The following is a 107,831-nucleotide window of genomic DNA, read 5'->3' as shown; positions in this document are numbered from 1 at the left end:
TACAACGGCGGGCTTGAGAGGATAGCGGACTTTCTGGCGGAGCTCAAGCCGGACAGGGCGTATATAGGAATCCCCACGAGGCCTCCGGCCGAGCAGTGGGTCGAACCGGCGGACGAGGAGACGATACACATCGCATACCAGCTGTTCAGCGAGCGCCTTGGGGAAGAGCGTGTCGAGTACCTCATAGGCTACGAGGGGAACGCCTTCGCCTCAACCGGGAACGTCGAGGAAGACCTGCTGAGCATAACCGCCGTGCACCCGATGAGGGAAGAAGCCGTGAGGGAGCTCCTGAGAAAAGCCGGGGCCGGCTGGGACGTGGTGGAGGGGCTTATCAGGGACGGAAAGCTGATCGAACTCGAATATGGGGGAAGGCGCTTCTACATGCGCGCCCTTCCGAGCAGGAGAAAACCTTAATTATTCGGGAAACTAGTTTACCTGGGAGGGCCATGTGCGAGTACACCTACGAGAACGGGCAGAGGTGCAGGTTGAAGCCCATCGAGGGCTCCACCTACTGCCCCCTTCACATACCCTACGACGAGGGCGAGAAGCTTTTGGGGGATGAAATAAAGAGGGTGAAGGAGGAGGCTTTTCTCAGGAGGCTCAGGGTGGGCCAGACCTATTTTGAGGGCGTTTACCTCTACGACGTCAAAATAGGCGATTTCAAAGCCGAGAAGCCGATAGTGTTTAAAAACTCCCACATCAGGACGATACTCTTTGACGGCGTTAACGTGCCGGGTGTAACCTTCTACAACTCCACGGTGGGCAGGCTGGTCGTCTTTGAGAGCGAGCTTGGAACGTTCACCGTTCACGGTTCCCACGTTTTCGGCCTGAACCTGCTGCGGGTTGGGTTCTCCAACTCGGTTTACATCAGGAATTCGAGCGTTCGCTACGTCATGATAAACTCAACCGAGTACACCGGCAAGGGGGAGGAGGGCGAGAGGGAGTACGGGGAGCGCAGAACCGCGACCGGGAGGATAGAGCTGAGCGACCTGAGTGAAGTCCGCAGGATTGGAATAAACGTTCGCTATCCTCTTCTGCGGAAAATCCTCGAGGAACACGGCATAAAGCCATCCGAGTCGCGCGAGAGGGCCGTTAAGGCCACCGCCCTCGTTCTCCGGGACATAGGCTTCGACCAGTCGGCGCGCTTCAAGAGGCAGGTCAGGCTGAGCGTGCGGCGGTTCCACGGCAACCTCGTGCTCGAGAACCTCAACGTCTTTGGCCACGCCGAAATCCTGGGAAGCTGGCTCAGGAATCCCGAGTTCGTGCACACGAGGGTCATGGGCAACCTGATATTCCGGAAGGTATCTTTCCACGGCGACTTCGCCTGGAACTCCACGGTTCTACCCAACATCCCGGTGGAACTCAACGTCGAGGGCTTCGTTGAGGTCGAGGACTGTAAGTTCAACAGCCACCGCGCGGCCGAGGTTCTCTACCGCCTCGCCAGGATAAGCTGGGAGCGGAACGGGGACTTTGAGAGGGCCGACCGCTACTACTACCTGGAGATGGTGGCCAAGAGAAACTCCCGGCTGAGCGGCAGGAGGAAGGGGATTAAAAGGCTCTTCATGAGGATGGAATCCGCCTTCGAGTGGCTCTTCGCGGATTTGACCTGCAAGTACGGCACCGACTGGAAGAGGCCCATACTCATATGGCTCGGCGCGGTCAACGTCATCTTCCCGGTTCTGTTCTCCCTGACGCGGAGCGTCGAGGGCATCTCCGGAAGCATGGGCTTCCTCGACTACGAATACTTCAGCGTTGTTACCGCGACGACCCTTGGATACGGCGACTACCACCCGATAGGTGTGGGGAGGGTTATAGCCTCGGTCGAGGCCCTGTTTGGCATGTTTATGTGGGCGGTCTTCCTGACGGTGTTCGCGAGGAAGTACATGAGGTGATACCATGCGCGTTGGACTGATAATCAATCCCATAGCTGGAATGGGCGGGAAGGTGGCATTGAAGGGCACGGACGGCGTCGTTGAGGAGGCGATAACGAGGGGTGCAAGGCCCATCGCGGCCGACGTTGTGAGGCTTTTCCTCCACGAGCTGAGCAACTACGCGGAGGGAAAGGAGGTCGAGTTTTTAACCGGCCCCGATGGTTTGGGGGAAGAGGTTCTGGCGGAGTTCGATTTTCCCTACGAGGTCATCGGACACAGGAATGTACGTTACCGCGAAGTCCTCGGCGTTAGGATTCCGGATACGGATAGCGACGACACGAAGGAACTCGTGAAGAGAATGCTAGGACGGGTTGAGCTGATAGTCTTCGCCGGCGGCGACGGAACCGCGAGGGACATCGTGGAGACAATAGACGAGAAGACGCCCCTCCTCGGCATTCCAACCGGCGTCAAGATGTACTCTGGAGTTTTTGCGTATTCACCGGAGGATGCCGCGAGGCTCCTAGTGGAGTTCCTCAGAGGGAACGCCAACCTGGGGGAGAGGGACGTGAGGGACATAGACGAGGATGCCTACAGGCACGATGAGGTTAAGGCGAGAACCTACGGAAGGGCCCTCGTTCCGGTGGTTGAGACCCTGATCCAGGGCAGTAAGGAGAGGATTCCTGTCGATGAGGAGGACGAACTTGATGCGATATCGGAGGCAGTGGTGGAGGAAATCCTCGAGAACGATGGAATATACTTCCTCGGTTCAGGCTCAACAATAAAAAGAATAAAAGACAGGCTCGGCATCGATGGAACGCTCCTTGGGGTCGATGTTGTGGAGGTCAGAAACGGGAAGACCAGACTCCTCGTAAGGGATGCAGCCGAGAAGGATCTTCTACAGTTTGTTGGAGATAGCCCGAGGGTCATCGTCACCGTAATAGGCGGTCTTGGGTTCATATTCGGTAGGGGAAACCAGCAGTTCTCGGCCGAGGTTCTGAGGAGGATTCCCAAGGAGAACATAATAGTTGTGGCAACGCCTTCCAAGCTCAGGAACGGCTCGCTCAGGGTTTACACCGGCGACAGGGAGGTTGATGACAAGCTGCGCGGCTACATCCGCGTCCGCGTCAGCCCCTGGATGGAGCGGATGGTGAAGGTCGTTTAGGGGTCTGTCCGTCGTGGGGTTTTAGGGAGGAACATGAATAAACGTCCTCCCGTTCAAGTCCACCCTCACGACGGACTTGGGGCTCATCAGCCTCAACTCCCCTCCGGGTTCATAGGGGAGTAAATCACGGGCCTCACCCCCGCTCAGGGCGACCCCAACTCCCCGAGCGAAAAGGTTAAACGCTCCAACGAACTGTCTATCGGCCTTAAACCTGCAGTTAAAACACTCCACCAGCCCGTTTCGGGACTCCAACCCACTCCCACACACCGGGCAGGTGGAGGAAGTGCCAGCAGGATTGACCAGTTCAATTGGAACACGGTAAGAGAGTTTTTGGACAATTTTACCCCAAGTCGAGCGGGAAAGTTTGCGATTAAAATCCCTCGAACCGTTCTCCAGCATTTTGAACTTGTTCAAGTCCTCGAAGACGAAGATAGCGTCAGGAAACTCTCTTGAGAGCTGAACGGCGAGTTTATTTAAGAAATCCTCAATTCTATTCCTCCTACGCGCGTAATACTTCCTAAGGAGCATTCCAATCCTCTTTGGGGCTTTCCGCTAGATACTCTTTAGCTTATCAATAATCCCATCGTAGGTTTCCGCAATCCTGTGTAGTTCACTCAAATCCACCTTAATCCAGCCTTTCTCCGGATGATAAACGTCGAGGCTCATTAAGTTGCTGTCAATCCCGAGTTTAATCCTTCCCGAAAACTCAACTTCCCGCGAGAAGGTCAGATAAACGTCCCTCTCTCTAATTATCAGTTCCCCAACCTTCCAGCCTGCAATCCTCTCGTAAAACCATTCTCCAGAATAGTCGAGTTCGAGGTATTCCTCCCTCGGTTTGACGGTTATCCTGATTTTCGAGCCTTCAACCTTCATTAACGTGGTCTTAACTCGCACGAACTTCCTCTTTACTACTGGTTTTCTTCTCTTTCTCCTTCCCTTCAGGTAGTTCTGCCTCCAGCTCTCAAGGATTGAGTAGGCGGTTTTTATCGCCGAATCAACGTAGTGTTTGGCAAAAGGCCAGTTCTTGAGGAGTTTATTCCTCAATTCCCTCTTGAACTCGCTGGATTTTGGGAAGTAGGGGATTAGCCGGGTTGTCTCGTAATACTTGTATTTTCCGTTTCCAATGGAGTAGCGGTGTTTTACCTTCTTTTCCTTCCAAGTTGTGTTTTCCCAGATTTCATCAATCGCCCGCTGGAGGAGTTTCTGATACTCGGTGAGGAGTTCCTGAGCGTTCCACTCGTGAGTCATCTTGTAAGTGAGAACGATTTTCACTCACTCTCGACCTCCTCGATAAGTTTTTTCATGCTTTCCGTGCGTTTTACATTTTTGGGTTGGTACAGGGGCATATTTCATTTGCTTGTTTGAGAGTGTAGAGTCTCGTTCTCCACCCAATGTACCTACTATTAATCATGAAAACTCTTAAAACTTCCGCTCAAAACGAACAGTTGAGGTATTAAACCAGAAGCCGTTTATAGAACCTTTCCTATTCTCCATCGGTGAACCATATGAAGTACAGCCGTATAGCGGTTAGGCTCTTTGAGCGTGAGGGGGAGGACACCTTCTACGACCCCGTTTACCACGGTAGGACTCTCAAGGTCTTTGGAATGGACGAGTGGCCGGGGAAGGCCCTGAAGTACTTCGCGGACAGGTACCGGGAGATTGACTACGGGGCAGTTATCTTCGACACGGAGGGAGACTTTCCGGAGGAGGGGTTTGACACTATCATCAGGGTGAAGGACGGCCAGGGAACGGGCCTCGACCCAATAGCCCTCGCGGACAAAGGCATTCTCGATGGTTACACTGCAGCAACGATAGTCCAGACCGTTTACGGGCTCGACAGAACCCTGACAGAGAGACTTTACGCCGACTTCTTGGCCGGAAAGGTGAAGAGCGTTCCCGAGGCCATGAAGTCGGATGGAAAATACGCCGAGGTTATCCGGGAGAGCTACACACATTTGGATGAGGCATTCTATTCCGGAAAACCGCCGGAGTTCGGGAAGAACATCCTGGTGGAGCTAGGGGAGACATACAGCATAACCCTGGCGGGCATAGCTTTCCTTGTGGTGAGCGCGGTGGTCAGACACAGGAGGAACACCATGATAGGTATCAACGACGCCGCCGTCCTGGCATACACCACAGCTGGTGGTGCCGCTATACCGCTGATAACCCGCCCAATGAGGGCGAGGGTAACGGTTCTCGCAACCCAGTACGCGATAGACTCGATAATGAACCTGGCCGGCCCGAGCTTGGTTCTCTACCACGACCCGGACATTCAGAGCGTAATCTACGAGACGAACGGCGTTCCACTGGGCCCGATGAGGAAGCACGTCCACAAGGGGGAGGCGGCCTTCATCTACCGCACTCCAGAGACAATAAACATGGAGTGGGGGGAGTTCCGCCCCTAACTTCTCAAACTTTTCACCAGGTCTTCCATTACTCCGAGGAAAGTCTCGACCTCTTCGAGGCTGTTGTAGACATGGAACGAGGCCCTTACGGTGCCGTTTATTCCGAGCCTCTTCATGACAGGTAAAGCACAGTGGTGGCCGGAGCGGACCATTATGTTGTGGTTGTCGAGGATCGCGGCAACGTCGTGGGGGTGAATGCCGGGAACGTTGAAGCTCACGACACCGGCGTGCTTCTTCAGGTTCCTCGGCCCGTACCACGGCACTTCCAGCTCGTCAAGCCCCTCTGTTATCCTCTTGACGAGCTTGTGTTCCTGTCTCTCGATTTTGTCGAGGCCTATCCTCTCGATGTACCTTATTCCAGCGGCGAGACCTATCGCACCGCCTATGTTGGGCGTTCCAGCCTCGAACCTTTCCGGCGGCTCGGCCAGCTTGTAGCCCTCCAGTCCAACGTCTTCTATCGTTCCTCCACCTATCAGCGGCGGTTCGAAGATATCGAAGAACTCCTCATTGATGTAGAGAACGCCTATCCCCGTCGGTCCCATCGGCCCTTTGTGGCCCGAAAGTCCGAGGAAGTCGGCGTTCATCTTTCTGACATCGACCTCCATGTGGCCGGCGCTCTGAGCAGCGTCAACAACGAATATCGCTCCTTCCTCCTTGGCCATCTTGCCCAGCTCTTCAACCTCATGGATAACGCCGAGGGCGTTGGAGACGTGCTGAACGGCTACCAGCTTCGCGTCCTTGATCTTCTTCTCCGCATCGCTCAGGTCGAGGTTGCCCTCGTCGTCACCCTCTATGAACTCGAGCTTGAGGCCGAGCTTTTTGGCCAGCCTCTGCCAGGGGAGTAAATCGGAGTGGTGCTCGTAGGGCGTCGTCACTATCTTGTCGCCGGGCTTGAATAACCCCTCCAGACCGAGGGAGACCAGGTTGAGGCTCTCGCTCGTGTTCTTGGTGAAGACTATCTCTTCAAACTTAGCGTTGAGAAAATCTGCCGTCACCTTCCTGCTCTCCTCGTACTTGTGGGTCGCCATCTGGGAAAGCCTGTGTACTCCCCTGTGGACGTTGGCGCGGTACTTGAGGTAGTACTCGTTCATCGCCTCTATCACGGGCTTGGGGGTGAGCGAAGTGGCGGTGTTGTCGAAGTATATGACCTCATCAGTCAGGGGAATGTCCTTCCTAATGTCCTCCGGAATCCTCATGAGACCACCTCCAGAACTCCAGCGCAGTCGTAGATTATTCGAGCGAGCTCCTCACCCTTCTTTGAGTCCTCAAGGAGCTTGATTATTATCTTGCCGCTTGGGTAGACGCTCGTCTCGTAGCCCTCCATTTCGAGAATGAGCATCATCCCCGGCAGGAGCTTCTTCACGGTGTACCCCTTCTCCTTTAGACACTGGGCGGTTCTCGTCAGGTCCACCTTCACCTTCCTGTCCCACGAGTAGCCACTTATGACAACTCCCTTCATCGTTACGCAGGGCTTTGCGATTATCATCTCCCCCACCGGTTGAAATTGGAAAAAGAGCCTTATACGGCTTTCCCAAACCGAAGGTTAAGGACAAAAGTGGGAATCGTGAAAAGAGACTCAGCAGACCCTCGGAACCGGGTCTCCTGCGGGGGGTTCAAGGAAGCGCTTTCCGCCTATGCCCGTCTCCACGAGAACCTTGCCCCTGTAGTCCTCTATGACATCGCCGATTATCGCCGCGTTCTTCCCCCGCTCCGTGCTCCTCATCGCCTTCAGCGCCTCTTCCGCGTGCTCCCTTGGGACGATCATGACCACTTTGCCCTCGTTGGCAACATCGAAGGGGTTTATGCCCAACATATCGCTGGCAGCCCTGACTTCCGGCCTCACGGGTACGTCGGTTTCCCTTATGAGTATCCCGACGTTGGCCTTCCTCGCCATCTCGTTGAGGGCGTTGCTCAGACCGCCCCTCGTGGGGTCCTTCATGGCGTGTATGTTCTCCCAGCCGATTGCTCCTGCCACGGCCTCCACAACCTCCCATATCGGGGCAACGTCGCTCTCAAGCTCTGTCTCGAAGGCTATGCCCTCCCTGTGGCTCATCAGCGCTATTCCGTGGTCTCCAACCGTTCCGCTGACGAGGACGACGTCGCCAACTTCCGCTCCGGCGTCGCTTACCGGCCTCTCCGCGATTCCGATTCCGGCGGTTATAACGAAGATGCCTATCCCGTCCTCAACAACTTTGGTGTCGCCGGTGACGATGGGAACCGGCACCTCTCTGGCCGTTTCGTCCATTGAGCGGAGTATTCTCTTCAGATCTTCACCGTCGAAGCCCTCACCGATTATCATGGAGTTGGCCAGGGCAAGGGGCTTGGCCCCCATAACGGCCAGGTCGTTCACCGTTCCGCTGATGGCCAAGCGCCCTATGTCTCCGCCGGGGAAGAAGAGTGGCTTGACCGTGTGGCCGTCTATTGTAAACACCAGGTGTTTATCGCCGAAGGGTATCGCTGCCCCATCGTCGAGGGCGTCTAAGCCTATCCCCCCGGCCGATTTCAGGCTCAGGCTCTTTAGTACGACGTCCCTTAGGAGCTCCTCCATTATCTCTCCGCCTGCACCGTGTTCGAGCTTTATCTTCATGTTTCTCCCTCCGGATAACCGTGCAGCAAACCTGAATTTAACTTTTCCTCACAGCATCAGGTCCTCCTTCGTGAGGTATCCCTCGAGGTACAGGCCGCCGAGGAAGGCCTGGCCGACGTTTATTCCGTTGTCGCCGCGCGGAACCTCGTGGGTCGTGTGGAACTTCAGGCCAGCGGCTTCGACGATCTTCCTGACGGTCTTGACTATGAGCTCGTTGAAGGCGACGCCACCGCTTATTCCAACGTTCTTGACTCCGAACTCCCTCGCCCTCTCTATGGCAGTTTCCGCGAAGGCCCTTCCGAGAGCGAGGTGAACCGAGTAAGCTATGTCCGCCGGACTGGCGGTGTCCATGACGTCAAGTGCCCGGGCGAAGAGCTCCTCCACCCTTATCAGCTCGCCGTCAACTGGAACTTCGAACTTCAGGTCGTTCTTCCCGCGCATCGCAAAGCTCTCCAGCTTCATTGCCGGCTCGCCCTCGTAGTGCCTTCTGTACGCCACGTTGAGGAGAACCGAGAGGGCATCGAGAACCCTGCCGGTTGAGGACGCGTAGCTCGTGTTGACCTCCTTCGCCAGCTGGGTCAGCACGACGTTGAACTCCACCTTCCCGTAGCGGAGGCTTTCTATGGCCTTCGGACAGCACCTCTCTATTATCCCCTCGAGCTCATCTATGCTGTAAACCTTGCTCAGGATGCCCATCAAGGCCCTCAACGGGTAGTAGCTGGCCAGATCTCCGCCTGGGAGTGGGTAGTAGTCTATGTGGGCCAGCCTCTCGACGTCCTCGTAGCTCAGGTATACCACCTCGCCGCCCCAGGTGTGGCCGTCGGTTCCGTAGCCGACGCCGTCAACGGCTATGCCTATTATCTCGTCCAGCTTCCGCTCGGCCATGACGCTCGCTATGTGTGCGTAGTGGTGCTGCACCTGGAGGAACTCCACGTTTAGCTCGTTGGCCATCTCCATGGCGAGCTTCGTGGTGTTGTAGCTTGGGTGTAGGTCTGCAACGATGAGGTCGAACTCGTTCACGCGGAGAATTCTCTTGAAGTGCTCTATAGCCTCCCCCATGAACTCGAGGACTTCGACCTTCGAGGTGTTCCCGATGTACTGGCTGGGGTAAACTTTCCCGTTTTTGGCGACGCCAAAGGCGTTGAGAAGCTCCGCCCCGACGGCCAAGCCGCGGTAGTTGAAGGGTATCTCTATGGGCAGCGGCACGAAGCCGCGGGAGCGCCTTATCACTGCCCTCCTCCCGTTGACGAACCTGATGACGCTGTCGTCGGTCCTGTTGAGTATCTTCCTGTTGTGGAGGAGGAAGTAGTCAGCGACATCCCTCAGCTCCTCGAAGGCCCGATCGTTGTCCTTGACCATCGGCATTCCCGGGTAGTTCGCAGAGGTCATGACGTAAACCTTACTCCTGCTCCAGTGGAAGAGTATGTAATGCGTTCCCGCGTAGGGCAGCATGACGCCTATGGTGTGGAGTCCCGGCGCGAGGTTCTCGGGGAGGGGGAAGGGTTCCTTCTTGCGGAGGGTTATTATCGGCCTCCTGTAGGAAGTCAGCTCCTCGAGTTCCTCCGGCGAGAGGAAGGCGAACTCCTCGACGGTCTCGACGTCCTTCGCCATTATCGCGAATGGCTTCTGCGGCCTGTGGGTTCTCCGCCTCAGCTCCGCGACTGCCTCCTCGTTGGTTGCGTCGCAGGCGAGGTGTATTCCACCTATTCCCTTGATGGCGACGATGTATCCCTTGTCTATGAGCTCGGCTGCCCTCTTCAGCGGGTCGCCGATGATTTCCTCTCCATCGTTCGTGTAGAGCCGGTAGCTCGGCCCGCAGACCGGACAGCAGACCGGTTCCGCATGGTAGCGCCTGTTGAGCGGGTCTTTGTACTCGCTCTCGCAGTAGTCGCACATTGGGAACTCTCTCATCGTGGTGTTGATTCTATCGTAGGGGAGGTCTTCGATGATTGTAAACCTGGGCCCGCAGTTGGTGCAGACGATGAATGGGTACATGTAGCGCTTGTCCGTCGGGTCAAAAAGCTCCCTCAGACAGTCGTCGCATATAGCTATGTCGGGCGGGATTATCGAATCCCCGCCTTCCCCGCCCTGGGAGCTCTTCTCGATGTAAAAGCGGTCAAAGCCCTGGGGAGAGAGCTCTTTCTTCTTTATCATCTCTATCCGCGCGAGTGGGGGAAGCTTCTCCCTGAGGTCTCGCAGAAAAGCCGCTATATCCTCCTCCCTGCCCTCGACGACTATCTCAACCCCAGCATCGCCGAGGTTCTTGACGTAGCCCCGCAGGTTGTTTTCGTGGGCGATTCTGTAGACGAAGGGCCGAAATCCGACGGCCTGAACGATGCCCTGAACGTGAAGTCGGTAGGCCTTCATTCCTCTCACCGGTTTCTTCTTGGTAATCCGGGCCTTTATAGGTTTCTAAAACCAAAAGTTAAAAACCGGAGAGGAGTTTTCAACCTTTGGTGTTAGAACAAAGCTCCGTATTTGTAGAAGATGCTGCAGGTTCCTTCGTAGGAGACCATGCATGGCCCTATTGGACTCCTCGGCGTGCAGGTCTTGCCGAAGTGTGGGCACTGCGGGGGCAGCGCCAGACCGCGAAGGATGGCGCCGCAGATGCAGCCCTTTTCGAGGTCCGGGAGCTCGGGAACCTCCGGGTCGTAGTACGTCCTTATCTCCAGCTCCTTCCACTCCTTCCTAAGCTCAAGTCCGCTTTCGGGTATGGTTCCGAGGGCGCGCCACTTGGCGTCGGTGACGTCGAAGAACTTCTCGATGAGCCTCTGAGCCGTTACGTTGCCCTCGTACTTGACAACCCTCGTGTACTCGTTGAGTATCTTGACCTCGCCGTTCTTAACCATCCGTATGAGGAGCAGAATAGCCATCAGCATGTCCACGGGCTCGAAGCCCGCTATGACCTGCGGTATGCCGTAGTCGGTCGTTATGTACTCCCAGCCCTTAACACCTATTATCGTTGAGACGTGACCAGGGTCTATGAGCCCGTGGAAGCGCGTTCCGGCCTTCACGAGGGCCTCAACGGCAGGGGGAGTCAAGCGGTGGACGGAGTATATCTTGAAGTTCTCGAGGCCTTCTTCAACGACGGCGTTCAGCATTCCAGCGGCGGGAGCCGTTGTCGTCTCAAAGCCGGGACTGAAGTGGACAACGGTTCTTTCCGGGTTTTCCTTGGCTATCTTGTAGGTGTCGAATATGGAATAGACCACCCTCACGTCGTAGCCCTCGCCCCTCAAATCCGCGAAGCTCCCGAGGGGAGTGGGGATTTTGTACATGTCGCCAAAGGTGGTCAGGATTATCCTGTCTCCCTCCTCGTAGGCCTCCTTCATGATCTCGCGCATCTTGACGATGTCCTCAACGGGGGTTATACAGACAGGACAGCCCGGCCCGCTGACTATCTTGACGTTCTCCGGCAGGAGGGAGCGTATCCCGGAGCGGGTTACGGTATCCTCGTGCGTTCCGCAGACGTGCATGAAGCGGAGCTCATCGAGGCCCTTCGCCTCCTCGCGGATCTTCCTCACGACCTTCTGGGCCAGCTCCCTGTCCTTGAAGGCGTTCAGGACGTCGGTCACGTTCACCCCTCCAGCGCCCTCTCTACCTCTGCCCATGCCTCGAGTATCTCCAGCGCCCTCTCCTCATCGAGCCTCTCTATTGCGAAGCCGGTGTGAACTATGACGTAGTCCCCAACCCCGACCTCCGGAAGCAGGTCGAGGCGGACTTCCCTCTTGACGCCGCCGAAATCAACAACTGCGGTCTTACCGTCAACTTTGATGATCCTTCCTGGGATCGCCAAGCACATTTTCTCTCACCTGTGATTAGTTCGTGGCCGCCTTTTTAGGGGTTTTTTAAACCTCTGGTTTTCAACCGCTCCCGAGGGCCCCGGCCAGCGATTCTGCGAGTGTTTTCGCCCGTTCGATTATAATCTCGCTCGGCTCCTGGAAGAGGCCCAGAACGGCCGGCTGGCAGCCGATGAGGACGAACTCCGCGTTGAGGCGCGTCTTCAGGTAGCCCACCAGAATCTTGAGCGGCAGGCTGTGGGTCGAGACCGCCTCTCCGAGAGTCCCCTCCGGGTCGGCGATTATGACCTCTCCGTGCTCCCCGCCGAAGTCAACCGCATCCACGAAGACCACCAGATCCGGCTCGAATTTTGTTATCTTTCCCGTGTAGCTCTCCGGAACCTCACCGCAGTTGAGGATGAGAACGTTTGGGTTATTCACCAGTTCCTTCAGCTTCTCGGCAACGATGACGCCGAAGGCATCGTCCCCCCTAACCTCGTTCCCTATTCCGCAGACGACGACCCGTTTAGCCCCTCTGAGGAGTTTGGGGAATTCCATAGTTTCACCTTTAACGGGATTTAGGATGAAGAAAAGAAAAACCCTTCGCTAAATCCTCTCCGCGACCTCCCGTATCCTCTCCGCGAAGGCCGTCCTCAGGAGCTCATCGGGCTTCCCTATCTTGTCTTCCAGGTCCCTGTACAGCGGTATGCCGGTTAGGTAGGGCACGTCAAACCTCTTTGCCAGCTCCTCTATGTCCTTCTCCTCGTCCAGCTTAAGGTTCTCGACGATTCCGAGGATTTTGTATTCCCTCTCCCTCAGAACCTCGATGAGCTTTCTGACGACGTTAATGGCCAGCTTTGACGGTGTTGCCACCACGATGAATTCACCCTTCTTGAGGAAGCGCATGACGTCGAGGAACTGGTCTCCAAGGCCGGGCGGCATGTCTATGATGAGGTAGTCCAGCTCGTCCCAGCGGGTTATTGTGAGGAGTTCTATGAGGGCGTCGCTGACCTCCATACCCCTCATGGGCGTCGGCTTGTCCTCGGAGTAGTAGACGATGCTCATGAACTTTATCCCGTGAACCGTCGGAGGGATTACCCCGTACTCCTCCTCCGGGAACTCCTTTGGCTCGAAGCCGAGGATAACGTGGTCGCTCGCGCCGTGGAAGTCTAGGTCGAGGAGGCCGACCTTGTAACCCTTTTCTGCCAGGACAAGGGCCAGCGTGGTGGAGACGAGCGACTTGCCAACTCCGCCCTTCCCGCTGACGACGGGAATTATGCGCTTCACCTTCTCAAGCCTGCCCTCTATGCCCTTGACGCGCGGGTCTATGCTTATCATGCCTCCCCCTCCTTCTCGATCTTTATGCCGCTTATGTAAACTCCCCTACCCTTGACCACCTCAAAGTCCCTGCTGCCGCACTTCGGACAGGCGAGGAAGGCGTGCACAACCTCAGGAATAAAGTGTATGTCCTCCTTTATGCGCTCGTCGAAGTTTCCTTTGACTTCTTTAAGCTTCCACTCATGGCCGCAGTCCCTGCATTTAAAAACGGCCTCCTCCTCTACGAACTCTATCTCTGCCCCTTCTCCAATGGTCCCCTTGAGGAGCTCCTTCATCGCGAACTCGACTATCTCGGCGTTGACGTCCTGAAGTTCGCCGAGAACGACCTGAACGGCGAGGAGCTTAGACGCGCCTTCGTTTTGTGCGTAATCCAGGGCTGTTCTAACTATCCCATCGGCGAGTGCCCACTCGTGCATCTCGATCCCTCCGTTTAAATTTTAGCCCCCGACGCTTAAAAATGGACGGGTTTCAAACCTTGGGTTTATTGTTCCCCATTTTTACCAGCTTCCACGCGAGAACCGCGAAGGTGGCAATACCAGGCTACCGTTATCCCCCGAACCCGGCCTCGCGGGCGAGGAGGACCCCTGCACCGTAGTAGACCCACAGGAACGGAAACGAGAGGAGATTTGTGAGGACTTCAAGCGGTGGCGTGGAACCGCTGAGCACCTCGGCGAAGAACAGGGAGAGGAATGAGAGCAAGAGGACAACTTTGATCTTCCTTTCCATAGTGGAGTGTTCAGTTCATCTGGCTTTATGCTTTGTCCCTACCAATGACAAAATATTTCACCGTTTTTACCCCCGTGACCAGCCATACCGCCAAGAGGAGCCAGTAGAAGGCGAATCCGAAGTCGGTGATGGCGTTTATCCCGAAGGTCGTCCCCACGTTGAAGGTCGCGCTGACGTAGGCCCCCAGCGGGAATATGAATGCCCACCAGGCGAGGCTGTAGGGGAGGTTGAGCTTCCTGACGTAGTGGAGCGTCATCAGGATCGCCATGACGAGCCACCATACGCCGAAGCCCCAGAAGAGCAGGCCGAAGGCCAGGAAAGGCTCCTTGACGGATATGAAATCACTCGCTTTGACCAGGGCGTAGAGCGTGCTCGTCCCCGCTCCGATGGGTCCGAGGTTTATCCATATTGAGGGGGCTATTCCGCAGGGCATTGGCTCGTGCCGGATGAAGCGAAGCATCACCAGCGCGAACAGGGCCAGGTAGAGGAAGAAGCCGGAGCCCCAGGCGAAGACGTTGATGAAGGCAATAATTTCCCTCGCCGTTCCGCTCGCCAGCGTCATCAGCTTGGCGCCGCTTATCGGGATGACTATCAGGCCCACGGGCGGGATGAACCACGCTGGGGTTATGGCCTTGGTGTCTATCCCCTTGCAGGTGAAGAAGAGGTACGGGATGAGGAACGCGAAGAATATCGTCAGCGGGACGCCGGCCAGCCAGAATGCCCACCCGAGTGTGGTGTTCTTGAGAACCAGGAGGTAATCAGCGGAGAGAATCAGCATGGCTATCGCGATGGTGCCGTAGAAGTTGCCGAGGACTGGATGGTGGAGGTCTCTGAGGGCATCTTCTCTATATTTGAGCCACCTCAGAACCCAGGGCACCAGCAGGGCGAAGAACAAAACCGTATTGAGGTAAATCAGGAGCTCTGCGAGGTTTCCGAGGAGCGGGAGTTTCCCCGAGTAGGCCTTGCTCACGAGGGCCAGGGCGCCGGTTCCCATAGCGCTCGCGAACCAGCTCGGCGCGAAGTCTTTGATTCCCATGAGACCACCAGATTAAATGAAAAAAATTTCATTTAAAAACTTTTTCACTTGTGTTTCGTCGCCTCTATCCTCTCCCTCCAGTGGGGGTCGACCTCAAGAACCTGGTGTATGAAGGCCTCAACGACGTCTTTAACCCTTCCGTAGGCCCCGGTAACGACGGTTATCCCAAGGCTCTCGAAGTATGTCATGGCCTTCCTGCCCATGCCGTAGGCCAAAACGACCTCGCCGCCGTGCTCCTTCACGAAGTTTGGAATGTCTCCAGGGCCGTGCTCTTCGAAGGGAACCTCGACGACTTCAGCGCCCTTGATGGTGCCATCATCAACCTCAACGAACGCGAAATATTTCGCCCGGCCGAAGTGTTCGCAGACCTCGCTCTCCAGCCCTCTCCCATCCTTCAGGGGAACCGCGATTCTCATGGGATCACCACTATTATGAAAAAACCTTCACATATAAAGCTTGTGCATATGCACACTGGTTCCGGGAGAAGATAAAAGGGAAATCAGAGCTCCGCCTCGCCGAGGAACTCCAGAAGGTCGAGCAGGCGCTGGTCCTTGACCTTTTCCAGGGCTTTGCTCGCCTCTTCTCCCTCTATTTTGCCGTCCTTGTAAAGTGCTATGGCCTTCACCGCCTCAAAGAAGTCGCTCAGCTCCGGGAGCGCCCTGGCGAACATGTCCATGTGAAGGTAAACCGTCTCGAAATCGTCTTCGAGCATCAGCTGCCAGAGGATATCCATCAGTGATCCGAAGGCCACGTCCTCATAGTCCGAGCCCCTGGCGTTGACGAGGGCGTAGAGACACTCCTGCAAAGCGGCCTCGTAGTTCTCGTCCTCCTCGAATATTTCCTCGAAGCTCAGGTGTATCTCCACGAGAAGGTCTTTTTTGTCCTCCGCCAGCGGGAGCAGTCCTGCAAGCATGGCCTTTGCCTCGTAGGTCTCACCCGCCTCGAATACCACGTAGGCCCTGTGTATGTCTATTTTGAGAATCTCCTCCTCTTTTCCGAGCTCTTTGTAGATGTCCTTTGCTTTCTCCATTAACTCAATAGCCTTTTCGTACTCCTGAAGCTCCTCGTGGATAAGGGCCATGCTGTAATACACCTTTGCCACGTTCTCTTTGTTGCCCCTTGCGGTTTCCTCTTCCAGGAGGGAGCGGTGGAGATCGAAGCTCTTCTCAAGCTCCCCGATGAGGTAGTACAGATCCGCCAGCTCGAACTTAATCTCAAAGGTGTCTTCCTCTTCGACCAGCTTCTCAAACTCGCTCAGCTTGTCAATCCCCAGAAGCTCGCTGAAGTAGTAAACGGTGAGCTTGTAAAGTTCAAAGTCTCTACACTCCAGGGCGAGCTTTTCGGCCTTCTCGAGAACCTCTTTAAGCTCCTCGTCGCCCATCTCGTCAACCCTGTGGTACAGAAGGTCTGCGACCTTTTTGCAGTCCTTTTCCTCGATTGCCTTCAGAATCTCCTCCATCTCAGAACACCTCAGAATAATTAGCCGTCCGGAAGTATTTAACGCTTTGGTCAAAATTAAATGGGGAGGACTAACAGATGTATATCTATCTGTGCTTCCGTCGCTGGATTATCTCGGCATTCTCATCACAGTTAACGCCGCAGGCGGTCATTTTGTCCCACTTCTCGTAATCCAGTGTGGATTTCGTTCCCATTCATAAACTTACATTGTTGGCGAATACTAGAAAAATTTTCAGAAAGCCTCCGATGGTGAAGGCCCCGGGAGCTTTTTAAACTTCTCCTCGGAGGTGATAACATGCTTGAAGTGATTTTCCTTGGCACCGGTGGCATAATGCCCACCAGAGAGAGAAACGTTCCGGCCATAGCGCTCCGCTACAAGGGCGAGGTTATACTCTTCGACGTCGGAGAGGGCACGATGAGGCAGATGAACACCGCTAAACTCAGCCCGATGAAGGTGGAGAAGATCTTCATCACCCACTTCCACGGCGACCACTACCTTGGCCTGGCCGCCTTGATACAGACGATGAACCTCTGGGACAGGGAAAAACCCCTCCACATTTACGGCCCCAAGTACACATTCGAGTTCGTCCAGCACTTTCTCCAGAGCGGCTTCTTCAGGCCGGGTTTCGATATACACGTCCACGAGCTTGGCGAGACGAGGCTGAAGTTCGGGGACTACGAAATCTGGAGCTTCAAGGTCGAGCACGGCGTTCCCGCCCTGGGTTACGTCTTCAGGGAGAAGGACAGGCGCGGAAAGTTTCTCCCGGAGAAGCTCGCCGAATACGGGCTGAGCGAGGGGCCGATACTTGGAAAGCTCGAGCGGGAGGGTCAAATCGAGTGGAACGGCCGGATAATCCGCCTCGAGGACGTCACCGGGCCAAGGAGAAAGGGCCTCAAGGTCGTCTACACCGGCGACACCGAGCCCGCTGAAAGGGTCAGGCTCTTCGCTGAGAGGGCAGACCTGCTCATCCACGAGGCAACCTATCTGAATCCCGCCCACAGGGGCGATAGCTATCACTCGACGGTTGAGGAGGCCTGCGAGACGGCCAGGAGGGCCAAGGTTAAGCTCCTTGCCCTCTTCCACAGGGCCTTCCGATACACCTACGACGAATACCTGAGCGAGGCCTCGCGAATATGCCGCGAGTTCGGGGTTGACTTCGTGGTTCCGCGGGACTTCGACCTTTTGACGTTTAAATCGGGCAAATTCAGCGTGAGAAACCTTCTGGAGGAGAGAGGATGAGCTATCTTCGCTACGTCAAGCTCATAGGCACGATGCACGTTTCGCCGAAGAGCAGGGAGGAGGTCGTCAGGACGATACTCGGTGAGAGGCCCCATGCCGTTGCGATAGAACTCGACAGGGCGCGCTTCCTGGCCATGAATGAGAACAGACGCATGACCCTCGAGGAAGCCCTCCGCTTCGGCAGGAAGGGGCTGATAAACTACGCACTCGCGAAGGTCGAGGAGAGACTGGGAGAGGAGTTCGGGATGAAGCCCGGCGAGGAGATGAAAGCAGCTATAAGCGCCGCTCAAACCCTTGGTATCCCCCTCTACCTCATAGACGAGGACATAAACGTCATACTCTCCAAGATAGCCGCCGCCCCGGGGAGGGAGAAGCTTCTCATGGCCCTGGAAGCCCTGGGAATATTCCTGCCCGTTAGGCTTGGCGAGCCCTCCGACCCAATGGCGGAGTACAGGGTTATGATGGTGCAGTTCAAGCGCCGCTATCCCTACCTCTACCGCGTTCTGGTCGAGGAGAGGAACGAGGTTATGGCGAGGAACCTCGTGTCCATAGTCGAGAACCTAAAGCTCCGGGGGGTTAAGAGGCCACGGGTTATAGCCGTGGTTGGCCTCGGTCACAAGCCGGGCATAGAGCACCTTCTCGACAGGGCAAAGGAGCGGAGGTTCCTCTCACCCTACTGGACCGCGGGGGTGATGTGATGGAGAGAAGGCATCTGGTCTGCCCGCTCTGCGGCGGAACGGATTTCAAGGTTGAGGAGGGGAAGATAGACAGCAAATGGGGGTTCACTGCCCACAAGGTGAAGATAGTCATCTGCAGGAACTGCGGCTACGTCATGATGTTCCACAAATTGATTCGTTACTTTTATATTTAGAACCGCCACAGCATTCTTGGGGATTCGCCATGAAGGACAGACTCGAGAAGATGCTCAACGTCAAGATTCTTGAAATCGAGGAGCTTGAGGACAAGATCGTCGTTTACGTTCCGGAGGACCAGGTGAGGATAGCGGTGGGAAGCGGCGGTGCCGCCGTTAAAGCCGCTGAGCTTGTAATCGGCAAGAAGATTGAAGTAAAGGGCAAGTGAGCCTCCCCGCGGGGCGTTTCGATGGGCTATGAACCGTGGAAGGACGTTCACAGGGGCAGCATGGGAAGGAGGGAGATCGAGGATTTACTGATTTCTTTTCTAGTCCTCGCTCTGCTGTTTTCCAACTTTGACCCCTACGCGATTCCCTACTCCCTCATCGCCGTTCTAACAGCCTTCATCGTCCACGAGCTCGCCCACAGACAGGTGGCGCGGCACTACGGCTACAGGGCGTATTACAAACGCTGGGACACTGGCATACTCATGGCGCTCCTCGTGGGCATAGCGACGCGCCTTCTCACCGGAACGACCTGGATATTCGCCGCCCTCGGTGCCGTTCAGGTCCACGCTCCCTACGCGGTGGATTCCAGGGAGGCCTTTGGGAGGATAGCCCTCGCTGGTCCGGTCACCAACATAGCCGTCGGCGCTGCCGCACTGGTGGCCCTGAGAGCAGCGGTTCCGTTCACCCCCGTCTGGTGGGTCATCAAGACGACGGCAACGGTCAATCTGTGGCTGGCGTTCTTCAACCTGCTCCCGTTCCTGCCGCTGGACGGCTCCAAGGTCGTCCGCTGGAACGCCGGCTACTGGGCGGTCTCCATCGGCGTCGCCTACCTCCTCTTCAGACTGCTGTAACACTTTCGGTGATACAGAAGGGAAAGGTTAAATAGCCCCACCTTCACTTCTATCACGGTGGTTCCAATGGAGTACAAGAATCCGCTGGGTGTTGATATTGACCTCGAAACCGGCGTCATTCCCGGGGCCAAAAAGCTCGTCAGAAGGCTCAGCGACCTGAAGGGATACTTCGTCGATGAAAAAGCTTACGAAGAGCTTCTCAAGGAGAACCCGGTTGTCTACGAGGTTTACGCGATTGAGCAGGAGGAGAAGGACGGCGACCTCAACTTCGCAACCACCGTCCTCTACCCTGGTAAGGTCGGAAGGGAGTTCTTCTTCACCAAGGGCCACTACCACTCCAAGGCGGACAGGGCGGAGATATATTACGGCATCAAGGGGAAGGGCGGAATGCTCCTCCAGACGCCCGAAGGAAGGGCCGAATGGATAGAGATGGGGCCTGGAACGGTCGTTTACGTTCCTCCCTACTGGGCGCACAGGACCGTCAATACCGGCGACGAGCCGTTCATATTCCTGGCGATCTATCCCGCCGATGCGGGCCACGACTACGGCAGCATAGCCGAGAAGGGCTTCTCCAAACTCGTGGTCGAGGAGAACGGTGAGGTCATGGTCGTTGACAGCCCGAAGTGGAAGGAGTGAACCTTTGATTTTTTCTTATTCTCACCGCAACCCTTATTAACTTTCAGCAGTTACATCACTCCCGGTGATACAATGTCCTGGGACGCTCTCTACTCATCGGCCTTCGATAAAGTCCGTGAAAACATTGGGAAAATCGGTGGGGTTCTCCTCGCGTACAACACGAACATCGACGCCATAAAGTACCTTGACTCCACGGACCTGGGGCGGCGGATAGAGCGGGCCGGAAAGGACGAGGTTCTGGGGTACTCCGAGGAGCTTCCGGAGAAGATAACCTCCCTTGGGCACCTCTTCGGCGGGATTCTCTGGAGCATCAGGCGCGGAAAGGCGGCGGAACTCTTCGTCGAGAGCTGCACCGTCAGGTTCTACATGAAACAGTGGGGCTGGGACGAGCTCAGGATGGGGGGCCAGGTCGGAATAATGGCCAACCTCCTCGGCGGCGTTTACAACGTTCCGGTCATAGCCCACGTTCCCCAGGTTTCGAGGCTTCAGGCGGACCTCTTCAAGGACGGACCGATCTACGTCCCCAAGGTCGAGAACGGGAAGCTTAACCTTGTCCATCCAAAGGAGTTCCAGGCTGACGAGGAGAACTGCATCCACTACATCTACGAGTTCCCTCGCGGGTTCGGGGTTCTCGGCTTTGAGGCGCCTCGCGAGAACCGCTTCATTGGTGCCGCCGATGACTACAACCCGAACGTCTACATAAGGCCCGAGTTCACCGAACACTTTGAGGAGATAGCGAAAAAAGCTGAGCTGGGAATCATCAGCGGTCTCCAGACTCTAACGAGGGAGAACTACAGCGAGCCTTTCGAAGAGATGGTGCGCCACCTCGAAATCCTGAACGCGAGGGACGTTCCGGTTCACCTTGAGTTCGCCTTCACCGCGGATGAGACCGTCAGAATGGCCCTGATTGACGTCCTGGGCCATTTCCACAGCGTCGGCCTCAACGAGGTCGAGCTCGCCTCGATAATGGAGGTCATGGGTGAGAAGGGCCTCGCCGAGAAGCTCCTCGCCGACGACCCAGTGGACCCAATCGCGGTCACCGAGGCCATGCTAAGGCTCGCCGAGAGAACCGGCGTTAAGAGGATTCACTTCCACACCTACGGCTACTACCTCGCCCTGACCGACTACAAGGGCGAGTTCGTCCGCGACGCGTTGCTCTTCGCGGCACTGGCTGCCGCCGCCAAGGCGAAGCTCGGCGACGTCCGCTCGATAGACGACGTGGTCAAGGCCATGGACGTCCCGGTGAACGAGAAGGCTGGAGCGGTGGAGGAGAGACTTACCGGGGAGTACGGCATGAAGAACGGCATCGCTGAGATCGACGGCTACCAGCTCTCCTTCGCCCCGACGAAGATAGTAACGAGGCCCAAGAGCACCGTCGGAATCGGCGACACCATATCGAGTTCGGCCTTTGTGGGCGAGTTCGCCCTCCGTTAGGTTTCATTTCTACGCCAAAGTTAAAAACAAATGGGCCCAAGTATTGTGCAGAAATCAGGGGTGGTTACCATGAAGACGCTTATTCTTGCGGGGGGCAAGGGAACGCGCCTCTGGCCGCTGAGCAGGGAGCTGATGCCGAAGCAGTTCGTTCGGTTCCTGGACGATCGTTCTCTCTTCCAGAGAACCGTGGGAAGGGTGCTCAATCTTGGGTTCTCAAAGCCGGATGAAATATTCGTCGTGACCAATAAGGCATACAAGTTCAGGGTTTTAGATGACATCAGGGAGCTCGGCCTGGAGCTTCCGAAGGAGAATATCCTGCTCGAACCGGAGGGAAAGAACACCTTGCCGGCCATCTACTGGGGCATAAAGCAGGTTGAGGAAACCTTTGGGGATTCAATCGTCGCCGTTCTCCCAAGCGACCACCTGATAGAGGCCAACGAAGCCTATGAAAGGGCTTTCAGGAACGCGGAGAGGCTCGCCCGGGGTCATCTGGTTACCTTCGGGGTAAAGCCGACCCGGCCTCACACCGGCTACGGTTACATAAAGCCGGGCGAGGCCCTGCGGGAGGGTGACGAGCTCCTCGGCTACCGCGTCGATGAGTTCAAGGAGAAGCCGGACTTCGAAACTGCCAAGCGCTACGTTGAGAACGGCTACTACTGGAACAGCGGCATGTTCATGTTTGATACTGAGGTCTTCATTGAGGAGATCCATCGACACGCCCCTGACGTGTATGGGGCCTTTGAGAACGCCGAAAGTGTGGATGAAGCCTACCGCGCCGCCCCTGACATCAGCATAGACTACGGAATCATGGAGAAGACGGACAAGGCCGCGGTGGTGCCCCTTAACGTCTACTGGAACGACCTGGGCAGCTTCGACGCCATCTATGAGGTTATGGGGAAGGACGAGAGCGGAAATGCCGTAAAGATTGGCAGCAAGAAGTCGGAGTACATTCCCCTGAACTCCAGGAACAACCTCGTGATGACGGAGCGCCTGACTGCGACGGTCGGTGTTGAGGATCTCATAATAATAGACACGGACGACGCCCTTCTCATCGCGCACCGTGGGGAGAGCCAGCGCGTCAAGGAGGTTTACAAACTGCTCAAGGAGCGCGGGGACGAGAGGGTCTTTGTCCACAGGACCGCCTATCGTCCCTGGGGAAGCTACACCGTCCTCGAGGAGAACGAACGCTACAAGATAAAGCGCCTCACCGTTCTGCCCGGCAAGAAGCTCTCCCTCCAGATGCACTACCACCGGAGCGAGCACTGGGTTGTCGTTAGGGGGACCGCTAAGGTCACCGTTGGGGACAGGGAAATCCTCCTCCGGCCGGGGGAGAGCACATTCATTCCGGCAGGAGTTAAGCACCGCCTTGAGAATCCGGGGAAGGTCGTCCTTGAGGTCATAGAGACCCAGATTGGGGAGTACCTCGGTGAGGACGATATAGTTCGTTTTGAGGACGACTTTGGGAGGGAGTGATAATGGCTGAAGATGAGAAGGTCAAGAACTGCGGGGATGAATGGGAGCGGTTCAGCAGCTCCATATCTTCCCTTTCGCTCAGCCTTCTGCCTACGCTGCTCTTCGTGCTCATAATGTCCTACATAATCGTCGTGGGGCTTCAGAACGCCGATATAACCTTTGCCGTTCAGGGCCAGGAGGTCACCATAACCTACCCGCAGATAGACATACCCGTGGACTACTCCGCCATAAAGAACGCAGTGGTTTACCTATTCGCTGCGATACTGATAGGCATACCCGTGCCCCTGCTCTCCGGCAAGTGGAAGCCGCTGAAGATACTCGTCTCGCTGATTCAGGCGGGAGCATTCGTCTACGGTCTCTACATCTTCGTGATGATGATAATCAACTTTGCCAGTGCTCTAATGTGAGGTGATTGCAATGGGAAGGCTGTTCGGTACCTTCGGCGTCAGGGGAATAGCGAACGAGATGATAACCCCCGACTTTGCCATCAGGATGGGCATGGCCTTCGGAACGATGCTCAAGCGCGAGGGCAGAAGGAGGCCCCTCGTAGTGGTCGGCATGGACACCCGCGTTAGTGGGGAAATGCTCAAGGGAGCGCTTATAAGCGGTCTCCTGAGCGTCGGCTGCGACGTCATAGACGTTGGAATAGCGCCAACCCCGGCAATACAGTTCGCGACAGCGCACTTCAAAGCCGATGGCGGCGCCGTGATAACGGCGAGCCACAATCCACCCGAATACAACGGCATAAAGCTGCTTGAACCCAACGGCATGGGACTGAAGAAGGAGAGGGAAGCGGTAGTTGAGGATGTTTTCTTTAAAGAAGACTTCGACAGGGCTAGGTGGGACGAGATAGGCAATGTCAGGAAGGAAGACGTCATCAGACCCTACATCGAGGCGATAAAGAGCAGGGTTGACGTTGAGGCCATCAAAAAGCGGAAGCCCTTCGTGGTTGTGGATACTTCCAACGGCGCGGGTAGTTTGACGCTTCCCTACCTGCTCAGGGAGCTCGGTTGTAAGGTCGTCAGCGTCAACGCCCATCCGGACGGCCACTTCCCGGCCAGAAACCCGGAGCCGAACGAGGAGAACCTGAAGGGCTTCATGGAGATTGTAAAAGCCCTCGGTGCCGACTTTGGAGTTGCTCAAGATGGCGACGCCGACAGGGCGGTGTTCATAGACGAGAACGGCAGGTTCATACAGGGTGACAAGACCTTTGCCCTGGTTGCCGATGCCGTTCTGAGGGAGAACGGCGGTGGACTGCTCGTCACCACCATAGCCACCTCCAACCTGCTCGACGATATAGCGGAGAGGAACGACGCGGAAGTAATGAGAACCAAAGTCGGCGACCTCATCGTCGCCCGTGCTCTTCTCGAGCACAACGGGACGATAGGGGGGGAGGAGAACGGCGGCGTTATCTTCCCGGACTTCGTCCTCGGCAGGGACGGGGCGATGACCACCGCCAAAATAGTCGAGATTTTCGCAAAATCCGGCAAGAAGTTCAGTGAGCTGATCGATGAACTGCCGAAGTACTACCAGTTCAAGACGAAGAGAAAGGTGGATGGCGACAGGAGGGCGATAGTTGCCAAGGTCGCCGAGCTTGCCAAGGCCAGAGGCTACACCGTTGACACCACCGACGGGACTAAGGTGCTCTTCCCGGACGGCTGGGTTCTTGTAAGAGCCAGCGGAACAGAGCCGATAATCAGGGTCTTCAGTGAGGCAAAGAGCGAGGAAGAGGCCGAGGAGTACCTCAACCTGGGACTTGAGCTTCTGGAGAAGGTAATTGGGGCTTAGCCCCGTTTCCACTCTTCCAGCAGTTTTCTCCCCTCTTCCGCGCTCCTTGGAACCGGCAGGCCCAGGCTCAGGAAGAGCTCGGCCAGGGGTGGGACATCTAGGTTGTGCTCCCTCAGAAGCTCAGGGTTTCCGAGTATCTCCTCGGGCGTTCCGACGGTAACTATTCTTCCCCCATCCATCAGGGCTATCCTGTCGCACAGGGCCAGGTAATCCGCCTCGTGGGAGGCCAGTATTATTGTCTTCCCCTCCGCCCTCAGCTCCGTTATCAGTCTCCTCATAATCTTTTTGCCTTTAAAGTCGAGGTTGGCGAAGGGCTCATCGAAGGCTATCACCTCGGGCTCCATGGCAAGAACCGTGGCTATCGCTATTCTCTTCTTCTCGCCGAAGCTTAGCTCCCGGGTTTCCCTCTCTGCGTATTCGAGCATTCCGACCTTCTCAAGCGCCCACAGAACGCGTTCCCTCAGCTCCTCCCCCCTCAGGCCTAAATTGTAGGGGCCGAAGGCAACGTCCTCGAACACGGTCGGCGAGAAGAGCTGGTCGTTGGGGTCTTGAAAGACTATCCCGACCTTTCTCCGTACTTCTTTCGGTTTTTTTGCCGGGTCAAGGCCGTCCACAATGACTCTGCCCTTCTTCGGCTTGAGGATGCCGTTGAGGTGCAGCATGAGGGTGCTCTTTCCTGCTCCGTTTGGTCCGAGGAAGCCAAACAGTTCTCCCCTCTCAATCGTGAGGGTTATCCCCCTGAGCACTTCCCTGCCGGAATAGGAGAAGTGAAGATCCTTCAGCTCTATCATACCAGCAGTCCCCCCAGAGCGAGCAGGGCTAGCATTGTAGTCTTCGCATTGGGCTTTGGCTCTTCTAAGCTGGGAAACTCCCCAAATCCCCTCGCGAGCATGGCTTTGTATATTCTCCCGTTTCTGAGGTATGCCCGGACGAACACCTCACCGATGAGGGAGCCGAGCTTTCTGTAATACTCCCCCTTCCCCACGCCAAACGCCCTTGAGTCCAGGGCGCGCTTCATCCTCGTTGCCTCGTCCGTGAAGAGGTCAAGGTAGCGGTAGGTGAATGCCAGCGTCAGGGTGAGTATCCGGGGGAATCTCAGCGCTTCCATCTCAGCAAGAATCCTTGAAAAACCAACGGAGTTAGTCACAACGAGGGCCGTTCCCGCGGAGAGGAACGCCTTTCCGAGGAGCATGAAGAATGAGTATATTCCCTCGTGGGTTATCGGGCCAAGGGGTGTCTCCAGGAGCGGCCCTCCCGGGTTAAAGAGCGCCATGATGAACAGAAGTCCCTCAAAGCCGAGGAGAAAGCCGAGCTTTTTGAAAACGCTCCTCTTTGGCCTCATGATGAGGGCGACCACCAGGAAAAGGAGTCCAAAATAGGCCAACTCCGTTAGGCTCTTTCTCGTCACGACTCCGATTGCATAAAGGAAAATGAAGGGCAGGTACACCTCAGGCACCCTTGGCGAGTTTTGCTAAACCGTAGCCAACCCCGAAGGTCAGGATGATTCCGAGCAGCCCCATGACCACGCTCTGGCCCCAGGTTTCGCCGTAATCGAGGGGAGCGTGGTAAACCGGGTTCTCCTCAAGGCCGACCTTTTCCATAGTGGCCTCCAGCCCGTCCGGGTTGCTCGATGCGAGGGGCAGCACTATCGCCAGCACGACGGCTATAATTATCAGACCCTTAAAAATCGTCCTCATGCAGGCACCCCCTCAATTGATGGAAGCTTTGCCCTTACGGCGTAGACTATCAGGACGGTGAGTACCGCTTCACCGATTCCGATTATCGAGTGGTAGCCGGCCATCAGGGTGAGGACTTTGAAGAACGGAAGGCTGTGGCTCAGGCCTATCTCAACCGCCGCGAGGGTTGCTCCTAAGACAACGGAGAGCCATGCGGCAAAGCCCATTGCAAAGGTTTCGTTGATGCCCTTGAGCTTGGTATAAATGCCGTAGCCTATGATGGCCCCTATCAGTCCCATGTTGAGGATGTTTGCGCCGATTGCCGTTATTCCTCCGTCCCCGAAGAGGAGCGTCTGTATGAGCAGAACCGCGGTCATGACTATTACCGCCGCGTAGGGTCCGAGCATTATCGCAACCAGCGTTGCTCCTAGCAGGTGTCCGCTGACGCCCCCTATTATCGGGAAGTTGACCATCTGCGCCGCGAAGATTCCGGCCGCGAAGAGGCCTAGGAGAGGTATCTTCTCCTCCGGGAAGTTCCTGAGCTTTTTGGCCGCGTAGGCTATTCCGGCTATCGTTATTGCGTAGGTTATGACTATAACGGGTGTACTCAACAGTCCATCCGGGATATGCAACCTAAACACCTCCGGTGGTTTTGTTGTGCTATCGATTGAATAAAGAGTAACACGAAATAAAAGCGTTTTTTAAACCGCGTATTACCAACCAAAGGTTGAGAAGGGTGATTGTGCGGCCTCGTTACAGAAAAGAAATGGGATGGGCTTAGAGGTAGCCCCTGTCTTCCTCCTCCGGGGCGGGAGGCATCTGCTGCTCCAGCATGGCCCTCTGCATCTCCTGAACCTTCCTGAGTATTTCCTCCGTCTCCTTGGCGCGCTCTTCGAGGGCGGTCATGTCGAGCTCAAGACCAAGGATTTTGGTCACCGCTAAAAGGACGGACTTTGCCGCCTTTGCATCGACGATGTAGCCAAGGCTCTCGCCGAGAAGGCTTACTCCGTACATCGAGCGGAGCTTGCCCATGCCGAGCAGAAGGCCGGCGGCACCGACTATCGCTCCCCCTTCGTCCTCGCGCCAGATGACGTCAACGCTGCATCCCTCAAGCTTTCTCTGGTAGTACTCAACCAGCTCCTCGTGGGTCACCGCGGCCAAAACCCTCGGCTCCCCCTGGAGCTCGGGCACCTGGTAGCCGCCCATCGTGATTATCTCGCGAACGCCAAATTCGTTGACGAAGTCCAGCATCTTTCCGACGACCTCGAAGTGGCCGGGGCTGTCGGTGGGCGGAACCTGCTGGTCGCCGGTGATGATTATGATGTCCCTGCCGTTCTCGTCGGGGTTCTTCCAGTAGTAGAACTCGTTTTTCATCAGCTCGACGACGGAGTTCTTCTTTATGAGAACCTGATGCATGAAGTGCGGCGAGTAGAGGTCTGCGAACTTGACCGCGTTGAGCTCCTGGATGAGGTGCTCAGCTGCGAGCTTTCCAACTAGGCCTATCCCTGGGAGACCCTCGATAAAGACCGGGTCTCTGAGTTCGGGCCTCTCATAGACATGGATAACTGACTCTTTCATATCAATCCCTCCCTGCTATGCCCAGCTGCTCGCGCTTCAGCCTTCTCCGGTACTCGCCGTAGGGGTCCTCTGGTGAAAAGCGCGGTGGATGTGCCACCTTAGTCTTCTCACCGCAGACGGAACATATCTCCTTCAGCGTGTAGCGCCCGCAGCCGGGGCACTTCCTGATCCGGAAGTGCATCATGAACCCCTCTTCTTGACCTTCTTAATGCGCTTCTCCTTCCTGATGAGCGTCGCTTCGCCGCCCGCTTCCTTTATGACGCGGAGTATCTCCTCGGCTATGTTCTCAAGGACCTCCTCCGCCTTGTAGTAGTCCGGGGCGGTTATGTCTATCCTGTACCTCGGCGCTCCCTGGTATGAGAACTTGACGTCTATCTCCTTCTCCTCGTTGGCCCTGTCGCGGGCCCTTATGAGGGCTTCCCTGATTATCTCGATGCCGTCGGGCTTCGGGACCGTTATCTCGAACTCGGCGTCGATCGTAACGGTTGGAATCTCGACGTAGGCCTCGATTATCGGCTTCAGGGCCTCAGTCCACTCGTCGTTGATGAGGCCCTTGAGGACGTCCATGCCGTTTTGGGCGGCGTCTTCAAAGGCGGCGTAAACTTCGCCGTACTCCTCCTCAAGGGGAACCCAGACCTCTTTCCAGGCGGTTTCGAAGTCCTTTCCTATCTTCTCAGCCGCCATCTTGAGGAGGTTCTCGGCCTTCTGGGCGCGCTTGTACTCCTGGAGCTTGGCCTTCCTCTGCTGCTGATTCACCCTCTTGAGGCTCAGGTCAATGTGCCCCTTGCTCGGGTCAACGCGTATAACTTTGGCGACTATCTTCTGGCCCTCTTTAACGTGGTCCCTGATGTTCTTGACCCAGGTGGAGGCGACCTCGCTTATGTGCATGAATCCCTCCTTTCCGGGGTACTCGTCGAGCTTGAGAAATGCACCGTAAGGGTGAATGCTCTTGACGGTAGCAACCACGAACTCTCCCTCTTCGGGATACTCTTTGGCTTTCCTCGGCATTACAACCACCTCTAATTTTCTCTGCCTGGGTAAGTTACGAAAAGAGGTATTTAAAGTTTAGCAGAAGCCTCCGGGCACGGAGGCAAAGGAAAGGGAAAGGTTCACTCGAGAACCTCGAGTATCTTGGCCTTGATGACGCCCTTGCCGCCGGTCGGCTCGACGAGGGTCGCGCCGCAGACGAGGCAGCGGACGGTGGTTGCCGGGTTGCTGAAGACTATCTGCTCGTTGCCGCAGTCTATGCACTTGACGCGGAGGAACCTGCTCCTCGGCATCGGGATGAGGTTCTTCGGGAGCGCCATGCTTCACACCTCCACCAGCTCGAACTTCTTAACGCGGAAGCCCTGTCCCCTGGTGTGGGCCTTGCCGCAGACGGTGCACCTGAAGCGGAGGTCGAGCTTCTTGACCGGCTTCTCCCTTCCGGCCGGGTTCGGCCTCGGGAAACCGCGGTAACCCTTCATGATCCTGCGGAAGCGCCTCTGACCCTGGCTGAGCTCGCTCCTCGGTCTCTTCTTGACCTTCTCGACCTTGTGGATAGTGTGCTTCTTACAGTAGGGGCAGTAAGTCCTTATCTGCTTCGGATACTTCATTCTCTCACCTCCACGCAGAGGCCCGGTGGGTTCCTACTCGCCCCAGCCTCGGACACCCCCGAGCCGTGAGGCATGATAGTGCCTGCAAACCCCGGTAGCCGCGAGGCTTTAAAAAAGTTTTTGCTTGCGCGAACCACGGGCACCAGGTATAAAGTTGAACGGGGAAAAGAGCGGGCGGAAATGCCCTCACTCGGCGGGTGCATAGTAGCAGCGCTTCGGTGAGATGATTTTGCCCTCCTTTTTGAGCACTTTTATGGCCTTGTCCACTTCCTTCTTGTCGATGCCGGCGAGCTCGGCTATCTCCTTGCTCTTGAGGGGCTTTCCGGCTTCCTTCAGAACCTTGAAAACGAGTTCAACCTCAGCCATCTTTATCACCCCATCGGTTTGTCAATAGAACCTAAAACGTTTGAACTTAAAAGGTTATTGGTCAGAACTGTAGTATGAATGGAACCACGAAGGGCACCAGTGCGGTGAGGACGAAGCCGTGGACGAAGGCTATAAGCGCGACCTCGCTGCCCCCGAACTTCGTCATTATCGGCAGCGTCGTGTCCATCGTAGTTGCGCCTCCCATGGAAACCGCCAGCTCCTTTCGCATCTTTCCGATAGCGACGGGGTACAGAAGGACGGTGAATATCTCCCTGGTGAGGTTAGCCAGGAAGCCGAGGGTGCCGTAGACGGCGGAGTACTGGGCTATCAGAGGCCCGGTGAGGCTGTACCAGCCGCAGCCGGCAGCAACTGCAAGCCCCCACTTGAGCTCTATTCCTAGGAGCAGGGAAGCGACGAGGCCGCCCAGGAGTGAGCCCAGGAGGGTGCCGAGGGGCAGCTTTATGGCGAGCCTTCCGAGCTTCCTGATCTCCGCGAGCCGGAAGCTCTGACCAAGGTCTATTCCGATTATCAGTATCAGCAGGTAGAGCATGATTTCATAGAGATTGCCGAATTCCGGAGCGTAGAAGTGCCCTGTGAGTATCCCTGCAATCAGCGCGACCAGAACGTAGGCCAGAAACCTCATCCCTTTCCCCCCACGAGGAGAGCGATCCCAACGCTGCCCGCTATGGTGAGGGCCGCGAATACTATGGACGAACTAAGGAGCCACAGGGCATCTATCTTCACCTTCCCCGCCTCGACACCCATGAAGAATATTAGGAGCAGCAGTGCGGCGCTCATGGGGGCGTCAACGTTCACCTTACGCTCTTTCCTGCGGAGAACGTAGCCTATGAGAACGCCCGCGATTAGTGGGATAAAGATGTTCATGTAAAAACCTTCCTCTGAAGGTTAATAAACGTATCGAGGGGCTCGGAGGGTGTTCACGTCATCATCCGTGAGCTTTCAGTTTGCTTGCTAATCGTCATCGCCCGTAACCCGTTACAGTCACGCATTTTTAAACCTATGTGGGCAAAGGTTTTTTACGGCAACCATTCATCATTCAAATGGTGGTTCACATGATTCGCGCATCCGAAAGGGCCATGGGCATCGAATACGCCATAAGGGATGTTGTTCTCCCGGCGAGGGAGCTTGAAAAGAAGGGAATAAAGGTCATCCGCCTCAACATAGGCGATCCGGGCAAATACGACTTCCAGCCGCCCAAACACATGAGGGACGCGTACTGCAAGGCCATCCAGGATGGGCACAACTACTACGGACCGAGCGAGGGAATTCCCGAGCTGAGGGAAGCGATAGTGGAGCGCGAGAGGAAGAAGAACGGCGTTGACATAGCCCCAGACGACGTCCGCGTTACCGCAGCAGTCACAGAGGCGCTGCAGTTCATATTCGGTGCCCTCCTCAACCCCGGGGACAACATCCTTGTACCAAGTCCAAGCTATCCGCCTTACACTGGCCTCGTCAAGTTCTACGGCGGCATTGCCAACGAGTACCTTACCGTAGAGGAGAACGGCTGGCAGCCGGATATCGATGATATGAGGAAGAAGATAGACGAGAGGACAAAGGCCATAGCGGTCATCAACCCGAACAACCCAACGGGAGCTCTCTACGAGAAGAAAACCATCAGGGAGATACTCGACCTTGCCGGTGAATACGACCTGCCTGTGATAAGCGACGAGATATACGACCTGATGACCTACGAAGGAAAACACGTCTCTCCGGGCTCCCTCACGAAGGACGTTCCGGTCATCGTTATGAACGGCATGTCAAAGGTCTACTTCGCCACCGGCTGGCGTCTCGGCTACTTCTACTACGTTGACCCAGAGAACAGGCTCGCCGAGGTCAGGGAGGCTATAGACAAGATGGCCAGGATAAGGCTGTGCCCCAACACTCCAGCCCAGTTCGCCGCCATAGCGGGCCTAACGGGCCCGATGGATTACCTTGAGGAGTACATGGCCAAGCTCAAGGAGAGGAGGGACTACATCTACAAGCGCCTCAGTGAGATTCCGGGGATAAGCACCACCAAGCCTCAGGGAGCCTTCTACATCTTCCCGAGGATAGAGGAGCGCTCCAAGTGGAAGAACGACAAGGACTTCGTGCTTGATGCTCTCCATGAGGCGCACGTGCTCTTTGTCCACGGCTCCGGCTTTGGCTACGCCGGCGAGTGGCACTTCAGGATAGTCTTCCTGCCGCCGGTTGAGATACTCGAAGAGGCCATGAACAACTTCGAGGCCTTCATGAGAAAGAGGCTTGCGGAGTGAATTCTTGGTACATCTTTCCTTTTCCCTTCTGGCTGGTCATTAAAAAGAGAGATCAGCCGCCGGAAACTACCGGGATAACCTCAACGTAGTCACCATCCTTCACGTTCTCATCTTCAAGTGCGACCCTTCCGTTGAGCTTTGCTATGGCGCTCTCGGTGTTGAAGCCGACCTCACGGAGAACGTCGGCCACCTTCATGCCCTTCTCCCACTCGACCTCCGTCTCGATTCCCCTTCCCAGGACCTTGACCTTGATCATCTCTCACCACCTCCATGAACTCTGAGGGAGTCTTTTATAAACCCGCCGGAAGCCAAAAAACTTAAAAACCCTCCCCTGCTCATATAACCTGGGCACGGGAGTGCCGCGGTAGCCTAGCCTGGTAGGGCGCCGGCCTGCTAAGCCGGTGGCCGTTGGCCACAGGGGTTCAAATCCCCTCCGCGGCGCCAAAATCTTTCTCCGGGTCGAATGCCGGGATAGCCTAGAGGCGAGGCGGTGGACTGCAGATCCGCTTTACGGGGGTTCAAATCCCCCTCCCGGCTCCACAACAAACTTTTGCAGGGCAAAAGTTTGATCAAAGAAACTTTGCTTGTGCAAAGTTTCATCAAAACGGGCATGCCCTTTAAGTGGGCTAATTTTTGCATGGTTTACTATTCTTGCTTGTTCTTGGTTGTGTTTTTCTGCTTTTAGCGCCCTTCGGGCGCTGGTTTGAGGTAAAACACCTTTCAACAGCCCATTTAAACGTAAACCCCAAATTTTTGCCTACTTGGACGGCATGCAGCTATTCACGACTCCTAAAGAAGAGCCTGACTATTTGATGAAACTTTTCGCAAGAAAAGTTTCTTGGGGGAACAAACCATAAATACCTCCCCGCTTACCTACCTTCGATGAGCGCCCCGGTCTTCAATTCGAAACTCTGTGCTGTCTGCAAGGGCAGAAAGCTCCTCTGCGGCAGGCCGACCTGTCCGATTCTTGAGCGCTTCAGGGTAGCCCGCACCGTCGAGCAGAGATTGAACAAACGTCACCTCTTCGGCTCCTCGCCGCCGAGCATCTTCGTTGGGGAGTACGGTTATCCCAAGGTCCGCATGGGACCCCTGGTGCCCCCTATTGAGGGCAACACCAGCCACCTTGACAGCCCCATGAAGTGGGAGGACAAGACGATAAAAGACATCCTCTACTACCGTTCGCTTCTCGTCATGGGTGAGACGAAGGCTGACGTTCACGTAAGGCGGAGCGGTAGGATCCTCGGCGAGGTTCAGGAGCTGGCGATGTCGATAAAGCCCGTTGACAGCGAGATTCTCCTCAAGAGGAAGCCCGTTCTCAAAGTCCTCCCGAGCGAGTTTGCCCCGCCTATCGGGCCGAAGGCGGAGCTTTTAGATTTTGAACTGACCGAGAATCCCCGCATTCCGCGGAGGACGGATTACGTTGTCAGCGATGAGCTGAAGGCGGAAGCGGCTATAATGCGCCTCTACAACTGGGGCTTCGACGAGTACTACATCATAAGGCTCCTCTCCGCCGGTCTCCTCGGCTTAGACAAGAGGCTCGTCCCAACGAGGTGGAGCATTACAGCCGTTCAGGACACACTCGGGAAGAATCTGCGGCGCGAGATTCTGCACAACCCTGAGATAAACGACTACGAGGTTTACTTCTACCGGTTCATGGGTAACCGCTACGCGGTTCTCCTGATGCCGGAGAGCTATGCGTTTGAGCTCCTTGAAGTCTGGCTTAAGGGGTCTCTCTTCGGCGCCTCGGAACCCAGCGTCATCCACGACTACGAGGACTTCCGCGGGAGGAAGGAGTACGTCAAGGAAACCGCCGGCGCATATCACGCGGCGAGGCTGAGCGTCCTCGAAGCTCTGAGAGCAAGGAGGAGGCAGGCAAGGGTAGTGGTTTTCCGCGAGGTAACGCCGGAGTACTATGCCCCGGTTGGCGTCTGGCAGATTCGCCTCGGGGTGAAGAAGGCGATGGGCAACTTGATAGGGCGCTTCGAGACGCTCAACGAGGCCCTTGATGCCATAAGGAGGCGCCTTGAGCATCCCTTCGAGAGGTACCTGGCCAGGAGCTACATCCTCGGAAGCCTCGCGAGGCAGAAAACTTTGGACGAGTGGCTCGGAAAGAATTTATACCGCCTCGGCGAAAAGGGAGTCGGTGGATGATGACCACTCCATCCCACTGAAGATGATGAGTGCACGTCAGGCTGACACCACTTGGAGGTTTTGGGATGAGGAAGAAGCTCGCCCTCATAAGCATCGATGGCTGTGGGGTCTACAACCTGAAGCACATGCCCTTCCTGAGCGAGCTTGCTGAAAGCGGTGAGTTCGCGGTGGTTGATTCCATCTTTCCAACGCTCACGGACTTAGTTCACACCAGCGTGATGACAGGGGTGTGGCCGAAAGACCACGGCGTCGTTGAGAACGGCTACTACGACCGCCTCTCTGACAGAAAGGTCAACTTCTACGACTACGAGGTGGCATTTAATCCCCACAAGGTCATTAAGGCCCCAACCATCGTTGACCTGTTACGGCAGAAGGGTGTTAGAACCGCAGCCGTCAGCGGCTATACGATGCCCCCGTTCAGCGGGACGGACGTTAGAATCTTCCCACCCTTCTTTGCCGGCGACAGGATGTACCGCCAGCACGGCCGCGATTGGAGGAAGGACGTCTGGGTCATGAACTCGGCCATCTACCTATACGAGGAATGCAGACCGGATTTGCTCCTCGTACACTTCGCTTCGATAGACGGCATGGGCCACGACCACGGGCCGCTGAGTGAGGGGGCTCTAAAGGCCGTTGAGACCGTTGATACCGCAGTGAGAACTCTATGGGAGCGCCTGAAGGAAGAGTACGCCTTCATAATCTTCGCTGACCATGGACAGGTAGAGGTTCACACCTGGGTGAACCTGAGGACGTATCTGAGAAAACATGGTATAGAAACCCTCAGGGTTTCCTCTGGCGGTGGAGTTCACGTCTATCTCAGAAACCCGAACCAGGCCGAGGAAGCCTTTGAAGTTCTGAGGAAGGCTCCGGGCGTTAAGGAGGTTTTCTTCCGGGACGAACTGTCCCACCTCGACAGCCCGAACAGCGGCGAACTGATAGTATCCGCCAAGCCCGGCTACTGGTTCTGCTCCCACAGAATGTGCAAGGGCATAAAGGGAGTAAGCCACTGGGTTAAGGGAATGCACGGCTCGATAAACGAGCCTGTCCTGAAGGTTCCGCTGATTCTGTGGGGCTTTGAGAAGGTTGAGCTTGAAAACTCCTCGCTGATGGACATAGCACCGACGGTTCTGGAGTTCTTTGGTGTAGAAAAGCCTGGGAACATGGTAGGGAGGAGTTTGATAAAATGAAAAGTTGGGGTTCACTCCTTCTTTCTCAGAAGGAGGACGAGCAGGGAAAGGGCAGATAATGTCCCGACACCACATATCGAGGACCCAGTGCTCTCCCCTGTTTCGGATGTTGAGTGGGTTTCGATGGCTGAGGTGGTGTCGTGAAGGATAGCTGCAGACGTTGTTGTGGTCGTTGGAGTGACGTTCGTGGAGCTGCACCCTTTTAGGCCGTCCTTCACCAGGTTTTCCGTCCAGTTGAGCCAGGCGTAGACGTGTGGTGGATACGAGAACTCCGCCCAGTAGAAGTCGCTGTCGAGGGCCTGCGCGAGACCGTAGAGGGCCTTTTCGTAGGTCTCGTCCTTTCCGCACTTTTCGACGTACGCCTGAGTTAGGTTGTAGACCTCCTCGTCTCTCTCCCACATGGGCTCCTGCACGGATTTCTTCTCCTTGGTCCACTTGTCCCACGAACAGAGCCACGAGGTTGTGAGGGGAGTTGCATTCCTGTAAGGTTCGAGCTCGCTAACGGCATCTCTAAGTGTCACCGTCTCAATCAGTCCCTTCTCCTGGGCCTCCTGAAGGTACTGAAGGAGGTACTCGAAGTACTTTGCAGTTAAGCCGGGATTGGGGGAGAATATTATCCAGTTCTCGCCGTCTGCCGCTATCGTTACAACCTCCGCGTTGGGGTCGACCTCCTTGACGCTCAGGATCTCCTCGACTATCTTCCGGGCCTTTTCTTTTGCCTCCTCTTCGCTGCGGAAGTTATTGTTGAACGCGAAGTCGTCGCTTATTGTGTGATCCCTGAAGAGCACCTTAATCGACGAGTTCTCGATGGCGTAGAGGTGGTACGGCGAGTAGGGGTAGAGACCCCTGAGATGGCAGCGGTCGTCGAGGACGGTGTACTCGAACCCGTGCTCCTCGAGCAGGGGAACGAGCTTCGGACTGAAGGCCATCTCGGACAGCCATATCCCGCTGGCATCTACGCCGATCACTTCCTCAGTCGTTTTCTTGCCGAGGGACAGCTCGTAGTCAAGAAGATCGAGCCAGCCGTAGCGCTCCGCAATGTAACCACCTATCGGATGGGCGAAGTAGCTGGAGAGTATCTCTATTTGGCCCTTCTCGTACAGGTATCTGTACAGTCTCATCGCTTCCCTGACCTTTTTGGCCTCGGGGCTCTCCCGCGTGAAGCACTGATAGGATGGATAGCTCTGGCACCAGCCGGTGTTCGTGAGGTTCCACTGCCACAGGAGGGAAGGGGAGAGGTGGTAGGTCATCTTAATCTCCGGGTACTTCTGGAGAATCCATGCGTGGAAGTAGTAGGCGCCGCCGTCATAGTAGGGTTCGAGTTCGTCATCGTAGGTGTGCACGAGGGCCCAGGGGCCGTGCAGCGTTCCGTTGGGCCAGACGCCGGGGCTCTGATGGTGGTGCCAGACAAAAACCACCTTGAGTGGCTTCCCTCTCTCGAAGGCCCTCATAGTTGTGCTTGCGCTTGCTATGATTTCTCCCTCTAGTTCAAGTTCGGCCTTTATCCTGCAACTTTTTTCGGGGGTTATTTGAAGGGTTACTTTGCTTTCCTTGCTCAAGTCGACTGGGTAGGTTCTCTCGAACGTTCCTTCGCCGCACGCAACCGAGACTGACAGCCTGCCGGTTTTGTCGAGGGGTTCTTTTGGGGTAATCCTCACAGTGAGGTTGGTAATCTCGCCTACTATGGGAAAAGCCTGGGAGTCAAAGGTTATTTCAAACCGATTCCTCTCGAGAAACGGCTCAAGCTTCTCGTATATCTCCGGATACACCTCTTTGAGCTCTTCGATGTGCCCCACGAACACCTCGAATACGTAGGTCTTGCTCTCTCCAGGCTCCAGGACTAACGGAGGGAATTCAGCCCTCGTTTCAACCCCCCAGCTCCCGCTCTCCAGCCACAGAGCAACACTCTTTTCATCCGGGAAAACAAGCGCTATCAAGTCCTCGTCAAAGTCCACCAGGCCAAAGGCCTCCACCTTCGCTCCGAGTCTCACCCAGTTCTTCTCCTCGATGTGAAGTTGCCCGTTTTCCATCCATATCTCCTGCTCACCGCCGGGCTTTCCAAGGTAACCTGCCCACGCTATGGCATAGCCGAGGTCAAAGGAGTCCCAGTTCACGAGGCTTTTGAATGTGGAATCTCTGGTGTTGGTGAACGTCACGTTCAGGAGAGCCCTGTTGGAGTCGACAGTTTGGAGCCTCTTCTCCACGAGAAGAGATCCGGTCTGAAGCGTCCCCACAATTGCGTCCCTATCTTCCCTCAGCTGGTACTCTCCAGTGGCCAGACTTCCGGGCCACGGTTCGCTTAGAAGCCAATCCCATAGGGGGAGGCTCTTCCCGAGTGCTCCCCTGTCGCCGGCACCGATTACATTGGTTCCCCTGACGGTCCAAGACCGCAATCTGAAGCCCGTCGAGGTTATCTCAGCCCCGTAATCTGAGGGAAGAGAGCCCGTTGAGACGGAGGGAGATACGGCAGCAATAAGTAGCACCCCGAGAAGGATCACCGCCATAGCCCTCATGATATCACCGTTAGGGATACACGTAGGTCTAAATAAACTTGTTGTATCTGCTCCCTAAATCTCGGCAATAGTTGGGCCAGCAAAAGGACTCGAAGAAGTTCAATCCACAATCTTTGATTTTTCAGAAAGCTGAAATGAAGAAGAGGGTAGAAGCAACAGCCCTCAGCGTGAGGACTGGGCAATCCTCTCGATCTCTTCCTTCTTGCTGTAGGCGAAGCTCTTCGGGTCCTTGTTGGCAGCCGCGATTATCTCCTCCGCAAGGGCCTGGGCGTAGCTGGTCTTGTTGCGGTAGCACTTGGCGCTCGCACCGAGGGCGAGGTTCTTGAGGGCTATGTCGAGCCTCCTGAGCGGTGAAACGTCAACGGCCATGTGGTAGCGGATTCCACCGAAGGCGATGGTGGTGGTGTCCTCCCTCGGGGAGGAGTTCTCAAGGGCCCTGACGAGAACCTGTATCGGGTTCTGCTTGGTTCTGCGCTCGATGATCATGAAGGCCTCCTTGACGACCTCGTAGGCCTTCATCTTCTTGCTCATGAGGGAGCGGCTCTCACGCCTCATGAAGTGGCCGCCGACCTTGTGGCCGCTGGCGCCGCTGCGCATGACCTTGTTGATGAGCCTCTCGACGATGTGAACGTTGGCCTTGCCGAAGGACTTCTTGGCGTGCCTTCCGTGGCTGTGCGGGAGGATCCTCGGCTCCAGGTTGATGTAGGGCCTGAGGGACGGGTCGTTCACGACGACGTCCTCAACGCTCCACCTGCCCATGACCTTGAGCTCCTTAGGCTGATAGAACCTCTCGGTGATTGCCTTGGCCATTCACTTCACCTCCTCGGCTTCTCCTTCCTTCCCTTGACGAGCTCCTTGAGGGAGACCCTGTTGACCTTGACGACCTTGTACCTGATTCCCGGGATATCACCGACGGAACCACCCTTTGGACCACCGATTCCCTCGATGATGACCTCGTCGTGTTCGTCGATGTGGTTGATGGCACCGTCACCGGGGGTGAAGGCGGTAACGACCTTACCGTTCTTGATGAGCTGAACCCTGACGGCCTTACGCATAGCCGAGTTCGGCTGCTTTGCCTCGACGGCTATCTTCTCGAGGACGATGCCCTTGGCCTGCGGGGCACCTCCAAGCGGGTCGCTCTTCTCCTTGAGCCTGAGGACTCTCCTCTTGTACCTGATGTCGCTCCAGCGGAACTTCTTCCTCTTGAGCTTGAGCTTCCTTCCGGCAAACTCTCCATACGGGGCCTTCTTTCCAGCCATGATCATCACCTCAGATTATGACCACATCGTGAATGCCGTGGTGTCTCTCCATCAACTCTTTCACGAGGTTGATGTTCTGGCCGCCCTTTCCGATAGCCCTGGCCTTGTCGCGGGGCCCGATGTCAAGGAGGGCGACCTTCTTACCATCACGCTTCTCAGTGATGTGGACCTTTTTAACCTTAACCCCGAGGCTCTTATAAATGTTCCTCAGGAACTCTTCGGGGTTCTCCGAGTGCTCGATGAGCTCTATCTCCTTTCCGAGCATGTTCTGGACGCGCTTGACGTTGGCTCCCTTCTTTCCGAGGGCCAGTCCCATCTCGCCCTTCTTAATGACGTATATGAGCCTGTTCCTGTTGGTGTCGATGAGGCAGTCCATCACTGTCGCTCCGGTCATGCTCTCGAAGAGCGCTATGAACTTGATCTGGTCGGTGTTGAGCTTGAGCGGCATTACTCCTTACCCCCAGCCAAGGCCAGTATCCTGCTCTCACCGGGGTCGATTATCGCGAGGGCCGAAACGGTGTGCGGCCTTCCGAGGAGGGTTCCGAGCTCGACGCTGGTTCCCTCGAACTCGTAAATCGGTATGCCGCTGAGCTTGGCGTAGTAGAGTATGTCCTCCTTTATGTCCGGCCTCGCGTTCCTGGCCACGATAATCATCTTGGCGCCGCCCATCTTGGCGTACTGGATGGCCTTCTTCGCTCCCATGATTATCTTTCCGGTGTCCTCTGCCTTCCTAAGCTCGAATGCGAAATCAACCATACATCACACCTCCCTACTCCCTTTTCGGTCTCAGGGGGAGATTCATTGCCAGTTTGACCATTCCGGTTCCGACTGGAACCGGCTGCCCTATCAGCACGTTCTCCACGACACCGTTGAGGGGGTCCTCATCGCCCCTCTCAGCGGCCTCGAAGAGGTGCTGGGTGGTTATCTCGAAGGCGGCCCTGGCAAGCACGCTGGCCTTCTCCCCAACTATACCGTGCCTGCCTATGGGCAGTATCACACCGTCGAGCGTCATCATGTCGGCGACGAGCATGATGTGCCTGACGTCAACCTCGAGACCCTGCTCGCGCATCGTGTTGACGATTTCCTCTATGATGGCGTTTCTTGCCGCTTCAATGCCAAGCACGTCGGCGATCTCCCAGATGTTGTTCGTCCTGGTTCTCGTAGGGTCAACGCCCGGAACCTTGAGCACCTGCTTGAAGTTCGAGCCCTCGGTGTAGATGACGTACTCGTCGCCTTCCTTCCTTATGATGGTCTTCCCGACGCCCGAGAGGCCTTTAAGGCGGTGCTTTTTAACCTTTTCGGCAAGTCTTCTGAGGTCTGAGAGTTTGCCGACCTTCTTGGGCCTCATTATGAGCGTGTATCCATCAACCTCGAACTCAGCGCTCTTGAAAGAGCCCTCGAGCTTCCTCTGGACCTTCTCCATGTCCAGACCGGCCTTCTCAAGCCTTTCTAGGTCTATGTCAACGACGAACTCGTAGTTGAGTATGTCGATGCTCATCTCGCGGGCAAGGTTTTCCAGGGTGGTACCTTCGATCCTCCTCGCGACCTCAAGGGCCTTCTCCCTGTCGTGGCGGTGCTTCTCGTCGAGGTAAACGGTCATGATCGGGGTGGACGGGTTCTTCCTCGCATCGACAATCTCGATGATTCTCGGCAGACCGAGGGTGACGTTGATTTCCGCGACACCAGCGTAGTGGAAGGTGTTGAGGGTCATCTGCGTTGAGGGCTCACCTATGGACTGTGCTGCAACGGTTCCTATGGCCTCTCCCGGCTCGACGAGGGCGTTCTGATACTCGCGGACGGTCTCCTCGATGATGGCCTCTATCTCAGCTTTCTTGAGCTTGTACTTCTTATTGTACTCGACCAGCTTGTTGTAGAGCTCCTCCCTGAGGTTCTCCGGGAGGTCTGCCTTGTCCACCAGGCTCTTGATGGTCTTCGCTGCGACCATTTCACTCACCTCCCCTCATCTTGACGAGGGTTCTAAGGATGACCCTGTCAACATCAACGGTCTTGCCCTGCCAGCTCTTCATCGGGTCGATGCCGTCCTCACCGTACTTGAACTGGACGATGATTCCGGTCGGGTCTCTCACAGTTCCGTCGTAGTCCACCTTGAGGTCCTGGAGGGCGTTGATGAGCCTTCTCTGCATGTAACCGCTCTGGGCAGTCCTGACCGCGGTGTCGACAAGTCCCTCACGTCCACCCATTGCGTGGAAGAAGTACTCCTGCGGGGTAAGGCCGCTCTTGTAGGAGTTGGTGACGAATCCCTTCGCCCTCGCGCCGAGGTCTTCCGGCTTGAAGTGCGTGAGAACCCTTCCGCGGTAGCCGCGGTAGAGACGCTTTCCACGGATGGACTGCTGACCGAGCATAGCGGCCATCTGGGTGATGTTGAGCATCTTACCCCTTGCTCCGGTCTTGGCCATGATGACCGCGTGGTTGCCCATACCGAGGTAGCGCTCGGCGACCTTACCGGCGTTGTCACGCGCCTCGGCGAGGACAGCCATGATGTTGCTCTCGAGGGTCTCCTCAAGGGTCTTACCCGGCAGCGGCTCAAGCTCACCGTTCTTGTAGGCCTCTATGAGCCTGTTGACCCTCTCCTCCGCCTCGCGGATTATCTCGTGAATCCTGTCGAGGGCTTCGCTCGGAAGGTCCTCATCGTCTATGGCGGTGGTGAAGCCCTTGTGGGTGATGGTCCAGATGGCGAGCTTGGTGACCTGGTCGAGGAACTGCCTCGCCCTATCAACGCCGTACTCCCTCACTATGAGGTCGAGGAGCCTTCCGTCCTCCCTTCCGTAGGCCTTCTTGTCTATGGCGCCGCTGAGGAGCTTTCCGTTCTGTATGTAGACGAAGCCGTCGTAGGCGAGCTTTCTAACTTCCTCCGGGTCGGGGACGAGCTTCTCCTCGATGAGCTTTTCGAGTGCCTCACAGCGCTCCGGCTCGTCGCAGAGCTTGTTGCGGTACCAGATGGTGATGTCCTCCGGCAGGACGAGCGAGAAGATGGTCTTTCCGCTCCAGAGCTCGACGCCGTTCTCCACCTTGTCCGGCGCCGGGAGCTCGCGGATGTCGATTCCCGCGAACATGAGCATCTGCTCGACCTCTGAGCGGGTGAAGTAGGCACCCTCACGGGTGAGCAGGTAGCCGCCGGAGATGTGGTCCTGGATTCCAGCGATGAGCGGGCCTCCGTACCTCGGCGAGATGATGTGGTTCTGAACCTCCATGAGTATCCTGGCCTCCGCCTGGGCCTCCTCGGTCTGCGGTACGTGGAGGTTCATCTCGTCACCGTCGAAGTCAGCGTTGTACGGCGGGCAGACCGAGAGGTTGAGGCGGAAGGTTCTGTACGGCATCACCCTGACGCGGTGGGCCATGATGGACATCCTGTGGAGTGAGGGCTGCCTGTTGAAGAGCACTATGTCTCCGTCCATGAGGTGCCTCTCGACTGTCCAGCCGAGGTCGAGCTTCTCGGCGATGATCTCAAGGTTGTTCTCCATGAGGCGGATTCTCCTTCCCTCGGGGTCGATGACGTAGTTGGCTCCAGGATACTTCTCCGGCCCGTTGAGGACCATCTTCTTGAGCTTCTCGAAGTTGAACTCGGTGACCTTCTCCGGAACGGTGAGCTCCATGGCTACCGCTATGGGAACGCCGACCTCGTTGATGCTTATCATAGGGTCGGGGCTGATGACCGTACGGGCCGAGAAGTTGACACGCTTACCGCTGAGGTTTCCACGGAAGCGGCCTTCTTTACCCTTGAGCCTCTGGGAGAGGGTCTTGAGGGGCCTTCCGCTCTTGTGCTTGGCCGGCGGAATGCCGGAGGTCTCGTTGTTGATGTAGGTGGTGACGTGGTACTGAAGGAGGTCCCAGAGGTCCTCGATGATGAGCTGCGGTGCACCGGCCTCGATGTTGCTCTTAAGCCTGTTGTTGATACGGATGATGTCAACGAGCTTGTGGGTGAGGTCGTCCTCTGCTCTGATACCGCTCTCGAGGGTGATGGACGGTCTCATGGTGACCGGCGGAACCGGCAGGACCGTCAGTATCATCCACTCGGGCCTGGCCTTCTCCGGGTGAAGTCCGAGCAGGTGCAGGTCCTTGTCGGGTATCTTCTCGAGCCTGTCCCTGACCTCGCTCGGCATCATTCTGTGCCTGTACTCGTTGCCCTCTTCATCCTTCCTGAGCTCCCAGTAGATGGTCGGCCTCTCGAACTTAATCGGGAACTGCGGCGCTCCACAGTGCGGGCAGACCATTCTCTCCTTGGCCTTCTTGTGGATCTCCTTGATGAGCTTGTCCTTGGCCTTCTTCCTGTCGCCCATGACCTCGAACTTGTGGGCGTACTCCTCTATCTCCTCGTCGGTGAGCTTTATCCTTCCGCACTCGCGGCAGGTGCTCTCGAGGACCCTGTGGATGGTCTTGGCGAATCCGACGTGGATTATCGGCCTGGCGAGCTCAACGTGGCCGAAGTGGCCCGGACAGTCTCCAGCTCTCGCTCCACAGGTCTCACAGCGGAGTCCCGGGTCAACAACACCCAGTCTTTTGTCCATGAGGCCGCCTTCGATTGGGTAGCCGTCGTCGTCGTAGGTGTCGGGGACGGTAATCTCGGCCGCGCTCATCTTTCTGATTTCCTGGGGTGAGAGGATACCGAATTCAATACTCCCGATGATCTTCTTCATCGACTGCATGCTATCACACCCTATCCGTTATCTTGAGGGACGGCCTTATTCCCATAGCCTTCAGCTCGTCGAGCAGCAGCTTGAAGGCGTAGCTCATCTCCACCTTGCTGATCTTCTCTTCCTCTCCACAGACCGGGCAGTAGACCTTTCCTCTGCGCTTGTCCTCGAGTGCCAGGTGTCCGCAGCTCTCGCAGACCCATACCTCGGTCTTGTCGCTCTCCTCGAGCAGTCTCTCTATGAGAAGCATCGCGGCGCCGTGTCCGATGAGGACGTCACGTTCCATCTCACCGAACCTGAGACCTCCTTCCCTGGCCCTACCCTCGGTCGGCTGCTTGGTGAGAACCTGCACCGGACCCCTGCTCCTCGCGTGCATCTTGTCGGCGACCATGTGGTGGAGCCTCTGGTAGTAGATGACACCGACGAATATGTCAGCCTCCAGTCTTCTTCCGGTTATGCCGTCGTACATGACCTCCCTGCCGCTGTGCTTGAATCCAAGCTCCTCAAGCTCCTTCCTGAGCTTCTCCTCGGGCTCACCAATGAACGCGGTTCCATCGACCCTCCTTCCAGTGAGGGCGGCGACCTTTCCGCCTATGGCCTCGATGAGCTGTCCGACGGTCATACGGCTCGGGATACCATGCGGGTTGACGATGAGGTCCGGAACGATTCCGCTCTCGGTCCAGGGCATGTCCTCCTGCGGAACGATGAGACCCACGACACCCTTCTGTCCGTGCCTCGATGCGAACTTGTCTCCGAACTCCGGGATGCGGAGGTCCCTGGTGGTCACCTTGACGAGTTTGGTTCCGTCGCCGGTCTCGGTGATGATAACCTTGTCAACTATACCCCTCTCGCTCGGCCTGACGGTGACGCTCGTCTCCCTTCTCTCCTGGAGTATTATCCCTCCGAGGCCGCTCTGCTCCTCGAGGAACCTCGGCGGTGAAGTTCTGCCGACGAGAACGTCCTTACCTGTGACCTTTGACTCCGGGAAGATTATACCGTCCTCGTCGAGGTGTCTGTAGTACTTCTCGCCGAGATAGCCCTGTATGGTGGGGTCGGGAACCTCAAAGCGGTCGGTCTGACCGCCGAGATAGCGCTTCTCCTCGGCCTCGTATGTTCTGAAGAACGTGCTTCTTCCGAGACCGCGTTCGATGGAGGCCTTGTTCATGATGATTGCGTCCTCCATGTTGTAGCCGCCGTAGCTGAGGACCGCGACCACGAAGTTCTGGCCTGCTGGCCTCTCCTCAAAACCGACGGCCTTCATGATGCGTGAGTTAACGAGCGGAACCTGCGGGTAGTGCATGAGATGCCCGCGCGTGTCCACCCTTATCCTGAAGTTGGCGGCACCAAAGCCGAGGCTCTGCTTGGCCATACCCGCTCCGTAGGTGTTACGCGGGGCAGCGTTGTGCTCCGGATACGGAACGAGCGAAGCTGGGATACCGAGTATCGCGGCCGGCATGAGCTCGAGGTGGGTGTGCTCCTCCGTGACCTCCCAGGGCCATGTGGCGACGAGGGCGTTCTCCTCCTCTTCCGCGTCGAGGTACTCTATGACGCCCATCTTTACCAGATCGTTCCAGGTGAGGGCCCCGCTCTTTATTGCATCGACGTGCTCCTTGGTGAGCTTCGGCTGCCCGTTCTCGACGATGATGAGCGGCCTCCTGACGCGGCCGTCGTCGCTGTTGACGTATACCTCCCGAACCTCCTCGTCCTGGTATATCGCCACGTTGATGACATCGCTTATCTTTCCGCTTCTCCTGTCGCTCCTTATCCTGCGGACGAGGGACTCTCCGTCCTCTATGGTCCCGATGAGAACTCCGTTGAGGTAGAGGCGCCAGAGCTCGGGGCTCGGGCGGCGCTCCTCGATGGAAACGACGCCGAGCTTGTTCAGGTACTCCATGACCTCCTCCTCGGGGATGCCGGTGGTTATCTGGGACATCAAGGAGAGGTTCTTAACGAGACCACAGTTCGGACCTTCAGGCGTCTCTGTCGGACAGATCCTTCCCCAGTGGGTTCCGTGAAGATCACGCGCCTCGAAGTGGGGCTGATCCCTGCTGAGCGGGGAAGTAACGCGCCTGAGGTGTGAAAGGGTGCTCATGTAGTTCGTTCTATCGAGAAGCTGGCTCACACCGGTCCTTCCGCCGGGCCAGGCACCGGTGGCAAGGGCGTGCTCGATCCTCTCGCTGAGGACATCAGGTCTTATGGAGTTTCTCACAAACCTCTGAATGTTCTCGAAGGTGTAGCGCTCGCCCTTCCTCTGGTAGGTCTTGGTCATCTGGTACTGCATGTCCTTGACGAGCTGGCCGAATGCGACGCGGAAGAGGTCCCTGAGGAGGTCTCCCGCTAACTTGAGCCTCTTGTTGGCGTAGTGGTCCTTGTCGTCCTCACCGCGGAGGCCTAGGGAAAGCTCAAGAACCTTGAGGGCCATCATGCCGAGGTAGTAGGCCTTAGCTTTTCTCCTCTCGGGCTCGACGCCCATGTGCGGGAGGAGGTTGTTGTCTATGATGTGCTCCGCCCTCCTGAGCCTGTACTCCTTCGGCTGACCGGGCAGGGAGAGCTTTCCTATGTAGTCGAGCGCGTCCTCCTGGTTCATCACGTCGCTGGCGTCCTCGAGGTTGTCGAAGAGAACCTGCTGTATCCTCGGATCGTCGCTCACGGCCTCGACGATCTCTTTATCGCTCAGAAGACCGAGGGCGCGCATAACGTAAACGAACTTGACGGGTCTCGGAACGTTCGGAATGTTGACGTAGAGGATACCATCCTTTCTCCTCTCGACGGTTATCAGGGCCCTGTAACCGTGTCTGTATGAGAAGACCTTTGCGATTATCCTGTTCTGCCTCTCGTCGCGCTCAACGAGGGTCTTGTTCGGGGCGAGGTCCTCAATGGAGACTATAACCCTCTCAGAACCGTTTATGATGAAATATCCTCCCGGATCCTTTGGATCCTCGCCGAGCTTGATGAGCTCCTCGTCGCTGAGGCCGTAAAGCCTGCAGGCCTTGGACTTGAGCATTATCGGGAGCTCTCCAATGCGGACCTCGACGGCCTCCTGCTCGATGCCCTTGATGACCGGGATGAGCTCGAGGTATAGCGGTGCGGAGTACGTGAGGTTCCTTATCCTGGCGTCCATCGGGTAGAGCGGCTTCCTCTGTCCCTGGGCCTCCTGGAACTCGGGTTCGCCCAGGCGTATTTTACCGAACTTAACCTCGAAGTCCGGAATATCCGGCTTCAGTCCGCCGAACTCGTATATGACCTGCTGCATGCCGTTGTCAATGAAAGCGTTGTAAGAATCAAGATGCTGTCTTACAAGTCCCCTCTCCTTCCAGTAGGCGTCCATAACGAGCCAGAGGTCGTCAGGAGTAACATCCACAACGGTTGGTCCTCTCGATGCCATAATCTCACCTCGCAGAATCAGTCCTCCACCACAAGGCGGTAGTAGTTGTAGTAGCCCGCCGTCGGGCTTTTTCTTCTGATCTCAAGGATATCGCCCGGCTTTGCCCCAAGGGCCACGACAGCAGGGTCCGAAGCCTTGATCTGCGGAAGCTGGGAGATCCTGATCCTGTACTTCCTGAGGAGCTCCTCTTTCTCCTCTTCGCTCAGTATTCTGTGTTCGGGAACCAGCTCATGTGTGAATATATCAAACTCTTTTTTCGTCGCCACCGAGAATTGCCCCCTTTAACATTTTTTAAGAACGATTATCACTACCTCACACCTGCGGGTTTCGGTATATAAGCTTTTCGAGTGGTATCTGGCTCGTATGGGTTTATATCGGTTGCGTAAAGTTTAAGAACCGTTTTCCATACCGAAAAGCTACTCTGATGCACTTTTATGTCCATCATTATGGGGAAAGGCTTATAAATGTTTGTCGTCGGTTCGATGTTCGAACTTTCTAAAAAACGGCCTGATGCTCGAGATCTGCTGTAATTTTGACATGATTTATGCCAGAATAATGGCATAACGTGGCTGATTAACGGCTTCATCTGTCATATTTGGCTAAAATACGGGTAAAATTTGGTCAGTTTTTTGTGCGAAACAGTGGCCACTGGTGCTTTTAAATGTCCAATATGACTTTGAAAGGCCCCGTATTGTGGATCAGAATGTTTTCACCGCTCAACAGTACGAACCCGCTTGAAAAACCGGTGTTTTGTTTGTGAGGGAAGCTTTTGAGAAAGCTTTGCCAGAAGTTTGTAGCTCTTTATCAAGAGCGTTTCTGTGTGTTGGTTTTCAACTTGAGCATTCCATTTTCAAGCGAGAACTCTATAAAAGTGGCCTTTTGAAGGGGTTTACTCTTCTCTGACGCCCAGAGGGCGTCCATTATATCTTAAACGCCTGCTCAAAGGGTGTAATCCAAAAGGTTCTCACTTTTAAATGCCCATTTGAAGAGAAACCACTCAAGAACTCGCACTTTGAGAAAGGAGCTACGAACCTTGATCAAACTTCGCGAAGGCGAACAAACTTTGCTGGGCAAAGTTTGATCAAAGAGTGCTCTTTCCATTAAACTGGCAGAAACCAGTCGTGCACTGCTCAAGTACAACCAACACAATGGGTTTAACTTTTAAATCAAGCCCTTCAAGAAGTTTCACATTTTTTATCGGCGCCCGAAGGGCGCCTTTGGAGAACGAAACACTCACCAAGCAAGCTTTGCTTGGCAAAGCTTGACCAAAAATGTTTTACTGGTTAAAAGCCTGAAAAAACTTCGTGCACTTTAAAACGGGCGATTCTGTTGGGGTTTACTCTTCTAATTGCCCTCTTGCGAGTGTTTCACTCTTCAAACGGCGTCCGAAGGACGCCAATAACAAGGTTAAAACTGCTTGATAGAAGATTATCCGAGAGCCAAACCCTGTTGAGACATGGAGTTAAAATATCGCACGACCTCAAGGGCACGGCACCAAACACAGTCAGAACTTTTTGATGAAACTTTGCGCAGGCGAACAAACTTTGCAGAGCAAAGTTTGACCAAAGAACACCCTTCTCAAAGAAAAGCAAAAATTAGTCGTGCACTAAAGAACTGGATAATTTTAAGCGGGGTTTAACATAAAAGGAAGCTTTTCAGAGCAGTTTCAACTTACCATTGGCGCCCTTCGGGCGCCTTCTCAAAGAGAAACACTCACAAAGGAGCGAGTAAATGAAAAACCCATTTCAGAACTTGTCAATTCTTAGAAAAGCACTCTTTCTTCCGCCAGCGCTTGCGAAGCAAGGGCTGAAATGGTGGGCCCGGGGGGCTTTGAACCCCCGACCACGCGGTTATGAGCCGCGCGCTCTGACCAGGCTGAGCTACGGGCCCACGGGATGGCGCCGCCGCCCGGACTCGAACCGGGGACCGCCGGATTAACAGTCCGGCGCTCTACCGACTAAGCTACGGCGGCACGACCCAATGTAGGGAATATGGAGGGGATTTATAAATCTTACGGTGCTCCCCAATGAAGGATGTCAGTCATTTTTGCGGAACATGGCGCGAGAACCGGCTGCGAAAACTTTATATTTTCCCCGGGGAGTCTTTAAACCGTGCCCCGGTAGCCTAGCCTGGTGGGGCGGCGGACTTGTAATCCGCCGGTCGCGGGTTCAAATCCCGCCCGGGGCTCCACAACCGTCCTTCCCTTCTAAAGGCCACGCTTTTGGTCGAAAGCCGCATTAAAATCGCATCCTCAATAAAACGGCTCCTGTTATACGTTGCCTTATCCATGAGTTCGATGACCTGCGGACTAAGCGTGATGTGAATTGGTATACGAGTTCTCTTAGGCTTCTTTTTGGCCATTCCAAGGTCCTCCTCCGTCCAATTCTGTGTGGCCACACGTGGCCACATGTGGCTACACTGAAATACTACCTGCGGACTGGATATAGACATTGTGGTCATTTGTCCTCACCAGAGTTCGGCGACTTTGCCTATCTCGAATTTCCACATTTTGGCAAGGTTCTCCATTCTCTCTGAAAAGCGGTCGGAGAGCCTGTACATACCTCTGTCCTCGTAAATCATGCCGAGGGCCAAAAGCTTCTTCACGACTCTGAAGTAGAGGACCTTATCTGCTCCATCAATGCCGAGAACCTCTTGGTACTCGTCTTTGAACATGCCTCCGTTCTTTTTGAGGTGTCCGACGAGGCGTTTTGCTATCTCGAGCGTTTTACCCTCGAAGAGTAGTTCGAGAGTACTTGTTGGTGGCTGATAGACAGGAACCCTTATCTCAACATAGTCCGGAAACTTTCTCCTGCGGGGCATTATATCACCTCTGTTATTTTGTTAACAGAGCTTATATTTTTCAGGCGCCAGGACGCTTCGGAAGTTGTGGGGAATAAGTACAGGTGGTGTATATTTGGCCGGGTTTTCCGGTGTTTGTCCTTGGTCCTCCGAGGAAGATGTTTTGGAAAGACGGATAATATACAGGTGGTGTTAGTATCCTTAACTTTCGTATGAAAGTTAAGACTCACCAGCGCTCACCTCCTTGATTGACCTAACTATACTCTCGAATACGCTCTTCTCAATGCGAGCGGATAGTTGCGCGTAGAGCCTCTTCCCTCTCTCGTTGAGCCTAATACGATAGTTCACGATGTCATAGACATCAACCACGAGGTATGGGGTCTCAACTATGTCGTCAATATCGTCGCGTGTCGCGTGCTTGAACCAAGCAAACAATTCATGCCTCTCTGCGAGCTTTTTGAGGATGCGAAGAAGCTCACTCTTTCTGAGGCTTCTGCCTGCATTCGCCACGACTATCAGGGTCAGGAGCTCTGCGCTGAGGAGGTCTTTCTCAAAGTCCGCCTCTACAAATGCCATCAAGGTGTCAAGACTCAAATCCTCATTCACGGCCATCACGCTCCTCAAGCTCTTCAAGAACTATGCGGTACTTTGGCACGTCGTTCTCGTATAAGATGACCTCGTTTTCGTTACGTTTCAACAGAGCTATTAAAACCCCCCAAAACTCCGATGTGATGTCTTTTTTGTCATCTGCTTCAACTATCTTGCCATGGCGCTTACTTATGTGTGCGAGATATATTGTGTCATGCAAAGGGGAGAGGAAAATGCCCCACTTATCCCAATTTATCTTAGCCACGCCCCGTCACCTCCCGAGCACTTCCCTCATGATTCTCCTCAGCTCGATGAAGTCCTCAGCAACCTGAACATCATCCAGCGGAATAACCGCGTAAAGATCCTCTGCCGAAGTTCCTTCGTACTTCCGCTCCAACTCGGCCCAAACTTCATCCACCCTGAAAACCGCAAAATGCTTACCAACCCAAACAAAGTAAAATACTGGCACGCTAAAGCGCCTGGCAAGCCTCTTCAGCCTGAGGAATTGGTAACCATTCACTTCCAGCTTTCCAGCACCCCACGCTCCCTGAGCGACTCTCCAACTCTTCCGCTTCAGCTCGAACGCCGCCACCGGCTCCCTCGAATCCCTGTCAAAGACTACGGAATCCACGTCATACATGAAGAACTCACCAGGGAACAGGTACTCGACCAGGTCACTAAAGAGATATCTATTCTCCATGTCGAGGAGAGAGCGGCGCATGTAGTCAAAGAAAGGTTTGTAAATCGGTGTTCCTGCGTCCGCGGAAAGCCGGATCATCTCGGCCCTCGCTGCTGGCATCAGCCCTCACCCCCGAGGAGGACGCTGATGACTTCCCTCATGATGTCCTTGCGATAAGTCTGCCTGTACGCTTCAACGTGCTTTTTGAGGCCCTTAGCCACGGCGAGAATCCTCCTCCGCTCTCTCTTTTCATTCTCGGAAAAAATTTCGAGAGCAGTTTGAAAAGTCATGCCCTCACCCCCCGGTGCCAGGTTACCTTCCAGGTCCAGTTCGCCCTCAAGGTTGCCCACGCAAGAACGTGCGTCGTCGAGTTGGGGAACGCAACAGGCGGCAGTCCAGCCTCTTCCCGGATCATGTTCCACAGGCGCTCAGGGCCAGGAACATACAGGTCGGCCGGGCGGCGGAGGTAGTGCAGTTTCACGTCCCCACGAATGCTGAGCACGTCACTGCAGTTCGTCGGATCCTCACACTCCATGCTGAGCTTCCATGAGCGCGCCCACGGTGTGAGGTAGACGTGGTGCAGGCCCCTGCCATCCCTCTTCTCTAGCATGTAGTAGTCAAACCAGCCGTCGAGGTCCAGCGCGAGGAGCACCAGCTCCGCGCCGTCAGCGCGAACCCTGTCCAGCTCGTAGACTCTGACCTCCGGGTGCTCGAGGATGAGGGTGGCAGTCAGAGGTGAGAGGATAGGGCGGAGGATCATGGCGAGGCCCCCTCAAGCCTTCTGCTCATGAGCGACCCTCCTTTCGAACGTCTTTTCCCTCCAGTACGCGTACCCGTACATCTCCGCGTTGATCTTGCCCGCTGCAATGTTGAAGTCAGTCCACGCATCGCTGAGAGCCGTTCCTGTCATGATGCCCATCCTGAAGAGCTCGAACGTCTCAATCACATTGTCCAGCTTTCTCCTGACGTCCAACAGGGCTTCATACAGCTCCTGCTCAGACCTCATACCCTCACCTCCCTGCGCTGGAGTTTCCTCAACAGAGTCTCCAGCGCGTCCGCGTAGCCCGTCCAGTACTCGGCCCCGTTCTCCTGCCGAATGCTCAACGAGAACGCTGTCTCCCTGGCAACCTGAATCCCCCGCTCAAGCCACTCAAGCAGGGTCGGCGGTTCGTCCCTATCACGGAGCACTTCATCCAACTTCGCCTTCTCCGAAGCGACCCAACTCCAGAACTCAGCCTCCGCCTGGCTCATTCCTCATCCCTCCTCAGCCAAACCCTAAACAGCTTGTAGCTCGACTCGACAGAACGAACAACGAAACCATCACCCTGCAAAGTTTCCACAGCCTTCAGGAAGCCCTGAAACTCCTCCCACGAGGCCGGAGTCGTCAGGCTCAGAACTACCGCGCCCGGGACCTCTGAGGGCTTGGTAATGCCAACCTTCTCGGGCAAAACCTCGCCAGTCATGCGCTGACCCTCCCGTAATACCTCCTAACCGAGAAAGTCGAGAACGGGAAGCTCTGCTTGACCATGAAGCGGGCCCTTTCTTCCGCTTCCTCCTGAGTTCGGGCGAGAATGACGATTTTCCTGGTGGTTCCCCCGCTGATAGTCACCAGCCAAGGCTTTACTACTGAAGGACGGCCACGCCTGGCCACCTCAAACACCTCCAAAAGAAGATGAGGAGGCCGAATCGGCCTCCTTTGCGAGCCGCCCTTTCTTTATTCGTTCCCACTCCCTCTTCACGAGTTCAACAAGTTCTGGAGTGGTCGTTACTGTCAAGAATGCTCCAGTCCTCTCTGCAATCATGATAATGCCCTCATCGGCGTGAGGGCAGTCTTCCACTCCACAGGTGTCGGCGAAGTCGCCAGGATACATCTCTATGTAGTTGTAGAAGGCCTCGCACTCGCCCCTGTATGGGCAGGTGCAACAACTGAAGATGCCCTGTCCCATGCTGTCCCCTATCAGGCCTGCATGCACCAAGATGCCGCCTTTCTCCAAGACTTCAACCAAAACGTTCTTCTCAGACATCGGCCTCCCTCCTGTGCTTGCGGTAAAAGTCCAACAAGAACGAAATCGCCTCGTCCGCGTTCTTCACCTCGTCATTACTCCTGACGAAAGCCAGGAGCCGCTCCTTGGTGGCCTTCGAGACCGGCAGCCTCTCAGAGAGGCGAACCCCATACTCAGACATCAGACGTCACCTCCACCTTTTTTCCTTCAAGCTTCAACAAGAACGGGCCGAACAGGGCCCTGAAATCCGCGTTAGAACCAACAACCTCCGCCACAACATCGAAACCGTACTCCCGCACAAGCCGCTTGAGTCCATTGTTGCCGACACTCTTCAAGAAAGACTCCGCCTTCTCCTTTGTCTTCCAGCTCGAAGCCCACTGCTCATACTGCTTTAACCAGGCCTTCAACTGCTTCTCAATCTTCGCCCTCGGGACCTCAACCGCAGGCTGGCCGTCTTCTGTGGGCTTTGGAACGTCGAGGCTCTTGGCCGCCTTCAGCGTGTCTTCCCTGACTATTTTAGCGAAGCGGACGTTTACGCCGTCTTTCCTGTAGAGGTCGATGCCTTCGAGCTCCCTGATGCCCGGTAAGGGCCTGATGATTTCTGGAATCCTGCCGTTCTCGTCGATTGTTATGAAGAAGCGTTGCATGACTGCGACCTGTTCCTGCGGGTCGAGGATTCCGAGGTCTCTCATGAGGTCGTTCCACGTGAGGCCTTCTTCCACCGCTTTGGGGATGGCGAGGAGAATCTTTGACCACTTGGAGGAAAGCTTGGGCTTGTTGTTCTTGCAGTCAAAGAGCTTAGAAGCACAGTCCTCGAGCTTCTTTTCGAGTTGCTCTATGGTCCTATTCTGGCGTTCAATTATTTTGTCTTTCTGAACAATGATTTTGTTCTTCTGCTCAAGCTCCTTCTCAAGAAGAGCCACCATCTGTTCAAGCTCTGCTATTCTCCGCCCCATTTCTTTGATGTCCTTGTGAGTGTGGTCCATCACAAACACGAAGTATTCAGTCCTGCTCATCGGCCCGCGTTCGGCATCGAATCTCTCTTTGTATGACTTAGGAACACGAAGAAACAAATCAACAAGCTCCTCTGGCCACTTTTTGGGTCTTCCTGGTCCTGCTGTTGGTCTCCGAACGCGGGCCATAATTGTCGCCTCTAAACTGTGGTGTGGTGAGTCTTCCAGAACTCCCACAGCTCCCAAACGAACTCACCCCAAGGCTTTCGCCCCTTAGCCTGCTCCATTTCTTCGACTTTCTCGGGCGGAAGGAGGAACTCCACACGCCTGACGGCCTTATACTTCCGAGTTCTCGGCATCTTGGCCACCACCTTTTTGGAACTTAAACCCATATATGGAACTTAGTTCCATAAACCATACGGAAGGAAAGTTTAAAAAATTTATGTGGGCACAATTGAGGCGTAATGTTCATAGCTTAACAGATGTTTACTTTAAATAGTGGTTGAGTGAACATAATTGGCAGATTTTGTATATCATAAATTCAAGCCGTGAAAAAGAACTGCTTAGAGAGCAGAAGCAGTAATATAAACTCTTCTCTCTTCTTCTTTTCTTGCACGATAATTATATCTATATATAATTAAACGTCCAAAAAAACATATTTGAAATTAGACTCTTCATCGGGTACTTCGCTCTTGAAGATGTCTAAAAGAACCACTTCTATTAGCTCATCTGGCTCAATATTGAGACTTTTACGAATTTCGTTGGGGATGTATGCAGTTCCTTTTCTTCCGACCTTGCTAATTATCTGTTTTTGAGTTTCAACAAATATCGTTTTGTCATTAAAATCTATTTTGATTTTCCTGACAATTAATTTAACATAATCCCCTCTTTCAATTTTTAACGTGTCTCGAATATACCTTGGTATGACTAATCGTCCGTCTTTATCTACCCTTGCATGAAACTTCGCCAGCGGTTCCTTGGTTTCTTTCATTGGCTCACCTCTTTGGTTGTGTCTTCTGGAGTTTGGATTATGGAGTATATACTATATCCCCATTTGGGTATACTGCTCATAAGGTTTACCTTTTGGTGGCGAGTGTGGATGATCCTTTTGTAGGGGTCGAGTTCATCCTGCGTTAAAGTCGTGTGAGAGGGGTAAAATCCTGACACTAAAACTGAGCGTAAAGATTACGTACGGAAATTATTTAAGGGATGTGTTTAAGCTTTTTTGGTGAGACTAAATGAAAGACTATTTGGAGCGCAAGATATACTTTTACAAGCTTATTCCGCGAGATGAAGTACTTAAGAGGTATAAGCAGAATAGAATATTAGACCACAAATTTAGACAAAAGTTCGGAGCATTCTTGCATAATCATCATGATTTCCTTGACCGAAATATACCTCTAAAAAGGGTGTTAGAGATTAAGTATTCTTTTGAACGAGATCTAATTTTAATTAGAGACAATCCTGCAGAATTTAATTTGATTCCATGGATTGGGGGGCCTGAAAAGGGTGTCATTACTGCGAGGATTGGATACGGTAAAGAGAGGGATTTGCCAACAAAAATTGATGAAGAGGGTCATGAAAATGGCATACAGTTAGACAAAAGCCGGAAAGAGAGATTGTATTATCCAACTCACTTTGTCGTGTTCCCTAACGGTATAGTTGGGATGGAGAGATACAAAGATGGACCAACTTCATATCAGCTAAAATATTTCCTTAGCCAATATTTGTTTGGTCAGGCGAGTGTAGTTGACCTCATGGAAGTGTACTACCGGGAGTTCATTGAGGAGCTTCTGAGGTCTCCCCGTGTGGTATCTATGTATCTGAGAATGGCGGCAACAAAGTACGTGTATTATATGAAACACAAAAAGGACATGGATGAGGATATTAGTGAATTGCTTGGAGATTTTGTATATCTCTTGGGGCCGGATGTGATTGAAATAAAGGCCTCGGTCGATGGGAGGATTAAGAAAAAGAGGCTTTCTAAGGATGCTGTGATATCATTTGTGGACAAACTAAGAAAAATTGATGATAAGCTGAATATTGTAGAAGACATTATTATTAAATATGAAGACCCAAAGACACATGAACTAAAAGATAAAAATATTTTTGAAGACAAGTTGATAGCCACAAAAAAGGTTGTCCGGGCGAAGGAAGAATGGTCGAGAGTGGACTCAGAACAAATGTATAACAAAATTATAGAAGCCTACAATGACTTGTATGAGAAGATTGAAAAGTTTTTAAACGGTGAAAGTTGAGAAGCTAAACGTGAATAGGTATGTTCCCGAAAATCCTTCGTAAGGGTATTGCTGGTGGCTTTATCTCATTCATATTTGTGGTCATTTTAACGAAGTATGGACCGTTAGAAATGTTAACCCCCACGTCGGAGTTTTATTGGACAATGGCATCTATCTCAGGTGTTCTTGCTGGATTCGTATTGGTTGGAGTTACAATACTACACACTCTTCCAGACATAGAGATTTACAGGGAGCTACAGCAATTTAAATCTTTTAAACAAAGTTATACAATATATTATGCTACTTTCACGTTTTTGCTTATTGTTTTGACTCTTTCGATGATTGGGGGAGCAAGTTTATCAGAAAACGCGATTTTTGGATATCTTGTGCTTGCTCTATTTATGATCTCTTTAGGTATGGTTTACTCTTGTTTTTGGATACTCAAAAAACTGGCCGAGCTAAGATTTAATTAAAGATGTTTGAGAAATTTTCCCGTGTGGGGGATTTTTACCTGCTCTTCAAGAAATGGGTTTGTTCTTCAGCGTATGTGCTGGCCGAGGATGTAGGGGGTTATGTATTTGGTTATTACGGTTTGCATTACCTCTGGAAGGCTCTGTTCTTTGCTTGGTATCGGTTCTGTGTGACCTCTGCCGTGCATGTGGAGGGGCCATGATTGGAAGGTTGGTTCGTCGTGGAAGTTGTCCCATCCGACGAGTTCATGACCGAGGGTGTCTCTTAGGTAGGCTGAGAATTTGCGCTGGAATATGGTTTTTCCATTGCAGTCGTGTTCAATGAAGCGGTCGATGATGTAGAGAACGTGGCCGGTTGTAAATGTTATTTTGGCCTGGTACTCCAGGTTGTCGTCGGGTGTGGCGGGTGGTCGTGGTTTAAAGGTAACCTCTTGGATTATCCCGTAACGGGCTAATCGACGTTCGATGTTTTTTAGAAAGGTTGCGTTGCTCAGGAGAAGTTTAAAAGCTTTGTTTCGGGGTGGGAGGGCTCTTGAGTGCCTATCCTCAAAAATGGCTACCACTAATGGGATTCTACTCACAGGAGTCCCTCCTTGTGGAGGAGTTCCTCGTAGTGGTTCCAGGTTTCGAGGATTATGCTGAGGTGTGGGCTGGTTTCGGCGAGTTTTTCAAGTTCTTCTTTGGGGCTGTATTCCCTCCGGTATTCTTCTATTATCTCAAGGATTTCTCGGAGTTGTTCTTCCTTTGTAGCTAGTGGGACGCCAAGGCCTTCGCTGACTTCTATTATTTCTCTCGGAGTTGAAAGCTGGAGGATTTCGCTTGCCGAGGTTTCAGCGTCGAGTGTTAGATCTTTGATGAGTTTATTTAGCTCTCTCTTGCTCATTCTGTTTAGGGTCTCGCGTGGGAGGTCCTCCATGGGGATCGCAATTGGCATTTTCTCACCTGAGATTGCTTAGGGTATTGAATATTAAATAACTTACGGAATTATTACTGTAAAAGTTTGTAAAAAAGTAGGAGCGAGGTCATGAATTGGGCATTTCCGCATAGATTCTGATGTACATGCCTCCTTTAACAAAGGCGGAGGGGACAACGTCGAGGATTGTGAACTTTCTGCACTTTTGGGCGTCGAACCCCTGCTGCTTTAAGTATCCGTAGGTGCTCTTGGCGAGGATATCCATCCACTGCTCGTGATAGGGTTTGCTATAAAGGAAGAGTACGAGTGGGACATTGACTTCGTATTCCTTGAGGTTCCTGTAATAAATGTCATCAACGCTTTTCACGTATTTGCAGTTGGGGTTGTCTTCTTGGATGACTTTGGGTAGCTTCTCGATTAAGTCCAGCTTCACTTGCCCCTTGTTGTCGAAGTAATCCATCGTCGCAGGCATCATATACTCCGGGGTCAGCGGACCTGGTTCTGTGGTCTCAATTAGCTTTGCTTTGACTTTTTTGTCGTCAAGCCAGAGGTGATATATCTTGACTTTCTTAACGGGCTCTCCTGCGTAGTCGAGGAGCTCGATTGCCCCACCGAGGGTCATTGGTATTATGTACGGCCAGTAAATTAGGAGGATTCTGTCATAGTATTGTTCTTTAACCCTGAATGCTGGCCAGAGGCCAAAACCGTTTTCTGTTTCGGCGTAGACGATGTATGTGTCCAGTCCTTTTTCTAGGAATATGTAAGCTCCTGTGATTGCAAAGTCCGCGTAAGTGCCTTTCATATTACCTCTTAATTCGAGCGGAGTTTGAATGTCGTAGTAGTACCCTTTTATCATGCTCTGATTCTCCTTTTGAACGTCCAGGTGGACGTTATTGCCTAAGAAGTCGGCGAACTCTAAGGCAACTCTGTAGGGATCGTTGGTGGTGATGTAAAAGTCTTCGGGGAATATTGGTTCTTGGAACCCTCTCTGGACTCCGCAAACGATGGCCTCCTCATAGTCGTTTCTCCATGCGTCGCTTTTGCAGTCTGGCGAAATTACGTCTTCATCTTCAACCCTCACGGTACTGGTGGTCGTTGATGGATTGGATGTCATCGTTTGGGTTTCTTTTCTTGTCGTGGACGGGGTGGTCTCTCCTGGAGAGTTCGTGATGCTGGTTGTGGGTTGCGTAGTCTCTGTGGGACTCGTTGTAGTCTCCTCTGGCCCGACGGTTTTGGTAACTGTGACTGTCTTTGTTTCTCCCCCGCTTATGCACCCACTGATGATTGATGCCAATAAGACCACTACGAGGCTTAACGCTAGGGCCTTCCTCCGCATGATATCACCACTCATTGTACGAATTGAAAGATAAAAACCATTTGGTTTACTTGCTTTGAGTTTGGGTACCGCAATGCTCTTATAGCAAGTTGTAATAAGTGTATTGCCTTGTCAAAAAGAGCGGAGGAGGGCCCTGGAATGAGTCTTGGAAAGGGGTTAGTTGTGTTTGGAATTCTCCTGGTCGCGATTGGCATGTTCGGGATTGGTTATTATTATGCAGTCCCTCCAAAATTGATACAGGAATATAATCTGAATAAGGAGCTTTATGTCGGCGCTGGATATCCCACTAAATTCATTGCAGAGAAGGATAATTTAATTGTTGTTAAAGGTGAGGGGAGGGGCCCTGAAGGTGAATTGGTGCCTGTGAATATCATGATTGACGGAAAGTCTCACATCAAATTTAGTAGAGATCCTACAGACTTCTTCTATAACGTTGGAAGAACTCCTCTGATGTCCCCCTTTGAGTATAGTTTCAAGGCACCGTTTACTGGAGAGTTTGAGATTCTGTTGGAATATTGGCCAAAGGACTTAGATAAATGGCCGGGGGAGGCAACAGTCATGGCAACGATTTCAGTTTATGATGACTCTTTCAAGAAGAAGAACTTCCTAATCTTTGGAGCAATTACTGTGGCAGGCCTTATCTTATATATAGTTGGAAAGCTCCTACAACGTAGTTCCCCATGAGGTCGGCCGGTTGCCGTGAGGTTTTCTTTTTTCATTAATACTTAAAAAGTGTGTAGTGCTATTTTTCTAAGGGTAAAAAGAGGGGGGTTAGTGCGTGTCTTCGAGTGGAGATAATTGGGTTAGTGGTTTTAATCCTTTCGATGAGTCAACTAATGAAATTCAACGCAGGTTGGAGTTTGAGTTCCGCAAGAAGGTTATAACTGAGCTTGTTTTTGTCCCGTTTTTAATATGGTCGCTTTTTGTGCTCCTCTCGCCGGTTTCGCAAGCAACCGATGTATTGGAGATTGATGTTGGGGCGTTTCATATCCGAGGTTCGGCCGCTGTTGTCTTTGCCCTCGTGGCCATGCTCCTGCTGTTCTGCAGGTTCCCAAGTATTTGGTATGATATGTACTTGTACAAGAGAGAGGTGAAAAAGGCGTTTTTAGAGTTTCTTAAACAGGCCGAGGGCAATAAGGAGGCTGATAGCTCCAAGGTTAAATAAGCTCTGTTGTTTGTCTATTTTGGGTTTGTCAAAGAGGGTGATTTTAATTGCGAGTATCCAGCCGGTGATTGTGAGGTACCATAATCTCTTCTCCACGAGATAGTGGTCCCAAACTGCGAGGAGCATTGGGACCCAAACAATACCTGAGAGCACTCCGATGAGTGCGTATGCTGTAGCAATGAGTCCTGAGGTGATTGAGGTGGTGAGGAACTGTTTTTTGAAGTCTATGTTAGCTATGTCTATTTTCATGCTTTTTCTGAGGAGTGGCCAGTTTCTGAGGAGGAAGACTGTGTTGAAGACGGCGTATCCTGCGAGTGCGGTGCTCATGTAGGGAGCTAATCCATAGTGCCAGAGGATAATGAATGGGATTATGGTGCCAATTAGCGCGTGGAGCCAGTTAACTATTGTAAAAACAAGGATTATTTGGAGCCATTCTATGGAGTCTCTCCAGGTGACGTGATACGCCTCAGCCATTGTCATCATAATTTAAATCTGTGAACCTCCCTAAAAAGTTTTCAGGTCCTTAGCGAAAATATTAAAAACAATAAGAACATAACAAAGATTGAGCCCGTGAGAATGATCGGGCGATGAGCCGCATGAGCATGAAGTCCCGTTGGGGACGGAGTTGGCGGCTTCTTCTACTCATTTCCATATTGTGTTCAGATCCTTCTTGAGCCTAAAGTAGTTGCAGACGTTGTCGGCGAGGTCCATTATCTTCTCAAGTTGCTTGTCAGTTAGTTTGCCTTCTACAAAAACCACGTGGCCCGGATATCTTTTCTGAAAGGCCTTAACGAGTTTATCATCTATAACAAAGATAGTGTAATCACCAACATAAGCGTCAATGGTTGAAAAGAGAACCTGTGGGAGTTTTGAGCCCTTGAAATATGAAAAAGCTCTCGATACTTCAATAAAAGGCAAGATTCGGGAATATCTCTCGGGGAAATCGTTAAAGTAGCTGATTTTCTTCTTTCCAAGCTTTTTGGAGTGTTTAATCCATTTAACTACGCTGTTGTAGACACTAGCCTTATTTGAGTCGGCGATTATTAATACGGAGACATAGGAGATGTTTCTGTCGTCTGATTTGTCCACGAAGATTAACCAGCTCATTCCACCACCAGCCAGCTCGGCCTTTTCTCCTCTGGAATCAGCTCGGCGAGCTCTTTGAGTTCCTCGGGAGTGAGGAGGTAAACTTCCTCTGGAAGCTCGGCTTTTGAGGGGACGTAAATAAGCCTCTGCTCGACGTTATAGACTTTGCCCCTCTTTTTCTGCCTTTTGATCTGCTTTCTCACCTGGACCCTGAGCACCTGCCTCACCAGTATACAGTAGAATACTCTCCCTTATAAAGTTTTCTACCGTAGAAAAAGAAAGATGTTAGGGTTTGGGTTTCAACACTCCCGGAAACATGTCCTCGTTCTCCTCGATGATGCGCTTGAGGATGATTACGGCCTCGCGGATGTTCTCCCTGACGTCGGGCTGGAACGAGTGTTCTTCCGCTGCCTTCAGCCTCCGAAGCACGAGAAGCATCAGCGCCGAGTTTGTTCTGTCAGTAATGGAAATGTAGCGGCGTTTTCCGCCACTCTTCTGCTTTCTCTCCTTCTCGCTAACCTTCACATCCTCAGCCGGGAGAGTATGCTGTGGCTCCACGACTTCCTGCTGTTCGAGTATCTCTTTGAACAGGTCCTTCGCTACGACCTTCTGTTCGTCCTGTGGTGGGGCGGTTGGTTCGGCTACCTCGCTCATATGTTGAACTCCTCCCAAATGTCTTTCTCTCCTCTGCTAAGGATGATTTCTCCACCTTCGGCCACTTTCAGGCGCTCTTCTTTCTTCTTCTGGTTCTTGGTCTTCTCAATGAGCTGGTAGCTCTTGACGAATGGGTTGATGTCCAGGGCCGTGTTCACGAGCGAGCCGGTCTTCTTAAGCACGTTATCAACCAGGGCCTCAAGCGTCTGGCTCTTCTGGTAGATTGCGTAGAAGGCTGCGATCTGCTCCTCGCTCAGCTCCGGAGGCATTGCAAAGTCGCCCCACACTGTGCTCATTATCCTTGAGGCCTCCACGATTATCGTCGTGTCCATGGCCGAGAGTGGGGCAAACTGTGGGAAAGTCCAGAGGAGCTTTTGATGTGGACCCCTGCCAAGAACCCTTGCAATGGACAAAAACACTTCATCCAGCCAGCTCGGCGCCCTTGGCGTGTATGCAATTACAAGCATGTTGTTCGGAGCTATTGCGACGCCCTGGACGTAGCCGAGGGTTACGACTTCTTTCACTACTGCGTCGCCATTCCTGAACTTGTAATAGACTTTCAGGACTTGGTGATGTGTTTTCACAAACTTCAATGACTGGATAGCCTGTTTCTGTCTCCAGTCCTGGAGGACAGGTTTTTCCTCATGCATCAACTTCTGTTCGGTCTGCTCGGCTTTCTCAAGGACTTTCTCTTGGAGCCCGCTTTGGGGTTCGGTATAATAATCCCTCCTTGGAAGGCCACCTTCTCTTTTCTTTTTCCTCCTCAACCACTCGAGCATCTCAACTCACCTCACAGGGTTTGTGAAGGGCGGAAATGAATCCGCTCGGTGAAGAACTTGTTGTAAATGAAATAACCGCGCCCGCGATACTTTCTTTTGAGCTCTTCAACTTCATCGGGCGAAGAGGCTACAATACGCTCAAAGCTGACGTCAAAATCTGGAACAACCTTTTTCAGGAGCGCGTAGTCGTCAGCTGAAGCGAGGGTTCCAAGGATGGCGATGTGGCTGGCTCCGTATATGAGTTCGGACGGCAGGCTGTGAAGGTACTGTGTGGCGGCGAGAAAGTTTACCTGATTGGAACGGCCTTCTCTGAAGAGCTTGGCGGCCATAGCTTTGCCCCACCGAGAGCGGAGGTAATTCTGGATCTCATCGCCAGCGATGAAGACGGCCGTCTCTTTCTCCTGGACATACTCGTTCAGGACCCATTCGACGACTTTCTTGAAGATGATGTTCTTTGCGCTCTCGGTCAGGTCAGAGTTCTGGCTAAAGTCAATCACGTTGATTTTCGTGTTGTCGAGCTGGTCGAAGAGGTCTTTTTCCTTTGACTTTCAACCACCTAACCTTCTTGAGGCTCTTGGCAACGTTGTAAACGCCCCACAGGCTCGTTGGAGGCTTCTTGTTTTCCACCTCAAGAAATTCCAGCATTTCATCGTAGATCCTTTTTGCTTCCATAACGAGGTCATCAGGATCCCTCGCCTTCTCTTCGTCCCACGCCGACTTTATGATCTGAGCATAGATTGTGTTGGGGTTGATGTTTACGACCTTAGCAACATCCTCGAAGTCCAAGCGCTCATACCGGATGAATGTTGCAACGACTTCCGTCTCTGGTCCAGAGTCCAGGGCTATGTGGTGAGGATCTCTGGTTGGATTGAAGACAAATCTCCTGATGGGGAAGGCTTGTGGCCGGATGCCGAAGAGACTGAAGAGGGTGCGCTGCCTATCGTACCTCAGCCAGCCGAGGATGTTCTCCCACCCGAGTGCGAAGTCCCCCATGAGTCCAAGCTGCCCTTCATAGGCTGGAAGCTCAAGCATTTGGATATAGAGCTTGAGCTCCATCACTTGAGTCATCCTCGCCCTCAGCCAGCCCTCTCCTCTTTCCCTGACCAGATCGTAGAACGTCTTTTTGACCAGTTGCGCTTTAGCGCGATCGTACTTGCGCTCGAAGATTATAATAAGTGGGGGTTCCTGGTTCCTGCCCCAACGAGTGTTTAACCAGATCTCTTGTAGGATGGCTTTCATTGTTGTTGACTTCTGGAAGCCGCTCGGGCCAAGGAAGAGCATGTGGTTGGCATCGTCCTCATTGATCCTCAGCCAGCGGTCTAGAGTATGATTCATGCTTCTAACGCCTCTTCCGAGATAAATCTCGTTCAGGCGTCCTTTTGTTGTGGGCGCCCATGAGGCCAGATTCTTGTCAACGTACTCCACGCTAACCCCTCCGTTTCTTTACTGAAAATAAAATAACCCCTTTCACACACATAATGTTTTTACATGCTTCCTCCCCGGCCGTCAGCCTTTTTCTTCAAAACTCCCGCCTCCTCCTGTGTTATAGCTATGTTAACTCCCAACTCCTCTTTTTCCTGTACAGCCCGTATCCAATCAGCCCTACAACCACCAGGGCCGCTACTAGGGTTTTGATGATGACAGAACCGATGAGGCGCTCTTTCTTTGCCTGCTCAACGTACTCGCGCTCGCTCCCCTGCGCTGTCTCCTTGAGAAGGTTCTGAATCATAGTCCGGTACTCCTCGTTCTGCTGACTCAGAAAGTCGGCCTTGGCCTTGAGGGCGTTGTACTTGTCTGTAAGGTTCTTTAGCTCGGCTTTGAGCTCGCGGTTTTCTTTTGTGAGGTTCACGAGCTTTGTCTGGAGCTCGGCGGTGTTAGGCTGGTTCTTCAGTTGCTTTTCAAGCTCTGAAACGCGCTGCTTGAGCTTTGTGTTTTCGTCTTTGAGCTGTTGGACTTCCTTCTTCAGCTTCTCATTCTCGGCCTCGAGGGCTGTGTTCTCCTGCTTGAGCTCTTCAATTTGCTTCTGGTAGTCTTCGCTTGTGGTGAAGCTGACGGGGAAGGGCTTCTCGCTTGAGATGTCCACGATGCCGTAGCCGTTGAATTCCTTGAAGTCGATCTCAAGCCCTTCAAACTCGCCGCTCTCGCCGGCCTTGAGCAGGCCGAGAAGCTTATCCGGAGCTCTGATGATGAGGGCGAGCTCTCCGGTGGCGTTGTTTTTGTCCACGGTGAGGGTGAGGCCTTCAATGTGAACGCTTTCCCCTACCTCAAGGCTCCCGCTCCACTTGTAGAAACTTGCGCCAGATGCCAGCCCGAAGCCTATTATCATGTATATGAATATAGGAACCAGTGCTTTCACACCTCTGAAGCTCATGTTTCTCACCCCAAAATGCCTTTCATTTTCACCGTGCCCGTCTTTCTGTTCACGAGCGCAAAACCGGCGAAGACCTTCGAGCCGCCCGTGTGAAGCCAGACCTCAAACTTCCAGTACGAATTCCCGTTCTCCTCGACCTCGGTGAGGCTCTCAGCCTTCGGCGCGAGGTAGTAGCTAGAATCATATTCCTTGAGGCGCTGGTTGTAGTCGGCGAGGTAGTTTCTTACTATTTCATACGCCTGCTCGGCGGTGATCGGATAGTCTTCGATGTAAGCGCCCTGGATTTTCGTCAAATGCCCGTCTGCCCACAAGATGGTGTTGTTTGTGAAGATGTAGCCTTCTGAGGGGTAGCCGAGTTCGTATAGGCGCTGTTTTAGGTCATCGTGCTCGGCAAATGTCGAATACCCGAATCCGAGCAAAAAAATTAGGCTAACTACTGCAAACAGGCGTAGAATCACTCTGGAAAATGAAGGGGAGGAACGGTGGGCGTACATGTCAGCCCACCTCAACCGGTTATGGTCTTGGTCTCGTTCGCATAGAGCTGGAGCGTGCCGTTCGAGGGCACTCTGACCATGTTACCGCTGATGTCATAGACTTCCGCGTAAACGTCGAGGTAGTTGTTCGTTGGAACGGCGACTACATGAGTGTACGGGCTGACGTTCAGGGTGACGTTGCTGAAGGTCACGTTGGCCAGGTTACCGTCTGTGGTGACTGCATAGAAGAGAACGACCTTGTCCACGGCGTCGTTGTCGCTGGCGCTGATTGTGATGGTCGCGTTGCCGGTCGTGGCGTTGTATTCAATGCTCAGGGTCGCGGTCGGTGCAGTGGTATCGGCGACAGTTATGCTCTGAACATCAGTCACGAGCTCCTCAGTGCTGTCATAGACGACCTTGACCTTGTAGTAGACGACATCACCGAAGCTGGCCGGGATTTCGGCGCTGTAAGTACCGTTGGCGGCGGTGGCGTTCAGGGCAGTGTATGTGGCGTTGTTCGAGTCAGCGACGTTGAGCGCGTAGAGGACCTGGACGCTGCTGATGTTGAAGTGCTCCTCGTTCGTCAGGCTGAAGGTCACGAGCACGTGGCCGGTTGCCTGGTCAACTGCTGCGGTGAGATCAGCGACGGCGAGCTGATAAGTCTCGGTCGTTGTGGTGTTGGTGTCGCTGAAGTCTATTATTGCCGCGCCCCCATCGTGGGCGTAAGCCCACCATCCAATTGCCGCGAACAGCAGCACGAGGCCGATTGTTATAAGCTGCCTTTCTTTTTTCCTCATTCTTCAAACACCTCCTAAACTTCCAAATGCTTCTTTGAGCATGTTAGGGACTTCTTTCAGGAAAGAAAAGAAAGTGTCAACTAGCCCGAATGACTTGAGGAGCGCGAGGCCGCCGAGGGCGTAGAATATCAGCGCTGCCTTCCCGCGCACGAGAGCGCCTATCAGGAACATGAGTAGGGCGAGGGCGATGTATGGGTATTGTCCGGCTAGACTCTGGAATTGCCCGATGATTTCTGCCACATCCATCAGCGCCCACCCCCCCTCAGTGCTAGAGCACCGAGGATTGCCGCGACGCTGAACGAAACGACGCCCTTGATGAGCTCGTAGGCTGTGGCCTCCGGATTGCCGGTCATTGCGAGCATTGCGATACTACCAATTGTGAGGAACGCCGCAGCGTCCCAAACGCCCCAATTATCCAGGTCGACGATTCTGTAGACTGCGAGGCCGATGAGGGCCGAGGGAATGAAGAGCGCCCAAAAGCCACTAAGCCCGAAGAGGCCAGCTACTGAAGTCATTGCGTCACTGAAATGGAAAATGCAGAGGAGGTAGGCGATGAGAGCCGCTGCAACCCTGCCGAGCATTTTGTATCACCTCAAAGTGGTAGTGGAATCCTGCTGATGACGACGCTGAATATCTTGGTGATGAAGGGCAGGCTGAAGACGGCCTCATTGAGGTACTGGCCTTTCGTGGCAACTTGTGCAGCGAGCCAGAGGAACAAGATCAACTCGTCGTCGCCAGTTTCTGGCATGACAATGTAGAGAGCATAGGCAAGTGTTGCAAGGAAGATGCCGGGAGAGTATGCATTCATGTTCATGCTGATTGTGCCGGCCATGATGTAGAGGACTCCTAGGAAGGCTATCATGCCAATCGCAATACCCCACAGGACAGAATTGCCGCCCCACTGCCTGCTCATGTAGACGCCCCAAGTCGTGTAGTCTTTCTTGTCCGCGAGCTTGTCAAAGAGTTCTATTGCAATAACAAGCCAGATGGGTGTCTTAGCTACCACAGTCACGAAATCCCCAACAGTCACTGCCTTATCTGCAGCCCACATGAGTCCAAAGCCACCTATTACCACGACTATGAGCAGTTTCACGAGCCAATTGGCAGTCTTCAGTTTGGCCCTTTGAGCTCCCCAATCAACCAAGAGCACCACCCCCGAGGAGTGTCGCAACGGCCATCTGGAAGAGCGAGATGGCCGGGAGTATTGTCAAGTACGCGCCGCCGGTGACGATGGTTTCCGCAATCCAAAGCCAGAGGAGCCACTCGCTGGTTCCGGTATTCGGCAGGAGAACGATGAGAGCCACGAGGGCCGAAGCGACGAGGGTAGCTGGCGTGACTGCGGCAAGGTTCAGCGTAATTGTCCCTGCCAGGAGCCAAGTGAACATCATGAAGAAGACGAAAACTGCGCCAAATGCGAAGACGAGCTTTGAAAGCCCGCTCTTGCCCCTGCCGAGCATTCTGTTGTAGAGTTTTCCCGTGTCGAGGCCGTAGTCAAAGAGCATTGCGAGAAGTATTCCTGTGAGTGGAATGCTGGCGTATGCAGCGTTAAATTCTGCTATCGTGACGCTTTTCTCCTGCGCGTACCAGGCGATTGCTGCCATCATTCCAGTGGCTGCTATTCTGAAGCCTAGTTTGTTGAAAAAGAAATTCCCGGCCCGTTCTCCAACTCCGGACCGGTTTTCAGTCTTGTTTGCATTCCCCACGTTTCATCACCTCACCAAAACTTGAGCTTGTCAAGCAGGCTAAACCCGCTAATCTTGGCCAGTATGGCGCCGATTAGGTTTGAATCGAGCACTGCAAAGGCCAGGAACAGTACTGCCACAAGGACTGCCGCCCGCTTTCCGAACAAGACATAGAACACTCCTGCAACAATTGCCAGTGCAATCAACCACCAGACCAGATCTCCGAGCTGGAAGTTGCCGAACCCGGGTATTCCAAAGAACGATGGCTTGTATTGGTCCGCAACGTCCGCAATCTTTTCAGCTGTCTCAGCCATAGTCTCGGCCTGGTCATGGGCCCCATAGCTGGCCAGCCTGGCTGCTTCTAGATAATAGTCGCCGGCCATCTCCTCGTCCCTGACGATCTCAAGGTACCTGATGGTGTCCTCAAGCTTCTCAGAAGTTGGAATCTTCTTCGCGTACTTGATTGCTTCCAGATAGTGCTCTTTTGCTTTGGTGGCGTAATCTACAACTTTCTGATTGCCAAGTTGTGAACCTGTCTCGATGTAGTGCTCTGCAGAAGCCACTTTCTCCTCTAGTTCTTGCACGATAGCATCAACGAGCGCTTTTGCCTGTTCGGCGTCATATGCTGACCATTCACCGTCAGAGGTTAGGTTCTCCAAATCTTTCCAGCGCGGGTCCAGGCGTACGACTCTGCCTTCGTTGGCTTTGACTGCTATGTTTGGAGAAATGAGTAGCCATATTGGGATTTGTACCCCATCGTCCCTGATGACATTGGCCTTTATTCCAATGAAGGCCATGTATGTCACAATGTCAGAAGCGCCGTGATAGAGTACAGTGCCCTCAAAGGCTGTTGGATTGGAGAGTATATCCCCAAGAGTTACCATCCCACCAATTGGGAGCGCAGTGGCGAGTTCCCACTGCCCGTTTTTGAGCAACCTGTATACTACAAGCCTTGCTTCGTCAGTGACTGTCAACCCTGGTATTGGGACGAGATTGAAGAACTGACTGTTCGCGCCGATGTAGATCTTGTAGGTGGAGGAGGCGTTGATGATATGGAGTGGGTTAGCCCACGCTCTTGCGATTATGTTTGAGGCAGCTCCGGAGCCTCTCATTAGATATGGAACAAACATACTCGCTTTTGGGTCATCCTTGAAGTCTACGGGCAGAGTACCTTCCGAGAAGCCCCCAATCTGGATTCTGCCTGCTGCAATATGATAGTACGCGCTGGCTGTTCTCCACCTCGCTGAAATGGTCTCGTTGTGGTCAAAGATCCATTGGTCACCAGTTTTGTAGTAAATCTGGCGTACTCCAGTAACCTCTGCAACGATTTCGTAAGGCTCATCCTTAGGGGTTGCCATATAAATCTGGTTGATAATGTCCCAACTGGCCATTCCATTCAGGACAGCATCTACTTGGTTTTCGTAGGGGTCGGGCCCCTTAAGCACTGTTTCAAAAGTCCAGACCGTGTCCTCTTCTCCGCATTTCTCGCCCGGCTGGAAGCTCCAAGTACGCGTCCACAGAGGTCTTCCGTCCCTAGTATACACGTAAAGACGTACGTCTGTGAGGCAAATTGGGTCTTTCACTTCAGTGTTGCCTCGTGGAGAGAGTTTAAACTTAATAGGGAATGCTGAAAATCCATATATGGCGTCTGGCCCTTGAATAGTCACGTCTTTGAATTCTCCAACGTTGCCATCAGTCTCCTCAAAAGTGTATGGCACGAGGGTGGTGGAAAGTCTTGCTTTGAGTTCCTCAAAGTCCCTCTGTTCTGCCTGGAGGAGTTCCGTGACATTAACAAACGTCGTGTTAAAAACATCAAGTAAGGTTGTCTTTGAAGCATACTCATTATAAGAGAGATTCCTCGGCTGCAGTATTGCGAGTCCTCCACCGTCCTCGTCATCATCGTTGTTGAAAAAGTCAAACTTGTCCTTGATCCAGTTTTCTATCGCAGCACCGCCGAGGTAACATGCGCCTCCCGCTATAAGAGCTCCTACAATGCCTCCACCAATAGCCCCTACTATGTTTCCAATTCCAGGAGCTACGCTGCCCCCGACAGCACCTGTTACGGCACCTTTCGTTGCTCCAGCCATGGTGATTGCAAAGCATGTGGCCCCTACGGCAGTTCCTAGATGTCTGCCCTCTTTTAGCCAGTTGTATGCACCATTCAACTTCTCTTCCAGCCAGCTCGTTGCTGGCCTAACTGCATCTCTAAGGCTCCACGCGGCAGCATACTGAGCGTTGATGAGGAGTATGAATATCATAAGGGTGGCGATCTTGTGGGTAGTTCTTCTCGAAGACTGAGGCCTCTTCTCGTCCTCCATTTTCTCGCGTCGTTTCTGAATAATTGAAAGAAGGAAACAGCCTAGCGTTTTCATCACCTCCTCCTCAGGACCACGACGAAGAGGCCGAGGCCAATGAGCGCGGCAAGGCCGTAGTAGAGCGCCTTTCCTTCAGAACTGGCCCCACCGAAGAGGCTGAACCCTTCAGAATCGCCTATCGTGACGGCAACCTTGTCGCTGAACACCACGCTGTCACCCCGGAGAACCTGCACCTGGAGCTCGTAAGCGTCGTAGGTGAGGTCTTCCGGCACGGCGAAGGCTATGCTCACGTCCTTCTCCGTGAGTGGAGCAACGCTAATGCTCTGGTTGATCTCAGCCGGCAGGAAGCCGCCGGAGACTTTTATCGTGTAGTACTGCACGCTGGAGCTCGGGTTCTTGAAGTGGAGGGTAATCGTTCCCTCACCGCCCTCTTGTACCGTCAGGGTCTTTGTGACGAGGGTAATAGCCGGGTTTACAGTGATGTCATAGACTGCCGTCTGGCCGTTGAACTGGAGTTCGAGCGTGTAGGAGCCCTCAGCTGGAACATTGATCTGGAAGGTGTGCGCCTCGTAGGGTGAGAAGGCGTAACTGTCGCTCCAGACCTCGTTTCCGCTCGAATCTTTGAGAACTGCGGTGATTAGGTAGCTTTGTCCACTACTTTCAGAAATCCTCAGCTGATTTTCGCCCACCTGCCATTCAGAGGGCATCTGGACGCTGAACGGGAGCGGCTCGACGGTGTAGGTTACCTGTTTCGTCGTCGTATATGTCTTTGACATGATTGCATCGTTCGAGGTGAGGGTGAGGGTGAAACCGTGCTGGCCGACGGCTCCGGCCTTGAACTTAATGCTGACCTGGACGGGCGAGGAGATGTCGCCGAGGTAATACTTTCCGCCCTCGGGTGAGATGGCAGAGCCGTCTTTTCTGACTTCGAGAACATCAGAAAGCCCGCTTAAGGAAAGATAAGTGTTGTAGGTCGCGCTCGTATCGACGGGGGAGATGGTGAAGGCGAGCGTGTAAATCGTGTTCTCGGGAATCGTGATGTCGCTCGGGAAGTTTTCGAGCTTGAAGGCCGCGCTGGAGGGATACATTTCAACTGAAACGCTCATGTCGCCCTGAACGTCTATCGTCTTAGTAACACTCCAGTAACCCTGCTTTTCGAAAGTGAGTGTGTGAGCGCCCTTCGTGAGTCCTAAGCTCCCGCCGTTGTCCAGAGTGCCGAGAACCGTATCGCCTTCTTTGACAGTTACACCGCTCAGGGGCTGGCCAGTGAGGCCGTCACGGAGGGAGAAGGAAACCACACCCCCTTCATAATTCAAAACTATTTTCTCAACCCACACAGTCGATTCAATGGAGTAAAAATCCCCACTATCAGCCTCAATGAAAAGATATACTCCCTCAACATCATATATGTCACGAGACACATCCTGCCAGATGTTAATTGTTGTCGAAAATACTCTCGATGTATCAACTTCATCATCATCAATGAAGCCCGGAATTGCTCCTTCGTGTATCTTGTTTGCCGTCGCTTTATCTACATCAGACCACGTTTTCCATATGACTGAATACGTCGAATTGTCGTTTTTGTTCCTATACACTATCTTGATACCCCACCCTTCCGCAGCAGATTGTCCAGTAGGAGCCGAGACATATCTCGATATAGTCGTCCTCCATTGCAGTGTCATATTCTGCACACCACTCAGACCAATGCTAGGGTGCCACTGCCAATATTTTATTCCACTCGAATCTGTAAAGTAACGTAATTTTGCAGCTGTATCGTACGCAGCTGCAGGGTCAAAATCACTCATCCTCTCCTCAGACGAAGTGTAATCAAACACCCTCGACAATCCTGAAGCCGACACCTCAACCGTCAGCGTTCCGAACAAGATTAGCAGAGCTAGCATGACGCCGAGTTTCCTCACTTCGACCACCTCCGAGCGGTTTTATGATATAGCCAGGCAGCCAAAGCCGCCTCGTAGAGCAGGCTAAGGCCCACAAGAATGAGGACCCCGTACGCAAGAACCTGTACCAGTTCAATGACAGCCATCTCAACCACCCACGCTGTAGTCAATCCCAATGCCACCGAGCAAAGCCAGCAGAAGCGCGAGGTTCTGTACAGAATTCTTGAGCGCGTTGAGAAGAGCTGTCAAGTCCATGCCAGCCTGCTGAGCCAGCGCGACCAGGAAAGCCACGAGCATCATGTCATAGAGCATGACTCTCCAGCCGCTTGTGAGCGGCTCGATGAGGGCAACTGCCTTTGAGCCTTTGTTCGTGAGAGCCCAATGAATTGTGAGTCCACCGAGAGCGCCGAGGGCCAAGGCTTCCTTCGTCATGATGTCCCATGATGTCCAGAACCAGAATGCTGCAATAAGGATGAAGAGCAGGAGTTGAGCGAGGCTTTTGGGCCTCATACTGCCACCACCTTTCGCGCTTTCTTGAGCCGGGCCAGTTCCGCCAGCCTCTGCTGCTTGAGTCTCGTTATCCTCGCGAGCTCCCGCTGCGCTGCCTCAATCTGCTGACGAAGCTTCGAAGCATACTTATCATAGAATTCGATCTCCCGAGCGATTCCGTCAAGCTCATCCATACTACCGCCTCCGTGCCGGCAATGATGATTTGACAGAACTGATTTGAGCGGAGGAAGACCCAAGGTAGGCTAAAATAGAGAATACGGTGAGGGTATTTAAGAATATTAGAAAAGCGCTTTATAGAGCGTTTATAGTGGTTATAAAAGATTGGTGGAAATCAAGCCTTTATCTCTTGGTAGAGCCTCCTTACTGCCATCCTGACAACAGCCGAGTCGTTGTTGAGGCCAAGACTCCGGGAGAGTTCTTTAATCATGCGATGAGTCTCCTTATCAATGCTAAAAGCCCATACAAAAGCACCAGTGCCATTCAACTTAGGACGGGCCATCCTCCGCTCACCTCCTTTTGCCTTTTACCAAATAGACTAGTATGCCAAAAAGGACTATTGTGAGGAGTACAAGCACAAAGAAGAAAGTCATGGTCATGCAGATTGCGTAGCAACTGGCTTGACAGGCTGCTGCATCCACTGCAGGCATGGGGTCAATCATTGCTCTGCCTCCTCCAGCGCCCTCTTCAGTTCATCCACAACCGCAGAATACCACTCATCTGCGAGCAGGGTCTTGTTCAGATAGTGCGTCGCTCCCACGCGCTGGCTTGCACGGCCTTGGATGAAATCCGCAATGTCGGCTGGAACCCCTTGGCGAATGAGGAAAGTGTAGTGCCACTTCCTGATTGTGTTAGCCGAGACTCTCTTGTACGTAACCCATTCCCATGCCGTGGATTCTTTTATCCTGATTCTTTTGAGTTCTGTAACCAGTTCAGAAGGCATGTAGACCCAAAAACCCCTTTTCTTTCCTTTGGAGAGCTCACGGATTGGGTACCTGGCTATGCCCTCAACCGGGAACTGGAGCAACGTTGGGTCAAAAGTCGAGAGCATTCTGACCAATTGCGATAAACGAACTCCCGAGAACACCATGAGTTTGAACAAAAGCTGTGCTTCCTCCCTTCTTTCTTTGATGTGCTCCCATGCTTCAAAGACTTCTCTATCTAAAATGTAGACTTCGCGGACCCCATTTGTTTTAGCCTTTGCGTAGCTCTGTAAGAACTTAGAAAATTCCTCGTCTATAACTTCAATCTCGGCCAAAAATTTGAGAAAGTTCCTGAGGCCGTAGGCGTAGCGTTTCTTGTTTCCGACTGCACCAATGGCTTCCTTTATGCTTCTTTTGTCGAAGGTCACGGTGTAGTTCATGAACAGCTTTTCGAGAGCATTATAGTAGTCCTTCACTGTCTTTTCTTTCGCGAGTCTACGGGAAAGCCACTCTCTAAACTGCTCTTTGTGCTGGCTCCACAGCTCATTTAGCGTTTGGAGCGTTATACCCTTGTAATCCGCCGGTCGCGGGTTCAAATCCCGCCCGGGGCTCCATTCTAACAAACTTCGCGAAGGCGAAGTTTGATCAAGGTCCGTAGCCCCTTCTGGAAGTGTCAATTTTCAAGTGGTTTCTCATTATCGGAGCGTTTAACACGGAGAACAACTCTAAAATACTCCCGTACAAGGGGTTTGCTTTTTTGACGCCCTTCGGGCGTCTTTTGGAGTTAAACCCCTTCAACAGGAACACCAAAATGGTTCTCACCTGAAACGTTGGCCTTGAGTTGAGAAACCACCTTTCCAAAGTGCAACCTGGAGAAGAGCTACGAACTTTTGGTGAAGCTTTTGGAAACGCTTTTTGACCAAAATTCGTCGGATAAGTTGCTCGCTTAAAACCGCTGTGTATTGTGTTGGAGGTGAGGAGGCATGAACCTCAGCTCGTCGTGAAGATGGTCCGGCTCTGGTAGTCAGCTTCTATGAGAACCTCTATTACGTCCTCTTCACCGTAGCGTATCTCCCTCACCGTTATCTCCTTCTTGACACGGCCTTGTACAACGGCTTGGTGAACCTCTTTGGGGAGCTCCTCGGTTACTGGGATTATTCCGCCCTTCACGTATATTCCCGCTAGCTTGCCCCTCTGGAGGAGGAACCCCCTCACTGGGACAACGTACTCATCAAATCCAACCTCATATCCGGTGTTCTCAACACGTCCAACCCCAACTGTCATATGAATCACCCATGTGTAAGTTTTCTATTACATATTTGTGCCCTTCCTTTAAAAATCTTTCTGGACAACATCGGGGATAAGGAAATAGAAAAGGCACCTCAGTAATCAATCTCGCCTTTCTCCCTCAGCCGGAGGTACATTCTCCAGCTTAAGATGGGCTTTTTGGCCGCCAGAACGTCGTCCACCCTTCTAACGGCGGCGTTGTGGGGGGCGTCTTTGACGACCTCTGGGTTGGTGTAGGCTTCCTCACTGATGCGTTTGAGGGCCTCGATGTATGCATCGAGCTCCTCCCTGCTGGTCGTCTCGGTGGGCTCGATCATCAGCGCCTCGTGGACTATCAGCGGGAAGTATATCGTCGGTGCGTGCATTCCGAAGTCGAGGAGCCTCTTGGCAACGTCCAGGGCCTTAACCCCCGTCTCCTTCTTCATGGGCTCGGCGCTGAACACCACCTCGTGCTTTCTGAGCTCCTTGTGGGGCAGCTCGTAGCCCCTCGTTCCCTTCAGCTTCTGGGTGAGGTAGTTGGCGTTGAGAACCGCTATCTCGCTGACCTCCCTGAGGCCTTCCCTGCCCATTATCTTGAGGTAGGTCAGGGCCCTAACCATCACCGCGAAGTTGCCGTAGAGCTCCTTCACCTTGCCTATGCTCTTCGGCACGTCGTAGTCGAGGTAGTAGCGATCGTTCTCTTCATCGTAGCCCACGAGCGGAACCGGCAGGTAGTCCTTGAGGAAGTCCTTAACTCCAACCGGCCCGCTTCCCGGTCCGCCGCCGCCGTGCGGGGTTGAGAACGTCTTGTGGAGGTTGAGGTGGACAACGTCGAAGCCCATATCGCCGGGCCTTATCTTTCCGAGGACGGCGTTGAGGTTGGCTCCGTCGTAGTAGAGCAGGCCACCGGCTTTGTGGACTATCTTCGCTATCTCGAGTATCTCGTCCTCGAAGATGCCGAGGGTGTTGGGGTTGGTGAGCATTAAACCGGCGGTCCTTTCACCGACGGCGTTCTCAAGGGCCTCCAGGTCCATCGTTCCCTCCTCGGTCGAGGGGATTTCGATGACCTTAAAGCCGGCCATCGCTGCGGAGGCGGGATTGGTTCCGTGGGCGGAATCGGCCACCAGCATCTCGTTCCTCTGCGGTTCGCCGTTGTCGAGGTGGTAGGCTCTTATTATCGAAACGCCCGTGAACTCGCCGTTCGCCCCAGCCGCCGGCTGAAGGGTGAAGCGGTCCATGCCTGTTATCTCCTTCAACCACTGCTCAAGCTCCCACATTATCTTTAGGGCTCCCTGGACGGTTCTCTCGTCCTGGTACGGATGGATGTAGGCAACTCCTGGGTGGCCGGCTATCTCCTCGTTTATCTTGGGATTGTACTTCATGGTGCACGAGCCGAGCGGGTAGATGCCGGAGTCAACGCCGTAGTTCATCTCGCTCAGGCGCGTGTAGTGCTTCACAACCTCCGGCTCGCTCAGCTCCGGAAGGTTCAGCGGGCTTTTTCTTTTGATCTTCTCGGGAATTTCAACCGCCACGTCCTCTATGGGGGCCGGCATCGTGTAGCCAACCCTTCCCGGCCTTGAGAGCTCAAAGATGAGCGGTTCGCTCCATTTAGCCTGACGGAACATTCAGGCCACCTCCTTGAGGGCCTCTATGAGGGCATCGACCCATTCCTTTCTCGTCGTCTCGGTCGCGGCGAAGAGGGCTCCCTCACCCAGCTCGGGGAAGTGCTCTCCAATGTAATGGCCGCCGTGGATGTTCCTTGCCAAGAGCATCTCGTGTACCTCGCTGTAGGGTCTCTCAAAGCGGACGAGTACGTCCTTGAAGTTCACGCCATCGAACGGAACCTCCGCCACCTCCGAGAGCCTTTTCTTGAGGTAGGCGGTGTTCTTGAGGATGACCTCTCCGAGCTCGCTGAGACCTCTGGGGCCGAGGGTTGCGAGGTGTATTGCCGCGGCAACCGCCACCAGGGCCTCGTTTGAGCATATGTTTGAGGTCGCCTTGGCGCGCCTTATGTGCTGCTCCCTGGTCTGGAGCGTCATCACAAAGGCCCTCCTTCCGTCCGCGTCTCTGCTCATTCCGATGATCCTTCCGGGCATCTGGCGGATGAGCTTTTTGTCATTCCTGACTGCAAAGATTCCCGCCCTCGGACCTCCGAAGTTCATCGGGTTTCCAAAGTAAGCGGCCTCACCGACGACGATATCCGCCCCGAGCTCTCCCGGCGCCTCCACTACGCCGAGGATCGTTGGGTCGGCGCCGACTACGAAGAGCGCCCCTGCCTCGTGAGCTATTTCGCCGATTTCCCTGAGGTTCTCCTCAATCAGCCCGAAGAAGTTGGGTACCTCAACGTAAACACCGGCTGCACCGTCGGCGGCTTCCTTGAGCTTCTCCATATCAACCTGTCCCCTCTCGTCCCAGGGCACCTCGGTTATCTCCATACCCGGGCCCGCGGTATAGGTTCTGAGAACGGCCTTCTTCTCGGGGCTTAGGGCTTTGGGGATGACGAACTTCTTCCTTCTGGTAACGCGGGCGCTCATCAGCGCGGCCTCTGCCATCGCCGTGCCCCAGTCGTACATCGATGAATTGACTATGGGGAGACCCACGAGCTCGGCTATCATGCTCTGGTACTCGAAGAGGGCCTGGAGCATCCCCTGGCTTACCTCCGGCTGATAGGGGGTGTAAGCGGTTAGGAACTCGCTCCTTTCGATGAGGTACTTCACGTGCGCGGGAACGTAGTGGAAGTACGTCCCGGCCCCGAGGAAGCTGGGCATCTCAAGGGCGGTCCTGTTCTGACCCAGGACTTCGTTAAGCTCCCTGAAGACCTCATACTCGCTCTTTCCCTTGGGCAGGTTGAACTTCTGGACCATGCCCTTCGGGACGTCGGAGAAGAGGTCCTCGATCGACGTGAACCCAATCTCTTTCAGCATTTCATCCCTGTGCGCCAGGTTCGGGAGGTAGTGCCTTCCCATGCCTATCACCTTCTGAGCTTTAAGATGCTCGTTGAAAGTTGGGCAGGGGGAATATATGTTTTGTGCCGCTGGGAGGACAGAACCGTGTATCGCTGGAAGAAAAAATACGGGGGTAGAGGCCTCAGCCGGTAACGCCGACGTCCTCGAAGAACTTCTCCATCAGGCCAGCGATGGCCCTTATGTCGTACTGCATGGTCTCGTAGACCGCCCACTGAACCTTGCTGTAGGTTCTGCCGTCGAGGGTCTTGAAGCCGCTCGGAGCGTTCACGTCGAAGTTGGCGTGGAGTTCGATGTTCCTTATGGCCCAGCCGTCCACGTCGTCGTCGAGCCAATCGTCCTTGCTCACGTAGGTGTAGATGTAAACGGTGTCACCCGGAACGGTGACGCTGGTATCGACGAGCGGGTTCGGGTCCTGGGCGTAGCGGGCTATGAGGTTCCAGTTCTTGTCGTAAATCTCGACGTAGCCGAGGGTCTTGAAGTAGGCGTTCTGCATGTCGATGTCCTTGAAGACGATGGTTATCGAGCTTGCTCCCTGGAACTCGAGCTTGAGGACGCTCCAGTCGCCCTTCTTGAGGGTCCTGGTCCAGAAGTAGCTTCCGAGGTGGCCGCGCTCGCTCCAGAGGTTGATGTCCTTACCGGTCGAGTAGAGCATGTATCTCCAGGCGTTGTGGGCGATGAGGTCGGCGTAGGCCCAGGCGACGCCGTTGGCGAGGCTCATATGGCCGTTCTCGTTGTCGGCTATGTAGATGTCGTAGCCGGAGATGAACTTCCCCTTCTCCTGCGGAATCTGCCACCACTTTATCGGCGTGAGGTCGAGGGGGACGCGGTCGTTGAGTATGTCGTCGGCAACGGTGGGGGAGATGTCATTCTCAACGAAGTCGTGGGCGTTCTCTATGTACTTGAACTGCTCAAGGTCCTCGAAGAGCGCCGGGGTGGTGTGTGCAACCAGCATGCCCATATCCTCGAGTATATGGACGGCCCTGCCGAGGTAAAGCATGGCCTCCTCCCTGTTGCCCTGCTTCCAGAGCTGAACCGCCTGCTCGTAGAGCTTCTGGGCCATGTCGGCTCCGGAGCTGTCGCGGTCGCCGAAGAGGTCCACGGTTATAAGCTCGGCGTGGTCCATCGGGTCGTGGAAGTGGTACTGGCTCTGGAGGGTGTAGGTCTTCCCGTTGAAGTCTATGCTCCCGCCTCGCCAGTCCTCGTCGTAGGCCCCATAGAGGAGCTGGTCCTTGTACTGCATGAGTATCGAGCCGAGGGTCGGGTTGTCCTTGTAAACGGCCTGTATGGCCTTGTAGGTCATCTTCTGGTGGACGTTCATGGGGTTGTCGAGGGTCGGTCCGTCGGTCGGCCAGGCGCTCACGAGGCCCAAGCAGCTGAGGACTATAAGGACGAGAACTATGGTTCCAGCCCTCTTCATGTTATCACCCCAAGTGTATGCGAGACTTGTGAGGTAACGCAGGATTAAAGCTTTTTCGAGTTACTGAGGTTATAGCCTTTGGAGTCCTCTGGGTCATGCTGTATCATCCGACATGGAAAAGTCACCGGGACAACGCTTAAATGTCCATCTTCCTCCCCAGTAAGGGGGTCGTCATGATAATCGCTTTCGACTTCGACGGAACTCTAGCGGATACGTACTCGTGCATTGAGGAGGCGTTTCAGCGTGCGCTCGAGAGGCGCTACCGATGGCTTCCCGGAAAGGCCCTCTGGGCGAAGCTCCTGACTAAAATCGAGCTCCAGTTTGAGAGGCCTACCTTTGGAAAGCACAAGAAGAAAAGCAGGCCGCCGTTCTTCCTCCGCACAAATTTCTTTGAGGCCTGGTTCGAGGAGCGGGCAGAGCTTACGAAGCCCATCGACGACTCCATCGAACTGCTGAGGAAGCTCAGGGAGGATGGCCACGTGGTCCTCTCCTTCTCGGCGGAGGATTTCATCGATGGCATGAAGGTGCGGCGCCTGAGGCGGATGGGCATCTACGACCTCTTCGACGACGTCATCGTCTTTGGCCACGATATGACCATAGATGAGGCGTTTCGTCTTGTTCGCGAGAAGTACGGGGATGACGTTTTCATCTGGGTGGACGACAAGCCCTGGCGCTTCGTGGGCCACGGTGATGAGAACACCGAGTACGTCTGGTACTACTTCCCGTTCACAGCGAGGTTCGTGGAGAAGAACCCCGAAAAACTGGCCCTGATACCTCACCTCCACGTCATAAGGGACCTGTGGAGCATATTCGACGTCATTGAGAACGTTAAAACAAAACGCTGATATGCCCAGAAACTTTTTTAGTTTGAATGTGGAATATTAAGGGTGATGAGGGTTATGCGGAATAAGGTGGTAATCGGACTGCTGGTGATTTTTGCGGTCATGGTCATCCTAGGTGTTGGGCCGTGGTGGGATAACATCATCGGGGACGTCAGCCCACCTCCCCCGAATGTTAGCGCGATTTATCTGGGGGTCAAAAATCCCGATGCCCAGAAGGGCTGGCAGTTCGTCGTGGAAGACTCTATTCTGACGGACTGCATGGTGGCGTACATATATTCCTTTGACCACCCTGGAAAGCTCACGGTATATGAGCTGGACGGGGGGACGTTGAATTCACTTGGGCTGAATTTTGAAGTCCAGAACTGCACCAACGTCCGGAGGTACGGAGTTCTTGCCGTTAATTTCACGGAACGCCCAGACGTTCTCTCGATCGAAATATGGGTCAGCAAAAGTTCTACCGGGGGAAACGACGTTTACTTCCAGCAACTTGGCAACTGGCGCTTTGTCAACGGCTCTTACATAGGATTCACCGCACCCCCAATGAACGATGATTATGCCCTGCTGGACATAGAAAAAGTGCGGGAGCTAATGAATGCCACTGGGATTCACTACATCAATCGCCGCTGAGGTATTCGAGGGTATCCTCCACAAAACCATCCCAATCGTCGTCGTTAACCTCTTCGAGTCTAATGGTGAAAGCATCTCCGATGTTCCACCTGATGGCTATCGCTCCCCTTTCGGTTTCCACTATAACAAGCCCGAATGGGGCATCCCCCATCCAGTGATGTTTTGAGAACCCTATTCTAAAACCGCGCTTTCTTAGTCCATCCATGATCAGTTCGTAGGTTTTGGCCGGTCCGTACGGACTCCTTGCAAACCCAATATAGGGCATTTCTACTCACCGATGTTCCATTGGTGGACGGATTTAAAACCTTTTCGGTTCCCCTAACAAAATTTGAGCTGCGAAGAAGAAACCTCACTGGCACCGGAACACCCCGGGAGGTGATGCTAACCTTTTAATACCCCGTGGGGGAGTTATCTCGGGTGATGGAATGAGGAAGCTTTACATTGGCCTGTTCATTGTTCTGGTGGTCTTTGCCGCGGGCTGCATCTCCGGGGGCGGGACGACCCCTGCTCCAACCACGACCACGACGACCGCCGCGAACCTTCCTTTTACCCTCGATGATATGAAAAACGCCATAAAATCCCTTAAGAGCTACGAGTACACCATGCACGTGGACAGCTACAACGGAACAAAACTCGTGGCCCAGCTCTCGAATGAGGGTGCGATTGACTTTGAGAGGAAGCTCAAATCCGTCTCCACCTTCTCGAACAGCTCCGTAGGCGGCGGCTCGTATTATAGGAGCTACTACTACACCACCTCCAGCGGCTACGCAAGCTACTTCGACCGGAACGGAACCGTGACATGGGAGGCCTCATGCTACGGACCTGGCGAAGGGCCGGATTTCAACTCCACGATCCTCAGCGGGCTCTGGGAGGTCCTTAACATCGATAACGTCAGGGTCATCGAGGATGGGGATTACTACGTTATCTACGCCAACGAGACCGGCGGCACCGCTATTGGGCCCAACGTGACGAACGCATACCGGACCCGGGTCGAAGTCAGGCTCACTAGGGATCTGATTCCGGTGGAGATAAAGAAAACCGTCTATTACGAGAAGGGTGGAGCCAAGTGGGTTGACGTGATCACAATAGACGTCAGGAACCCCAACGCCGCCGCGGTGGAGCCGCCCGAGGAGCTCGTCGAGTACCTCAAGGCACGGGGTATCGACCTGGCGGACTTCCTGAGCAAATGCTAAACCTTTAAATCCCACTTCCCCCATTTTCTTTTGGTGGATCTGCGGTGGATGCGTTCAGCGGTCTGGTGTTCTTTGCGTACGGACCGGCACTGGCGATACTCTGGTACTTCTATCACGCCGACAGGTACGAGCCCGAGCCGAGGAGGTACGTTCTGGGCACATTCATCTTGGGAGGGACGCTCTCGGTTGGCATAGCGTTCATTCTGGAGAGCTTTCTGACCCTCGGTGGAGCCATTCAGCCCCTCCTGCCCGCGTCTGCATTCTACGTCGCCTTCGTGGCCGGAATAGTGGAAGAACCCGCCAAGGCGCTGGCTATACGCTGGCCGTTCAAGGCGGGGCAGATGGACGGGATAATGGATGGCCTCGTCTACGGCGTGGCTGCGGGCCTCGGTTTCGCCGCGACGGAGAACTTCCTCTACGGCCTCGGCTGGGGTCTCGGAGTAACCGTGATGCGCGCGTTCCTCACCCCCCTCGCCCATGCCACGTGGAGTGCCGTGATAGGAGTGGCCTACGGCATGAAGGCGGAGGGCAAAATGACCTCCACGGCCTCGTACTTCCTGCTGGCAATGTTTCTGCACTTCATCTGGGACTACTACGCGTTCATGAGTGCTGGCGTCCCCGCGTACAACATCCTGCTGATATTCTTCATAATCCTGAACCTTGCCCTGCTCCGCTACTTCCTCCTCCTGGGACAGGCGGAGGATAGGAGCAGGCTGTGGTACTACTGGTTCAAGAGGAGGGACGGACTGTGAATGAGCTAGAGGAGGCTCTATTTGAAGCCAGACCTTACGTGGAGTATTATGATCGGCTGGAGAATCTGGTAAAGCGCCTCTGGGAGGAGGCCACCGATAGAGAGAACTTCCTCCAGTTTCTGAACGAGGAGATTGAGCGGGCCGAGGAACCCTTCAGAACGGACCTCAGGATATTCCTGCAGAAGTTTGAGGCGCTGTGAGATTCCATCCCTGGATGGTAACCTTTATAGCCTTCCATTTTCAAACTTTTTTCGGTGGGTGTGATGAGAAAAACTGCGGTTGCGGCCGCGGTGGCTGTTCTCGTAGTGCTGGCAGTCTGGGCCGTGGTGGATGCAACGTTGGGAAGGCCATCTGTGGAGGACGTTCTCGATGCCATTGGGGGTCAGAACTCCTTCTGCTGGAGGGAGGAGCTTGCCGACAATCTCACTGAGAAGGAAATCTTCGCCTGCGTGAGCTATGAAAATCAAAGCGCCTTCTGGAGGGTGACTTCGGGTAACGGAACCTCGCTTATCAGGGCGTTTCCTGGCGAGGAGTTCTACGACCTCAACTGGGACGTTGCACTCAAGGGCAAAGGCGTGGAGTGGAACGCGCTCAACTTCGCGAGCTGGGTTTTAAAGGAGGGCACGGTTGAGGGAATCGAGAAGGTCGGGCGAGATGAATATGAAATCCGCGTCGTTCTCAGGGGGACCGACAGCTACGCCGTTGGGACCATCGAGAACGGGAGCAGGGTCGAGGAGAGGTACGAAATAGTCGCCTTTCTCCGGGTGGACGGGGACGGCGGACTTAAGGGTGGACGCTTCACATGGAGGCGCGAGATGCACTACACTGATTGGAGCCGGGATGAGGTCACGGAAATCCGCGGGAGCTTCGAGATGCTCGGGCCGTGGAAAGGAAACCTTAGAAACAGGGGCGGCTAAGCGCCCCTCGTGGCCACTATTTTTATTCCGTTCCACTCGGCAACGACTTCCCCGATCTCCACAGGCGCCTCGAGCTTCAACTCCGCCAGGAATTTCATCAGCTCCGGAATCAGCTCCTTCGGTACCGGCTCCGCGGTTTTAACGCTCACCGTTGGCAGTGCGCCGTTCTTAACCCTAACCACGCTCATGACGATGCGCCGGGGGTTGGTGGCCTCTTCCACTGCCCATTCCTGCCCCCTGGGGCAGGTGTGCCCGGTGACGCCTATGACCTTCCCGTCCTCAATCCTTACCTCAATGGAGCACCCAAGGGGGCAGACGATGCACGTGAAGCGGTACGTCTTCGTCATTCCCTCACCACCTCGACGGTGAGCTTCTCTGCGTTCCTAACCTCCTCTGCCTTCAGCTTCACCCTGAGCATCTCGGCCGGCGTTGCCAGGGAGAGCTTTACGCGCTTCCCGACCTCGGGGATCTTGAGTTCGACGTCTTCCATTGGCCTGGCGACGCGCAGGTAGAGGTAAACGTCGCGCTCCCCGCTGAGGCGGTGTGGGGCGAGGAGGCGGACGTTTTCTCCTTTCTCAACCCCGATCCATTTCCTGCTCCCTATTCCGCCATTCTCGATGAACTCCTTCGCCCCTTCGGCCGCCAGCTCTCCCTGCTCCGCAACGTAATCGACGAGGTCATTGATGAGGAGCGCGTTTCCAGCCACGAAAACCCCGGGAACGCTCGTCTCGAGCCTGTCGTTCACAACCGGCCCACCGGTGGATGGGTCGATCTCAACACCTATGGCCGTCAGCTTCTTGACGCTGGGCACGAGTCCGGCGGAGATAATCAGTGTATCCGCCTCGATCCAGAACTCACTTCCGGGGATTTCGTTGAGGTTCTCGTCCACTTTTACTACCTTCACCCTCTCGACCCTTCCCCTGCCCCGCACCTCGACAACCTTGTGGCTCAGGTAAAGGGGAATCTCGAAGTCCTTCAGGATCATAACGTTTCTGGCCAATCCACCGGGGTAGGGCATTAACTCGATGACGGCCTTCACCTTCGCTCCTTCAAGGGCGAAGCGGCGCGCCATTATCAGGCCGACGTCGCCGGAACCGACTATCACAACCTCCCTGCCCGGCATTACCCCGTAGATGTCCATAAGCGTCTGTGCCTCCCCTGCGGTGTAGATTCCGGCAACCCTATCGCCGACTATTCCTATCTCGAAGGCGTGCCTCTCCCTCGCTCCGGCGGCGTAGATAACGGCCTTGGCCCACGCCTGATAAGCCCCGCTTGGAGATGTGAAGATTACGACCTTCTCCAGGTCGGAGTAGTTTCTGATTTCCATAACCCTCGCGGCGGTTCTGTATTCCACCCCAAGCTCAACCAGCCTCTTCGCGAGCCTCGCCGCGAACTCCGGGCCGGTTAGCTCCTCCCTGAAGTAGTGCAGTCCGAAGCCGGGGTGTATGCACTGGGGGAGTATCCCTCCCAGGTAGTCGTTCTCATCCAGGAGGAGAACGTTCAGCCCCAGCTCCTTAGCCCTTACCGCGGCCGCCATGCCGGCGGGTCCGCCGCCGATGACCACAACATCGTAGTTCAGCATCGGAATCCCCGGAAACATCAGGCATCACCCCTGAGGAGGGCCTTGACGTCGCCCACTCCAATCTCGCTTCCCCTACCTTTCAGGGTAACCTTCCACGGCTCAACGCCGTACTCCCTCGCGAGGAGCATGACTATCTTCGGCCTGCAGAAGCTCCCCTGGCATGTCCCGGTGGTTGCCTTCGTCCTGAACTTCACGGAATCCACGCTCGGCGTTTTAACGCCTATGAACTTCATCCTCTCGATGGCTTCAAGCACGTCCCCCTCGCTCACGTTGTTGCACCTGCAGACCACCTTTCCGTAGGAGGGGTTCCTCTTTACGGCCTCGTTCACCCCCTCGGGACTCATCATGAAGAGGTGGCTTATCTCCTTCCTGTACGGGTTCCACTTGGACTTCTCGACCAGTTTTATCCCGAGGTCGCGCCCGATTATCTCGGCAACCTCGTAGGCTATCGCTGGAGCGCTCGTCAGTCCTGGCGAACGGATTCCGGCGACGTTGATGAAGCCCCAGACCTCTTCCTCCGCTTTGATTATGAAGTCTCCCCCGCTGGGCTCTGGCCTTAATCCGGCAAAGGTTCTGATGACCTTGCTCTTCGGCGGGAGCTGGGGCCAGAGCTTCTTTGCCCCTTCCCAGACTTCTTCAAGCCCCTCCCGGGTGGTGGCGAGGTTATCCTTCTCCTCGGGCGGCAGATCCTGGGCGTTCGGCCCTATCATCAGATGGCCGGATATCTCGGTTGTTACTACGATTCCCTTGCTTATCGGGGTTGGGGTCGGGAAGAGGACCCTCCTCGGTCCGGGGATTCCCTCGTCAAAGAGCCAGTATTCTCCCTTCCTCGGGTGTATCTCGAAGTAGTCTATGCCCGCCATTCTCGCTACCCTGTCGGCGTAGAGGCCCGCGGCGTTGATGACGATATCGGCCTCAATGAAGCCGTTGTTAGTTTCAACTCCCTTAACCTCGCCGTTCTCGACCTTTATGCCGGTGACCTCTGTCTCGAGGTGGGTTTTTACGCCATTAGCTACCGCGTTCTCGGTTATCGCGATGACCGCTGGAATCGGCCCAATCTGCCCCACTATCGGAACCCAGAGGGCGCCTATCGCTTCCCGGGTCAGGCTCGGTTCGAGGTGGAAGAGTTCTTCCCTATCAACGAGCCTCATCTCGGGGACGCCGTTCTGCCTTCCACGCTCCAGAAGCCTCTCAAGCTCGTCAAAGTCCTCATCTTTCGTCGCGACGATTAAAGCACCGTTCCAGACGTGCGGAATCTCGAGCTCCTTGACCCACTGGTGCCAGAGCCTGTTTCCCTTTATACACAGCTTCGCCCTCGTCGGATACTTCTCCGGGTCATCGTCGTAACCCCCGTGGATCAAAGCCGTGTTCGCCTTGCTGACGCCCCAGCCAACGTCCGGGGCCTTCTCTATTAGGTGAACCTCGAGGTTCTCGTACCTGCTCAGGACGCGCGCTATGCTGGCTCCACTAATCCCCGCGCCTATTATGGCAACTTTCGTTTTCATACTCTTCACCTCGATTTAACTTGAGAAAGGACTTTCATCGTTTTAAAGCTTTCCTTAACCTTAAGTTTGGCTGAAAAGGAAGGAGAGAACAGTTTTGGGCATGAAAGGGGAGACCATGGGTGGACACTCATCAAATGAACAGATATGGCGTCTGCCCTGCCAGTAACTTCAGGTTTTGCATGTACGTCAAAAAAGAAGGAGACCGGAGCCGTGCGTTCGTTAGACTCCAACAACCTTCGCCCAGCCCATCGCCCTTTTCACGGCCTCCTTCCAGCCGTGGTAGAGCCGCTCCCTCGTTTCTTTGTCCATCGTCGGCTCGAAGACCCTCTCCGCCTTCCACAGGCTCCTTATCTCCTCGAGGCTCCCCCAGTAATCGACGGCGAGGCCGGCCAGATATGCTGCTCCCAAGGCTGTGGTCTCCTTCACAACGGGCCTGACGACGCGCCTGTTGAGTATGTCCGCCTGGAACTCCATCAGGAAGTCGTTCGCAGTCGCCCCTCCATCGACGCGGAGCTCCTTTATTCCGACGAGCCTCTCCATCTCCTCGACCACATCGCGCGTCAGGTAGGCTATGGCCTCTAAAGTTGCCCTCGCGAGGTGCTCCCTACCGGTTCCGCGCGTTATGCCAATTATCAATCCGCGAGCGAACTGATCCCAGTAAGGAGCACCAAGGCCGACGAATGCCGGGACGAAGTAAACGCCTTCGTTGCTCTCAAGTTTTCTCGCGAGTTCTTCGGTCTCGGACGCGCTCTTTATTATCCTGATTCCGTCGCGGAGCCACTGGACTGCCGCACCGGTTATGAAGACGCTCCCTTCGAGGGCATAGGTGACCTTCCCGTTGAGTCCCCACGCTATCGTCGTGAGCAGGTTGTCGGAGTAGCGGACGGTCTTGCCGGTGTTGGCCAGGATAAAGCTCCCCGTTCCGTAGGTGGCCTTGACCATTCCTGCCTCGAATCCCGCCTGGCCGAACAGTGCCGCCTGCTGGTCGCCCGCGTCGCCGCTGACGGGTATCTCCGCACCGATGAGTTCCCTCTTAGTGTAGCCGTAGACCTCGCTCGATTCCCTGACCTCAGGCAGAACCTCCTCGGGGATATTGAAGATTTCGAGAAGCTCATCGTCCCATTTGAGCCTCCTGATGTTGAAAAGCATCGTCCTTGAGGCGTTGGAGTAGTCTGTGACGTGCTCGCCGGTGAGGCGGTAGATTAGGAAGGTATCGACAGTTCCAAAGAGAACCTCTCCCCTCTCGGCCTTTTCCCTCAGACCGGGAACGTTATCGAGGAGCCACTTCAGCTTGCTGGCCGAGAAGTAGGCATCAGGCACGAGGCCCGTTTTCTCCTTGATTACATCGCCGTATTCCCTCTTTATCTCCTCCACCATCTCAGCCGTTCTCCGGCACTGCCAGACTATCGCGTTGTGGAGTGGCTTGCCGCTCCTGTCCCAGACTATCGTCGTTTCGCGCTGGTTGGTAACGCCTATCGCCGCTATTTGGCTTGGCTCAACCTTGGCCCTCTCTAAGGCGGTCTTGATGGCCCTGAACTGGGCGTCCCAAATTTCTTCCGGGTTGTGCTCGACCCAGCCGGGCTTGGGGTAGTGCTGGGGGAACTCGTACTGGCCGACGCTTAGAACGTTGCTCTCCCTGTCGAAGACTATGGCTCTAACCGAGGTAGTTCCCTCGTCGAGGGAAAGAATGAATTGCTCCATGGTACCACCGGAATTAGAGAAGGGGCATTGGGGGTATTAACGGTTTCGTTCCTCCTTCCTGGAGATGATGGCTAAGATTGACCCGAACCCAACGAGGATGCCCCACGTAGCGAGCAGGACGGAGAGTTGGTGGAAATCCTCGGGAGTTGCTTCTCTCCCGGAGTGGACAAAGATGTTGAGGTCCGCCCACTTTTCCATGCTTTCCCTCGTCTTTTCCATATACCGCCTGTTTCTCCCGACTACCCTAAGGAGAACATCTCGGCTTTCGGGTGACAGCTGGTCAAGGTGGGCAAGGATTATCCTGTTTTCAATTTTGTCATTGGAAATCCATTCAGCACAGGTCTCAGTTTCGTTGTAGTAGACCGCAATCCATCCGTCCCTCTCGCTTTCCTTCATGAAGTCGTCCAGCTGCTCAAGCCTCAGCCTTCCGACCATGCTAAGGAACCACTTATCCTCCCTTGAGACGCTGACGTTGATATGAAATCTCTGCAGGAGCTCCTCAAGCTCCTCTGCATCTTCGCCGCCGTTCATGTAAACGTAGAGAACCACCATGTTGCAGGGCCCAGCTCGCGGGGCGTTGGGGACGTTGAGCTTCTCGAGTTCGTCCAAGCCCGCCTCAATGCTCTTTTCCCGTAGGGTTTCGTGTAGGTAAACCCCTGAGAAGATTAGTGCGAGGAGAACAAAAACTATAAACGGAACAAAAGCCCGCATCAGTCTCTTTCTCTCCATACCACCACCAGCCCTATCGCGCCGATTAGAGCCACCCCAGCCCACAGGGCGAGCATGAACGGGACGTTGTTCTCCTTTCTAAATGGGTAAACGAGGATTACGTGGGCCACCGTGACGTTGCAGACGGGGACCTTTCTCCTGAGTCCGAGCTCGTACTCGAGGTCAATGGTTTTGTTGTGGATTATCTCCCTCTCCTCGGGGTCGGTGAGGATGCTCTCGAGCTCGCGAAAGGCGTTGAGCTCCTCAAGTCCTTCTTGGCTGGGTGGTTCGTCTTCCGCTTTTGTTCCCCGTATCACGCAGAAGGCTGGCAGTTCCTTCCAAAAGGCGCTCTCGTTGAGAATCGTGACTTCGAACTCACCGCGCCCTTCTTTGAGGTTTATGCCCCCATGAGGGAACTTGCTGAAGGCGGAAACCGTTCTTTTCATCCCCCAATCGTCCCTGATGTTGCAGGTCACGAGGAGCTCCCTCGTGGGGTTGCACTTCCACATGTCCGTTAGGTTGCGCTCTTTGAGCTCCTCCGTGAAGTTCTCCATGTTGGGCGGTACGAAAATCTCAGGTTGCTCTGAGTGTCTCTCTGGAGGAAGAAGCGCCGCCGATATCATGAGAACGATTGCCGTGATGAGCAGGACGACCCGTGCCTTCATCTCCAATCGTAATTAGTAAAGAGAAGAACCTTAAAAAGTTTTACCTCAACCCAATGTTCCCAAGGTACTCAATCATCCTTTCCACGTCGTTGACTATGACCCCATCGAAGAGTCCTCCAAGGCGGACGAGGTTATCGTTGGCGTAGTAGGTCTCATCTTTGAGGGACCACAGAACGACCTTAAGGCCCGCCCTCCTGGCCATCTGGAGGGCACCCACTGTTTTTTCCACACCAATGAGTTCAAGCGCCTCCACAGGCGGATTTATTGACCACAAAGATAGCTCGCCGATGAGGGTAGGGAGCCGTGTGAGCGTCTCCTCCCTGTCCACGAGGAGCCCCATCCTCGTCTCCCTGTCGTGTTTCCTGTACTCCGTGAGGGCATCAATTAGGAACGAAGACACCATAACCCTCGACGGGTTGTTTGCTCCGATTATTGCAGCCGTCTTTTTCACCGCGTCTACATCCTTTATCTCCACGTTGATTAAAACACCCTCTGGGAGGGCTTCAAAGGTCTCTTCGAGCGTTGGAATCCTCTCCCCGTTCCCGAAGTCCAGGGACTTCAGCTCGTCCAGCGTCATATCCTTGACTTTACCGCTCCCGTTGCTCGTCCTGTCAACCGTATCGTCGTGGATCACCACGACCTCCCCGTCCTTTGTCAGCCACACGTCCAGCTCAATTCCATCGGCACCCGCTTCAATTGCCTTTTTGAAAGCAAGAAGCGTGTTCTCGGGGTACTTGGCGGAGTAGCCCCTGTGGCCGAGCAAGAAGACCTTTCTTTCCGCCACGAAAATCACCTCCCCAATACTCTCCTCAGACCGTAAAAACTTTTCTAAGCCTCGCTGGGTCGTCCGAGATGACGGCATCCACGAGGGGGAGAAGCCTGGGCACCCAGTGGAGTTCGTCCATCCCGTGGTTCCAGAGGTAGATTTTAAGTCCACGCTTTCTGAAGGCTTGGAGAAGGCTCCTGAACGCCCCGTACCCAACGTACGAAACGGCATCTATTGGCACGTGGAGGGAGTAGATGCCCTTCAACCGCGGAACCCACATGAGGGAGGAGTAGCTCACTATGGAAAAACCCACCCTGCAGTCGGGGCATGCCTTCAGAATGGTCTCCACTATCTCCGGCCTCTCGGAGGAAAAGACGGTTCTCTCGAGGGCCCCGTACCGTTCCGCCTCCCTTAGCAGGGGTTCAACGGCCCCGGCTTCTTTAACGTCGGCGTTGAATACCGCACCGTTAAGCCGTGTGAAAACGTCCTCCACCCGTGGTATTATCCGCCCCATTGGGTGCAGCCTTCTCATCTCGACGAAGGTTAGATTTTTGAGGGGGTAGAACGCCCCGTTGGAGTAAAAGCCCCCGTCGTGGTGGGTTACGAGCTTTCCATCGCGGGTCAGCCTCACATCGAACTCCACTCCATCCGCGTATTTAAGCGCCCTCTCGAAGGATGGCAGCGTGTTCTCGAGCCTTCCCCTGACCCCTCTGTGTCCAAGGATGAGAGGTCTCTCACTGTCCATAGTTGTCACCTCTCCAACCGCTCAAAAATGAGCTCACAAGTCTTAAAAGTTTCATCCGTGTATTCTTTTCCTGTTAATTAAAACCCTGCCAATAGATGGGGGTGTACGGATTGGAGTTTAAGTACAGCAGGATATTCATACTCGGCTTTGGATTTTTCGGAATAAGCATTATCTGGGCCCTCTACAACGCATACATCCCGATTTTTCTCCAGGATACGTTCCACCTCAGCAAGACTGCCACGGGCTTCATCATGACCATCGACAACCTCTTCGCGGTTCTCCTGCTCCCGTTCCTAGGCGCGCTCAGCGACATGACGAGAACGCGGATCGGGCGGCGTAAGCCGTACATACTGCTGGGCGCACCGTCGGCGGCTCTGATGTTCGCGCTCATCCCGGTAGCGAGGACCCACGAAAGTCTGGCCCTCTTCATGGGAACGATTATCCTGATGAACTTCTTTATGGCGCTGTTCCGCTCCCCGGTCGTTGCGTTCATGCCGGATATAACGCCGAGCGAAAAGAGGAGCCAGGCCAACGGAATAATCAACTTCATGGGAGGTCTCGGCGCCCTGCTGGCGTACTTCGGAGGCAAGGCGCTCTACGACATGAACTACGCGTATCCCTTCTACTTCGGTGCCGCGATAATGCTCCTCGCCAACATACTCGTTGTTCTCGTCGTTCCCGAGCCCGAGGAGTACCGCGTTCCCGGGAAGAAGATAAGCGTGAGGAAGCTGCTCTCCGAGACATCCCACAGGAGCTTCGGTGAGCTGAAGGACAACCTCAAGGACGTGTTCACGAGTCACGAGAGGAGCCTTCTGGCCGTCCTCCTCGCGATATTCCTCTGGTTCATAGCCTTCAACTCGCTGGAGACCTTCTTCACCAGCTACGCCAAGTACTACCTTGGAATAGAGGAGAGCACGGGAGCCTTCATGCTCGGCGTCTTCAGCCTCAGCTTCATGCTCTTCGCAATCCCTGCCGGGTTCATCGGAGGCCGCTTCGGAAGGAGGAGGACGATAACCCTGGGTCTCATAATAGTCATTGGAATAATGCTTGCCGCGTACCTCGTCGGCGAGGGCTCGAAACCGGAGTCCAGCTCCCTGAGCGACCCCGTCGTCATGACGTTCATGGGCCTGTTCTTCGTGGGCGGTATGGGATGGGCCATGATCAACGTCAATTCTCTGCCGATGGTCGTGGACATGACGACCGAGGAGAAGCTTGGAGGGTACACGGGTCTCTACTACTTCTTCAGCCAGGCGGCAAACCTCGTTGCCCCGCCCTTCGCGGGGGCGTTCCTCGACGTTATCGGCTACAGGACCCTCCTGCCCTTCGCGACGCTCTTCTTCATACTCGCGGCTGTGGCGATGCAGTTCGTCCGGAGGGGCGACATCGTTCGGAGGAAGGGCGACGCCCTCGACTACGTCCCGGATATGGATTGAGTTCAATTTTTCCTATTTTAATCGTTTAAATCCAACTTGAGTCGTTATGGATTGACAGGAATAAGGGGGTGGCACCATGGAACGGAAGTTCAACTGGGGTGTTGTTCTCGGTCTGGCTCTCCTGGGATTTAGCAGGAGCATGGGATGGGCCCTCAACAAGGGATTCTCTTTCCCCTTGCTCTCCGATTACACCAGTTCCGCCTTTGTGAAGGGAAGCATTCTGGCACTCGAGGGGTTTATAGGCCTGATAGTCCCGCCGCTCCTCGGCTATTACAGTGATACCCTCAAGTCAAGACACGGGAGGAGGAGACCCTTCATATTCATAGGGGGCATCCTCGCGGCGCTGGCGACGCTCATGATATGGGCCGCCTACAGGATGGGCGCTCCCCTCTGGGCCTTTGCCCTCACGCTGGGCTTCCTGTACTTCTCACTCCACCTCTACACCGCCCAGTTCAGGGCTTTGATGCCGGACACGGTTGAGAGCGGCCAGCGAGGAAAGGCGAGCGGAGTTATAACGCTCCTCGAGTGGGCTGGCAACCTCTTCCTCTTTGGCCTTGGGGGTTTCCTGGTTGCGAAGTATGGGAAGGACTACATCGGCCCATTCGGGCTCACTGCACTCTTCCTCTTCATCGCGGCGGCTTTTGTCTACCACAAGGTCAGGGAGCCGGAGACCCCTGAGATAAAGGAAAACGAAAGTCTCTCGGGATACGTGAAGAGCATATTTGCCACGAAGGACTTCCTGAAGTTCTACACGGCCCAGATCCTCTGGTGGATGAGCTTCGAGTTCATAGCCATATTCCTGTACGGTATCATAGCGTTCATACTCAAGGGCAATGCGACACCTGAGAACATCGATGCAGTGACCTCGATGGGCCTCTACCTGATGGCGCTCTTCAACGTTGCCGTGCTCGTTGGTTCCCTTCCGGGCGGCTACATCTACGATAAGGTTGGCAGAAGGCTCAGCATAATCATCGGCGGGCTTATCTTCGCCCTGCCGCTCCTGTGGGGGTGGTTCATCCACACGGAGGCCCAGATTTACATGGCACTGTTCATGGCCGGAATCGGGTGGGGGGCGCTCATAGCGGCATCCTACCCCGTGGTCGGAGACCTCCTCACCAAGTTCGAGAAGGAGGCCTTCACGGGGCGCTACTACGGTGTCTACGAGGCCACCAAGTCAATCCCAGTACTGCTCGCGGGCACCATAGGTGGGGCCATCGTTGACCTGGCGGGTGGTAACTACCGCATTCTCTTCCCGATAGGGGCCATCCTGGTGTTCCTCGCGATGCCCCTTATATGGAGCATGAAGGAGCTCGAGGTGAGGAGGGAATGATGGTCTGGCTTGTTCTCTTCCTTCTCTTGCTCTTTCTGGCCTTTTCGGCCTTCGTGGGTTACAAAATGGTGAAACCGCCGCGCCTCATTGGGGACTGGACGCCTAAGGAGCTGGGCTTCGACTACGAGGATGTCACCATCGAAACGGAGGACGGGATTAAGCTGAGCGGCTGGTGGATTCCGAACGGGAGCGACAAAACGGTCGTTCCGCTACACGGCTACACGGCGAGCAGGTGGAACGACCTCTACATAAAGCCCACGATCGAGTTCCTTCTCGGGGAGGGCTACAACGTCCTCGCCTTTGACTTCAGGGCCCACGGAAAGAGCGAAGGAAAGTACACGACGGTCGGCGATAGGGAGATAGCCGACGTGAGGGCCGCCGTAAGGTGGCTGAGGGAGAAGCACCCTGAGAGTAGCAATAGAATCGGGTTAATAGGCTTCTCGATGGGTGCCATGCTGACTATACGCTCGCTCGCCGAGATTCCGGAGGTCTGCTGCGGCGTCGCCGATTCACCGCCGATGGACCTCGATAAGACAGGCGCGAGGGGGCTGAAATATTTCGCCAAACTGCCCGAGTGGTTGCACATCTTCGTCAGGCCCTTCACGAAGCTCTTCAGCGGTGGGAGAGAGGTTCACCCCATAGAGTACGCCGATGACGTCAGAAAGCCGCTCCTCCTCATAGCCGGTGAAAAAGACCCCCTGGTCACGGTTGAGGAAATCAGGGAGTTCTACGAGAGGAACAGGGCTGTGAACGCCGGTGTTGAACTCTGGGTTACCGACGCCCCCCACGTGAGGACGCTCAAGTTCCATCCCGAGGAATGGAAAGCCCGGGTTGGGGAGTTTCTGAGAAGGTGCATGGGTTAGGCTTTTAGCCTCGGGTTTCCATTTTTTCCCGTGGGAGCATGAAAGCGGAAATCTCGACCATGGTCATCATCGTCCTCGTCTTCGCGGCGTCGTCCTCCATATCCGCGCCCGCCTACATCCCCAGGTTCGGGGACTTTGCCATTCTCATACACGACGTCAGCCCGGGATACTTCGAGCAGCTGAGGGAGATAACTGCCCTTATAGATACCTACTCCCTCCAGAACGCGACTTACCTCTTCGTGATTCCGAACCACGGCGGAGGAATGCCGCTTGAGGATTACCCCGCTTTCGTGGCTTTCCTCGGGAGGCTGAAGGCGGAGGGCTACCACGTGGAGCTTCACGGGTACGCCCACATCGGGGACGAGTTCGACTGCGGCGCGAACTTGGCCGCGGAGAAGCTTGAGCTCGGCCTTGAGGCACTCGCCCCACTCAACGCATCGCCCGCGTACTTCATAGCCCCCAGGTATTCCCTCTCGGAGGATGCACTGGCGGTTCTTCTGTCCCGCAACATAACCGTCATCGGGGAGGATTTCGTGTACTTCCCCAACGGAACCGTCGAACCCGTATACAACCGGGAGTACACGTGGTACCTTCCCAGCCCCTTCCTGGACTACCAGCTGGCGAGCGCCAGGGCCTCGTACGCCCACACCGGGGGAACTTTCCTCCTGTCCATCCACCCCAAGGCGGTGAACAACGATGCTGGGATGGAGTTCCTCAGAGAGTTCCTGGGTTTTCTGAAGACCTATGAAAAACGGAATCCATGAAACGGCCTCGGCTAACCCTCTTCTCCTCACCGCTCAGCGTGGCTAACGCTCGTCATCGGCCGGGAGAATTTTGGGGGAACCTTTTAAAAAGCAACCGCCGAGAAGGGAAGGGGGATGAAGAGCGTTTACCGGTCTGATTCGCTACCGAATGATGAGACTGGCACTGGCAGACCCCATCACTTCTTGAAGAGCTCGTGCTCCACGAGCGCGACTATGTCGTTGTGGATGTCCTCAACGCTCGCCAGGGCGTTGACTATCCTTATCTCGGGGAAGCGCTCCGCCAGTTTGAGGTAGTTCTCGCGCACCTTCTTCTGGAGCTCGACTATCTTGTCAAACTCGGTCTTTATGCTCCGCCCGTTTATGCGCTTCATGCTCTCCTTAACGGGCAGATCGAGGAGTATCACGAGGTCGGGCCTCACGGCGAATCTGTTGAGGTCAATGAGCCACTCAAGGTCGAGCCCTCTCGCCCACTGATAGGCGAGTGACGAGTAGAAGTAGCGGTCGGATATGACGATTTTACCAGCTTCTATTGAGGGTTTTATCAGCTTGCTGACGTGCTCTGCCCTGTCGGCGGCAAACAGGAGCGCTTCCGCTTCGTGGCTTATCCTTGCCCCGTCTATGATGCCTTCCTTCCCGCCGGTGAGCACGAGCTTCCTGATGAGCTTCCCGAAAGCCGTGTCGGTCGGCTCCTTTGTGAGAACGACCTCGTGACCCTTCTCCTCAAACCACTCCGCCAGAAGTTTTGTCTGAGTTGATTTCCCCGCGCCATCGATGCCTTCGATAACAATGAACATTCCCACACAGGTCACCCCCAAAATGGACGGAGAATTATAACGGCGCGGGCCTTTTTAACGCTTTTCCGTGAAAATTTTTGAAAATGATTTAAAAAGAGCCCAAAAATTCAAAGGTTCTTTTTCATGTGGTCGAGCAGCTTCCATATGCTGCCGAACTCCAGCTCCTCCCCGTCCCTGTAGAACTCGACAACCCCCTCGGGCCTGAAGCGCAGTCCGAAGTCGTAGTCACCCTTCCCGAGCTTGTGGAGGAAGACCTCTTTGGGCTTCGGGGGAAGGTAGCTGGTCATCATATCGTTGATCAGCTCAATCTCGAAGCCGAAGTGGTCGCTCATGCGCGGGAAGAAGAGCACCGCGGGGGTGTTCATGGCATCGACGAGGGCCTTTCCATCGATGTGAAAGTTGTAGTGCTTGAAGACCTCATGAAGGAAGTCGTCGAGGGCGTTGGGATAATAGACCGTCGCCCCGATGTCGTTGGGGTGGGCCTCTATGAAGCTCCTGCTCTCCAGTATGGCCCCTATTTCGTCGCCATCGATGCCGCTGACGTAAACGCGGACGCCGCCGTAGTAGTACACGTAGGCCAGGGGCAGGCCCTTCCTCATGGCGAAGTCCTTGAGGGCTATGAGGGGAATGAGTCTGACGTCCATGATGGTTGAGCCTGTACTGACGATTCCGACCACCATGGCGCGCTTCCCGTACCTTGAGATGGCCCTTCCGTCCCTTCCGACTATTATCGTGCCGTGGGATATCGTTCCTATTGCCCTTCCGAGAAGGGCGAGCTCCTCAGGGTTGAACCTGGGGGAATAGTACACCTCCACTTTCATCACCTCAATCAGGCAGTATTATACTCTCCTTTCCAATCCGGGACTCCACCCAGATCTTGACGTTGGAGCCAATCTTGCTGAAGTCTTCGATGAGCGTGTTGTCGCCGATTACGCTTCCGGGCTGTATCACAACGCCCTTCCCAATGTGGACGTTTTCGCCTATTATGGCCTCCCGAATCTCGGCACCATCCTCTATGACGGCACCTGAAAATATCACCGAACGCTCTATTTTAACGTTTCTGCCAACTTCAACGTCGTCTCCAAGCACCGCGAACCCACTTATCCCGGGCCGCCTCAGCACGCACCGCCTTCCCGTGACGAGTGCCCCTCCGTGTTCGAGGTTCCCCTTGAGGCCCTCCGTCCGCAGCTCGGGCAGCAGGAGCCGCCCATGGAAGACGTCTTCCGTTGCCTGGAGGTAGCTGGAGGGTCTGCCCACGTCGTTCCAGTATTCATTGAACGGGAAACCGTACAGGGCGAGATCGTTCTCCAGCATTCGGGGGAAGAGATCCTTTGAGAAGTCGAAGTTCATTTCCATAGGGACGAGATCGAACGCCTCCGGCTCGAAGACGTAGATGCCGGCGTTGACGAGGTTGCTGAACGTCTCCTCCGGCTTCGGCTTCTCCTTGAAGCGAAGTATCCTGCCATCGTCGTTAATTACCGCTATACCGTACTGGGTGGGATCCCCAACCCTTGATAGGGCTATCGTGGCGAGGGCTTTTTTCCTGCGGTGGTACTCGTAGAGCGCCTTCAGGTCAAGGTTCGCCAGCACGTCGCTGGAGACGACGAAAAACGTTTCGTCCATGTTCTTTACCACCTTCTTCGTCGCCCCTGCTGTTCCTAGCTTGATGTTGTCGCCGTTGGAATACCACATCCTGACGCCCCAACTGCTTCCGTCCCCGAAGTAGTCAATTATGCGCTCTTTGAGGTACCCGACCAGGACGTATATCTCATCCACGCCCGCCTTCACCAGGTTTTGAACGGCGTACTCCATAAGCGGCCGGTTGAAGAATGGAATCATCGGCTTTGGCCGGTACACCGTTAGTGGAAGCAACCTCGTGCCTCTGCCTCCGGCCAGAATCACGGCTTTCATTACAAGCACCGATAGTCTATATCACCGCGAGTTAATATACTTTGCGCCTGATGCAGGGAGATGAACACCGGTCGATAAATATGGGCATCGGGTACCTGTCGTTGTGACAAGCTGTCCTCCCTTTTCTGGATAATAACCAAAATACGCCCGGGAATTACCCCATGTGCTGGTCATAACGACGAAGAATTTTTAAGCCTGAATCCAACTCCCAACGGAGGCGATATTATGAACGCCATTGAGAAGCTTGAAAAGCTCCTCGATAGAGAGCAGTTTGAGAAAATCAAGGCCCTGAACAACCCAGAACTCCACGAGTTTTTGGCGGAGTGGATTGAGTGGCTCGAACCTGATAAGGTCTTCGTCTGCACGGACAGCCCCGAGGACGAGGCCTACGTCAAATGGAAGGCCCTCTACTATGGCGAGGAAAAGATGCTTGAGACCCCGAATCACACGGTTCACTACGATAATTACTACGACCAGGCCCGCGACAAGGCCAACACGAAGCTCCTCGTTCCGGGTGGGAAGGCGATTCCCTTCCTCAACACCAAGGACAGGGACGAGGGTTTGAGGGAGATACGCGAGCTCATGAAGGGCGTTATGAAGGGCAAGGAGCTCTTCGTCTGCTTCTTCGTCCTTGGGCCCAGGAACTCGGTCTTCACGATTCCTGCCGTTCAGCTCACCGATTCAGCCTACGTCGCCCACTCGGAGTTCATCCTCTACAGGAAGGGCTACGAGGAGTTCAAGCGCTTGGGTAGAAACGCTCGCTTCTTCCGCTTTGTTCACAGTGAGGGTGAGCTCGACGATAGGAAAACCAGCAAAAACCTCGACAAGAGGAGGATTTACATCGATCTTCTCGACGAGACCGTTTATTCAGTCAACACCCAGTACGGAGGAAACACCATCGGCTTGAAGAAGCTCGCCTTCAGGCTCACCATCCAGCGTGCGGTCAGGGAGGGCTGGCTCAGCGAGCACATGTTCCTGATGCGCGTCAACGGCCCCGACGGAAGGAAGACCTACTTCACCGGTGCCTACCCGAGCATGTGCGGAAAGACCTCCACCGCCATGATAAGCTGGGAGAACATCGTGGGGGATGATCTCAGCTTTATAGTGCCCGTCAACGGCGTTGCTAGGGGAGCCAACGTTGAAAAGGGAGTCTTCGGCATCATCCAGGGCGTCAATCCCGAGGACGACCCGATAATCTGGGAGATACTGCATTCACCGGTCGAGATAATATTCTCCAACGTGCTCGTCAAGGACGGCAAGCCCTACTGGAACGAGATGGGGGTTCCGATTCCCGACGAGGGTGAGAACCACAGCGGAAAGTGGTGGCGCGGAAAGAAGGACGCAGAAGGAAACGAGATACCTCCGAGCCACAAGAACGCCCGCTTCACGGTCTCACTGGAGCACTTCCCGAACGTTGACATGGAGGCCCTGGAGAACCCGTGCGGCGTTGAGGTCGGTGGAATGATATTCGGTGGCCGCGACAAGGACACCTGGCCGCCGGTCAGGGAGGCCTTCAACTGGAGGCACGGCATCGTTACGATGGGCGCCGCCCTCGAGAGCGAGACCACCGCGGCGACCCTCGGCAAGGAGGGCGTCAGGGCCTTCAACCCGATGGCCATACTTGACTTCATGAGCGTCCCGCTCGGGGAATACCTCAGGAACTACCTTGACTTTGAGAAGAAGCTCAGAAAGGCCCCCAAGATATTCGCGGTGAACTACTTCCTCCGCGATGAAAACGGGAACTGGCTCAACCACAAGCTCGACAAGGGCGTCTGGCTCAAGTGGATGGAGCTGAGGGTTCACGGGGACGTCGGGGCGATAGAGACCCCCATAGGCTACATACCAAAGTACGCGGACCTCGCCAGGCTCTTTAAGGAGGTCCTGGACAAGGAGTACACTAGGGAGGAGTACGAGAAACAGTTCACCATCCGCGTTCCGGAGTTGCTCGCCAAGATAGAGCGCATCGAGACCATCTACCGCGAGAAGGTTGGGGAAGTCCCGGAGGAGCTCTTCCAGGTTCTCGAGGAGGAAAGGAAGAGGCTCCTTGAGGCCAGGGAGCGGTACGGGGACTACATCAGCCCCTTTGCCCTTGAGGGGAAGTGAGCTTTTCTTCCGATTTTCTCCTTTTTGCGGGCCTTCGTCAAACGTCGAGCGGTAAGGCTTTTTAAGGACATCGATAACTAAGTATCACCCAGGATGATATACGGGTGGTTGCCATGGCAGAGCTCGATACGTGCACATGTGATACAATCAGGGAGAAGCTTCCCCATCCGCTTAAGGGCCTGGCCGACCTGGCCTACAACTACTGGTGGAGCTGGAACAGGCGTGCCACCAAGCTCTGGGAACGGATAGACCCGGAACTCTGGCGCGAGCACAAGAACCCCGTTAAGCTCCTGCTGGACACACCGGCGGAACGCTTCAAGGAGCTCCTCCGCGACGATGATTTCATGAACCTCTACGAGCTGGTGATGGACCAGTTTGAGGCTTATATGAATCCCGAGAGCACCTGGTTCTCGACCAACTATCCCAAGTGGGACAAACCTATAGTGTACCTCTGCATGGAGTACGGTATAAGCAGGAGCCTGCCCATCTATTCCGGTGGTCTGGGAATTCTCGCTGGCGACCACGTGAAGACCGCGAGCGACCTCGGGCTTCCGTTCATAGCGGTTGGCCTTCTCTACAAGCACGGCTACTTTAGGCAGGAGATAGAGGGGGACGGCCGGCAGAGGGAGATATTCCCCGAGTATCGGCCGGAAGAGATGCCGATCACGCCAGTTCTCGGTAGCGATGGAAAACCGCTCCTGGTCGAGGTTCCGATTGGAGATGGCATCGTCCACGCGAGGGCCTTTGAGGTGAGGGTCGGCAGGGTCAGGATATACCTCCTCGACACGGATGTGCCCGAGAACAGCGCCGACGACAGAAAGATATGTGACTACCTCTACAACGCCGAGATAGACAAGCGCATAAAGCAGGAGATACTTCTTGGAATCGGTGGGATGAGGCTCCTGAAAAGGCTCGGAATAGAACCCGGTGTCGTTCACCTCAATGAGGGGCACCCGGCCTTTGCGAACCTCCAGAGGATGGCCTGGTACATGGAGGAGGGCCTTACCTTCACAGAGGCGCTCAGCATAGTTAGGGGCACGACGGTTTTCACCACGCACACCCCGGTTCCGGCCGGCCACGACAGATTTCCGATAGAGGAAGTCAGGAAGAGGCTGGCAAGGTTTCTTGAAGGAAGGGAAGAGCTTCTGGAGCTTGGCAGGGAAGGCAACCAGCTTAACATGACCCTCCTGGCCATAAGGACGTCGAGCTACGTCAACGGCGTGAGCCAGCTTCATGCGGAGGTCAGCAAGCGCATGTGGAAGGACCTCTGGCCGGACGTCCCGATAGACGAGATACCGATAGAGGGCATCACGAACGGAATCCACACCATGACGTGGGTTCACAACGAGATGAGGAAGCTCTTCGACCGCTACATTGGAAAGGTTTGGCGTGAACACACGAACCTGGAGGGAATCTGGTACGCCGTTGAGAGGATCCCTGACGAGGAGCTCTGGGAGGCGCACCTCGAAGCCAAGAGACAGTTCCTCGCCCTTCTGAGGAGGAAGATCATGCGGAGGAACCAGCGCCTCGGTACGGACGACCCTCTCCCGAGCATCGACGAGAACGCTCTCATAATTGGCTTCGCCAGGCGCTTTGCAACCTACAAGCGGGCGACGCTCCTGTTCACGGACCTTGAGCGGCTGAAGAGGATCCTCAACAACCCCGAGCGGCCGGTGTACCTGGTCTTCGGTGGAAAGGCCCACCCGATGGATGAGGCGGGGAAGGAATTCCTTAAGCGCGTTTACGAGGTCAGCCAGATGCCCGAGTTCCGGGGCAAGATATTCGTGATGGAGAACTACGATATGGGCAGCGCCAGGCTCATGGTTGCGGGAGTCGATGTCTGGCTCAACAACCCGCGCAGACCGCTGGAGGCGAGCGGAACGAGCGGCATGAAGGCGGGTCTCAACGGCGTCCTCAACGCGAGCATCTACGACGGCTGGTGGGTTGAGGGCTACAACGGAAAGAACGGCTGGGTGATAGGGGAAGAGAGCACCGAGCCGGAGAGCGAGGCCGACGACCCCAAGGACGCCCAAGCCCTCTACGAACTCCTTGAGAGGGAGATAATCCCGACCTACTACGACAACCGCGAGCGCTGGATTTACATGATGAAGGAGAGTATCAAGGGCATCGCCCCGCGCTTCAGCACCCACCGCATGGTCAAGGAGTACATGGACAGGTTCTACTCGAGGGCCATGAGCAACCACATCTGGCTCACCCGCGATGGATACCGCGGCGCGAAGGACATTGCCGCATGGAAGGACCGCGTCACCGCCTCGTGGGAAAAAGTGCGGCTCTGCGATCCGAAGGTCCGCGAGGGCGGGACCGGCCTGGAGGTGGAGGTCGTCCTGGACGGACTGAAGCCCGAAGACGTCCGCGTGGAGCTCTACTACGGGGTTAAGGCGGAGGGCTACAACGTCGAGAGGGCCCATGTAATAGAGCTCAGACATCCGAGGAAGCTCGAAGGTGGCAGGTGGCTCTACACCTACGAGGGCAACGCTCTCAGACATCTGGGCGACCCCTGCTGGCACTACGCACTCCGCGTTTATCCGCACCACGAGAAGCTGCCCCACAGGTTCCTCCTCGGTCTGGTGAAGTGGAAGAGCCTCGACGCTTGAACTTTCCTTTTTATTTCATCCCTGCACAGTACTGTACCTTAGAACACCGGTTGGGACTTTTAAACTCTCTTTGGGATGGACATATTTTTAACCTGAAACATTCATTCTGGCCTCCTCCCCGCCAGCGGGCGGTTCGGTTTGCGGGCCCATCACCTACTCGCGTTACCGCTTTCGGTTCAGCCCGCGGGCCGGGCCTCCGGCCCATTACCCCCACCGCAAAGCGGTTAGGGGTTATCGCCCAACGGCGTCAACCCTCCAAGATCGAAGGGCAACGTGAAACCCTCGTCTCATCGGGCTGCTCTGGAGTGCCCCCGGGCCTCATTACGTTGCTAAAGCTTAAAAGGTTTTGATGGTTTAAGGAATTGTTGGATGATTGTAAAAGCCGGACAACCGATAGGGGGTGAAATCATGGATGAGGTGAAGAAGTGGACTCTGTACCTTACGTTCCTGGTTGCGGGATTCGCCACGGGCATCGGTAGCATAGGCCTGTTCCCCCAGTTCTGGCTCCAGTACGGCATTACAGGAATGGCTGTGTACATTGTCTTCCTTGCCGTGTTTACGTACATCGCCATACTTGAGGCAGAGACTGTCATGAAGTCTGGCTACTACTTCGTCGAGCTTTACAACAAGGTTTCCAAGCGGCCGGCGATGGTGCTGTCCATCTTCGTCGTTGTGGCAATTTTCCTCTCGTACTACGCGGCCAACACCATGCTGACGGTGCTCTCGCCCGTCCTCGGCACGGGAACCGTTGCCAGGCTGATAGCGAAGGTGATGATGTTCACCATGGTCTTTCTGATACTCACCAGAGCTAAGGAGAAGACGTTCTCCATCATGGCCTTTGGTTCGATAATCTTCGTCGTCGCGGTGGCCGTGACCGCCGTTGCCTTCAAGGTTCAGATACCTGAGAACGCGGCGTTTCTGGGGCTGGCCAAGCATATGATAGTTGCCAGACACGAATTGAGCCTTGCCTTGATAAAGGCTGCCGCCGAAAGGGCCCTTTACGGTGTCGGCCTGGGAATGGCTTTCTACCTCATGCTCGGCAGCTTCATAAACGAGCGCTTTAACGCAAAGGTCATCATCGGGACAGGTATATTCATCCAGCTCCTCATAGGCGTCCTCTCCACGGTAACCGTGGTTTACGCCATTGCCCCGACCACCCCGGACAGGCTCATCCAGTACGTCTACGGCGGTGAAGAGGGCGCCATTCAGATGATGGCCGACCTTCCCGCTATACTCGCGGATTACCCCATGCTCCTGGCGTTAATAGGCCTTTCTACGTTCTTCGCCGGTGTGACCAGCCTGCTCCCAACCGCCGAGGTTGGTCTCCAGATTATCGAATCGATGATGGATACCGGAAGAAACAGGGCCGCGACTTACCTCATAGGCATCTCCCTCCTGATAGGCATCTTTGACTCCCAGCCCTCGATAGCCGACATGGTCCTCAAGGCGGTTGTCGTTGCCACGTTCTTCACGGCAATATACGAGCTCTACCCGGTGGTTTCGTCCGGAAAGAAGCTCTCAATGGCCGCTATGGCGGTGGTTGCAGTAGGCTCTCTCGTGTTCGTGGTTGGGGGTCTCTACGCCTTCTTCGGCGTGTTCAGGGCCGGCGGGCTCTACGTAGTCTCGGGTGTCCTGGCGGCCATTGTGCTGCTCTTCGGCCTCTTTGGCGACAGGCTGGTCGCCCAGAAAACGGCCGTATGATGCCCTCTTTTTATTTTCATTTTGAAAATAGATAATAAAAGGTGGCAGCGCGTTTACCTGTGGGCGAATATCGCCACGACCTTCTCGGGCGTTACCTCGTCTATTCTGACAAATCCAAAGCGCTCGAACTGAACCACATCGTCCACACTGACCTTGGCATCACTCTCCAGGAGGCCCTTCCTCACCACGAGTTCGTCCCCCTCCGGGACAAGGACCTCGCAGGGCTTCCCCTCTGTGATCCAGTGCACCATCCTCCAGCGGTTCTCCCTGGCGACTTCGTAGTCAACGCTGTGGAACCTCGCTTTTATGCCCTCCTCTGAGACCTCAGCTATCTCGACGTTGAAGAGGTCCTTCAGGCGGACGAAACTGCCCGGTTTAAAGAGCTTCATGTCGTCCTTTGAGACGTATACCGGCTTTCCTGGAACGAACTTGAGCCTCCTGACACCGCGCTCCGGGTGATCCGGGTGGAGCGGTACCTCCGCCGTGAACTCCTCGGCCCCCTCTATCTGCATCGGAATGGGATCGGCGACGAAGAAGTACCTGTTGGCCACAGGCTCGATTATCCTCCGGTTTATCGCCGCCAGGTTGTCCCAGCTTATCGTGGTGTCGCTTCTCTTGAGGCCGACGTCGATGATGAGCTCCCTTATTGCCTCGGGTCTTATGCCGCGCCTCCTGAGGGCCCTTATGGTACCAAGCCTGGGGTCGTCCCAACCGAGGTATTTACCCTCCTCTATTCCCTTCCTGGTTTTGGACTTGCTGAGGATGACCCCCTCAATGCTGAGCCTTCCGTGGTGAACCGTCTGCGGGTATTCCCAGCCGAAGTAGTCGTAGAGGTAGCGCTGTCTCGTCTCGTTCTCCGCGTGCTCCTGTCCGCGGAAGATGTGGGTGACGCCGAGCTCGTGGTCGTCTATCGCGGAGGCGAAGTTGTAGAGCGGCCAGACGCGGTACTTGTCGCCAACGCGCGGGTGGTCCGCGTTGTCGATTATCCTCAGCGCCGGCCAGTCGCGGACGGCAGGGTTGGGGTGCTTGAGGTCAGTCTTTATCCTGACGACGGCCTCTCCCTCTCTGTACTCTCCGTTCAGCATCTTCCTCCAGCGCTCGAGCTGGACCTCCGGCGGCTCCTCCCTGTGCGGGCAGGCGATGCCCTTGTCGCGGAGTTCGCGGAACTTCTCCGGCGAGCAGGTGCAGACGTAGGCCTTTCCGCCCTTTATGAGCTCCTCCGCGTACCTGTAGTATATCTCCAGCCTGTCGCTGGCGATGTGAACCTCATCGACCTTGAAGCCAAGCCACTCAAGGTCCTCCTTGATCCACTCGTAGAACTTGGGTTCGGGCCTCTTGACCTTCGGGTCGGTGTCGTCGAAGCGGAGTATGAACCTGCCGCCGTAGAGCCTCGCGTACTCGTGGCTCAGAATAGCGGCCCTCGCGTTTCCGAGGTGGAACGCGCCGTCCGGATTGGGGGCGAAGCGGGTAACGACCTTCCCCTTCTCGGCCTTCGGCAGGGGCGGGAGGCCTTTTTTCTCCTCCTTTTTCTCCTTCTTTGCCTCAAAGAACTCGGGATAAATCTCCCTGAGCTTGGCCCCCTGCTCCTCGATGCTCATGCCGTTGACCTTTTCCACGATTTCGTTCACCAGGGGAATCACTTCCTTGGCCTTCGGTCTCAGCTCCGGGTTCTCGCCGAGAACCTTTCCTATAACCGCCTTTGGGTTTGCCTTCCCCTTGTGGGTGTAAGCGTTGATGAGCGCGTACTTCAGTATGAGCTCCTCCACGTTCATTCTCCTCACCGGGGGGAGAAAGGCGGGAGTGGTTATAAAGTTAGTCCTCGGAAATTGGGAGAAAAGGGGTGCGGAGCTCACTCCGCGAAGGTGACTATCTTGAGGTTTATCGGGCGCCTGACGACGTTGTACTTCCTCGCGCCGACGAGGTACTTGACGCCGCTCTCGCTCACCGTGTCGATGAGCCTCTGGGTAATGACGCCGTTAAAGACGACGGCGTAGACGTCCTTGCGCTCCTTGAGCCGCCCGGTCATCTCCCTGACGGGTATCTCCGCGAGGACGTTTTTGTCCTTGTCGAGGAGGAGCGCCATCGACTCCTTGGAGGCCTTGACCTTCTCTATGAGCTCGCCGAACTCATCGAGCTCGCTTGGCTTCGGCTGCTGGATGGGTTTTATTATCCTCTCCTCCCTCTTGGGCTCGGGCCTCTCGGGCTTTTCCGGCTTCCTCTCCACCGGGCCCCTCTGCACCTGGCTGGGGGCGTGGGCAGTGGGTTTCCGCTCCTCCTTCCTCTCTTCCCTTGCCTTTGCCTTCTCCTTTTCCTTGATGACGTCGTAGAAGTTCCTGCCCTTGTAGAATATCTCGGTTATGACCTGCTCCGCCGGGACCTTGCTCCTGAGGGACTTGACTATCTCCTTCTTGGTGAGCTCTTCAACTTCCTTGCCCTCCGGCGCGCGGGCCACGTAGTCCACATCGGCAACCTGGAGGAGCTCCTTGAGGATGAGCTCGCCGCCGCGGTCGCCGTCGGTGAAGGCGGTAACGATGCGCTCCTTGCTGAGCTTGGTTATCGTCTCGGGAACCGAAGTGCCCTCCACGGCTATGGCGTTCTTTATACCGTGCTTGAGCAGGTTGAGGACGTCGGCCCTTCCCTCAACGACGATAATTGAGTCTGAGAACGGAACGTGCGGTCCAGCTGGGAGCTTCTCGGGGCCGTACTCGATGAGCTCCTTGGCGCGGACGGCCTTCTTGACCTCCTCGGTCAGCTCCTGGGTC

The 107,831-nt window shown here is 54.7% G+C and carries 128 protein-coding genes and 5 tRNA genes (2 of these 133 running past the window's edge); 37 read left to right on the top strand and 96 right to left on the bottom strand.

Annotated features, from left to right (window positions below; all coding sequences use genetic code 11):
- The 3 genes in view from FPV09_RS05435 to FPV09_RS05425 are tightly spaced (at most 32 nt apart) and all read left to right on the top strand, a layout consistent with a single transcriptional unit that may run on beyond the window.
- Positions 1 to 414: the final stretch of a radical SAM protein gene (locus tag FPV09_RS05435; protein ID WP_148882659.1), read on the top strand. 537 nt of this gene lie to the left of the window's left edge; 414 of the gene's 951 nt are visible here — the last part of the coding sequence; its start codon lies off the left edge, out of view; the stop codon is at positions 412 to 414.
- Between the two features lie 32 nt (positions 415 to 446).
- Positions 447 to 1,892, top strand: coding sequence for a potassium channel family protein (locus tag FPV09_RS05430; RefSeq protein ID WP_148882658.1), 1,446 nt, complete (start codon positions 447 to 449; stop codon positions 1,890 to 1,892).
- Between the two features lie 4 nt (positions 1,893 to 1,896).
- The gene (locus FPV09_RS05425) at positions 1,897 to 3,033 is read left to right on the top strand and encodes an ATP-NAD kinase family protein (protein WP_148882657.1); all 1,137 of its coding nucleotides are present in this window, start codon (positions 1,897 to 1,899) and stop codon (positions 3,031 to 3,033) included.
- A 21-nt stretch (positions 3,034 to 3,054) separates the two neighbouring features.
- Here the strand turns inward: FPV09_RS05425 and FPV09_RS12170 are convergent, their stop codons facing one another.
- Positions 3,055 to 3,561 (bottom strand): IS200/IS605 family accessory protein TnpB-related protein, encoded by a 507-nt coding sequence (locus FPV09_RS12170; protein WP_246112325.1) that lies wholly within the window; start codon positions 3,559 to 3,561, stop codon positions 3,055 to 3,057.
- A 24-nt stretch (positions 3,562 to 3,585) separates the two neighbouring features.
- The gene (locus FPV09_RS12165; RefSeq protein WP_246112324.1) at positions 3,586 to 4,305 is read right to left on the bottom strand and encodes a hypothetical protein; all 720 of its coding nucleotides are present in this window, start codon (positions 4,303 to 4,305) and stop codon (positions 3,586 to 3,588) included.
- Positions 4,306 to 4,538: 233 nt separating this feature from the next.
- Between FPV09_RS12165 and FPV09_RS05415 the strand changes: the two genes are divergently transcribed.
- The gene (locus tag FPV09_RS05415) at positions 4,539 to 5,438 is read left to right on the top strand and encodes a hypothetical protein (protein ID WP_148883703.1); all 900 of its coding nucleotides are present in this window, start codon (positions 4,539 to 4,541) and stop codon (positions 5,436 to 5,438) included.
- Here FPV09_RS05415 and FPV09_RS05410 read toward each other — a convergent pair.
- The 13 genes from FPV09_RS05410 to FPV09_RS05350 all read right to left on the bottom strand — a co-directional run bounded on the left by FPV09_RS05410 (position 5,435) and on the right by FPV09_RS05350 (position 16,360).
- Positions 5,435 to 6,634, bottom strand: coding sequence for a cysteine desulfurase (locus tag FPV09_RS05410; protein WP_148882656.1), 1,200 nt, complete (start codon positions 6,632 to 6,634; stop codon positions 5,435 to 5,437). The two genes, FPV09_RS05415 and FPV09_RS05410, sit on opposite strands and share 4 nt — an antisense overlap.
- Positions 6,631 to 6,924, bottom strand: coding sequence for a hypothetical protein (locus FPV09_RS05405; protein ID WP_058939149.1), 294 nt, complete (start codon positions 6,922 to 6,924; stop codon positions 6,631 to 6,633). The genes FPV09_RS05410 and FPV09_RS05405 overlap by 4 nt, the downstream gene beginning before the upstream one ends.
- Before the next feature lie 90 nt (positions 6,925 to 7,014).
- Positions 7,015 to 8,025: a hydrogenase expression/formation protein HypE gene (hypE, locus tag FPV09_RS05400; protein ID WP_148882655.1), complete on the bottom strand. Its 1,011-nt coding sequence runs from the start codon at positions 8,023 to 8,025 to the stop codon at positions 7,015 to 7,017.
- Positions 8,026 to 8,073: 48 nt separating this feature from the next.
- Positions 8,074 to 10,392 (bottom strand): carbamoyltransferase HypF, encoded by a 2,319-nt coding sequence (hypF, locus tag FPV09_RS05395; RefSeq protein WP_148883702.1) that lies wholly within the window; start codon positions 10,390 to 10,392, stop codon positions 8,074 to 8,076.
- A gap of 92 nt (positions 10,393 to 10,484) precedes the next feature.
- A complete protein-coding gene (hypD, locus tag FPV09_RS05390; RefSeq protein ID WP_148882654.1) occupies positions 10,485 to 11,633 on the bottom strand; it encodes a hydrogenase formation protein HypD in 1,149 nt (382 codons plus the stop codon).
- Positions 11,600 to 11,824, bottom strand: a complete 225-nt coding sequence (locus FPV09_RS05385; RefSeq protein ID WP_148882653.1) for a HypC/HybG/HupF family hydrogenase formation chaperone — start codon at positions 11,822 to 11,824, stop codon at positions 11,600 to 11,602. The genes hypD and FPV09_RS05385 overlap by 34 nt, the downstream gene beginning before the upstream one ends.
- Positions 11,825 to 11,885: 61 nt before the next feature.
- Positions 11,886 to 12,359, bottom strand: coding sequence for a hydrogenase 3 maturation endopeptidase HyCI (locus FPV09_RS05380; protein WP_148882652.1), 474 nt, complete (start codon positions 12,357 to 12,359; stop codon positions 11,886 to 11,888).
- Positions 12,360 to 12,407: 48 nt separating this feature from the next.
- Positions 12,408 to 13,139, bottom strand: a complete 732-nt coding sequence (locus FPV09_RS05375) for an Mrp/NBP35 family ATP-binding protein (RefSeq protein ID WP_148882651.1) — start codon at positions 13,137 to 13,139, stop codon at positions 12,408 to 12,410.
- Complete coding sequence (gene hypA / locus FPV09_RS05370) at positions 13,136 to 13,555, bottom strand: hydrogenase nickel incorporation protein HypA (RefSeq protein ID WP_058939142.1); 420 nt, start codon at positions 13,553 to 13,555, stop codon at positions 13,136 to 13,138. The genes FPV09_RS05375 and hypA overlap by 4 nt, the downstream gene beginning before the upstream one ends.
- 130 nt (positions 13,556 to 13,685) lie before the next feature.
- Entirely contained in the window at positions 13,686 to 13,865 is a 180-nt protein-coding gene (locus FPV09_RS05365) for a hypothetical protein (protein ID WP_148882650.1), read from the bottom strand.
- Between the two features lie 25 nt (positions 13,866 to 13,890).
- The gene (tdt, locus tag FPV09_RS05360) at positions 13,891 to 14,901 is read right to left on the bottom strand and encodes a TDT family transporter (protein WP_148882649.1); all 1,011 of its coding nucleotides are present in this window, start codon (positions 14,899 to 14,901) and stop codon (positions 13,891 to 13,893) included.
- Between the two features lie 44 nt (positions 14,902 to 14,945).
- Complete coding sequence (locus FPV09_RS05355) at positions 14,946 to 15,317, bottom strand: NifB/NifX family molybdenum-iron cluster-binding protein (RefSeq protein ID WP_148882648.1); 372 nt, start codon at positions 15,315 to 15,317, stop codon at positions 14,946 to 14,948.
- A gap of 83 nt (positions 15,318 to 15,400) precedes the next feature.
- Positions 15,401 to 16,360 carry a tetratricopeptide repeat protein gene (locus tag FPV09_RS05350; RefSeq protein WP_148882647.1) on the bottom strand — a complete coding sequence of 320 codons (960 nt, stop codon included), beginning with the start codon at positions 16,358 to 16,360 and terminating at the stop codon, positions 15,401 to 15,403.
- A 294-nt stretch (positions 16,361 to 16,654) separates the two neighbouring features.
- On the opposite strand from FPV09_RS05350, the gene FPV09_RS05345 reads away from it, so the two are divergent.
- From FPV09_RS05345 to glmM, 10 genes are all read left to right on the top strand, one after another.
- The gene (locus FPV09_RS05345) at positions 16,655 to 17,599 is read left to right on the top strand and encodes a ribonuclease Z (protein ID WP_148882646.1); all 945 of its coding nucleotides are present in this window, start codon (positions 16,655 to 16,657) and stop codon (positions 17,597 to 17,599) included.
- Positions 17,596 to 18,297 (top strand): TraB domain-containing protein, encoded by a 702-nt coding sequence (locus FPV09_RS05340; RefSeq protein ID WP_148882645.1) that lies wholly within the window; start codon positions 17,596 to 17,598, stop codon positions 18,295 to 18,297. The genes FPV09_RS05345 and FPV09_RS05340 overlap by 4 nt, the downstream gene beginning before the upstream one ends.
- Positions 18,297 to 18,470, top strand: a complete 174-nt coding sequence (locus FPV09_RS11990; RefSeq protein ID WP_168194734.1) for a hypothetical protein — start codon at positions 18,297 to 18,299, stop codon at positions 18,468 to 18,470. The genes FPV09_RS05340 and FPV09_RS11990 overlap by 1 nt, the downstream gene beginning before the upstream one ends.
- 29 nt (positions 18,471 to 18,499) lie before the next feature.
- Positions 18,500 to 18,679, top strand: coding sequence for a KH domain-containing protein (locus tag FPV09_RS05335; protein WP_058939157.1), 180 nt, complete (start codon positions 18,500 to 18,502; stop codon positions 18,677 to 18,679).
- A 21-nt stretch (positions 18,680 to 18,700) separates the two neighbouring features.
- Positions 18,701 to 19,309 (top strand): zinc metalloprotease, encoded by a 609-nt coding sequence (locus tag FPV09_RS05330; RefSeq protein WP_148882644.1) that lies wholly within the window; start codon positions 18,701 to 18,703, stop codon positions 19,307 to 19,309.
- Positions 19,310 to 19,375: 66 nt separating this feature from the next.
- Entirely contained in the window at positions 19,376 to 19,945 is a 570-nt protein-coding gene (locus FPV09_RS05325; RefSeq protein WP_148883701.1) for a glucose-6-phosphate isomerase, read from the top strand.
- A 72-nt stretch (positions 19,946 to 20,017) separates the two neighbouring features.
- Positions 20,018 to 21,379: an ADP-specific glucokinase gene (locus tag FPV09_RS05320; protein ID WP_148882643.1), complete on the top strand. Its 1,362-nt coding sequence runs from the start codon at positions 20,018 to 20,020 to the stop codon at positions 21,377 to 21,379.
- A 69-nt stretch (positions 21,380 to 21,448) separates the two neighbouring features.
- The gene (locus tag FPV09_RS05315) at positions 21,449 to 22,852 is read left to right on the top strand and encodes a mannose-1-phosphate guanylyltransferase/mannose-6-phosphate isomerase (RefSeq protein WP_148882642.1); all 1,404 of its coding nucleotides are present in this window, start codon (positions 21,449 to 21,451) and stop codon (positions 22,850 to 22,852) included.
- A gap of 2 nt (positions 22,853 to 22,854) precedes the next feature.
- Positions 22,855 to 23,259: a hypothetical protein gene (locus tag FPV09_RS05310; RefSeq protein WP_148883700.1), complete on the top strand. Its 405-nt coding sequence runs from the start codon at positions 22,855 to 22,857 to the stop codon at positions 23,257 to 23,259.
- A gap of 10 nt (positions 23,260 to 23,269) precedes the next feature.
- Positions 23,270 to 24,640: a phosphoglucosamine mutase gene (gene glmM, locus FPV09_RS05305; protein WP_148882641.1), complete on the top strand. Its 1,371-nt coding sequence runs from the start codon at positions 23,270 to 23,272 to the stop codon at positions 24,638 to 24,640.
- Here glmM and FPV09_RS05300 read toward each other — a convergent pair.
- The 12 genes from FPV09_RS05300 to FPV09_RS05245 all read right to left on the bottom strand — a co-directional run bounded on the left by FPV09_RS05300 (position 24,637) and on the right by FPV09_RS05245 (position 30,740).
- Positions 24,637 to 25,431, bottom strand: coding sequence for an energy-coupling factor ABC transporter ATP-binding protein (locus tag FPV09_RS05300; RefSeq protein WP_148882640.1), 795 nt, complete (start codon positions 25,429 to 25,431; stop codon positions 24,637 to 24,639). The genes glmM and FPV09_RS05300 overlap by 4 nt on opposite strands.
- The gene (locus FPV09_RS05295; RefSeq protein ID WP_148882639.1) at positions 25,428 to 26,087 is read right to left on the bottom strand and encodes an energy-coupling factor transporter transmembrane component T family protein; all 660 of its coding nucleotides are present in this window, start codon (positions 26,085 to 26,087) and stop codon (positions 25,428 to 25,430) included. The genes FPV09_RS05300 and FPV09_RS05295 overlap by 4 nt, the downstream gene beginning before the upstream one ends.
- A gap of 1 nt (position 26,088) precedes the next feature.
- Positions 26,089 to 26,337 carry a PDGLE domain-containing protein gene (locus FPV09_RS05290; RefSeq protein WP_148882638.1) on the bottom strand — a complete coding sequence of 83 codons (249 nt, stop codon included), beginning with the start codon at positions 26,335 to 26,337 and terminating at the stop codon, positions 26,089 to 26,091.
- Complete coding sequence (locus tag FPV09_RS05285; protein WP_148882637.1) at positions 26,334 to 26,948, bottom strand: energy-coupling factor ABC transporter permease; 615 nt, start codon at positions 26,946 to 26,948, stop codon at positions 26,334 to 26,336. Before FPV09_RS05285 ends, FPV09_RS05290 begins: the two co-directional genes overlap by 4 nt.
- A gap of 145 nt (positions 26,949 to 27,093) precedes the next feature.
- Complete coding sequence (locus FPV09_RS05280) at positions 27,094 to 27,894, bottom strand: proteasome assembly chaperone family protein (protein ID WP_058938545.1); 801 nt, start codon at positions 27,892 to 27,894, stop codon at positions 27,094 to 27,096.
- Between the two features lies 1 nt (position 27,895).
- The gene (locus tag FPV09_RS05275; protein ID WP_148882636.1) at positions 27,896 to 28,075 is read right to left on the bottom strand and encodes an RNA-protein complex protein Nop10; all 180 of its coding nucleotides are present in this window, start codon (positions 28,073 to 28,075) and stop codon (positions 27,896 to 27,898) included.
- Complete coding sequence (locus tag FPV09_RS05270; RefSeq protein WP_148882635.1) at positions 28,075 to 28,902, bottom strand: translation initiation factor IF-2 subunit alpha; 828 nt, start codon at positions 28,900 to 28,902, stop codon at positions 28,075 to 28,077. The genes FPV09_RS05275 and FPV09_RS05270 overlap by 1 nt, the downstream gene beginning before the upstream one ends.
- Positions 28,903 to 29,003: 101 nt before the next feature.
- Positions 29,004 to 29,201: a 30S ribosomal protein S27e gene (locus FPV09_RS05265; RefSeq protein ID WP_012571194.1), complete on the bottom strand. Its 198-nt coding sequence runs from the start codon at positions 29,199 to 29,201 to the stop codon at positions 29,004 to 29,006.
- Between the two features lie 3 nt (positions 29,202 to 29,204).
- Positions 29,205 to 29,489: a 50S ribosomal protein L44e gene (locus FPV09_RS05260; RefSeq protein ID WP_014012391.1), complete on the bottom strand. Its 285-nt coding sequence runs from the start codon at positions 29,487 to 29,489 to the stop codon at positions 29,205 to 29,207.
- Between the two features lie 186 nt (positions 29,490 to 29,675).
- Positions 29,676 to 29,855, bottom strand: a complete 180-nt coding sequence (locus tag FPV09_RS05255; RefSeq protein ID WP_014788305.1) for an HTH domain-containing protein — start codon at positions 29,853 to 29,855, stop codon at positions 29,676 to 29,678.
- A gap of 61 nt (positions 29,856 to 29,916) precedes the next feature.
- Positions 29,917 to 30,498, bottom strand: coding sequence for a lysine exporter LysO family protein (locus tag FPV09_RS05250; protein ID WP_058938542.1), 582 nt, complete (start codon positions 30,496 to 30,498; stop codon positions 29,917 to 29,919).
- Positions 30,495 to 30,740: a LysO family transporter gene (locus tag FPV09_RS05245; protein WP_148882634.1), complete on the bottom strand. Its 246-nt coding sequence runs from the start codon at positions 30,738 to 30,740 to the stop codon at positions 30,495 to 30,497. The genes FPV09_RS05250 and FPV09_RS05245 overlap by 4 nt, the downstream gene beginning before the upstream one ends.
- A gap of 188 nt (positions 30,741 to 30,928) precedes the next feature.
- Here FPV09_RS05245 and FPV09_RS05240 point away from each other — a divergent pair, with 188 nt between their 5' ends.
- Positions 30,929 to 32,128: a pyridoxal phosphate-dependent aminotransferase gene (locus tag FPV09_RS05240; RefSeq protein WP_148883699.1), complete on the top strand. Its 1,200-nt coding sequence runs from the start codon at positions 30,929 to 30,931 to the stop codon at positions 32,126 to 32,128.
- 52 nt (positions 32,129 to 32,180) lie between these two features.
- Here FPV09_RS05240 and FPV09_RS05235 read toward each other — a convergent pair whose 3' ends face one another.
- A complete protein-coding gene (locus FPV09_RS05235; protein ID WP_058938539.1) occupies positions 32,181 to 32,384 on the bottom strand; it encodes a MoaD/ThiS family protein in 204 nt (67 codons plus the stop codon).
- Positions 32,385 to 32,486: 102 nt separating this feature from the next.
- Here FPV09_RS05235 and FPV09_RS05230 point away from each other — a divergent pair.
- The 4 genes from FPV09_RS05230 (at position 32,487) to FPV09_RS05215 (ending at position 35,466) form a co-directional block, all read left to right on the top strand.
- A tRNA-Ser gene (locus FPV09_RS05230) sits at positions 32,487 to 32,572 on the top strand.
- 21 nt (positions 32,573 to 32,593) lie between these two features.
- A tRNA-Cys gene (locus tag FPV09_RS05225) sits at positions 32,594 to 32,668 on the top strand.
- Between the two features lie 342 nt (positions 32,669 to 33,010).
- Positions 33,011 to 34,279 (top strand): Nre family DNA repair protein, encoded by a 1,269-nt coding sequence (locus tag FPV09_RS05220; RefSeq protein WP_148882633.1) that lies wholly within the window; start codon positions 33,011 to 33,013, stop codon positions 34,277 to 34,279.
- 65 nt (positions 34,280 to 34,344) lie between these two features.
- Positions 34,345 to 35,466 carry an alkaline phosphatase family protein gene (locus FPV09_RS05215; RefSeq protein WP_148882632.1) on the top strand — a complete coding sequence of 374 codons (1,122 nt, stop codon included), beginning with the start codon at positions 34,345 to 34,347 and terminating at the stop codon, positions 35,464 to 35,466.
- A gap of 11 nt (positions 35,467 to 35,477) precedes the next feature.
- Here FPV09_RS05215 and FPV09_RS05210 read toward each other — a convergent pair whose 3' ends face one another.
- From FPV09_RS05210 to FPV09_RS05160, 11 genes are all read right to left on the bottom strand, one after another.
- Positions 35,478 to 37,979 carry a glycoside hydrolase family 57 protein gene (locus tag FPV09_RS05210; protein ID WP_148882631.1) on the bottom strand — a complete coding sequence of 834 codons (2,502 nt, stop codon included), beginning with the start codon at positions 37,977 to 37,979 and terminating at the stop codon, positions 35,478 to 35,480.
- Between the two features lie 162 nt (positions 37,980 to 38,141).
- Positions 38,142 to 38,789, bottom strand: a complete 648-nt coding sequence (locus tag FPV09_RS05205) for a 30S ribosomal protein S7 (RefSeq protein ID WP_148882630.1) — start codon at positions 38,787 to 38,789, stop codon at positions 38,142 to 38,144.
- Positions 38,790 to 38,794: 5 nt separating this feature from the next.
- Entirely contained in the window at positions 38,795 to 39,238 is a 444-nt protein-coding gene (locus tag FPV09_RS05200) for a 30S ribosomal protein S12 (RefSeq protein WP_014012380.1), read from the bottom strand.
- Between the two features lie 10 nt (positions 39,239 to 39,248).
- Positions 39,249 to 39,686 carry a NusA-like transcription termination signal-binding factor gene (locus FPV09_RS05195; RefSeq protein ID WP_014012379.1) on the bottom strand — a complete coding sequence of 146 codons (438 nt, stop codon included), beginning with the start codon at positions 39,684 to 39,686 and terminating at the stop codon, positions 39,249 to 39,251.
- Positions 39,686 to 39,994 carry a 50S ribosomal protein L30e gene (locus tag FPV09_RS05190; protein ID WP_014012378.1) on the bottom strand — a complete coding sequence of 103 codons (309 nt, stop codon included), beginning with the start codon at positions 39,992 to 39,994 and terminating at the stop codon, positions 39,686 to 39,688. The genes FPV09_RS05195 and FPV09_RS05190 overlap by 1 nt, the downstream gene beginning before the upstream one ends.
- A 13-nt stretch (positions 39,995 to 40,007) precedes the next feature.
- On the bottom strand, positions 40,008 to 41,183 hold the full coding sequence (gene rpoA2, locus FPV09_RS05185) for a DNA-directed RNA polymerase subunit A'' (protein WP_148882629.1): 1,176 nt from the start codon (positions 41,181 to 41,183) through the stop codon (positions 40,008 to 40,010).
- A 1-nt stretch (position 41,184) separates the two neighbouring features.
- Entirely contained in the window at positions 41,185 to 43,902 is a 2,718-nt protein-coding gene (locus FPV09_RS05180) for a DNA-directed RNA polymerase subunit A' (RefSeq protein WP_148882628.1), read from the bottom strand.
- Between the two features lie 4 nt (positions 43,903 to 43,906).
- Complete coding sequence (locus FPV09_RS05175; protein WP_148882627.1) at positions 43,907 to 47,275, bottom strand: DNA-directed RNA polymerase subunit B; 3,369 nt, start codon at positions 47,273 to 47,275, stop codon at positions 43,907 to 43,909.
- 17 nt (positions 47,276 to 47,292) lie between these two features.
- A complete protein-coding gene (locus tag FPV09_RS05170) occupies positions 47,293 to 47,541 on the bottom strand; it encodes a DNA-directed RNA polymerase subunit H (protein ID WP_148882626.1) in 249 nt (82 codons plus the stop codon).
- Positions 47,542 to 49,087: 1,546 nt separating this feature from the next.
- A tRNA-Ile gene (locus tag FPV09_RS05165) sits at positions 49,088 to 49,165 on the bottom strand.
- Positions 49,166 to 49,171: 6 nt separating this feature from the next.
- Positions 49,172 to 49,247, bottom strand: a tRNA-Asn gene (locus FPV09_RS05160).
- 141 nt (positions 49,248 to 49,388) lie between these two features.
- Here FPV09_RS05160 and FPV09_RS05155 point away from each other — a divergent pair.
- Positions 49,389 to 49,465: transfer RNA gene (locus tag FPV09_RS05155), tRNA-Thr, on the top strand.
- 276 nt (positions 49,466 to 49,741) lie between these two features.
- Here FPV09_RS05155 and FPV09_RS05150 read toward each other — a convergent pair.
- The 15 genes from FPV09_RS05150 to FPV09_RS05095 form a co-directional block, all read right to left on the bottom strand.
- Complete coding sequence (locus tag FPV09_RS05150; protein WP_148882625.1) at positions 49,742 to 50,095, bottom strand: hypothetical protein; 354 nt, start codon at positions 50,093 to 50,095, stop codon at positions 49,742 to 49,744.
- Positions 50,096 to 50,293: 198 nt separating this feature from the next.
- Positions 50,294 to 50,686 (bottom strand): hypothetical protein, encoded by a 393-nt coding sequence (locus FPV09_RS05145; RefSeq protein ID WP_148882624.1) that lies wholly within the window; start codon positions 50,684 to 50,686, stop codon positions 50,294 to 50,296.
- Entirely contained in the window at positions 50,673 to 50,927 is a 255-nt protein-coding gene (locus FPV09_RS05140) for a DUF7446 family protein (protein ID WP_148882623.1), read from the bottom strand. The genes FPV09_RS05145 and FPV09_RS05140 overlap by 14 nt, the downstream gene beginning before the upstream one ends.
- A 6-nt stretch (positions 50,928 to 50,933) precedes the next feature.
- Positions 50,934 to 51,461, bottom strand: coding sequence for a hypothetical protein (locus FPV09_RS05135; protein WP_148882622.1), 528 nt, complete (start codon positions 51,459 to 51,461; stop codon positions 50,934 to 50,936).
- Entirely contained in the window at positions 51,461 to 51,631 is a 171-nt protein-coding gene (locus FPV09_RS11985) for a hypothetical protein (protein WP_168194733.1), read from the bottom strand. Before FPV09_RS11985 ends, FPV09_RS05135 begins: the two co-directional genes overlap by 1 nt.
- Positions 51,628 to 52,101, bottom strand: a complete 474-nt coding sequence (locus tag FPV09_RS05130; protein WP_148882621.1) for a hypothetical protein — start codon at positions 52,099 to 52,101, stop codon at positions 51,628 to 51,630. The genes FPV09_RS11985 and FPV09_RS05130 overlap by 4 nt, the downstream gene beginning before the upstream one ends.
- Before the next feature lie 12 nt (positions 52,102 to 52,113).
- On the bottom strand, positions 52,114 to 52,347 hold the full coding sequence (locus FPV09_RS05125) for a hypothetical protein (RefSeq protein ID WP_148882620.1): 234 nt from the start codon (positions 52,345 to 52,347) through the stop codon (positions 52,114 to 52,116).
- On the bottom strand, positions 52,344 to 52,592 hold the full coding sequence (locus FPV09_RS05120) for a hypothetical protein (RefSeq protein WP_148882619.1): 249 nt from the start codon (positions 52,590 to 52,592) through the stop codon (positions 52,344 to 52,346). Before FPV09_RS05120 ends, FPV09_RS05125 begins: the two co-directional genes overlap by 4 nt.
- Positions 52,589 to 52,804, bottom strand: coding sequence for a hypothetical protein (locus tag FPV09_RS05115; protein ID WP_148882618.1), 216 nt, complete (start codon positions 52,802 to 52,804; stop codon positions 52,589 to 52,591). The genes FPV09_RS05120 and FPV09_RS05115 overlap by 4 nt, the downstream gene beginning before the upstream one ends.
- Complete coding sequence (locus tag FPV09_RS05110) at positions 52,801 to 52,992, bottom strand: hypothetical protein (RefSeq protein WP_148882617.1); 192 nt, start codon at positions 52,990 to 52,992, stop codon at positions 52,801 to 52,803. Before FPV09_RS05110 ends, FPV09_RS05115 begins: the two co-directional genes overlap by 4 nt.
- A gap of 1 nt (position 52,993) precedes the next feature.
- On the bottom strand, positions 52,994 to 53,365 hold the full coding sequence (locus tag FPV09_RS05105; RefSeq protein WP_148882616.1) for a hypothetical protein: 372 nt from the start codon (positions 53,363 to 53,365) through the stop codon (positions 52,994 to 52,996).
- A complete protein-coding gene (locus FPV09_RS11980) occupies positions 53,358 to 53,525 on the bottom strand; it encodes a hypothetical protein (RefSeq protein WP_168194732.1) in 168 nt (55 codons plus the stop codon). Before FPV09_RS11980 ends, FPV09_RS05105 begins: the two co-directional genes overlap by 8 nt.
- A complete protein-coding gene (locus tag FPV09_RS05100) occupies positions 53,518 to 54,360 on the bottom strand; it encodes a SlyX family protein (protein WP_148882615.1) in 843 nt (280 codons plus the stop codon). The genes FPV09_RS11980 and FPV09_RS05100 overlap by 8 nt, the downstream gene beginning before the upstream one ends.
- Before the next feature lie 137 nt (positions 54,361 to 54,497).
- Positions 54,498 to 54,656, bottom strand: coding sequence for a hypothetical protein (locus tag FPV09_RS11975; protein WP_168194731.1), 159 nt, complete (start codon positions 54,654 to 54,656; stop codon positions 54,498 to 54,500).
- Positions 54,657 to 54,934: 278 nt separating this feature from the next.
- Positions 54,935 to 55,288 (bottom strand): AbrB/MazE/SpoVT family DNA-binding domain-containing protein, encoded by a 354-nt coding sequence (locus tag FPV09_RS05095; protein WP_148882614.1) that lies wholly within the window; start codon positions 55,286 to 55,288, stop codon positions 54,935 to 54,937.
- Positions 55,289 to 55,547: 259 nt separating this feature from the next.
- Here FPV09_RS05095 and FPV09_RS05090 point away from each other — a divergent pair, with 259 nt between their 5' ends.
- Both FPV09_RS05090 and FPV09_RS05085 read left to right on the top strand, forming a co-directional pair.
- Positions 55,548 to 56,555: a hypothetical protein gene (locus FPV09_RS05090; RefSeq protein WP_246112323.1), complete on the top strand. Its 1,008-nt coding sequence runs from the start codon at positions 55,548 to 55,550 to the stop codon at positions 56,553 to 56,555.
- Between the two features lie 20 nt (positions 56,556 to 56,575).
- Positions 56,576 to 57,007 carry a hypothetical protein gene (locus FPV09_RS05085; RefSeq protein WP_148882612.1) on the top strand — a complete coding sequence of 144 codons (432 nt, stop codon included), beginning with the start codon at positions 56,576 to 56,578 and terminating at the stop codon, positions 57,005 to 57,007.
- Between the two features lie 65 nt (positions 57,008 to 57,072).
- On the opposite strand, the gene FPV09_RS05080 is transcribed toward FPV09_RS05085, so the two are convergent.
- The 3 genes from FPV09_RS05080 to FPV09_RS05070 all read right to left on the bottom strand — a co-directional run bounded on the left by FPV09_RS05080 (position 57,073) and on the right by FPV09_RS05070 (position 59,253).
- A complete protein-coding gene (locus tag FPV09_RS05080) occupies positions 57,073 to 57,585 on the bottom strand; it encodes a toxin-antitoxin system TumE family protein (protein ID WP_148882611.1) in 513 nt (170 codons plus the stop codon).
- On the bottom strand, positions 57,582 to 57,938 hold the full coding sequence (locus FPV09_RS05075; protein ID WP_148882610.1) for a hypothetical protein: 357 nt from the start codon (positions 57,936 to 57,938) through the stop codon (positions 57,582 to 57,584). Before FPV09_RS05075 ends, FPV09_RS05080 begins: the two co-directional genes overlap by 4 nt.
- Before the next feature lie 88 nt (positions 57,939 to 58,026).
- Positions 58,027 to 59,253, bottom strand: a complete 1,227-nt coding sequence (locus FPV09_RS05070; RefSeq protein ID WP_148882609.1) for a hypothetical protein — start codon at positions 59,251 to 59,253, stop codon at positions 58,027 to 58,029.
- A gap of 108 nt (positions 59,254 to 59,361) precedes the next feature.
- Between FPV09_RS05070 and FPV09_RS05065 the strand changes: the two genes are divergently transcribed.
- Both FPV09_RS05065 and FPV09_RS05060 read left to right on the top strand, forming a co-directional pair.
- Positions 59,362 to 59,937: a hypothetical protein gene (locus FPV09_RS05065; RefSeq protein WP_148882608.1), complete on the top strand. Its 576-nt coding sequence runs from the start codon at positions 59,362 to 59,364 to the stop codon at positions 59,935 to 59,937.
- Positions 59,938 to 60,031: 94 nt separating this feature from the next.
- Positions 60,032 to 60,418, top strand: coding sequence for a hypothetical protein (locus FPV09_RS05060; RefSeq protein WP_148882607.1), 387 nt, complete (start codon positions 60,032 to 60,034; stop codon positions 60,416 to 60,418).
- Here FPV09_RS05060 and FPV09_RS05055 read toward each other — a convergent pair.
- The 25 genes from FPV09_RS05055 to FPV09_RS04950 form a co-directional block, all read right to left on the bottom strand.
- Positions 60,359 to 60,898 (bottom strand): hypothetical protein, encoded by a 540-nt coding sequence (locus FPV09_RS05055; protein WP_148882606.1) that lies wholly within the window; start codon positions 60,896 to 60,898, stop codon positions 60,359 to 60,361. The two genes, FPV09_RS05060 and FPV09_RS05055, sit on opposite strands and share 60 nt — an antisense overlap.
- Positions 60,899 to 61,060: 162 nt before the next feature.
- Positions 61,061 to 61,525: a hypothetical protein gene (locus FPV09_RS05050; protein ID WP_148882605.1), complete on the bottom strand. Its 465-nt coding sequence runs from the start codon at positions 61,523 to 61,525 to the stop codon at positions 61,061 to 61,063.
- Positions 61,522 to 61,731: a t26-17p gene (locus tag FPV09_RS05045; protein ID WP_246112322.1), complete on the bottom strand. Its 210-nt coding sequence runs from the start codon at positions 61,729 to 61,731 to the stop codon at positions 61,522 to 61,524. The genes FPV09_RS05050 and FPV09_RS05045 overlap by 4 nt, the downstream gene beginning before the upstream one ends.
- 58 nt (positions 61,732 to 61,789) lie before the next feature.
- Positions 61,790 to 62,158: a hypothetical protein gene (locus FPV09_RS05040; RefSeq protein ID WP_148882604.1), complete on the bottom strand. Its 369-nt coding sequence runs from the start codon at positions 62,156 to 62,158 to the stop codon at positions 61,790 to 61,792.
- Entirely contained in the window at positions 62,155 to 62,937 is a 783-nt protein-coding gene (locus FPV09_RS05035; RefSeq protein WP_148882603.1) for a hypothetical protein, read from the bottom strand. Before FPV09_RS05035 ends, FPV09_RS05040 begins: the two co-directional genes overlap by 4 nt.
- An 11-nt stretch (positions 62,938 to 62,948) precedes the next feature.
- Positions 62,949 to 63,434: a hypothetical protein gene (locus tag FPV09_RS05030; protein ID WP_148882602.1), complete on the bottom strand. Its 486-nt coding sequence runs from the start codon at positions 63,432 to 63,434 to the stop codon at positions 62,949 to 62,951.
- Positions 63,427 to 64,362, bottom strand: coding sequence for a hypothetical protein (locus FPV09_RS05025; RefSeq protein ID WP_148882601.1), 936 nt, complete (start codon positions 64,360 to 64,362; stop codon positions 63,427 to 63,429). The genes FPV09_RS05030 and FPV09_RS05025 overlap by 8 nt, the downstream gene beginning before the upstream one ends.
- A 124-nt stretch (positions 64,363 to 64,486) precedes the next feature.
- Entirely contained in the window at positions 64,487 to 65,308 is an 822-nt protein-coding gene (locus tag FPV09_RS05020; protein ID WP_148882600.1) for a hypothetical protein, read from the bottom strand.
- A 5-nt stretch (positions 65,309 to 65,313) separates the two neighbouring features.
- Positions 65,314 to 65,601, bottom strand: a complete 288-nt coding sequence (locus FPV09_RS12160; RefSeq protein WP_246112321.1) for a hypothetical protein — start codon at positions 65,599 to 65,601, stop codon at positions 65,314 to 65,316.
- 212 nt (positions 65,602 to 65,813) lie between these two features.
- Positions 65,814 to 66,578 (bottom strand): hypothetical protein, encoded by a 765-nt coding sequence (locus FPV09_RS05010; RefSeq protein WP_148882598.1) that lies wholly within the window; start codon positions 66,576 to 66,578, stop codon positions 65,814 to 65,816.
- A gap of 3 nt (positions 66,579 to 66,581) precedes the next feature.
- Positions 66,582 to 66,824: a t26-9p gene (locus tag FPV09_RS05005; protein WP_148882597.1), complete on the bottom strand. Its 243-nt coding sequence runs from the start codon at positions 66,822 to 66,824 to the stop codon at positions 66,582 to 66,584.
- Positions 66,824 to 67,093: a hypothetical protein gene (locus FPV09_RS05000; protein WP_246112320.1), complete on the bottom strand. Its 270-nt coding sequence runs from the start codon at positions 67,091 to 67,093 to the stop codon at positions 66,824 to 66,826. Before FPV09_RS05000 ends, FPV09_RS05005 begins: the two co-directional genes overlap by 1 nt.
- 77 nt (positions 67,094 to 67,170) lie before the next feature.
- Positions 67,171 to 67,728 (bottom strand): hypothetical protein, encoded by a 558-nt coding sequence (locus FPV09_RS04995; RefSeq protein WP_246112319.1) that lies wholly within the window; start codon positions 67,726 to 67,728, stop codon positions 67,171 to 67,173.
- Entirely contained in the window at positions 67,715 to 68,281 is a 567-nt protein-coding gene (locus FPV09_RS04990) for a hypothetical protein (protein ID WP_246112318.1), read from the bottom strand. Before FPV09_RS04990 ends, FPV09_RS04995 begins: the two co-directional genes overlap by 14 nt.
- Positions 68,282 to 68,292: 11 nt before the next feature.
- On the bottom strand, positions 68,293 to 70,632 hold the full coding sequence (locus FPV09_RS04985; protein WP_148882595.1) for a hypothetical protein: 2,340 nt from the start codon (positions 70,630 to 70,632) through the stop codon (positions 68,293 to 68,295).
- The gene (locus FPV09_RS04980; RefSeq protein WP_246112317.1) at positions 70,632 to 71,873 is read right to left on the bottom strand and encodes a hypothetical protein; all 1,242 of its coding nucleotides are present in this window, start codon (positions 71,871 to 71,873) and stop codon (positions 70,632 to 70,634) included. The genes FPV09_RS04985 and FPV09_RS04980 overlap by 1 nt, the downstream gene beginning before the upstream one ends.
- Positions 71,874 to 72,490: 617 nt before the next feature.
- Complete coding sequence (locus FPV09_RS12215; RefSeq protein ID WP_281288768.1) at positions 72,491 to 72,619, bottom strand: hypothetical protein; 129 nt, start codon at positions 72,617 to 72,619, stop codon at positions 72,491 to 72,493.
- A gap of 1 nt (position 72,620) precedes the next feature.
- Positions 72,621 to 72,983, bottom strand: coding sequence for a hypothetical protein (locus FPV09_RS04975; RefSeq protein ID WP_148882594.1), 363 nt, complete (start codon positions 72,981 to 72,983; stop codon positions 72,621 to 72,623).
- On the bottom strand, positions 72,980 to 73,156 hold the full coding sequence (locus tag FPV09_RS11970) for a hypothetical protein (protein WP_168194730.1): 177 nt from the start codon (positions 73,154 to 73,156) through the stop codon (positions 72,980 to 72,982). Before FPV09_RS11970 ends, FPV09_RS04975 begins: the two co-directional genes overlap by 4 nt.
- A 158-nt stretch (positions 73,157 to 73,314) precedes the next feature.
- Positions 73,315 to 73,482, bottom strand: a complete 168-nt coding sequence (locus FPV09_RS11965) for a ribbon-helix-helix domain-containing protein (protein ID WP_168194729.1) — start codon at positions 73,480 to 73,482, stop codon at positions 73,315 to 73,317.
- Between the two features lie 156 nt (positions 73,483 to 73,638).
- Positions 73,639 to 74,499, bottom strand: coding sequence for an integrase (locus FPV09_RS04970; RefSeq protein WP_148882593.1), 861 nt, complete (start codon positions 74,497 to 74,499; stop codon positions 73,639 to 73,641).
- Positions 74,500 to 74,893: 394 nt separating this feature from the next.
- On the bottom strand, positions 74,894 to 75,187 hold the full coding sequence (locus FPV09_RS04965; RefSeq protein WP_148882592.1) for a hypothetical protein: 294 nt from the start codon (positions 75,185 to 75,187) through the stop codon (positions 74,894 to 74,896).
- A gap of 98 nt (positions 75,188 to 75,285) precedes the next feature.
- Positions 75,286 to 76,794, bottom strand: a complete 1,509-nt coding sequence (gene gcvPB, locus FPV09_RS04960; RefSeq protein ID WP_148882591.1) for an aminomethyl-transferring glycine dehydrogenase subunit GcvPB — start codon at positions 76,792 to 76,794, stop codon at positions 75,286 to 75,288.
- On the bottom strand, positions 76,795 to 78,135 hold the full coding sequence (gene gcvPA / locus FPV09_RS04955) for an aminomethyl-transferring glycine dehydrogenase subunit GcvPA (protein ID WP_148882590.1): 1,341 nt from the start codon (positions 78,133 to 78,135) through the stop codon (positions 76,795 to 76,797).
- Positions 78,136 to 78,256: 121 nt separating this feature from the next.
- Positions 78,257 to 79,552, bottom strand: a complete 1,296-nt coding sequence (locus FPV09_RS04950; protein ID WP_148882589.1) for a phospholipase C/P1 nuclease family protein — start codon at positions 79,550 to 79,552, stop codon at positions 78,257 to 78,259.
- A 173-nt stretch (positions 79,553 to 79,725) separates the two neighbouring features.
- On the opposite strand from FPV09_RS04950, the gene FPV09_RS04945 reads away from it, so the two are divergent.
- Together FPV09_RS04945 and FPV09_RS04940 are read left to right on the top strand one after the other, a co-directional pair.
- Complete coding sequence (locus tag FPV09_RS04945) at positions 79,726 to 80,397, top strand: HAD family hydrolase (protein ID WP_148882588.1); 672 nt, start codon at positions 79,726 to 79,728, stop codon at positions 80,395 to 80,397.
- Positions 80,398 to 80,442: 45 nt separating this feature from the next.
- Positions 80,443 to 81,021: a hypothetical protein gene (locus FPV09_RS04940; protein ID WP_148882587.1), complete on the top strand. Its 579-nt coding sequence runs from the start codon at positions 80,443 to 80,445 to the stop codon at positions 81,019 to 81,021.
- Here FPV09_RS04940 and FPV09_RS04935 read toward each other — a convergent pair.
- Positions 81,008 to 81,286 (bottom strand): hypothetical protein, encoded by a 279-nt coding sequence (locus FPV09_RS04935; RefSeq protein ID WP_148882586.1) that lies wholly within the window; start codon positions 81,284 to 81,286, stop codon positions 81,008 to 81,010. The two genes, FPV09_RS04940 and FPV09_RS04935, sit on opposite strands and share 14 nt — an antisense overlap.
- A 160-nt stretch (positions 81,287 to 81,446) precedes the next feature.
- Between FPV09_RS04935 and FPV09_RS04930 the strand changes: the two genes are divergently transcribed.
- The 4 genes from FPV09_RS04930 (at position 81,447) to FPV09_RS04915 (ending at position 83,883) form a co-directional block, all read left to right on the top strand.
- Complete coding sequence (locus FPV09_RS04930; RefSeq protein WP_148882585.1) at positions 81,447 to 82,214, top strand: hypothetical protein; 768 nt, start codon at positions 81,447 to 81,449, stop codon at positions 82,212 to 82,214.
- A gap of 44 nt (positions 82,215 to 82,258) precedes the next feature.
- A complete protein-coding gene (locus FPV09_RS04925; RefSeq protein ID WP_148882584.1) occupies positions 82,259 to 82,966 on the top strand; it encodes a PrsW family intramembrane metalloprotease in 708 nt (235 codons plus the stop codon).
- Entirely contained in the window at positions 82,963 to 83,166 is a 204-nt protein-coding gene (locus FPV09_RS04920) for a hypothetical protein (protein ID WP_058939832.1), read from the top strand. Before FPV09_RS04925 ends, FPV09_RS04920 begins: the two co-directional genes overlap by 4 nt.
- 63 nt (positions 83,167 to 83,229) lie before the next feature.
- Complete coding sequence (locus FPV09_RS04915) at positions 83,230 to 83,883, top strand: hypothetical protein (protein WP_148882583.1); 654 nt, start codon at positions 83,230 to 83,232, stop codon at positions 83,881 to 83,883.
- Here FPV09_RS04915 and FPV09_RS04910 read toward each other — a convergent pair.
- The 8 genes from FPV09_RS04910 to FPV09_RS04875 form a co-directional block, all read right to left on the bottom strand.
- Complete coding sequence (locus tag FPV09_RS04910; protein WP_148882582.1) at positions 83,880 to 84,230, bottom strand: DUF1667 domain-containing protein; 351 nt, start codon at positions 84,228 to 84,230, stop codon at positions 83,880 to 83,882. The genes FPV09_RS04915 and FPV09_RS04910 overlap by 4 nt on opposite strands.
- Complete coding sequence (locus FPV09_RS04905; protein WP_148882581.1) at positions 84,227 to 85,483, bottom strand: NAD(P)/FAD-dependent oxidoreductase; 1,257 nt, start codon at positions 85,481 to 85,483, stop codon at positions 84,227 to 84,229. Before FPV09_RS04905 ends, FPV09_RS04910 begins: the two co-directional genes overlap by 4 nt.
- Positions 85,483 to 86,970 (bottom strand): NAD(P)/FAD-dependent oxidoreductase, encoded by a 1,488-nt coding sequence (locus FPV09_RS04900; protein WP_148882580.1) that lies wholly within the window; start codon positions 86,968 to 86,970, stop codon positions 85,483 to 85,485. The genes FPV09_RS04905 and FPV09_RS04900 overlap by 1 nt, the downstream gene beginning before the upstream one ends.
- A gap of 219 nt (positions 86,971 to 87,189) precedes the next feature.
- On the bottom strand, positions 87,190 to 88,671 hold the full coding sequence (gene glpK, locus FPV09_RS04895; protein ID WP_148882579.1) for a glycerol kinase GlpK: 1,482 nt from the start codon (positions 88,669 to 88,671) through the stop codon (positions 87,190 to 87,192).
- 36 nt (positions 88,672 to 88,707) lie between these two features.
- A complete protein-coding gene (locus FPV09_RS04890; protein WP_148882578.1) occupies positions 88,708 to 89,400 on the bottom strand; it encodes a hypothetical protein in 693 nt (230 codons plus the stop codon).
- Entirely contained in the window at positions 89,382 to 90,050 is a 669-nt protein-coding gene (locus tag FPV09_RS04885) for a hypothetical protein (RefSeq protein ID WP_148882577.1), read from the bottom strand. The genes FPV09_RS04890 and FPV09_RS04885 overlap by 19 nt, the downstream gene beginning before the upstream one ends.
- 34 nt (positions 90,051 to 90,084) lie before the next feature.
- Entirely contained in the window at positions 90,085 to 90,828 is a 744-nt protein-coding gene (locus FPV09_RS04880; RefSeq protein ID WP_148882576.1) for a glycerophosphodiester phosphodiesterase family protein, read from the bottom strand.
- A 25-nt stretch (positions 90,829 to 90,853) separates the two neighbouring features.
- Complete coding sequence (locus FPV09_RS04875; protein ID WP_148882575.1) at positions 90,854 to 91,555, bottom strand: glycerophosphodiester phosphodiesterase family protein; 702 nt, start codon at positions 91,553 to 91,555, stop codon at positions 90,854 to 90,856.
- Between the two features lie 110 nt (positions 91,556 to 91,665).
- On the opposite strand from FPV09_RS04875, the gene FPV09_RS04870 reads away from it, so the two are divergent.
- The 4 genes from FPV09_RS04870 (at position 91,666) to FPV09_RS04855 (ending at position 95,945) form a co-directional block, all read left to right on the top strand.
- Complete coding sequence (locus FPV09_RS04870) at positions 91,666 to 92,988, top strand: SLC45 family MFS transporter (RefSeq protein WP_148882574.1); 1,323 nt, start codon at positions 91,666 to 91,668, stop codon at positions 92,986 to 92,988.
- Between the two features lie 76 nt (positions 92,989 to 93,064).
- Complete coding sequence (locus FPV09_RS04865; protein ID WP_148882573.1) at positions 93,065 to 94,318, top strand: MFS transporter; 1,254 nt, start codon at positions 93,065 to 93,067, stop codon at positions 94,316 to 94,318.
- Entirely contained in the window at positions 94,318 to 95,181 is an 864-nt protein-coding gene (locus tag FPV09_RS04860) for an alpha/beta hydrolase (protein ID WP_148883695.1), read from the top strand. The genes FPV09_RS04865 and FPV09_RS04860 overlap by 1 nt, the downstream gene beginning before the upstream one ends.
- Positions 95,182 to 95,219: 38 nt before the next feature.
- Positions 95,220 to 95,945 (top strand): DUF2334 domain-containing protein, encoded by a 726-nt coding sequence (locus tag FPV09_RS04855; protein ID WP_148882572.1) that lies wholly within the window; start codon positions 95,220 to 95,222, stop codon positions 95,943 to 95,945.
- A gap of 176 nt (positions 95,946 to 96,121) precedes the next feature.
- Here the strand turns inward: FPV09_RS04855 and tmk are convergent, their stop codons facing one another.
- From tmk to FPV09_RS04840, 3 genes are all read right to left on the bottom strand, one after another.
- Positions 96,122 to 96,739, bottom strand: a complete 618-nt coding sequence (gene tmk / locus FPV09_RS04850; RefSeq protein ID WP_058939878.1) for a dTMP kinase — start codon at positions 96,737 to 96,739, stop codon at positions 96,122 to 96,124.
- Positions 96,740 to 96,846: 107 nt separating this feature from the next.
- Positions 96,847 to 97,554 (bottom strand): phosphohexomutase domain-containing protein, encoded by a 708-nt coding sequence (locus FPV09_RS04845; RefSeq protein ID WP_058939845.1) that lies wholly within the window; start codon positions 97,552 to 97,554, stop codon positions 96,847 to 96,849.
- 10 nt (positions 97,555 to 97,564) lie between these two features.
- Entirely contained in the window at positions 97,565 to 98,650 is a 1,086-nt protein-coding gene (locus FPV09_RS04840; RefSeq protein WP_148883694.1) for a sugar phosphate nucleotidyltransferase, read from the bottom strand.
- Positions 98,651 to 98,875: 225 nt separating this feature from the next.
- Between FPV09_RS04840 and FPV09_RS04835 the strand changes: the two genes are divergently transcribed.
- The 3 genes from FPV09_RS04835 (at position 98,876) to FPV09_RS04825 (ending at position 105,069) form a co-directional block, all read left to right on the top strand.
- Positions 98,876 to 100,753: a phosphoenolpyruvate carboxykinase (GTP) gene (locus FPV09_RS04835; protein ID WP_210411160.1), complete on the top strand. Its 1,878-nt coding sequence runs from the start codon at positions 98,876 to 98,878 to the stop codon at positions 100,751 to 100,753.
- Between the two features lie 113 nt (positions 100,754 to 100,866).
- Positions 100,867 to 103,368 carry a maltodextrin phosphorylase gene (gene malP, locus FPV09_RS04830; protein WP_148882571.1) on the top strand — a complete coding sequence of 834 codons (2,502 nt, stop codon included), beginning with the start codon at positions 100,867 to 100,869 and terminating at the stop codon, positions 103,366 to 103,368.
- Between the two features lie 408 nt (positions 103,369 to 103,776).
- Positions 103,777 to 105,069 (top strand): sodium-dependent transporter, encoded by a 1,293-nt coding sequence (locus tag FPV09_RS04825; protein WP_148882570.1) that lies wholly within the window; start codon positions 103,777 to 103,779, stop codon positions 105,067 to 105,069.
- Between the two features lie 53 nt (positions 105,070 to 105,122).
- Here the strand turns inward: FPV09_RS04825 and FPV09_RS04820 are convergent, their stop codons facing one another.
- Positions 105,123 to 106,841, bottom strand: coding sequence for a glutamate--tRNA ligase (locus FPV09_RS04820; protein WP_148883692.1), 1,719 nt, complete (start codon positions 106,839 to 106,841; stop codon positions 105,123 to 105,125).
- A gap of 77 nt (positions 106,842 to 106,918) precedes the next feature.
- A protein-coding gene (gene dnaG / locus FPV09_RS04815; protein WP_148882569.1) for a DNA primase DnaG crosses the window boundary here: on the bottom strand, positions 106,919 to 107,831 show its 3' portion. It continues 494 nt past the right edge of the window; 913 of the gene's 1,407 nt are visible here — the last part of the coding sequence; its start codon lies off the right edge, out of view; it ends in the stop codon at positions 106,919 to 106,921.

The sequence above is a fragment of the Thermococcus aciditolerans genome (assembly GCF_008152015.1).
Lineage (GTDB): Archaea > Methanobacteriota_B > Thermococci > Thermococcales > Thermococcaceae > Thermococcus > Thermococcus celericrescens.
The sequence above is the reverse complement of the archived record's forward strand: the minus strand, read 5'-3'. Positions and strand labels throughout refer to the sequence as shown.

Excerpts from the sequence above, each read along its gene's own strand:
- FPV09_RS05315 (WP_148882642.1), top strand. The coding sequence starts at position 21,449 with ATGAAGACGCTTATTCTTGCGGGGGGCAAGGGAACGCGCCTCTGGCCG.
- FPV09_RS05190 (WP_014012378.1), bottom strand. The coding sequence starts at position 39,994 with ATGGTTGATTTCGCATTCGAGCTTAGGAAGGCAGAGGACACCGGAAAG.
- FPV09_RS05330 (WP_148882644.1), top strand. The coding sequence starts at position 18,701 with ATGGGCTATGAACCGTGGAAGGACGTTCACAGGGGCAGCATGGGAAGG.
- FPV09_RS05255 (WP_014788305.1), bottom strand. The coding sequence starts at position 29,855 with ATGGCTGAGGTTGAACTCGTTTTCAAGGTTCTGAAGGAAGCCGGAAAG.
- FPV09_RS05035 (WP_148882603.1), bottom strand. The coding sequence starts at position 62,937 with ATGCTCGAGTGGTTGAGGAGGAAAAAGAAAAGAGAAGGTGGCCTTCCA.
- gcvPA (WP_148882590.1), bottom strand. The coding sequence starts at position 78,135 with ATGGGAAGGCACTACCTCCCGAACCTGGCGCACAGGGATGAAATGCTG.
- FPV09_RS05300 (WP_148882640.1), bottom strand. The coding sequence starts at position 25,431 with ATGATAGAGCTGAAGGATCTTCACTTCTCCTATTCCGGCAGGGAAGTG.
- FPV09_RS05275 (WP_148882636.1), bottom strand. The coding sequence starts at position 28,075 with ATGCACTTCCGGATCAGGAAGTGCCCCGGCTGCGGGCGCTACACGCTG.
- FPV09_RS05070 (WP_148882609.1), bottom strand. The coding sequence starts at position 59,253 with ATGCGGAGGAAGGCCCTAGCGTTAAGCCTCGTAGTGGTCTTATTGGCA.
- FPV09_RS04855 (WP_148882572.1), top strand. The coding sequence starts at position 95,220 with ATGAAAGCGGAAATCTCGACCATGGTCATCATCGTCCTCGTCTTCGCG.
- FPV09_RS04875 (WP_148882575.1), bottom strand. The coding sequence starts at position 91,555 with ATGGACAGTGAGAGACCTCTCATCCTTGGACACAGAGGGGTCAGGGGA.
- FPV09_RS11990 (WP_168194734.1), top strand. The coding sequence starts at position 18,297 with ATGGAGAGAAGGCATCTGGTCTGCCCGCTCTGCGGCGGAACGGATTTC.
- FPV09_RS12170 (WP_246112325.1), bottom strand. The coding sequence starts at position 3,561 with ATGCTCCTTAGGAAGTATTACGCGCGTAGGAGGAATAGAATTGAGGAT.
- FPV09_RS05265 (WP_012571194.1), bottom strand. The coding sequence starts at position 29,201 with ATGGCGCTCCCGAAGAACCTCATCCCGATGCCGAGGAGCAGGTTCCTC.
- FPV09_RS05425 (WP_148882657.1), top strand. The coding sequence starts at position 1,897 with ATGCGCGTTGGACTGATAATCAATCCCATAGCTGGAATGGGCGGGAAG.
- FPV09_RS05000 (WP_246112320.1), bottom strand. The coding sequence starts at position 67,093 with ATGACTTCAGTAGCTGGCCTCTTCGGGCTTAGTGGCTTTTGGGCGCTC.
- FPV09_RS05375 (WP_148882651.1), bottom strand. The coding sequence starts at position 13,139 with ATGATAAGCATAGACCCGCGCGTCAAGGGCATAGAGGGCAGGCTTGAG.
- FPV09_RS05120 (WP_148882619.1), bottom strand. The coding sequence starts at position 52,592 with ATGAGCCAGGCGGAGGCTGAGTTCTGGAGTTGGGTCGCTTCGGAGAAG.
- FPV09_RS04915 (WP_148882583.1), top strand. The coding sequence starts at position 83,230 with ATGAGAAAAACTGCGGTTGCGGCCGCGGTGGCTGTTCTCGTAGTGCTG.
- FPV09_RS05385 (WP_148882653.1), bottom strand. The coding sequence starts at position 11,824 with ATGTGCTTGGCGATCCCAGGAAGGATCATCAAAGTTGACGGTAAGACC.
- FPV09_RS11975 (WP_168194731.1), bottom strand. The coding sequence starts at position 54,656 with ATGCCGAGAACTCGGAAGTATAAGGCCGTCAGGCGTGTGGAGTTCCTC.
- FPV09_RS04865 (WP_148882573.1), top strand. The coding sequence starts at position 93,065 with ATGGAACGGAAGTTCAACTGGGGTGTTGTTCTCGGTCTGGCTCTCCTG.
- FPV09_RS05355 (WP_148882648.1), bottom strand. The coding sequence starts at position 15,317 with ATGAGAATCGCGGTTCCCCTGAAGGATGGGAGAGGGCTGGAGAGCGAG.
- FPV09_RS05235 (WP_058938539.1), bottom strand. The coding sequence starts at position 32,384 with ATGATCAAGGTCAAGGTCCTGGGAAGGGGAATCGAGACGGAGGTCGAG.
- FPV09_RS05085 (WP_148882612.1), top strand. The coding sequence starts at position 56,576 with ATGTTCCCGAAAATCCTTCGTAAGGGTATTGCTGGTGGCTTTATCTCA.
- FPV09_RS04935 (WP_148882586.1), bottom strand. The coding sequence starts at position 81,286 with ATGCCCTATATTGGGTTTGCAAGGAGTCCGTACGGACCGGCCAAAACC.
- FPV09_RS05320 (WP_148882643.1), top strand. The coding sequence starts at position 20,018 with ATGTCCTGGGACGCTCTCTACTCATCGGCCTTCGATAAAGTCCGTGAA.
- FPV09_RS04940 (WP_148882587.1), top strand. The coding sequence starts at position 80,443 with ATGAGGGTTATGCGGAATAAGGTGGTAATCGGACTGCTGGTGATTTTT.
- FPV09_RS05055 (WP_148882606.1), bottom strand. The coding sequence starts at position 60,898 with ATGACAATGGCTGAGGCGTATCACGTCACCTGGAGAGACTCCATAGAA.
- FPV09_RS05245 (WP_148882634.1), bottom strand. The coding sequence starts at position 30,740 with ATGAACATCTTTATCCCACTAATCGCGGGCGTTCTCATAGGCTACGTT.
- FPV09_RS05050 (WP_148882605.1), bottom strand. The coding sequence starts at position 61,525 with ATGAGCTGGTTAATCTTCGTGGACAAATCAGACGACAGAAACATCTCC.
- FPV09_RS05040 (WP_148882604.1), bottom strand. The coding sequence starts at position 62,158 with ATGAGCGAGGTAGCCGAACCAACCGCCCCACCACAGGACGAACAGAAG.
- FPV09_RS05380 (WP_148882652.1), bottom strand. The coding sequence starts at position 12,359 with ATGGAATTCCCCAAACTCCTCAGAGGGGCTAAACGGGTCGTCGTCTGC.
- FPV09_RS05100 (WP_148882615.1), bottom strand. The coding sequence starts at position 54,360 with ATGAGCAGGACTGAATACTTCGTGTTTGTGATGGACCACACTCACAAG.
- FPV09_RS11965 (WP_168194729.1), bottom strand. The coding sequence starts at position 73,482 with ATGGCCCGTCCTAAGTTGAATGGCACTGGTGCTTTTGTATGGGCTTTT.
- FPV09_RS05260 (WP_014012391.1), bottom strand. The coding sequence starts at position 29,489 with ATGAAGTATCCGAAGCAGATAAGGACTTACTGCCCCTACTGTAAGAAG.
- FPV09_RS04910 (WP_148882582.1), bottom strand. The coding sequence starts at position 84,230 with ATGACGAAGACGTACCGCTTCACGTGCATCGTCTGCCCCCTTGGGTGC.
- FPV09_RS05075 (WP_148882610.1), bottom strand. The coding sequence starts at position 57,938 with ATGCCAATTGCGATCCCCATGGAGGACCTCCCACGCGAGACCCTAAAC.
- hypF (WP_148883702.1), bottom strand. The coding sequence starts at position 10,392 with ATGAAGGCCTACCGACTTCACGTTCAGGGCATCGTTCAGGCCGTCGGA.
- FPV09_RS05310 (WP_148883700.1), top strand. The coding sequence starts at position 22,855 with ATGGCTGAAGATGAGAAGGTCAAGAACTGCGGGGATGAATGGGAGCGG.
- FPV09_RS04900 (WP_148882580.1), bottom strand. The coding sequence starts at position 86,970 with ATGAAAACGAAAGTTGCCATAATAGGCGCGGGGATTAGTGGAGCCAGC.
- FPV09_RS05215 (WP_148882632.1), top strand. The coding sequence starts at position 34,345 with ATGAGGAAGAAGCTCGCCCTCATAAGCATCGATGGCTGTGGGGTCTAC.
- FPV09_RS05095 (WP_148882614.1), bottom strand. The coding sequence starts at position 55,288 with ATGAAAGAAACCAAGGAACCGCTGGCGAAGTTTCATGCAAGGGTAGAT.
- FPV09_RS05105 (WP_148882616.1), bottom strand. The coding sequence starts at position 53,365 with ATGTCTGAGAAGAACGTTTTGGTTGAAGTCTTGGAGAAAGGCGGCATC.
- FPV09_RS04890 (WP_148882578.1), bottom strand. The coding sequence starts at position 89,400 with ATGGAGAGAAAGAGACTGATGCGGGCTTTTGTTCCGTTTATAGTTTTT.
- FPV09_RS05240 (WP_148883699.1), top strand. The coding sequence starts at position 30,929 with ATGATTCGCGCATCCGAAAGGGCCATGGGCATCGAATACGCCATAAGG.
- gcvPB (WP_148882591.1), bottom strand. The coding sequence starts at position 76,794 with ATGTTCCGTCAGGCTAAATGGAGCGAACCGCTCATCTTTGAGCTCTCA.
- FPV09_RS05195 (WP_014012379.1), bottom strand. The coding sequence starts at position 39,686 with ATGCCGCTCAAGCTCAACACCGACCAGATCAAGTTCATAGCGCTCTTC.
- FPV09_RS05410 (WP_148882656.1), bottom strand. The coding sequence starts at position 6,634 with ATGAGGATTCCGGAGGACATTAGGAAGGACATTCCCCTGACTGATGAG.
- FPV09_RS05325 (WP_148883701.1), top strand. The coding sequence starts at position 19,376 with ATGGAGTACAAGAATCCGCTGGGTGTTGATATTGACCTCGAAACCGGC.
- FPV09_RS05150 (WP_148882625.1), bottom strand. The coding sequence starts at position 50,095 with ATGCCCCGCAGGAGAAAGTTTCCGGACTATGTTGAGATAAGGGTTCCT.
- FPV09_RS11970 (WP_168194730.1), bottom strand. The coding sequence starts at position 73,156 with ATGGATGAGCTTGACGGAATCGCTCGGGAGATCGAATTCTATGATAAG.
- FPV09_RS05250 (WP_058938542.1), bottom strand. The coding sequence starts at position 30,498 with ATGAGGTTTCTGGCCTACGTTCTGGTCGCGCTGATTGCAGGGATACTC.
- FPV09_RS05020 (WP_148882600.1), bottom strand. The coding sequence starts at position 65,308 with ATGAGCTTCAGAGGTGTGAAAGCACTGGTTCCTATATTCATATACATG.
- FPV09_RS04965 (WP_148882592.1), bottom strand. The coding sequence starts at position 75,187 with ATGACAGTTGGGGTTGGACGTGTTGAGAACACCGGATATGAGGTTGGA.
- FPV09_RS05135 (WP_148882622.1), bottom strand. The coding sequence starts at position 51,461 with ATGCCAGCAGCGAGGGCCGAGATGATCCGGCTTTCCGCGGACGCAGGA.
- FPV09_RS05180 (WP_148882628.1), bottom strand. The coding sequence starts at position 43,902 with ATGCAGTCGATGAAGAAGATCATCGGGAGTATTGAATTCGGTATCCTC.
- FPV09_RS05115 (WP_148882618.1), bottom strand. The coding sequence starts at position 52,804 with ATGACTGGCGAGGTTTTGCCCGAGAAGGTTGGCATTACCAAGCCCTCA.
- FPV09_RS05350 (WP_148882647.1), bottom strand. The coding sequence starts at position 16,360 with ATGGAGGAGATTCTGAAGGCAATCGAGGAAAAGGACTGCAAAAAGGTC.
- FPV09_RS05405 (WP_058939149.1), bottom strand. The coding sequence starts at position 6,924 with ATGATAATCGCAAAGCCCTGCGTAACGATGAAGGGAGTTGTCATAAGT.
- FPV09_RS05290 (WP_148882638.1), bottom strand. The coding sequence starts at position 26,337 with ATGAGGACGATTTTTAAGGGTCTGATAATTATAGCCGTCGTGCTGGCG.
- FPV09_RS05210 (WP_148882631.1), bottom strand. The coding sequence starts at position 37,979 with ATGAGGGCTATGGCGGTGATCCTTCTCGGGGTGCTACTTATTGCTGCC.
- glpK (WP_148882579.1), bottom strand. The coding sequence starts at position 88,671 with ATGGAGCAATTCATTCTTTCCCTCGACGAGGGAACTACCTCGGTTAGA.
- FPV09_RS04825 (WP_148882570.1), top strand. The coding sequence starts at position 103,777 with ATGGATGAGGTGAAGAAGTGGACTCTGTACCTTACGTTCCTGGTTGCG.
- FPV09_RS04985 (WP_148882595.1), bottom strand. The coding sequence starts at position 70,632 with ATGAAAACGCTAGGCTGTTTCCTTCTTTCAATTATTCAGAAACGACGC.
- tmk (WP_058939878.1), bottom strand. The coding sequence starts at position 96,739 with ATGTTCATTGTTATCGAAGGCATCGATGGCGCGGGGAAATCAACTCAG.
- FPV09_RS05010 (WP_148882598.1), bottom strand. The coding sequence starts at position 66,578 with ATGAGGAAAAAAGAAAGGCAGCTTATAACAATCGGCCTCGTGCTGCTG.
- FPV09_RS05365 (WP_148882650.1), bottom strand. The coding sequence starts at position 13,865 with ATGGAAAGGAAGATCAAAGTTGTCCTCTTGCTCTCATTCCTCTCCCTG.
- FPV09_RS05345 (WP_148882646.1), top strand. The coding sequence starts at position 16,655 with ATGCTTGAAGTGATTTTCCTTGGCACCGGTGGCATAATGCCCACCAGA.
- FPV09_RS04945 (WP_148882588.1), top strand. The coding sequence starts at position 79,726 with ATGATAATCGCTTTCGACTTCGACGGAACTCTAGCGGATACGTACTCG.
- FPV09_RS05430 (WP_148882658.1), top strand. The coding sequence starts at position 447 with ATGTGCGAGTACACCTACGAGAACGGGCAGAGGTGCAGGTTGAAGCCC.
- hypD (WP_148882654.1), bottom strand. The coding sequence starts at position 11,633 with ATGGGCAGAGGTAGAGAGGGCGCTGGAGGGGTGAACGTGACCGACGTC.
- FPV09_RS05205 (WP_148882630.1), bottom strand. The coding sequence starts at position 38,789 with ATGGCCAAGGCAATCACCGAGAGGTTCTATCAGCCTAAGGAGCTCAAG.
- malP (WP_148882571.1), top strand. The coding sequence starts at position 100,867 with ATGGCAGAGCTCGATACGTGCACATGTGATACAATCAGGGAGAAGCTT.
- FPV09_RS04905 (WP_148882581.1), bottom strand. The coding sequence starts at position 85,483 with ATGTTTCCGGGGATTCCGATGCTGAACTACGATGTTGTGGTCATCGGC.
- rpoA2 (WP_148882629.1), bottom strand. The coding sequence starts at position 41,183 with ATGGTCGCAGCGAAGACCATCAAGAGCCTGGTGGACAAGGCAGACCTC.
- FPV09_RS04860 (WP_148883695.1), top strand. The coding sequence starts at position 94,318 with ATGGTCTGGCTTGTTCTCTTCCTTCTCTTGCTCTTTCTGGCCTTTTCG.
- FPV09_RS05005 (WP_148882597.1), bottom strand. The coding sequence starts at position 66,824 with ATGGATGTGGCAGAAATCATCGGGCAATTCCAGAGTCTAGCCGGACAA.
- FPV09_RS05220 (WP_148882633.1), top strand. The coding sequence starts at position 33,011 with ATGAGCGCCCCGGTCTTCAATTCGAAACTCTGTGCTGTCTGCAAGGGC.
- FPV09_RS05340 (WP_148882645.1), top strand. The coding sequence starts at position 17,596 with ATGAGCTATCTTCGCTACGTCAAGCTCATAGGCACGATGCACGTTTCG.
- FPV09_RS11980 (WP_168194732.1), bottom strand. The coding sequence starts at position 53,525 with ATGTCTGAGTATGGGGTTCGCCTCTCTGAGAGGCTGCCGGTCTCGAAG.
- FPV09_RS05335 (WP_058939157.1), top strand. The coding sequence starts at position 18,500 with ATGAAGGACAGACTCGAGAAGATGCTCAACGTCAAGATTCTTGAAATC.
- hypE (WP_148882655.1), bottom strand. The coding sequence starts at position 8,025 with ATGAAGATAAAGCTCGAACACGGTGCAGGCGGAGAGATAATGGAGGAG.
- FPV09_RS04840 (WP_148883694.1), bottom strand. The coding sequence starts at position 98,650 with ATGAAAGCCGTGATTCTGGCCGGAGGCAGAGGCACGAGGTTGCTTCCA.
- FPV09_RS11985 (WP_168194733.1), bottom strand. The coding sequence starts at position 51,631 with ATGACTTTTCAAACTGCTCTCGAAATTTTTTCCGAGAATGAAAAGAGA.
- FPV09_RS04975 (WP_148882594.1), bottom strand. The coding sequence starts at position 72,983 with ATGAGGCCCAAAAGCCTCGCTCAACTCCTGCTCTTCATCCTTATTGCA.
- FPV09_RS05125 (WP_148882620.1), bottom strand. The coding sequence starts at position 52,347 with ATGAGGTCTGAGCAGGAGCTGTATGAAGCCCTGTTGGACGTCAGGAGA.
- FPV09_RS05415 (WP_148883703.1), top strand. The coding sequence starts at position 4,539 with ATGAAGTACAGCCGTATAGCGGTTAGGCTCTTTGAGCGTGAGGGGGAG.
- FPV09_RS05130 (WP_148882621.1), bottom strand. The coding sequence starts at position 52,101 with ATGATCCTCCGCCCTATCCTCTCACCTCTGACTGCCACCCTCATCCTC.
- FPV09_RS04950 (WP_148882589.1), bottom strand. The coding sequence starts at position 79,552 with ATGAAGAGGGCTGGAACCATAGTTCTCGTCCTTATAGTCCTCAGCTGC.
- tdt (WP_148882649.1), bottom strand. The coding sequence starts at position 14,901 with ATGGGAATCAAAGACTTCGCGCCGAGCTGGTTCGCGAGCGCTATGGGA.
- hypA (WP_058939142.1), bottom strand. The coding sequence starts at position 13,555 with ATGCACGAGTGGGCACTCGCCGATGGGATAGTTAGAACAGCCCTGGAT.
- FPV09_RS05280 (WP_058938545.1), bottom strand. The coding sequence starts at position 27,894 with ATGAAAGAGTCAGTTATCCATGTCTATGAGAGGCCCGAACTCAGAGAC.
- FPV09_RS12215 (WP_281288768.1), bottom strand. The coding sequence starts at position 72,619 with ATGGCTGTCATTGAACTGGTACAGGTTCTTGCGTACGGGGTCCTCATT.
- FPV09_RS04820 (WP_148883692.1), bottom strand. The coding sequence starts at position 106,841 with ATGAACGTGGAGGAGCTCATACTGAAGTACGCGCTCATCAACGCTTAC.
- FPV09_RS04930 (WP_148882585.1), top strand. The coding sequence starts at position 81,447 with ATGAGGAAGCTTTACATTGGCCTGTTCATTGTTCTGGTGGTCTTTGCC.
- FPV09_RS05270 (WP_148882635.1), bottom strand. The coding sequence starts at position 28,902 with ATGCCGAGGAAAGCCAAAGAGTATCCCGAAGAGGGAGAGTTCGTGGTT.
- FPV09_RS05200 (WP_014012380.1), bottom strand. The coding sequence starts at position 39,238 with ATGGCTGGAAAGAAGGCCCCGTATGGAGAGTTTGCCGGAAGGAAGCTC.
- FPV09_RS04835 (WP_210411160.1), top strand. The coding sequence starts at position 98,876 with ATGAACGCCATTGAGAAGCTTGAAAAGCTCCTCGATAGAGAGCAGTTT.
- FPV09_RS05145 (WP_148882624.1), bottom strand. The coding sequence starts at position 50,686 with ATGGCCGTGAATGAGGATTTGAGTCTTGACACCTTGATGGCATTTGTA.
- glmM (WP_148882641.1), top strand. The coding sequence starts at position 23,270 with ATGGGAAGGCTGTTCGGTACCTTCGGCGTCAGGGGAATAGCGAACGAG.
- FPV09_RS05175 (WP_148882627.1), bottom strand. The coding sequence starts at position 47,275 with ATGGCATCGAGAGGACCAACCGTTGTGGATGTTACTCCTGACGACCTC.